The 86,392-nt window shown below is 60.6% G+C and carries 75 protein-coding genes, 1 tRNA gene and 1 pseudogene (1 of these 77 cut by a window edge); 31 read left to right on the top strand and 46 right to left on the bottom strand.

Annotated features, from left to right (window positions below):
- Nucleotides 1-262 precede the first annotated feature (262 nt).
- Entirely contained in the window at nt 263-760 is a 498-nt protein-coding gene (locus tag AC1DK3_RS08490; RefSeq protein ID WP_477191799.1) for a pyridoxamine 5'-phosphate oxidase family protein, read from the bottom strand.
- A 246-nt stretch (nt 761-1,006) separates the two neighbouring features.
- Here AC1DK3_RS08490 and AC1DK3_RS08485 point away from each other — a divergent pair, with 246 nt between their 5' ends.
- From AC1DK3_RS08485 to AC1DK3_RS08475, 3 genes are all read left to right on the top strand, one after another.
- A complete protein-coding gene (locus tag AC1DK3_RS08485; RefSeq protein ID WP_477191798.1) occupies nt 1,007-1,159 on the top strand; it encodes a hypothetical protein in 153 nt (50 codons plus the stop codon).
- 241 nt (nt 1,160-1,400) lie between these two features.
- Complete coding sequence (locus AC1DK3_RS08480) at nt 1,401-1,796, top strand: (R)-mandelonitrile lyase (protein WP_477191797.1); 396 nt, start codon at nt 1,401-1,403, stop codon at nt 1,794-1,796.
- Nucleotides 1,797-2,068: 272 nt separating this feature from the next.
- A complete protein-coding gene (locus tag AC1DK3_RS08475) occupies nt 2,069-2,380 on the top strand; it encodes a hypothetical protein (protein WP_477191796.1) in 312 nt (103 codons plus the stop codon).
- A gap of 18 nt (nt 2,381-2,398) precedes the next feature.
- Here AC1DK3_RS08475 and AC1DK3_RS08470 read toward each other — a convergent pair whose 3' ends face one another.
- The 4 genes from AC1DK3_RS08470 to AC1DK3_RS08455 all read right to left on the bottom strand — a co-directional run bounded on the left by AC1DK3_RS08470 (nt 2,399) and on the right by AC1DK3_RS08455 (nt 7,860).
- Nucleotides 2,399-3,853 carry a pyridoxal phosphate-dependent decarboxylase family protein gene (locus AC1DK3_RS08470; RefSeq protein ID WP_477191795.1) on the bottom strand — a complete coding sequence of 485 codons (1,455 nt, stop codon included), beginning with the start codon at nt 3,851-3,853 and terminating at the stop codon, nt 2,399-2,401.
- Nucleotides 3,850-5,388: a hypothetical protein gene (locus tag AC1DK3_RS08465; protein ID WP_477191794.1), complete on the bottom strand. Its 1,539-nt coding sequence runs from the start codon at nt 5,386-5,388 to the stop codon at nt 3,850-3,852. Before AC1DK3_RS08465 ends, AC1DK3_RS08470 begins: the two co-directional genes overlap by 4 nt.
- Before the next feature lie 25 nt (nt 5,389-5,413).
- Entirely contained in the window at nt 5,414-6,652 is a 1,239-nt protein-coding gene (locus AC1DK3_RS08460) for an ATP-grasp domain-containing protein (protein ID WP_477191793.1), read from the bottom strand.
- Nucleotides 6,653-6,867: 215 nt separating this feature from the next.
- Entirely contained in the window at nt 6,868-7,860 is a 993-nt protein-coding gene (locus tag AC1DK3_RS08455; protein WP_477191792.1) for an MlaA family lipoprotein, read from the bottom strand.
- Between the two features lie 476 nt (nt 7,861-8,336).
- On the opposite strand from AC1DK3_RS08455, the gene AC1DK3_RS08450 reads away from it, so the two are divergent.
- Both AC1DK3_RS08450 and AC1DK3_RS08445 read left to right on the top strand, forming a co-directional pair.
- The gene (locus tag AC1DK3_RS08450) at nt 8,337-8,750 is read left to right on the top strand and encodes a hypothetical protein (protein WP_477191791.1); all 414 of its coding nucleotides are present in this window, start codon (nt 8,337-8,339) and stop codon (nt 8,748-8,750) included.
- Nucleotides 8,751-8,922: 172 nt separating this feature from the next.
- Nucleotides 8,923-10,062 carry a GNAT family N-acetyltransferase gene (locus tag AC1DK3_RS08445; protein WP_477191790.1) on the top strand — a complete coding sequence of 380 codons (1,140 nt, stop codon included), beginning with the start codon at nt 8,923-8,925 and terminating at the stop codon, nt 10,060-10,062.
- A 38-nt stretch (nt 10,063-10,100) separates the two neighbouring features.
- Here AC1DK3_RS08445 and AC1DK3_RS08440 read toward each other — a convergent pair whose 3' ends face one another.
- Nucleotides 10,101-11,303: an NAD(P)/FAD-dependent oxidoreductase gene (locus tag AC1DK3_RS08440; RefSeq protein ID WP_477191789.1), complete on the bottom strand. Its 1,203-nt coding sequence runs from the start codon at nt 11,301-11,303 to the stop codon at nt 10,101-10,103.
- 362 nt (nt 11,304-11,665) lie between these two features.
- Here AC1DK3_RS08440 and AC1DK3_RS08435 point away from each other — a divergent pair, with 362 nt between their 5' ends.
- The gene (locus tag AC1DK3_RS08435) at nt 11,666-12,862 is read left to right on the top strand and encodes a glycosyltransferase (protein WP_477191788.1); all 1,197 of its coding nucleotides are present in this window, start codon (nt 11,666-11,668) and stop codon (nt 12,860-12,862) included.
- A gap of 13 nt (nt 12,863-12,875) precedes the next feature.
- On the opposite strand, the gene AC1DK3_RS08430 is transcribed toward AC1DK3_RS08435, so the two are convergent.
- The gene (locus tag AC1DK3_RS08430; RefSeq protein ID WP_477191787.1) at nt 12,876-14,309 is read right to left on the bottom strand and encodes a lipopolysaccharide biosynthesis protein; all 1,434 of its coding nucleotides are present in this window, start codon (nt 14,307-14,309) and stop codon (nt 12,876-12,878) included.
- A 123-nt stretch (nt 14,310-14,432) separates the two neighbouring features.
- Here AC1DK3_RS08430 and AC1DK3_RS08425 point away from each other — a divergent pair, with 123 nt between their 5' ends.
- Both AC1DK3_RS08425 and AC1DK3_RS08420 read left to right on the top strand, forming a co-directional pair.
- Nucleotides 14,433-15,641, top strand: coding sequence for a glycosyltransferase (locus AC1DK3_RS08425; protein ID WP_477191786.1), 1,209 nt, complete (start codon nt 14,433-14,435; stop codon nt 15,639-15,641).
- A 4-nt stretch (nt 15,642-15,645) separates the two neighbouring features.
- The gene (locus tag AC1DK3_RS08420) at nt 15,646-16,458 is read left to right on the top strand and encodes a polysaccharide deacetylase family protein (RefSeq protein WP_477191785.1); all 813 of its coding nucleotides are present in this window, start codon (nt 15,646-15,648) and stop codon (nt 16,456-16,458) included.
- 9 nt (nt 16,459-16,467) lie between these two features.
- Here the strand turns inward: AC1DK3_RS08420 and AC1DK3_RS08415 are convergent, their stop codons facing one another.
- The 6 genes from AC1DK3_RS08415 to eno form a co-directional block, all read right to left on the bottom strand.
- Nucleotides 16,468-17,805: an O-antigen ligase family protein gene (locus AC1DK3_RS08415; RefSeq protein ID WP_477191784.1), complete on the bottom strand. Its 1,338-nt coding sequence runs from the start codon at nt 17,803-17,805 to the stop codon at nt 16,468-16,470.
- Between the two features lie 17 nt (nt 17,806-17,822).
- The gene (locus tag AC1DK3_RS08410; protein WP_477191783.1) at nt 17,823-18,860 is read right to left on the bottom strand and encodes a glycoside hydrolase family 5 protein; all 1,038 of its coding nucleotides are present in this window, start codon (nt 18,858-18,860) and stop codon (nt 17,823-17,825) included.
- A complete protein-coding gene (locus tag AC1DK3_RS08405) occupies nt 18,850-21,189 on the bottom strand; it encodes an exopolysaccharide transport family protein (protein WP_477191782.1) in 2,340 nt (779 codons plus the stop codon). The genes AC1DK3_RS08410 and AC1DK3_RS08405 overlap by 11 nt, the downstream gene beginning before the upstream one ends.
- A 162-nt stretch (nt 21,190-21,351) precedes the next feature.
- The gene (locus tag AC1DK3_RS08400; protein ID WP_477191781.1) at nt 21,352-21,852 is read right to left on the bottom strand and encodes a hypothetical protein; all 501 of its coding nucleotides are present in this window, start codon (nt 21,850-21,852) and stop codon (nt 21,352-21,354) included.
- A 93-nt stretch (nt 21,853-21,945) separates the two neighbouring features.
- A complete protein-coding gene (locus tag AC1DK3_RS08395; protein WP_477191780.1) occupies nt 21,946-22,245 on the bottom strand; it encodes a hypothetical protein in 300 nt (99 codons plus the stop codon).
- A gap of 557 nt (nt 22,246-22,802) precedes the next feature.
- Nucleotides 22,803-24,089 carry a phosphopyruvate hydratase gene (gene eno / locus AC1DK3_RS08390; RefSeq protein ID WP_477191779.1) on the bottom strand — a complete coding sequence of 429 codons (1,287 nt, stop codon included), beginning with the start codon at nt 24,087-24,089 and terminating at the stop codon, nt 22,803-22,805.
- A 290-nt stretch (nt 24,090-24,379) separates the two neighbouring features.
- Here eno and queC point away from each other — a divergent pair, with 290 nt between their 5' ends.
- Entirely contained in the window at nt 24,380-25,093 is a 714-nt protein-coding gene (queC, locus tag AC1DK3_RS08385) for a 7-cyano-7-deazaguanine synthase QueC (RefSeq protein WP_477191778.1), read from the top strand.
- Between the two features lie 12 nt (nt 25,094-25,105).
- Here queC and AC1DK3_RS08380 read toward each other — a convergent pair whose 3' ends face one another.
- The gene (locus AC1DK3_RS08380; protein WP_477192888.1) at nt 25,106-25,528 is read right to left on the bottom strand and encodes a PaaI family thioesterase; all 423 of its coding nucleotides are present in this window, start codon (nt 25,526-25,528) and stop codon (nt 25,106-25,108) included.
- A 76-nt stretch (nt 25,529-25,604) separates the two neighbouring features.
- A complete protein-coding gene (locus tag AC1DK3_RS08375) occupies nt 25,605-25,856 on the bottom strand; it encodes a hypothetical protein (protein ID WP_477191777.1) in 252 nt (83 codons plus the stop codon).
- A gap of 350 nt (nt 25,857-26,206) precedes the next feature.
- On the opposite strand from AC1DK3_RS08375, the gene AC1DK3_RS08370 reads away from it, so the two are divergent.
- Both AC1DK3_RS08370 and AC1DK3_RS08365 read left to right on the top strand, forming a co-directional pair.
- Nucleotides 26,207-27,016, top strand: a complete 810-nt coding sequence (locus AC1DK3_RS08370) for a glycosyltransferase family 2 protein (protein WP_477191776.1) — start codon at nt 26,207-26,209, stop codon at nt 27,014-27,016.
- A gap of 14 nt (nt 27,017-27,030) precedes the next feature.
- Nucleotides 27,031-28,065: a glycosyltransferase gene (locus tag AC1DK3_RS08365; protein WP_477191775.1), complete on the top strand. Its 1,035-nt coding sequence runs from the start codon at nt 27,031-27,033 to the stop codon at nt 28,063-28,065.
- 26 nt (nt 28,066-28,091) lie between these two features.
- Here the strand turns inward: AC1DK3_RS08365 and AC1DK3_RS08360 are convergent, their stop codons facing one another.
- Nucleotides 28,092-29,438, bottom strand: coding sequence for a glycosyltransferase family 4 protein (locus AC1DK3_RS08360; protein WP_477191774.1), 1,347 nt, complete (start codon nt 29,436-29,438; stop codon nt 28,092-28,094).
- Between the two features lie 164 nt (nt 29,439-29,602).
- On the opposite strand from AC1DK3_RS08360, the gene AC1DK3_RS08355 reads away from it, so the two are divergent.
- A complete protein-coding gene (locus tag AC1DK3_RS08355) occupies nt 29,603-29,836 on the top strand; it encodes a hypothetical protein (protein ID WP_477191773.1) in 234 nt (77 codons plus the stop codon).
- Between the two features lie 20 nt (nt 29,837-29,856).
- On the opposite strand, the gene AC1DK3_RS08350 is transcribed toward AC1DK3_RS08355, so the two are convergent.
- The 6 genes from AC1DK3_RS08350 to AC1DK3_RS08325 form a co-directional block, all read right to left on the bottom strand.
- Nucleotides 29,857-30,588 carry a hypothetical protein gene (locus AC1DK3_RS08350; protein ID WP_477191772.1) on the bottom strand — a complete coding sequence of 244 codons (732 nt, stop codon included), beginning with the start codon at nt 30,586-30,588 and terminating at the stop codon, nt 29,857-29,859.
- Nucleotides 30,589-30,730: 142 nt separating this feature from the next.
- Entirely contained in the window at nt 30,731-31,921 is a 1,191-nt protein-coding gene (locus AC1DK3_RS08345) for a hypothetical protein (RefSeq protein WP_477191771.1), read from the bottom strand.
- A 1,022-nt stretch (nt 31,922-32,943) separates the two neighbouring features.
- Nucleotides 32,944-34,086 (bottom strand): alpha-hydroxy acid oxidase, encoded by a 1,143-nt coding sequence (locus AC1DK3_RS08340; RefSeq protein ID WP_477191770.1) that lies wholly within the window; start codon nt 34,084-34,086, stop codon nt 32,944-32,946.
- Between the two features lie 46 nt (nt 34,087-34,132).
- Nucleotides 34,133-34,513 (bottom strand): cyclophilin-like fold protein, encoded by a 381-nt coding sequence (locus AC1DK3_RS08335; protein ID WP_339084157.1) that lies wholly within the window; start codon nt 34,511-34,513, stop codon nt 34,133-34,135.
- 245 nt (nt 34,514-34,758) lie between these two features.
- On the bottom strand, nt 34,759-36,000 hold the full coding sequence (locus AC1DK3_RS08330) for a beta-ketoacyl-[acyl-carrier-protein] synthase family protein (protein ID WP_477191769.1): 1,242 nt from the start codon (nt 35,998-36,000) through the stop codon (nt 34,759-34,761).
- Nucleotides 36,001-36,092: 92 nt separating this feature from the next.
- Entirely contained in the window at nt 36,093-36,362 is a 270-nt protein-coding gene (locus tag AC1DK3_RS08325) for an acyl carrier protein (RefSeq protein WP_477191768.1), read from the bottom strand.
- 317 nt (nt 36,363-36,679) lie between these two features.
- On the opposite strand from AC1DK3_RS08325, the gene AC1DK3_RS08320 reads away from it, so the two are divergent.
- Together AC1DK3_RS08320 and AC1DK3_RS08315 are read left to right on the top strand one after the other, a co-directional pair.
- Complete coding sequence (locus tag AC1DK3_RS08320; RefSeq protein ID WP_477191767.1) at nt 36,680-38,398, top strand: long-chain-fatty-acid--CoA ligase; 1,719 nt, start codon at nt 36,680-36,682, stop codon at nt 38,396-38,398.
- On the top strand, nt 38,395-38,832 hold the full coding sequence (locus AC1DK3_RS08315; RefSeq protein ID WP_477191766.1) for a MerR family transcriptional regulator: 438 nt from the start codon (nt 38,395-38,397) through the stop codon (nt 38,830-38,832). The genes AC1DK3_RS08320 and AC1DK3_RS08315 overlap by 4 nt, the downstream gene beginning before the upstream one ends.
- Before the next feature lie 4 nt (nt 38,833-38,836).
- Here the strand turns inward: AC1DK3_RS08315 and AC1DK3_RS08310 are convergent, their stop codons facing one another.
- The 5 genes from AC1DK3_RS08310 to AC1DK3_RS08290 form a co-directional block, all read right to left on the bottom strand.
- Nucleotides 38,837-40,156 (bottom strand): class I SAM-dependent methyltransferase, encoded by a 1,320-nt coding sequence (locus tag AC1DK3_RS08310; protein WP_477191765.1) that lies wholly within the window; start codon nt 40,154-40,156, stop codon nt 38,837-38,839.
- A 79-nt stretch (nt 40,157-40,235) separates the two neighbouring features.
- Nucleotides 40,236-41,540: an acetyl-CoA C-acetyltransferase gene (locus tag AC1DK3_RS08305; RefSeq protein ID WP_477191764.1), complete on the bottom strand. Its 1,305-nt coding sequence runs from the start codon at nt 41,538-41,540 to the stop codon at nt 40,236-40,238.
- A gap of 14 nt (nt 41,541-41,554) precedes the next feature.
- A complete protein-coding gene (locus tag AC1DK3_RS08300; RefSeq protein WP_477191763.1) occupies nt 41,555-43,573 on the bottom strand; it encodes a 3-hydroxyacyl-CoA dehydrogenase NAD-binding domain-containing protein in 2,019 nt (672 codons plus the stop codon).
- 34 nt (nt 43,574-43,607) lie between these two features.
- Entirely contained in the window at nt 43,608-46,085 is a 2,478-nt protein-coding gene (locus tag AC1DK3_RS08295) for an acyl-CoA dehydrogenase (RefSeq protein ID WP_477192887.1), read from the bottom strand.
- A 290-nt stretch (nt 46,086-46,375) separates the two neighbouring features.
- Nucleotides 46,376-47,692 (bottom strand): FCSD flavin-binding domain-containing protein, encoded by a 1,317-nt coding sequence (locus AC1DK3_RS08290; RefSeq protein WP_477191762.1) that lies wholly within the window; start codon nt 47,690-47,692, stop codon nt 46,376-46,378.
- 188 nt (nt 47,693-47,880) lie between these two features.
- Here AC1DK3_RS08290 and soxY point away from each other — a divergent pair, with 188 nt between their 5' ends.
- The 6 genes from soxY to AC1DK3_RS08260 all read left to right on the top strand — a co-directional run bounded on the left by soxY (nt 47,881) and on the right by AC1DK3_RS08260 (nt 52,858).
- Complete coding sequence (gene soxY / locus AC1DK3_RS08285; protein ID WP_477191761.1) at nt 47,881-48,369, top strand: thiosulfate oxidation carrier protein SoxY; 489 nt, start codon at nt 47,881-47,883, stop codon at nt 48,367-48,369.
- 13 nt (nt 48,370-48,382) lie between these two features.
- On the top strand, nt 48,383-48,706 hold the full coding sequence (soxZ, locus tag AC1DK3_RS08280; RefSeq protein WP_477191760.1) for a thiosulfate oxidation carrier complex protein SoxZ: 324 nt from the start codon (nt 48,383-48,385) through the stop codon (nt 48,704-48,706).
- 294 nt (nt 48,707-49,000) lie between these two features.
- Nucleotides 49,001-50,038 carry a DUF4331 family protein gene (locus tag AC1DK3_RS08275; RefSeq protein ID WP_477191759.1) on the top strand — a complete coding sequence of 346 codons (1,038 nt, stop codon included), beginning with the start codon at nt 49,001-49,003 and terminating at the stop codon, nt 50,036-50,038.
- A gap of 312 nt (nt 50,039-50,350) precedes the next feature.
- Complete coding sequence (locus AC1DK3_RS08270; protein ID WP_477191758.1) at nt 50,351-51,127, top strand: SH3 domain-containing protein; 777 nt, start codon at nt 50,351-50,353, stop codon at nt 51,125-51,127.
- Nucleotides 51,128-51,449: 322 nt separating this feature from the next.
- The gene (locus AC1DK3_RS08265; protein WP_477191757.1) at nt 51,450-52,565 is read left to right on the top strand and encodes a WD40/YVTN/BNR-like repeat-containing protein; all 1,116 of its coding nucleotides are present in this window, start codon (nt 51,450-51,452) and stop codon (nt 52,563-52,565) included.
- Nucleotides 52,562-52,858: a MoaD/ThiS family protein gene (locus AC1DK3_RS08260; protein ID WP_477191756.1), complete on the top strand. Its 297-nt coding sequence runs from the start codon at nt 52,562-52,564 to the stop codon at nt 52,856-52,858. The genes AC1DK3_RS08265 and AC1DK3_RS08260 overlap by 4 nt, the downstream gene beginning before the upstream one ends.
- An 82-nt stretch (nt 52,859-52,940) precedes the next feature.
- Here AC1DK3_RS08260 and AC1DK3_RS08255 read toward each other — a convergent pair whose 3' ends face one another.
- The 4 genes from AC1DK3_RS08255 to cysS form a co-directional block, all read right to left on the bottom strand.
- Nucleotides 52,941-53,795, bottom strand: a complete 855-nt coding sequence (locus tag AC1DK3_RS08255) for an outer membrane protein (RefSeq protein WP_477191755.1) — start codon at nt 53,793-53,795, stop codon at nt 52,941-52,943.
- Between the two features lie 368 nt (nt 53,796-54,163).
- Nucleotides 54,164-55,795: a citramalate synthase gene (cimA, locus tag AC1DK3_RS08250; RefSeq protein ID WP_477191754.1), complete on the bottom strand. Its 1,632-nt coding sequence runs from the start codon at nt 55,793-55,795 to the stop codon at nt 54,164-54,166.
- Nucleotides 55,792-56,304, bottom strand: a complete 513-nt coding sequence (locus AC1DK3_RS08245; RefSeq protein ID WP_477191753.1) for a GNAT family N-acetyltransferase — start codon at nt 56,302-56,304, stop codon at nt 55,792-55,794. Before AC1DK3_RS08245 ends, cimA begins: the two co-directional genes overlap by 4 nt.
- Nucleotides 56,305-56,591: 287 nt before the next feature.
- Nucleotides 56,592-58,013 (bottom strand): cysteine--tRNA ligase, encoded by a 1,422-nt coding sequence (gene cysS, locus AC1DK3_RS08240; protein WP_477191752.1) that lies wholly within the window; start codon nt 58,011-58,013, stop codon nt 56,592-56,594.
- A gap of 289 nt (nt 58,014-58,302) precedes the next feature.
- Here cysS and AC1DK3_RS08235 point away from each other — a divergent pair, with 289 nt between their 5' ends.
- The gene (locus AC1DK3_RS08235) at nt 58,303-59,592 is read left to right on the top strand and encodes a DUF2865 domain-containing protein (RefSeq protein WP_477191751.1); all 1,290 of its coding nucleotides are present in this window, start codon (nt 58,303-58,305) and stop codon (nt 59,590-59,592) included.
- A gap of 302 nt (nt 59,593-59,894) precedes the next feature.
- Here the strand turns inward: AC1DK3_RS08235 and gltX are convergent, their stop codons facing one another.
- The 7 genes from gltX to rpiA form a co-directional block, all read right to left on the bottom strand.
- A complete protein-coding gene (gene gltX, locus AC1DK3_RS08230; protein ID WP_477191750.1) occupies nt 59,895-61,265 on the bottom strand; it encodes a glutamate--tRNA ligase in 1,371 nt (456 codons plus the stop codon).
- A gap of 156 nt (nt 61,266-61,421) precedes the next feature.
- On the bottom strand, nt 61,422-63,158 hold the full coding sequence (locus tag AC1DK3_RS08225) for an NAD+ synthase (protein ID WP_477191749.1): 1,737 nt from the start codon (nt 63,156-63,158) through the stop codon (nt 61,422-61,424).
- A 331-nt stretch (nt 63,159-63,489) separates the two neighbouring features.
- The gene (locus AC1DK3_RS08220; protein WP_477191748.1) at nt 63,490-64,893 is read right to left on the bottom strand and encodes a class II 3-deoxy-7-phosphoheptulonate synthase; all 1,404 of its coding nucleotides are present in this window, start codon (nt 64,891-64,893) and stop codon (nt 63,490-63,492) included.
- Between the two features lie 136 nt (nt 64,894-65,029).
- Entirely contained in the window at nt 65,030-65,785 is a 756-nt protein-coding gene (locus AC1DK3_RS08215) for an SDR family NAD(P)-dependent oxidoreductase (protein ID WP_477191747.1), read from the bottom strand.
- Nucleotides 65,786-65,873: 88 nt separating this feature from the next.
- Nucleotides 65,874-67,253: a glutathione-disulfide reductase gene (gene gor / locus AC1DK3_RS08210; RefSeq protein WP_477191746.1), complete on the bottom strand. Its 1,380-nt coding sequence runs from the start codon at nt 67,251-67,253 to the stop codon at nt 65,874-65,876.
- A gap of 56 nt (nt 67,254-67,309) precedes the next feature.
- The gene (locus AC1DK3_RS08205) at nt 67,310-67,675 is read right to left on the bottom strand and encodes a DUF2059 domain-containing protein (RefSeq protein ID WP_477191745.1); all 366 of its coding nucleotides are present in this window, start codon (nt 67,673-67,675) and stop codon (nt 67,310-67,312) included.
- A 2-nt stretch (nt 67,676-67,677) separates the two neighbouring features.
- The gene (rpiA, locus tag AC1DK3_RS08200; RefSeq protein WP_477191744.1) at nt 67,678-68,400 is read right to left on the bottom strand and encodes a ribose-5-phosphate isomerase RpiA; all 723 of its coding nucleotides are present in this window, start codon (nt 68,398-68,400) and stop codon (nt 67,678-67,680) included.
- Between the two features lie 159 nt (nt 68,401-68,559).
- Here rpiA and AC1DK3_RS08195 point away from each other — a divergent pair, with 159 nt between their 5' ends.
- On the top strand, nt 68,560-69,267 hold the full coding sequence (locus AC1DK3_RS08195; protein WP_477191743.1) for an HAD family hydrolase: 708 nt from the start codon (nt 68,560-68,562) through the stop codon (nt 69,265-69,267).
- On the opposite strand, the gene AC1DK3_RS08190 is transcribed toward AC1DK3_RS08195, so the two are convergent.
- Both AC1DK3_RS08190 and AC1DK3_RS08185 read right to left on the bottom strand, forming a co-directional pair.
- On the bottom strand, nt 69,233-69,610 hold the full coding sequence (locus tag AC1DK3_RS08190; RefSeq protein WP_477191742.1) for a DsrE family protein: 378 nt from the start codon (nt 69,608-69,610) through the stop codon (nt 69,233-69,235). The two genes, AC1DK3_RS08195 and AC1DK3_RS08190, sit on opposite strands and share 35 nt — an antisense overlap.
- 82 nt (nt 69,611-69,692) lie before the next feature.
- Nucleotides 69,693-72,089, bottom strand: a complete 2,397-nt coding sequence (locus AC1DK3_RS08185; protein WP_477191741.1) for an efflux RND transporter permease subunit — start codon at nt 72,087-72,089, stop codon at nt 69,693-69,695.
- A 217-nt stretch (nt 72,090-72,306) separates the two neighbouring features.
- On the opposite strand from AC1DK3_RS08185, the gene AC1DK3_RS08180 reads away from it, so the two are divergent.
- From AC1DK3_RS08180 to msrA, 5 genes are all read left to right on the top strand, one after another.
- The gene (locus tag AC1DK3_RS08180; RefSeq protein WP_477191740.1) at nt 72,307-72,837 is read left to right on the top strand and encodes a hypothetical protein; all 531 of its coding nucleotides are present in this window, start codon (nt 72,307-72,309) and stop codon (nt 72,835-72,837) included.
- Between the two features lie 118 nt (nt 72,838-72,955).
- A tRNA-Val gene (locus tag AC1DK3_RS08175) sits at nt 72,956-73,030 on the top strand.
- A gap of 177 nt (nt 73,031-73,207) precedes the next feature.
- Nucleotides 73,208-73,756, top strand: a complete 549-nt coding sequence (locus AC1DK3_RS08170; protein ID WP_477191739.1) for a BPSL1445 family SYLF domain-containing lipoprotein — start codon at nt 73,208-73,210, stop codon at nt 73,754-73,756.
- Nucleotides 73,757-73,851: 95 nt separating this feature from the next.
- Nucleotides 73,852-74,445, top strand: a complete 594-nt coding sequence (locus AC1DK3_RS08165; RefSeq protein WP_477191738.1) for a YceI family protein — start codon at nt 73,852-73,854, stop codon at nt 74,443-74,445.
- Nucleotides 74,446-74,567: 122 nt separating this feature from the next.
- Nucleotides 74,568-75,311 (top strand): peptide-methionine (S)-S-oxide reductase MsrA, encoded by a 744-nt coding sequence (gene msrA / locus AC1DK3_RS08160; RefSeq protein ID WP_477191737.1) that lies wholly within the window; start codon nt 74,568-74,570, stop codon nt 75,309-75,311.
- Nucleotides 75,312-75,388: 77 nt separating this feature from the next.
- On the opposite strand, the gene AC1DK3_RS08155 is transcribed toward msrA, so the two are convergent.
- The 3 genes from AC1DK3_RS08155 to AC1DK3_RS08145 all read right to left on the bottom strand — a co-directional run bounded on the left by AC1DK3_RS08155 (nt 75,389) and on the right by AC1DK3_RS08145 (nt 80,979).
- Entirely contained in the window at nt 75,389-76,567 is a 1,179-nt protein-coding gene (locus tag AC1DK3_RS08155) for a type III PLP-dependent enzyme domain-containing protein (RefSeq protein ID WP_477191736.1), read from the bottom strand.
- Nucleotides 76,568-76,835: 268 nt separating this feature from the next.
- Nucleotides 76,836-79,163 (bottom strand): DUF4384 domain-containing protein, encoded by a 2,328-nt coding sequence (locus AC1DK3_RS08150; protein WP_477191735.1) that lies wholly within the window; start codon nt 79,161-79,163, stop codon nt 76,836-76,838.
- A 559-nt stretch (nt 79,164-79,722) separates the two neighbouring features.
- On the bottom strand, nt 79,723-80,979 hold the full coding sequence (locus AC1DK3_RS08145) for a threonine ammonia-lyase (RefSeq protein ID WP_477191734.1): 1,257 nt from the start codon (nt 80,977-80,979) through the stop codon (nt 79,723-79,725).
- 225 nt (nt 80,980-81,204) lie between these two features.
- Between AC1DK3_RS08145 and AC1DK3_RS08140 the strand changes: the two genes are divergently transcribed.
- Nucleotides 81,205-81,906 (top strand): hypothetical protein, encoded by a 702-nt coding sequence (locus AC1DK3_RS08140; protein ID WP_477191733.1) that lies wholly within the window; start codon nt 81,205-81,207, stop codon nt 81,904-81,906.
- 208 nt (nt 81,907-82,114) lie between these two features.
- Nucleotides 82,115-83,011, top strand: coding sequence for an NAD(P)-dependent oxidoreductase (locus AC1DK3_RS08135; RefSeq protein WP_477191732.1), 897 nt, complete (start codon nt 82,115-82,117; stop codon nt 83,009-83,011).
- Nucleotides 83,012-83,037: 26 nt separating this feature from the next.
- On the opposite strand, the gene AC1DK3_RS08130 is transcribed toward AC1DK3_RS08135, so the two are convergent.
- Nucleotides 83,038-83,535 carry an Lrp/AsnC family transcriptional regulator gene (locus AC1DK3_RS08130; RefSeq protein ID WP_339086921.1) on the bottom strand — a complete coding sequence of 166 codons (498 nt, stop codon included), beginning with the start codon at nt 83,533-83,535 and terminating at the stop codon, nt 83,038-83,040.
- Nucleotides 83,536-83,732: 197 nt separating this feature from the next.
- On the opposite strand from AC1DK3_RS08130, the gene AC1DK3_RS08125 reads away from it, so the two are divergent.
- Nucleotides 83,733-84,164, top strand: coding sequence for a protein tyrosine phosphatase family protein (locus AC1DK3_RS08125; RefSeq protein ID WP_477191731.1), 432 nt, complete (start codon nt 83,733-83,735; stop codon nt 84,162-84,164).
- A 790-nt stretch (nt 84,165-84,954) separates the two neighbouring features.
- Here the strand turns inward: AC1DK3_RS08125 and AC1DK3_RS08120 are convergent.
- Nucleotides 84,955-85,546 (bottom strand): annotated as a pseudogene (locus AC1DK3_RS08120) (glutathione S-transferase).
- Between the two features lie 5 nt (nt 85,547-85,551).
- Nucleotides 85,552-86,049: a thermonuclease family protein gene (locus AC1DK3_RS08115; protein WP_477191730.1), complete on the bottom strand. Its 498-nt coding sequence runs from the start codon at nt 86,047-86,049 to the stop codon at nt 85,552-85,554.
- Between the two features lie 213 nt (nt 86,050-86,262).
- Between AC1DK3_RS08115 and AC1DK3_RS08110 the strand changes: the two genes are divergently transcribed.
- Nucleotides 86,263-86,392, top strand: the 5' end (the start) of a protein-coding gene (locus AC1DK3_RS08110; protein ID WP_477191729.1) for a sensor histidine kinase. The gene runs 1,505 nt beyond the window's last position; only the first 130 of its 1,635 coding nucleotides appear in the window; the start codon lies at nt 86,263-86,265; its stop codon lies off the right edge, out of view.

Here is an 86,392-nt window from a genome sequence, read left to right as displayed (position 1 = left end):
CACCCTCGGAACGCCGAGTCGAATAATCCACAAGGGCCCGCAAAGGCTCAGTTTTACTGGGCCGCAAAAAGCCGATCACCCGGGAAATCGTGGTCGAGCACGGCGACGGCGATGTCAGAAATTTGACAAGCGTCACATCTGCCGCACCCAAGCGCGGAAGCCCGCGCGAATGCCGGCAGCACTCCCGACGAGCGACGACTTTCCGGGAGCCGCCGATACACGTTGCGGACAACGCGGCGTCGAAGCGGTCGTCCCGTCCCATTCACGAGCCGAGCCTAACCTTTGCGTTTATGGTTTCGCTGGGGTTGGCACGCTCACCCTTGAAATAGGCCCTCAATCCTGCGAAAACGTACTTAATGCCTTCGGTGCCGCTGTTGTCCCAGTACTCACCCGATTTCGGCGCGACGCTGATCATCACCAGGTTCGGGTCATCCTTCCCGCCGGGGAACCAAACGCGCCAAGCTTCCGACCACAGCCGGTCGATCAGGGCGCGATCCCGAACGACAGACGCTGATCCGTAAAGCGTCGCAAATTCAGAAGAGCTCTGAAACGTCACCAACACCTCGGGGTGGGCTTCGATCTCCGATACCTTGGGTGACCGCGCATCCGTCACGAAATACGCGTGCGCGTCGGGCTTGAGTTCGGCCACCGCCATCGGCCGCGCATGTAGCCCGCCGTCGGCGGTCCGCGAAGCCAGCATGGCCGTCGAGAAATCTTTCAGCAGGTCGTAGAGATGCTTTTTCTGTTCGCTCGGGTTCATTGAGAAACGTCCTCGGTTGTTCGCTGATCGGCAAACACCCCCGAACACCCCGGCGTTCCCGCTCCGAGGCGCGCCTTGAGACCAAACCCGCGCAAGCAAGAACGGCTTCGACGTTCTCTTCAAGCCTCAAGACGCCATCGCTCAACCCGCCTAGCGAGTGACGGCACTCCGCCGCAAAAGAAATTTTAACCGGAAAGGAACATGCAGCGTTCTTCGACGTTGCTAAGCCGATCTCCGGAGTATGCCATGGGCTATTCTTTCTACGCTGTGCTGAGTTCGCTGCCGCAAATCGCTGCGGCCGCCTTTATTCCTATTGCGGCGACGATTGCAGTGAGCTTCGTCGTCAAGTCGCTGAGGCTCCGGCGCCAGTCGGGCGGCGGGCATGCCGGCATCGACTGAACGCAGCGCCGGCTGCAAATCCCCCTTCGATGAGCCTTAGGCTGTTTGCCAGCCGGGAATAATGCCTTTGCTCCCAGAGCAGGCATCGACGCCGTCACGCAGATCCCCAACAAACCCATTACCCACCTGCGCCTCGCAGTGATGTAAGCTGATGCGCACCAATGCGACAGCGGAGCGTTGCTTTAACGCCGGCGTTGGCCCCGCTCGACCAGATCGCCTCGCACATGCAAAGGAAATCCCGATGAAGATCACGCGCAGCGGCTCTCAGCCGTCGGCCAAGGGTTCAGCGGAGTACTTTACTGGCTACGTCCGGATCGATCCGCTCCTCCAAGCACCCGAACCCGCACGCGTCGCCGGCGCACTGGTGACATTCGAACCCGGCGCCCGCACCGCTTGGCATACCCATCCCCTCGGACAAACTTTGATCGTGATGACGGGCCTCGGCTGGGCTCAGCGCGACGGGGGTCCGATCGAAGAAATCCGGCCCGGAGACGTCGTGTGGTTTCCGCCGGGCGAAAAACATTGGCACGGCGCAACGCCAGCAAACGGCATGAGCCACATCGCCGTCCAGGAAGCGCTGAATGAAAAAGTCGTCGACTGGATGGAGCACGTCACCGACGATCAGTATCAGAAGTGACGGCGATACCTTGCTCAGCCACACTGGCTCTCTCAGACAATTTGGCAGCCTACCTTAACGGGATCATTACCCGCTAAGCCGACAATAGCCTCGGAACAGACCAAACCGAGTTGCGTAACCACCGATGACCACCCACCACAATTTCAGATCCTACCCGGAGCGCGAGCGGAAAAACTTTGGCCTGACCCTCGCCATCATATGCTTGATGACGCTCGCTTGGGTCGTGTTTGCGCTGTTCCATTGATCGGCTTCGCGGGGACAATTTCTCATCAATGAAAACGCTTATCGCGCTCGCTGCATTCGCGGCTGTAGGTCTCACTGCATCATCCGCATCGGCCGCGGATTTCGGTGGCAGCTACCCCCCGCCGGACGACGCCTACTTTGAGGAAGTTCTGCCGCCCCCGGTCATCATCTCGCAGCCTTACAACAATCTTTACGAGGCAAACGGCTACATCTACGCGTCGCCGTATCCGCTTCCCTACTTTGGCCTGTTTCCGAATTGGCGCCGGCCTAATGGCGCGGTCGAAGTCTATTCGCGCGCCCGCTGGGATGCTCGTAGAGGACGCCAACCCCGCCGTTGGTAGGACTTGGAGTAACTGCTCCTAAGCTTCCCTTGCCAAGCTGCTGATCGCGTCCATGAACTGATCGATATCGGCGCGCGTCGTCCGGTGATTGAATATCGCGCAACGGATCACGACCTCGCCTTCGATCGTCGTCCATGAAGGTGCAGCCGTCCCCGCTTCCTGAAGATCCATTACGAGTTGGCGGTTCGCCTCGCTGTTTCCACCTTTGAGGCCGAAGCAGACGATGTTGAGAGCGACCGGTGCCTTCAGCTCGAATATCGAACTCTGCCTCACCTGCTCCGCGAGATAGCTCGCCAGCTCGCAGGTGTGCAGGATGGCGTCGCCAATCCGCGCCGTTCCTAACGTTTCGATTGTCATCCACGTCTTGAGAGCACGGAACCCGCGCGAGAGATCCGGACCGAGGTCACACGGCCACGTCTCGCCTGCCGCAAGTCCCCTCTCCGCGCGTTGCAGGTAGGCAGCGGATTCCGTGAAAGCGCGCCTATGTGCATCCCCGTCTCTCACGAGCAGGAAACCTGCCTCGTAGGGAACGTGACCCCACTTGTGAAAATCGAGCGCGACCGAGTCCGACATCTCGATCCCTGAGCAAACATGCCGAAGCGGCGGTGAAAAAATCGACAGCGCGCCGATTGCGCCATCGACGTGAAACCATAGCTTTTCTTCCGATGCGACCCGAGCAATGTCCGCAAGCGGATCGATCGCCCCCGTGTTCACGGTTCCGGCAGTCGCAACGATAAGGAACGGAAAGAATCCCGCCGCGCGATCGGCTGTGATCGAAGCCTTCAAAGCTTTGGGCCGCAGTCTCCCCGCGGCGTCGACCTCGATCTTCCGCAAATTCGCTGATCCGATGCCCGAGAGTTGCATCGCCTGCGCTATGCAGCTGTGAGCCTCGGCCGACGTATAAGCGACGAGCTGACCGTCCGCGCTTCTGAGGCCCGTCTCTCGGCTCTTGGGTCCCATCGCGTTGACCTTGGCGATGGTGACCGCCAGAAAATTCGCCATCGATGAGCCCGTGAGCAGCAACCCGCTCGCGCCGTCCGGATACCCGAACGCCTCGGCCATCCAGCGAACGATCTGACGTTCGACTTCAATCCCGATGTGGTCGCGGCCACCGCAATTCATGTTCAAACCGGCAGCCACCATGTCCGCAACCATGCCGACGGGCGTCCCGGCGCCCTGCGCCCAACCCATGAAACGCGGATGCAAATTGCCGGACGCAAACGGCAAGACCTGCGTTCTGACGTCGGCAAGTACGTCGCTCAGATCTCGGGCCACAACTGGCAAAGGCCGAGCGAAACGATTGCGCGTTTCATCGGGAACCGGCTGCCAGACAGCTCTCTCTCTGACGGTCTGGATGTGCGTGATGATGTCGTCCAGCGCAGCGTGAGCGAGACGGCGAAATTCCGCCCAGTCGGCCGGATCGAGATCGCGCAAACGATCGGGAGGCCACGTCTCTCCGTCCCGGCCGGTCATGCGCTTCCGGGATGCCGGCGGATACCCGACCACTTCGCGAAGACCGTATCGAGATCGGCCTCGATCGGCTTGAACGCGTCCTCCAGGGTCTGGCCCAAAGCTATACGCGCGGCAATCCCGGCGACATCGGTCGCCGAAGCTCCGATGCGAAGCGCAACGCGAGGGCCGATACGCACAGCCTGGCCGATATGGCAAATCGGACCACCGGCAGCACTTCTCAGCGCCATCTGATCGGCCTGCGCTTCATCGAAGGACACAAAGCCTCCGGTGCCGCCGCGGACCGTCAACGGAACGATGCCACGCGACGCCAGATATGCGCCCTCGTCATCAGGATGGAGCGCGACGCCCTTGATGTCCGCTACACGAGCGATGACGGCATCGACGAAGTGCTGTTTGATCTGAGCTTGAAACATTTCATGGACGGCTGCGTAAGGCGCAAGGTTCGCGAGTGCCGCCACCCATCGCAAGCTCAGCCCGATATTCATTTCCGATTTGAAACCGAAATCGGTCCGTTGGCGAAGGGATGCTGGCCAGTCCTGCGCCGCTGTATATTCCGCGAGACCGGCCGGAATATTCCGGCACTGAGCCAGTTCGTCGACGGTTGCCGCCGGGATCAACAAAGCGCCCGAAAACGGCGGACCCGCCGCGAGCTTCGAACCCGTCACAGCGACGAGGAACCCGTCCTTGAGATCCTGCCGCAGCTGACTGAGCGGACAACGCAGCTGGCAAGCATCGATCAGAATGCGCACGCGGCCGGGTGCGGCGGCCGCAAGTTGGCGCGCCGCTTCCCTGGATACGCCTTCCAATCCCGTCTTCGAAGTATCGAGCACGTGCACGAGAACATCGCGCCCGCTCCTCAATTCCTGTTCGACAAGCTCCGCGACGGCGTAATCGATCGCTTCCCGCGTACGTTGCTCGCCCGTTTCATTTCGGATCGGAACCGTTCTCACCGAGATGCGGCCGGCCGAAAGCCCCTCGAGAAGCTCACCGCTATCGACTGCGCGGCCAAGCGCGGTCAGATCTGAAAAATGACGGCCCGCCGCCGCAAGCGGAATTCCGTTTCCGGTCTCGTCAGGGGCGATGAAGATGTTGGTGATTGGCCGCGCCGAAAGTCCCGCAACGAGGCAGAGCGCAAGAATTTCCGCGTCCGTTCCCGATGCCGCCAGAATGACCTCGGCGTCCGCCACGGCGAGGCTGCGGCGAACGCCGTCGCGCACGTCGTCGAACCATTCGTCGTATGGGATCGATGTAACCGCATCCGCACCGACGAGACGCTTCAACGCGCGGTCGGCAGCAGCATAGCCCTCTGCCGATACGTTGCTCGCCGTCGTCGACGAGAACGAGATTTCATCGCTCGCAGGTTTTGTCAGCGTGCCGTAGCGGTTGCGCCCGGTGACGGCATCCGACCAGATGCGTCTGTCGCCGCCGCTTCCGAGCAGGAGCGAAACAGACGAAAGCGGCTGCCCTGCGTTGGTATCGGAAACAGAGCCAGTGTTCGCAAACCCGTTGTGAATAGTGCGCAACGTCGCGACCATCAAAATCTCCGGAAGTGAATGTCGCTCATGCCGCGCTGATCATCTTGGGTTGGATGCGCCGTTGCAGCGCATTTTCGAATGCGTCGAACAGTTTGCTCATTGCCTGCTTTTTGTAGGGAAACGTAACGTCTGAATCCATCGAGTGAACGATCATGGCGACGTCGGCTTCGAACAACAGGAGGCGGCCATCGGGAAGCTCCGCGCAATCGATCGCGAAATAATCCAAGCCCAATCGTCTATGCAGCGCTTCGAACGCGACCGCATGACGAGCGGCGAAATCGCTATCGAAATCGCGCATCCACGCCGCTTCTTCTGCGCGCCGATCCGCGTATTTTGCCATGCCTGCACTGAGGTAGTGCACCATCCAATGATCGGAAACGGCGAGATGACTGGCGTATGCCTTGCCATCGATGAATGCAATTCGCTGCTTCCGGAATTTGCCGTCCGGCCCGCTGTAGTCGACGAAAGGCGCGATATAATACTCAGCCTCCGATCGGCCTTCGAGGTAGCGGCTGAGCTCTTCTACGTTCGTGATTTTTTCCATGGATTTGCCGGCGTGCGTTCCGACGGGCCGCACGATGATCGGATAATCCATACCGCCGAGCGGAAATTGACGCGCCGCTATTTGCTCGAGCGTGTTGCGCGAAACGCTGACTGTCGGAGGCGCCAAGATCGACGGCTCATCAACGAAGCTCTCCGCGACCCCATCCCGAGTGAGTGCGACGATCCGCAAAGGCGCATCGTTCATGATGGGCATCGCCCACCCAATCAGGAGCCGTTCGAGCCTCTGAAGGACAGGCCGATTGGCGGGGGACTCGCCGATAGCGACGAACGCAACATCATGATCGGGCACGCTGGAGAGATCTCTCGTGCCGGCGTCGACATAGTGCAGCAGAACGTTCGCGTCCGAGGCCTCCAGAAGAAACTCGATTGGCGTGTTGGCCATGAAGTCACCGGCCGTCACGAAAACGAGAATTCTTGGGCCCGTGCCTCGCCCATTTTGGATGTGAAAAGTCGAGCGAATGTCGAGCGCCGCTGTCTGCGCAAGCACCGCCTTATCGGGCTGGCCCAACGTGTACAAAATCGTTGAAAGATCCAGGAACGCCGCGGCGTCGTTCGGATCGGCGGTGACACGCGCCAACAGTCCGTTCCAAATCGGCGTGATGTCTCGTCCTTCATAGAGATGACGAACCAACGGCGCCTTGCCGATGATGAGCGACTGCTCATTTTCGTCGCCGACCTGAGCTGTTGCTCTTTTCAACATATCGCACCTTGCCACGGAGGCTCGCGTCGGGCCTCGCGCAGGAACGCCAAAAACGTTCGCGCAAGCAGCTCGATTCCTGGCGTCCAATCTCTGTGCGTGGCCTTGTGCCAATCTGACGGCGCAGCCCGGCGCGGCAAATAACGTCGACGGCCAAGCGCGATTCGCTATTGCCTCAACCTGAATGCATCAGCCGGAATGACGTGTTGTGATTCCGATCACCGCGCGATCGGCGCTTCCGCCGGCACCGGCGGCCCGATGATCACCATGGTGCCGGTGGCGGGACTTGCGGTCTTGGACGCATCGACGACTCGCCGCACTTCCAGCATCGTCGGCGACGAAACGATCACGGTCACGGGCTCGATCTCATTGGGATCGGGCGCGGGTGGCGTGCTCGTCAGAGCGCTCGTATCCAATGCTTCCTGCAGTTCCGCCTGACGCTTCTGATCCGTCACGCTTCTGAGCATCGTATAGAAGTCGAGCGAACTGTCCTCGAGCGTCTCCATATCCTGCGCTTTGCTGAGATTGGTGAGCGGGCTCGACACCGTTCCCGCGACGCCGACGGCATTTGTCACGGGTTGAACGTCTTCGATAAAATCCGCGACGCTCTTCATCGACAAGAGCGATGCGGGAAGAATCGCACCCGAATCCAACTGCGCAGCAAACTCGATAGTGCTACCCATCGCATCTCTGACGTTTGTCGGACCGACGATCGGCAGCACCAGGTAGCTGCTGTCACGATAGCCCCAGACATACATGGTCTGGCCGAAATCGCCTGACTGGTGATCGAGACCCTGCGTCACCGCAACGTCGAACAGGCCGCCGACGCCGAGCGTCGAATTCAAAGCGAAACGTCCGAGCGTGGTTGCCGCCGCCTGCGGACGAAGCTGCAGAATGTCGTTCGCAAACACCATCGGCTCAGAAAGGTTCGTCGAGAAGGCTTCGACCCTATCGCGCACCGCCTGCGGAACGTTCTCGTTGTAGGCTTTCGCTGCAGGATAGAGAACGGCGTGATTGAACTTCTGGTTGCTGTCGAAGACAGCGCGGTTGAACGCTTCGTTCGGATCCGAAATCGCCTTCGGCTCTTCGTCTTTTTCGGGCGAAGCGAGGTATTGGGCAGACGGCAAAGACGGCGCCGAACCGGCGCACGCGGACAATCCCGCGGCGACCAGCATGCTGCCAGTCAAATTGAAGATTGCACGAAACGTCACGTTCCGAATTCCCCCTGCCCCACGCCCCCGCTGAGCCCGGCAAAGTTATCGGAACTATTTCCGGGAAGCTAGTTGCTCGGCCCCTGGCATCGAACAGCATCCACCTTTTTCAATCCCGGGATTGCGCCATGACCACAAATGAGCCGGGTTGTCTGCGTGAGCATTTCAGAACTGTATGAATTCGCCGACCCAAGGTTGTGTCCGAGTACAACAGCGCCAGAATCACTCATGTGAATCACTGGTCTCGCCCGTCGCCCGGAAATGCCGTTGAGCACCATACGCGAATCTCACAAACCTCGTCTGCGCACATCGGCGGGTGGATTGCCACCGGCCCGTCCTATTTGCCGTATCTAATCCGCTGTGATCGATATCGGCGTTCAAACATCGCCGAACGTCGCATTCCGCAAATATTCCGTCTGCGCTACTTTTTGCGAAACGCGACTCGATCAACCACGAATGCTCAGACGCGGAATTTGATGCCGAGGCACCCTCCCACGAACCGTCTTCGCCTAGCCGCCCTCGCGGGCGCGGCGTTGATTTGCGGCCTCACCGGGTTGCCCGGAGAAGGTTCGGCGAAGCACCACAAAACTCCGGTTCAAACATCCAGCGATCCTTGCGCCGAACCGACAGCATTCGTCCAACAGCATATCGCAAAAATAAAGCAGCTGCAGGGTTCGCTCGAACTCGGCTCGGACAACCTCGTCGGCTGGATACAGCATCTGGAAGGGCAGAAAAACCTCGATCCCGATAAGGTCGCGAAATTAGCGGAACTGCGCCGCGACGCCGATCGCGTCAATGAATTGCTCCGCGCGGGTGGATGTAAATCCATCGACATCGACAACGAGTTGAGCCCGGCTCACGCAACCAGCAGCATATCGCCGTCAAAATGATGAGCCTCCGGCTCATCGAGCGCAAATTCTAACGCTCTCCAGCGGCCTGCTAGCAGAACGTTAGTTTTTGAATGACATAAATTCTTCCTGCGAGACAGCGGGCTGGCATCCATTGTGCAACCTTCGGACGGCGCGGTTCGCCGTGTCGTATCCCCATGCCCCGGATTTACTTTTGAACGCTTTCATCAATCCAAATCTCTCCGTCGAAATCGCCTCGACATGGAGTTCCGTTTCCGATCGCTGGCACGCGCTTGAGCGGCACGCATTTGCGTCGCCCTTTCAAACGGCCCATTGGATCGGAAATTGGTACGAATCCTTCACGGCCACCGGCGTCGAACCAGTCATCGTCAGTGTTGTAGAGCGAAGCTCCGGCCGTGATCTCATGATGATCCCGCTCATGCGGCACTCTCAGAGCGGGATCAGACGGATCGAATTCGCGGATCTATGGATTACGGACTACAACGCCCCCCTCGCTCGCACGGACTACGATTTTCAGGGCTTCGACCGGGAAATTTGGCCGGCCATTCTGCGAGCGCTTCCGCCGGCGGACGTCCTGACGCTGCAAAAGATGCCGTTGTCGCTCGGCTCGAACGTGAACCCCATGACGACGCTTTCCGGCATCGAAAGCAGCGATCTGAGCGGCCATATCGTATCGCTCGGCGACAATTGGGACGAATACCTGTCGACGCTCAGCAAATCTGCGCGCCGGGAACTACGCCGCCGCGCGACCAAGTTCGTGAACGAGAACGGGGGTCGGCTGCGACGCATCGCGAATAACGATGAGGCGGTCGAAGCCCTCGAAGTGCTCCAGGAACAACAAACCTCGCGCTTGGCCGCCCGCGGCGCCAAGCATGTGTTCAATGAGCCGGTCTACCAAGAGTTCTATCGCCGTCAGCTTTTGCGCGGTCTCGTGACCGGGCACGCGGTGATGTTCGTACTCGCGACCGATGCCGAAATCGTCGCGACATTCTTCGCCCTCAAGAATAACGATCACACTACGCTCATACGGATGAGCCAGTCGCAAGATCCTTCATGGCGGCCGCTCGGATTGGGCAAGATGATCATACATCAGGCCCTCGAAGAGCTTCATGCCGAAGGCTGCCGTACCTTTGATCTGTCGGTGGGCGCGCACCGGTATAAGGACGAGTTTGGCGTTTCGCCTGTGCCGATGGCGGAATTGACAACCCCGCTGAGTTTGCGCGGCACGCCCTTCATCGCTCGCAGAAAAGCCATCGCTTATATTTCGCGGAAGCCGAAACTGATGGCGCTCGCACGCTCGATTGCCGATAGGCTCCCGCGCCTGGCGTCCTAGTTCTCGGCCAGAAGCTATTCGGTCAAGACGCTATTCGATCAAGATGCCGACAGCAGGCTCAATCGTTCCGCGAGAGAAGCTTCCATGATGTTGAAGCGAGATCGCAGAACAGTCTTGATGCGCCGGAGATCCCAGCTCAGGCTCCGATCGGTCGCGAATTTGCGCGCATAATGGGCTGCATAGGTCGCCTTTTCATCGACTGACGTCTTCCGGCGATCATCGTAGAATGACGCGAGTTTGTCCCGGCTCATGCCGGGCGCAGCAAGCCAATCGTCAATGTGCTCCGACAAACGCGCGACGTCGTTCATGCACCGCGTCAATCCCGTGCCGGTCGCGGGGCATGACGTCTGAAACGCATCGCCGATCAAAACAACGCCGTGCTGACGGTGGTTCGCCACGCGATCGAGATCTATCATTCTGATCCGAACGCCATCGGTCATCTCGAACGATCCGAGAAATTTCTCGAGCCCGGGCATGGAGCCGTAAAGCGTCGAAACCGGATTGCTTCTGATCGCGGCGACAAACGGATCCTGATAGCCGTGGTAGGTGAAGAGATTGGCGCGCATCACGTCGCCCATCGGAAACAGCGTGATGTAAGCGATGCCGCTTTCAAGACGCTCGCTGTAATACGTCAGCGCCGGAAAATTGAATTTCTGACCTGCACCTGGTCGCACCGAAAAGCCGACGCAGAGCGAGTGATGATGATGCACGGTATCGAGCGTCATGCCGAGGTTTTGACGTAGCCCCTGCGCCAGCCCGGTCGCCAGCACGACGAGACGCGTCGAAAGCGTTTCGCCATTGGCGAGTTCGATGGTCTGTATCTCTTCGCTGTTACGAATCTTCGCAACCCGCTCGTTGACGAACCGCACGCGTCCGGGAACATTCGCCCGCAATGAATTGATGAGGTCCTGATAGCTGAATCCGTATTCGGTCGTTTTACGCAACTCCTGAATGTTGCCGGGCCGCACGACCAGCATCCGGTCGACGCGCGTTGCAACCGGCTTCAGGAGGTCGAGAAGTTGAAGTTGCTCGATCAGCTCGAGTTGGTCGTCGACAATTTTTTCGCAGCGAAATTCCGGAGGATGTTTGGCACGCATGTCGACAAGCGTGACGGAAATCCCCCGCCGCGCCAGAACGATCGCAGCCATCGAACCGGCGGCGCCCGCACCGATGATCGTGACGTCGGAGACGGAACAGCCGCCTTCAGTCGCTGGCTCCCGCGCAGCCGCGATGTCGGACATCGGCACTTAGCGGTCCCCCAAGACAGGAAGTGCCGTTTCAAATTGAACACCGTTCCAAATCGGAACGCGGTACGCCGAAATCCGGTCAATACGGCCGGCGCCTGGAGAGAACTGAGACGATGATTGGAGAGACACAGGGGTTACACGGAGCTCCGATGTGGTGTCGCGAAGGCACGTGACGCTAAGCAAGGACAGCGCCAACTCGCATTCACGGCGGCGCCTGTGGCGACTGCGCACCTTCCGCTCCCGAATGATCCAGAGTCCGCAGAGTTGCCGCCTCAACGCATGCCAATTGGCTGCTGGTTTGCAACGGCATGCTCCAACGAACCAAAAATCATTGCCGGCCAAGGGGAGCACTACCGTTGCAACAAACCAAGTTCCAGTTTGGGGCATCGCGAAAGACTTTGTTAACCGACGCGCGTCTCGCGACGGCAGGCGCGGCCACTCATCCGGAAGACGACATTCGATTGCTCGAGCCGCACTCGGCAAATCATGGCCGAAGCGGCAGCAGCACCTCCGTCTTGCAACTCGTTCACAGCAACGAAGGCGGCGGCGTCGAAGCGCTCGCCCAGATGATCTCTGACGGACTTCAACGCGGCGGCGCCCGCGTCGAGACACGCTTCATTTACCCCGGCATCAGCGCCACCACCGCTCAGAAGCTGCGCGGCGTTGCAGGCGCGATCATGACAATCGCGAGGACGAGGCCTGACACGCTCATCGCCTATCAATCGACGGCGTCTGTCATCGTCGGCCTCATTGGAGCTCTCATCGGCTGCAAACGGCGCATCGTGCACCAAACAGCGATGCCGGACGAAATTCACCCCGCAGTCCGCCTGCTCGATACAGTCATGGGGTCGGCGGGGCTCTACAGCGTCAACATCGCGAACTCCGCCGCGACCGAGCACGCCTTCCGTCATTATCCGCAGCGCTACCGCAGAAACCTGCGCAGGATCGATCACGGGCTTGACGCACCGAAAGCACGTCATCCGCGCGCCGAAGTCTTGCCTCGCTACGTTATTCCGGACGACGGACTGCTGCTTCTGAACGCCGGCAGACTTTGCGATCAGAAGGGCCAGCATCAGATCATACGCGCTCTGCCCCATGTGACCGGCGCCCGGCTTATCCTTGCGGGCGGCGGACCGAACGAGAACGACCTACGCGAACAAGCACGCGCGCTTGGAGTTGCAGATCGAATCCACTTCTTGGGAATTGTTTCTCGGGAGGCGGTCGGCGATCTTCTCGGCGCAGTCGACGTGTTCGTGTTTCCGTCCAAATGGGAAACGTTCGGGCTAGCGGCGGTTGAAGCAGCGATGGCCGGCGTTGCGATCGTTGCAGCAGACCTTCCCGTCTTGCGCGAAGTTCTCTCCGTCGGCGGCAGCGAACCTGTAAGCTTCATCGACCCCGATGACACGCTGGCATTCGCAGCAGCGATCAGAGCCCAACGCCGGCGAACGCAAACAAACGTCGATGTCGATACGTTCGCTCAGGCAATCCGCGCCAAATATTCGCGCAGCCGAATGCTCGCGGCCTATAACGAACTGGTCGTCGCAGCCGAATAGCGCCGCGCGGTTCTTAGACCAATCTCACAGCAGCCAGCTTGCGGAGCGTGAGTTGCCGCGTCCAGACGCCGATACCGAAGATATCGTACACCTTGATCACGAGGCACGCCCCGAGGCCGAGCGCAGCAAGTTTAAGCGCCGATATCACTACATCGCCCAATGGCAGCAGATCAGCGGCATCGGCCAGAAAGGCCGCGGCTGCTGCAATACCGGCTATTCCAAAAAGATCGAGGATGGGAAGCGGCATGGCTTGCCACCGTCGCGCCGCGAGCGCCGCAACGAGACAACCCGCGCCCTGCGCCGCCAGCATGGCCAAAGCCGCACCGGCCGCACCATAAGATGGAATGAGCAGAAGCGCCGTTGCAGCTCCCGCAACCACGGTCGCGGTCGAAGCATAGAGTTCGGCCGACGAACTCTCCAGGAAATAGATCGCCTGACCGAAGTAGAACGCCCGAAATACGTAAAGGGCCGTCGCCAACGTAAAGATTGGGACCAGCGACCCGGCGGCCTTCGCGTAAGCCTCGCCGAAAAGCACGTGGACCAAGTCGGGCGCAAAGCACAAAATAAACGCCGATCCAAAGGCCGTTATGAACGAATACGCGCGGAACGCTTCGGTTAGAATGAGCGTCGTTCCAGCGCTGTCGCCATCACTTGCGGCGCGTTTTGCGTGCGGCATGTAAGATCCCGCGACCGCCTCGGATACCACGACGAGACTTTGCTTAATGAGATCGCTGACGGCGCCATACGGACCGACCGCCCCGACGCTGTCGAACTTTGCGAGAAGCAATCGATCGCCGCTTTGTCCGGCGGCATTGATGCCGAAAGCCAAGATCAGCGGCGAGCCGTACTTCAAATATTGACGCGCAATACCGGCGGAGAACTTCTCTCTGACCGCCTGCCAACCCTCCCGGATCAATGGCGCCGCCGCCAAAACGTTAGCGAGCGCAACGCCCGCGGCAAGGCCAGTCGCGGTTCCCGTTAATTCGAAGGCCAGAGCCCCGCCGACCGGAACGAAAAGCGCTCGAAGAAGCACGGCGACCCCAACCAGCTCTACCTTCAGTCGCGCACGCGCGATCTCATAAAACGTCTCGAATACCGCGAGGCCGATCGTCGGCAAGACGGTGCCCGCCACCGCATCGCGGCTGAAGATACCCGCCCAAACAGTTAACCCACCTATGACGGCGACCAGACCGACCAAGACAGACATCGCGCGAATGAACGTGCCGACGATCGAAAGCGAATGGTCAGCCGTATAGACGGCAAAAAACGACATCCTCAGCCATTGAATGGCGAAGCCGTAAATGATGTACGCCGAAGCAAGATAGAGAAGGTAAGCGCCGAACGTCTCGGGCCCCGCAAGACGCGCGAAGAGGGCGACCGAAAGCAAGTTGAGCGCCGCGGCGAACACTCGCGAGCCGATATAGATCACAGCGTGGCGCAAAATCATTACGGGAAAGCCTTACTGCACCACTGAACAACTGCCCAATTTTGGGACACGTCTCGTTTTCATTTTCGACGACCGCGCCTGATCGTTGTCGATTCAGGCACGCTTTTGGCATGGACCGTCCCCATGATGCTTCATGGGACAAATCGGAAGTCCACTTTCCATGCCAACCTCGAAGGCGATGTTGGYCGAGCGCCCACCGCGGGCGCCGATGCGGTCGAGGCCGTGACCTCTCGACCGCACGTCGCATTCTTCATCCGCGCCCTCCACGGCGGAGGCGCTCAGCGCGACGCCATCCTGCTGGCGAACAGCCTGTTCGAAACCGGCATCGAGGTCAGCATTCTCACGCTCGTTCCCGAAGGCCGGCTGAGACAGTTCGTGGCGGACGGCGTCCGCATCATTCACGTGTCCGCGAAGCGCCTCGCAACGGCAGTCATCCCTCTCAGGAACGCGATCCGGAAATTGCAGCCGACGGTGCTCTTCAGTTCTGAAGCCGCCCCCAACGTCGCGGCGTTCGCCGCCACGCGATTGCTCTCGCCGAAAACACGCCCGCGCCTCGTGCTGCGCGAAGTGACAGCGCCCTCGATTGCGAAAGGCCTCGACCCGTATCTTCAGAATCGCCTCGCCTTCCGCGCCGCCGGATATGTCTACAGTCGCGCCGAGCGCGTCCTCACCTTGACGGAAGGCGCTCGCCGCGACCTCATGTTGAATTTCGGTGTCCCGGCTGAGCGGATCAACGTGATGACATCGAACGCTGTCATCGATCCATCGATGGCTGCGCGGTTAGCGCTCGGAAAGGGAACCGCCGAAACACGCGAGAAAGGTTTGCTCGTCGCTATTGGCCGCCTGTCACCCGAAAAAGACCATCTGACATTGATCGAAGCATTCGCCGATCTCGTGAAGCGCGTGCCCGCGCGTCTCGTCATTGTTGGCGAAGGTCCGATGCGGAAGGCCCTCGAAGACAGCATCGCGCGCCTTGATCTTCAAGAACGCGTAACGCTCGTGGGCGCAACGAACGATCCGTTCGAATGGCTTCTGAAAGCCGACGTGCTCGTCAGCTCGTCGAAGTTCGAAGGGCTCGGCAACGTGCTGATCGAAGCTCTCGCCTGCGGCACCGCCGTCGTTTCAACCGATTGCCCTTATGGACCTCGAGAAGTTCTCGAAGGCGGTCGCCTCGGCGGCCTCGTGCCGGTCGGCGATACGAAAGCGCTCTCGAACGCGATCGAGCTTGCGCTCGATACGCCGACTGACAGGGCTTCGCTGAGACGCGCCGCCGAACGGCATACCACGCGACGAGCCGCGGCATTCCTCATCTCCAATCTGGAACTCGGGTGACACCATGGACGGCATCAACGCGATCAGCGGAATGGACCAAGGAAGTCGCGCCGAAGTAACGCCGAAGCGCGTTGCGGGGCTTTGTGCAAGCGCCTCGCGCTATCTGGCGCGCATCGTGCCGACGAAGCCGATCTTCGCGAAAAACAGCCATCCGATCGTGAGCTTCACCTTCGACGATGTGCCCGATTCCGCTCGGACGAATGGCGCTCGCATCCTTGATCGATATGGCGTACGCGGCACCTTCTACGTCGCGCCCGGCATCTGCGGAACCGAGGACGAGCATTGGACCGTCATCGATAAGCGCGACGTAGGAGCGCTCGCTCGAGCCGGCCACGAAATCGGTTGTCACACATATAGCCACGTCAAAGTGCAGAGCTTGACCCGATCCGGCCTCGCGCGCGAAACGCAACAGTGCTTCAATGCCCTTCGCGACATTTGTGGCAACGCTGTGAGCAAAAATTTCGCCTATCCATTCGGGAATGTTTCGTTCCCGCGGAAGTTCGACCTCGACAAAACGTTCAGCAGCTGCCGCAGCATCTACGGTGGTTTGAACTCGGGCTTGATCGATCTGGCGATGCTTCGATCGGTCGAGCTGTATGATCGAACGAGCACCGAGCAATCGATCAACGCAATTCTCGACCAGGCGATCGCGACGAACGCATGGGTCATTTTCTATACCCACGACGTGACGCCCAGCCCGAGCTGGATCGGCTGCTCCCCCGCTCATCTCGAAATGGCTGTGACCGCCGCAATGGCGCGCGGAATTCCATGCCTGTCGGTCGACGAAGCCTTGCGCGGCATCGGCGTTCGCGCCTGACCGGAAGACTCAGCGTCGATCCTCTTCGGCGACGGGGAAACGCGCGAGCAAATGCATCCCGACAATCGCCATCAGAGCCATGAACCAGACCGGATTGTTCCGCGAGACGAGCACGGTCTCCAGCGACGCCGTGAAGAGGACGTAGATCCACAGCCTGAGGAAATAGCGAACGAGCGCCGGGTTGTTCGACAATCGTGATGCAACCCCAAAGTCCCGCAGCGGAACATAGATCACGGCAATCAGCAGCAATACCAAACCGGGAATGCCGAATTGAAGCGCCGCTTCGAGATAGCTGTTATGAGAATCCGTTCCGAGTTCTTCCACCCAACCCGAAATATCCTCCGGCTCCGCGGGAAGCTTGTCGCGGTACATGAGCTCATTCGTCCGCCATGGACCCGTAAGCCCGTAGCCGAAAATCGGATGCGCCGCTGTTTGCTCTAGAGAGAAGCGCCAAAGATCCGTTCGACCCGTGAAGGTGGCATCGGGAAGCACAAGGGCGACGAGTGATCTGATTGGACCTGACCAGCTCGATCCGACCGTTGCAACGTTCAGAAAAACAAGCGGCAGCAGGACGAGGACGGCGCGAAACCAACCGCTCCGCGCCCGGTAGACCAGCGCCGCTAAGATCAGCGTAAACGGCACCAGCGCAATCGACGTCTTCGACACCGAGAACAGCAGGAACACGGACGCCGCGCCGACGATCAGCCAGCCGGCCCACCTCTTGCCTATTTCAGCGATGAATAGCCCCGAGAAGATGAGGACGACCATCATCGCCCCAGCTTCATTCTTGTGACTGAAGAACCCGCGCCAGTTGCCCGCGAGTTCCCTCTCCAAGGTGTCGCCGGCCGAGTGGATAGAAAGCGACGGGAGGAACGCAACGCCCACGTAGCAAAGAACGAGCACGGCGAAAGCAGCGATCGCGAGTTGATTGGCGAACTGACGCGGGCTCTGTGGCAGCCCCACGGCCATCGCCGCAATCGTCATCGAGATGACCTCGAATAGGCCGCGCTTTAAACCCGTCGCCGGATCGCCGGAGACGATATTCGTGATCAGCAGCCAAACCATGAACGCAACAAACGGAAACGCGGCGACGCTGCGAAAGTGGTTCGGCTTCGTCGCGAGCGTAAAGCCGGCCAACACGATAAATAGCAGCGGGAAGGCAATCTGATTGGCAATATTGCCGCCCTCGAGAGGCCCGGCGAGATCGGCGCCCGAGCGGTCGTGAAACGGCTCGAACGAAATCCAATAGACAAGCAGCACGACAAGCAAAAGGAATGGACCAACGACGCGCACAAGATCGCTTGCATCCGGTGCAGCGGCGCCAACTTCACCTTTCATCGTTGCCATCTTTGTTCGCTCTCGGATCAAGTCTCAGGACGCCACGAACGTGCCAGATAGTCTTTGACGAACGCGCCGTACTCGGTCGTTGAGACACCATCCGGCGCGAGCATCCTCGGCGTCGCCCCGGAACTGAAGCACCACGCCATTGAATGAAGCTTGAGCGGTTCTAGAACATCGCGGGTGAATGGAATGCCGAAGTCTTCCGGCGTGCCTCTGATGGCACCATCCCCGTCCCTGCTGAAGCCCCATTCGGTCACGACGACAGGTTTGACGGCCGGAAGCCCGTCGAGGCAGTCCGGCCAGCGTGAAGCGACGCCGCGGTCCTCGTTGGGATAGCAATGCCACGAATAGATGACCCGCTCGTCATCGATCAGGTTCTTCGCGACGCCCTTGAGATCATGTGCCCACCGCCCGCCCGCTGCGATGATGATCGCATCGGATCGCGATCTGATTTCATTGATCAGCTGCAGCCAGAGCGCTTTGAGAACCGGCCAATGTTCGCCAGTGCTTCGCCACAACTTGCCGTCGTAAACCGGCTCATTCCAAAGTTCGAAAAGAACACCGGGATCTTTGCCGAAACGCGCAGACACCCGCCGCCAAAAATCCAGAGCCAGCACATCATCGGAAGCGAATGCGTCGAGTGGCAGACCCCAACTGGGATCGACAGGCTCGGCGTAACGCCCGGGAAAGCCGATCGCATGCCAATCGATGATCACGAAAAGTCCCGCGGCTCGTGCAGCGGTCACATCGCGCTCTAGCGCCGCGAGTGTATGCTCCCGATCGTGACGCCAATGTCCGGGATGAACACTGATCCGCACGGCCGTCGAGCGCCAATCGCGTGCAAGAACCTCATAATCGCTGAGGGGCCGTTCGCCACGCACGTACACCGGATCGCCGACACCGACACCCAGCAAACGAATGGGACGCCCGCCGAAACGGAGCTGATTGCCCGCGACGTCGAACCTCGATTGACCTCCCGCCTGCGCCAACTTCGATGCCGGAAAAGCGCTCGCAGCGGTCGCCCCGGCAATGAAGTTGCGGCGGCTAAGCTTAGATGGCATGCACAGCGACTGCCGCAGTGGGGCTTGCAAGACCCTTCGCCGTGAGGATCGTTCCGCAAAGACGCGGCATATCCTTCGTCAGGGCATCAACGTCCGTGTCGAACGCAACAGTGTCGTTGGGCCGATTGGATGAAACGAAGAGCACCTGGTTCGCGGCATCGAGATCGCGCGACAGGGCATCGGCCCGCGCATCGACGATGACGACATCGTAGGATCGCTTAGCTTCATCCAGCGACGCGAGGATCGAAGAAGCGTCTGGCTTGTTGACGATGAGGAGATCGAGGTTCGGATCTCGTGTCTTGCTGATCTTTCCCCTCGCCGCCTGAGCTGTGCTCGCGCTCAACGCGCCATCGGCCACCAGCAAGCGTGTAAGTCCGGGTGTGCGCACGTCGCCGTCAACGATCAAAACCTTTTTGCCTTCCGCGACACACGCGTACGCGAAAGCGAGTGCGATGACAGGCTTTATCGGCACGCCATGATTGGAGACGAACCAAACTGTCCGCAGCACATCGGAACTCGCTCGGCCCCCGAGGTAAGCGTGGAGTGTCCGAATGTGATCGGCGAACGCCGTATCCGGCGAGATCGCAGCGATGCGCGCGAGCGATGCCATTGCCGAAGTGCCGTCGCGTAGCCACACCGTCTGCGCCGCACGCGAAGCGGCGCGCATGTCGCTGACCAACCGGCGAGGCGACAGCGGAACCACGTCATTCTCTCTGGAAACGCCGTGGCTCGCTTTGACGAGCGTAGGCGCCCTCACGGCACCTCTGGAGACTTCGTCGGCACTGGCGTCAACGGCGGCCTCGACCTTGCTCACGGTTGCAGCGTTTTGCGTTGTATTTAGCGGAGCTTCCTTATCCCACTCGCGTGCGGACCGCATCGTGCTGTCGCTGCTGGCTCCCGTCGCACTTACGGAGTTGGGCGCCTCGAAAAGGCCCCGCACGAGAGGAAGCAGGATGGCCGCGGCAGCCAATGCCTGCCCGATCAGGAAGCCGAGGATCGCCAGGATAACACCGCGAGGCGGAAACACGCGTGCCGGAAGCGGCATCGCTGACGAAATGATGCGCACGTTCGTCGTGTTGAGCCGCGACTGCTCGCGCGTCTCGCGCGATCGCGCCACCGACTGCTGATAAAGGCTCTGTGTAACCTCGAAATTGCGCTCCAATTCGCGCAACTCGATTTGTGCCTTCGCCGCCTCGTTCATTTCGCCTTTGAGACGTTGAACGGCATCTGCCAACGATTGCTCATTGGCCTTGGCTCGTTCGTAGTCATGGCGGATGCTTCCAAGGACGCGAAGAATCTCGCGGTCCATTTCCGACCTGACGGCGCGCTCCTGTTGGGCCATCGTCACCATCACGGGATGCTTCGGCATCAATTGAGCGGCAAACCGGGCGCGCTCCGCCGAAACCGTGGCGAGCTGCTTTTTCAAATTGATCAACGTCTGCGAAGCCATGATCTCCGGGATCGACTCGGGCGTCGCGCGCGATGTTTGAATATCGTCCATCTGCGCTTTGATGCGGTCTGTCGCGGCCCGCGCCAGAGCCAACTGATTGTTCGCATCGGTAAGCTGCTGCTCGACGACGAGCTTGCCGCTCGCGAGGCCGAGGTCGTTCGCCGCCTTGTAGGCAGCAATTTTTTCTTCTGCTGCGTTGACCTGGTCCTTCATGGCCTTGAGACCTGAATCCAGAGCCTCTGCTGCGCCCTCATTGCTCGACGAACGATATTGCGCCTGATCCTCGAGATATGCGGCGATGATGGCGTCGGCGATCCGCGCCGACTTGTTCGGATCGTTTGAGCTGACGGACATCTCGATGACGAACGTCCGCTCAGGTCTTTTGACGCCGATCCGCTGCTGCAACGTCTGCAGCGCCGCCGTTTCCCAATCGCCTTTCGGCTCGGAACCCAAATACCCGGCGAGCCCGGGCAATGCGGTCGTCAAAGCATTGCCTTGAGTGCCATTGAACTCCGGGTCATTTTGAAGACCCAATGCCTTGATGGCTCGTTTTAGAACACTGTTCGACGACAGAACCTGAACCTGGCTTTCGACGACCGTGATGCCGGAATCGGATTCGCCGGCCCGTGGCATGACCTCTTTGTCGAGGAGGCGAAGGTCCCGCGGATCAACGAGAAGCTCGGCCGTGGCGACGTACCGGTGCGGAACGAACTTCGACAGCGTCACGGCGAAGCCCGCGCCTAAAAGCCCGCAAATCAGCAGAAAAAGCTTACGGCGCCAAAGTGCCGCGAGAATGTCGGCGGCATCGATCCCGCGCTTCGTGGACGGCGCGGCGAGCCGATCCGTGACGGCCTCGGCATGAGGTTTATCCAAAAACACGTCTATCTCCGCCCGCATCTCGTCATGAAAAAACGACCCACCCCGGCCCTATCGAGCCAGGGGGGATCGCCGATAACGAGCAAACGACATGCCAGCGGCTGACATGATTAATATCGATTAACGACTGGACGCCGGGACCTACGATCCCAGCATGAACGCCAGCTAGCGGCTGCCGCCGGACGAACTACCGCCGGAGCCCGCTGCGGCCCCAGCGCGCGCAGACCCGGTAGCCGATGATCCCGGTGCCGGAAGCCCGGCACCGGATGTCCCCGTGCTCAAACCGTTATTCGATGGAGCACCACGTAGGATCGTGTTGTAGGAACTTCCGGACGAACCTGGGTGCAGCCCGCTCGCGTCCGGATTCTTCCGGACTGCTGCGCTCACGCCATCATCGATCTGAAGACGTTGCGAATTCGGAGCAGCCGGATCGATACGCTTTGTTTCCACCGGTGCGCCGAGACTTCCCGGAGCCTCAGTCGACGTGCGGGGATTTTGTTGAAGCGCGCGCGCCGCGTCGCGGGCATTCTGTTGCGTCACGCTTTGCTGAATTCGCATGCTCTCGGGGAGCGATTGATCCGCTGACTGCGCTGTTGCGGCCTGAGTCCATGAAACCGTCACGCTCGCGATGAGCAGCGTCACGGCCGATGCCATATCAACGCGCATTACAGGAAATCCTTTCTCCAAAAGAGAACGGGCCCCCGCCTGCCGTTTCCACCTATGAAAAGAAGACCCCGGAGGCCGGGGCCTTCAAGTCGATTACTTCGACGAATCGCCAGGCTTCTTATTGGACGGACCGTTGGTGCTGTCTTCCGCACCCTTCACACCGGTCGCATCCTGGGAAGGTGACATACCCTGCTCCCCTGTGCCTGCGCCGCTGTTTGATGTGTTGCCGTTCGCGTCCATCGCGGGACCATTTTTCCCGCCGGGATCACCCTTGACGCCCGGCCCCGAACTCGACGGCGAACTCGGCTGGTTATCCGTGGACGTATCAGCTGCGATTGCCGGCGCAACACCGAACAGGGCTGCGAACGCGCATGCCGCAATGAGTTTCTTCATGGCGTATCCATCCTTTGGTTTCTTTCCTTGCGAGGAGGAAACGCACCGGCCGGCGGCAGCGTTCCGCTGCTAAGACACGAACCCGATCACATTCCGAAAATCAGTCTTTGCCGCGTATCCCACGCATGACGAGCCGATAGAGGAACCAGACGGCAAAAAACGGCGCGGCAAGAATGAGTATTACCAAATCCGACGCCAGGCCAATGCCGCGGCGTAGCAAGGCCCACGCTTTGGATTTCGGCGGCTCAGGAAATTCGCCGGGAATATGCTCGCGCGTTGGCTGCAGTGGCTCGATGTTTTGCCGGGACGCCCGGCGCTGAACCCAGGCACGGCGGCGAAAATGATCGATCCTCCGCGCGTGGTTCGCGCCTCGGAAAGTGACTGATCTCGTTTGACGCATTACGCTTACACTCATGGGAACGAAACGCGCGGAACGTAGTAGCGTTCCGGCGTCACATTACCGCGAGAAAGAGCAATAAAAGCTCAATAAAAAGCCACATTAACGGGCCTAAGACGACAGCTCGCATTGGCTGGCCGAGAGCCGTCTTCAGGCTCCGCTATCGCGACGTGCGCTTCAGGATCGACCGGCCCGCGTAAACCGCGACTGCGCCGAGTTCTTCTTCGATCCGGATGAGCTGGTTGTATTTTGCCAAACGGTCCGAGCGCGACAGCGATCCCGTTTTGATCTGACCACAATTCGTCGCAACGGCGAGATCGGCAATCGTCGAGTCTTCCGTTTCACCCGAACGATGCGACATGACTGCCGAATACCCAGCGCGCTGCGCCATGCTCACAGCGTCCAGCGTCTCCGACAATGAGCCGATCTGGTTGACCTTCACGAGGATAGAGTTCGCGATGCCTTTGTCGATACCTTCGGCAAGACGTTCCGTATTCGTCACGAAGAGATCGTCGCCGACCAGCTGAACGCGCTTGCCGATCAAATCGGTCAAGATCTTCCATCCGGCCCAGTCGTCCTCGGCCATTCCGTCTTCGATCGAGATGATCGGAAAACGGTTCACGAGATCCTCAAGATATTTGGCGTTGCTGGCGCTGTCGAGCGACTTGCCTTCGCCTGTGAGCTGATACTTCCCGTTCTTGTAGTATTCGGTCGAGGCGCAATCGAGCGCCAGCATCACGTCGTCGCCCGGCTTGTAACCGGCCTTCTCGATCGATTTCATGATGAAGGTCAGAGCTTCGTCGGCGCTCTTCAGGTTCGGTGCGAAGCCGCCCTCGTCTCCGACTGAAGTATTATGGCCAGCGTCCTTGAGGTTCTTCTTCAAGGTGTGGAAGATTTCAGCGCCGATGCGGATGGCGTCCGCGCATGACTCGGCCGCAACCGGCATGATCATGAATTCTTGGATGTCGATCGGATTGTCGGCGTGAGCCCCGCCGTTGATGATGTTCATCATCGGCACGGGAAGAATGTGCGCGTTGACGCCGCCGATATAGCGATAGAGCGGAAGATCGTTCGAACGCGCGGCTGCCTTCGCGACGGCAAGCGAGACGCCGAGAATGGCGTTGGCGCCAAGGCGGCTCTTGTTGTCCGTTCCATCGAGCTGAAGCAACGCCGCGTCGATCCCGCGCTGCTCTTCGGCATCCATGCCTGAAAGCGCATCGAAGATCTCGCCATTGACGGCATCGACCGCTTTCCAGACGCCCTTGCCCTGGTAGCGCTCATTGTCCCCGTCCCTGAGCTCGATCGCTTCATGCGCCCCGGTCGAAGCACCCGACGGTACGGCCGCGCGTCCCTCTGATCCGTCTTCGAGAAGCACATCCACTTCGACCGTCGGATTGCCTCTGCTGTCGAGGATTTCGCGGCCGATGATGTCGACGATAGCGGTCATGTGCGTTCCTGGTGTTGGATCTTGTGTCGGGAAGGGGCGTTTTCGGGAGTTTCGCGCCCGGTTATTAAACCCTAATGTCGGTGCAGCAAAGACCCGCCGGGCGGTCTGCGACTACCCTATGGGCCAGGTGACTGTAGAGAAGTGCCAGTGAGATCGAGTGAGATAACGTGTTCGACGATAAAAGAGAAACACACCCGAGATGCCGGGGTTGCGCTAAATAAGCGGTCCCGGAGGGTTTTCATCCCAAAACGGAGCCATCCACAGCCCTTCTGAGAAAGAATCGTCACCCCGTGCCGGAATCTTCTGCTCTTGTTCTTTTTTCGGGTGGCCAGGACTCGACCGTATGCCTGGCCTGGGCGCTTGATCGGTATGACCGCGTCGAAACGGTCGGATTCAGGTACGGACAGCGCCACAGCGTCGAACTCGAGCAGCGCGCCGTCATACGCTCGAAGCTCGCGCGCCTCGGTCCTGCGGGACGGCGACTCGGTGGCGATACGGTCCTCGACTTGCCCGCCCTCCAAAGCATCAGCGATACCGCGCTCACCCGCGAGACGGAAATTACGTTTGCGGCCACCGGATTGCCGACGACGTTCGTGCCGGGGCGCAATCTACTATTCCTCACCTATGCCGCAGCGCTCGGATACCGGCGCGGTATCGCCACACTCGTCGGCGGCATGTGCGAAACGGACTTCTCCGGTTACCCGGATTGCCGCAACGATACGATACAGGCGATGGCGCAGTCCCTGTCGTTGGGACTGGCGACACCCGTCGCCATCGAAACCCCGCTGATGTTCATCGACAAGGCCGCAACTTGGGAAATGGCGTCGAAACTCGGTGGCGACGACCTGATCCAGATCATCCTCGAAGACACCCACACCTGCTACTTGGGCGACCGCACGAACCGTCACGAGTGGGGCTATGGCTGCGGCGCGTGCCCGGCTTGCGATCTTCGCGCCAAAGGCTGGGCGGAATGGCAAGCGCGCACAAATCGCGAGTTGCCTTAGAAAGGGTAGATCTCAGAAAGGGTAGATCAGGCACGTCGTCGTCGCGTGCGCGATGAGCTTGCCTCTGGTGTCCGTCAATCGCCCTTCGGCCGCCGCGCCCCGTCGCCCGCGCGACAGCAGTGTTCCTTCGGCACGAACGGTGCCGGTATCTTTCGTCATCGGACGGAGCAACGAAACCTTGAATTCCATCGTCGTGAAACCGGTGCCCTTTGGAAGCGTCGAAAGCACCGCGCACGCCATGCAGGAGTCGAGCAGCGTCGCTGTATACCCTGCGTGTACGGTTCGAATGGGGTTGTAGTGCTCTTCGCGAGGTTCAGAAACGAACACCGTCCGCCCCTCCTCCGCTTCGACCAGACGGAAGCCGAGCGTCTTCGAAATTGGCGGTCCCGGCAGATCGCCGCGCATCATGGCGGTGAGAAACTCCAGCCCGATCATTGAAGTCAGCGTCGCAAGATCGACGATGCCGACATTGTCCGGCCCGGGAGTTGGCTGCAAGGGTTGGTCCCTTCGGTCAGGCTTCTAACGCAAACGGATGGGAACCCGTCGCGCGATCGACGTTCAGTGTGACGCCGCCGAAAGTGATTGGCGTATTGATCTTGGCTTCGTAGTAGCCGCTCACGAAAGACACGTAAGTGCCCGGCGGGGGTGTAATGCCCGCGCTGAAAGCCTGGGCGCCGAGCCCGTATGAAGAAAAGCCCATTTCGGCGGCGTTGGCGCTTGAAACGAGGCCCATGGAGAGCGCGCCGCCGATAACGATTGCCATGCTCGTTCGCATTCCAGGAACCCTTTCCAAGAACGCAACAGCAATCGAAAAAGGGTACTTGACTCATATCCTGCCCGCTGTAGCGGGAGCGCCACGGTGCGTCGTTATTCATTGAACTGAGAAAAAGTACTCACGCCGCGGCTTTCGGGGTGCGACCCAAACTTGCCCTTTGGACAATGCGAGCGGCCTCGCCGTTGGCGGCATGGATACTCGTTGTCGGCGGTCTGTCGCGCAATAATCGAACTCGAAATCATACAAGTCTGTAACTATCCGAACGCATTGGAAATGCAGACGCACATTGCGCTCGCACACGCGGCGTTTATATCTTCCGGGCTTTGCGGAGACCGCCTATGGACGATGCCGTGCCTCGTCTTCCCATTTCTGCGTTTATCATTTGCCTCAACGAAGAGCGCTATCTCGGCAATTGCATAGAGAGCCTCGCCAAGTGTGCGGAGATCGTCATCGTCGATTCCGGATCGACGGATGGCACGCTCGCGTTGATCCGCACTTACATCGACAAGGGATGGCCGATCCGCTTGTTCCAGGAAGCCTGGCGCGGTTACGCGGCACAGAAGCAGTTCGCGCTCGACCAATGCAACCAGTCTTGGGCTCTCAACATCGATGCCGACGAACGTTTGGATTCGACGCTCGTCAAGGCGTTACCGGAGCTGATCGGAGCGGACGTCGTCGGCTGGCGTGTGGCGCGCCGGCCCTATTTGATTGGCCTCGGCTACACGCCGGAGCACGTTCGCGAGCGCAAAAACCTTCGTCTTATCCGGAAAGGCAAAGGCGCCTACGATCTATCGCAAACGGTTCACGAAGGCATTATCCCCTCAGGGCAGGTCAACGACGCCGAGGCCGGCAGCATCCTGCATTTTCGTCCGCTCATAATGGATGAGCAAATTCTGAAGGAAAATCGCTACTCCACCCTCAAAGCGGATCAGCAGGTGGCGCAAGGAAAGCCCGCGAGCGTGTTGAAGCTTATCTTCAGCCCGCCGATGTATTTCCTCCGGCTTTATTTTCGCCACGGTCTATGGCGTTGTGGCGCTCCGGGCTTCATCCAATCTGCAACCGGCGCGGTGTATGCGTTTTTGACCCAAGCTAAAATCTATCAACGTCACGCGATGAAGCGCCATCCCACTGTCGACTCAGCCGGCTAACTACGGGCACGCGAATGCACGTGATGCACTATCACTTCGGCAAGGACGGCGGTGCGGAGCGCTTTTTCGTTCACCTTGTCCGTGCGCTCGCCCGACGCGGCGTCGAGCAAACCGTCGTCATTCGCAAAGATAGAAGTTGGCGCGGCGAGATCGAAGGCTTGGCGAACATCATCGAAAGCAACTTCCGCAATCTTTCGCCCGAACGGATTTTATTGCCGCTCAAGGTAAAGCGCATCGCTCGAGCGACGAAGCCCGATGCGCTCTTCGCATGGGCTACGAGGGCGAGCCGCCTCATGCCGAATTACAACGACTGCATCCGGATCTCGCGGCTCGGCGACTTCCCGACAAATCTCAGCTATTTCAAGAATTGCGATGTTCTCGTCTGCAATACGCCGGCCATCGGCGAGCATGTCCGAAAGATCGGATGGAAGCGCGGCGTCGAGGTCATCTCCAACTTCACAAACACCGATCGTGCCGTTCCAGCCAATCGCGCGGAACTCGGCACGCCGCCTTCCGCGCCTGTGGTCATGTCGATGGGCCGCTTCGTCGAGCGTAAGGGCTTTGCACAACTCATCGCGGCTGTGTCGACGCTGCCGGGAGTTCATCTCTGGCTCGCAGGCGACGGCGAAGAGCGCGCCAATCTTGAAAAGCTCGCGATGCATCTTCGGATGTTCGATCGGATACGATTTCTCGGCTGGCAATCCGATCCGCGTCCGTATCTCGCGGCAGCCGACATTTTCGTTATGCCGTCAAGTCACGAGCCGCTCGGAAACGTCATCCTCGAAGCTTGGGCGCAACAAAAGCCTGTTGTATCAAGCCGCGCCGAAGGACCGTCCTGGTTCATGCGGGACGGCGAGAACGGATTGCTCGTCGACATCGGCGATGTGAAAGGTCTTTCGGACGCAATTGCGCGATTGATCGCCACCCCGGATCTCGCGGCGCGAATTGCCGAAAACGGCAATAGGACACTTTCAGACTGGTTTTCCGAAGAAGCGGTCGCCAACGCGTATATCGACCTCTTCAAGCAGAAGCCCTCGAAACCAGCGTAGACTTGCCTCGCCTGACGGTCGCTTGCTCAATGCGTGTGGTTGCGGTGCGAGTATTCCACGTCGCCGAGCGGCAGACCGTCGAGACCACTTGCGTTCGCTTCCGAGGCCGGCGCCGGGCATCGCAATAAGGCTCGATAGACTTCGAGGATCTTTCCTGCTTCGGTTTCAATCGAGAACTCTGCCGCGACGCGGGCGCGACCTGCTACTCCCATTTCCTCAGCACGTTCCGGATCGTCCAGCAAGCGGGCCGTGGCTGCCGCGAGTGCCTCAACATCCGAGGGCGCGACCAGAATACCGGTATCATCGGCCACGATCTCCGGAAAAGCTCCGACCGTCGTTGCGACGACCGGCAAGCCACTTGCCATAGCTTCGAGCGGCGTGACGCCAAATCCTTCCCATCGTTGCGGAGCGACAAAGACATCGAGCGCGCGATACCACCGCGGCATTTCCGACGTTCCGACTTCCGGCAAAATCAGAAGCCGGTCAGCGAGCCCAGCAGCGACGATCTTATCCCGAAGCGCCGCCAGAAAGTCCGTATGCGTGAAGGTTGCACGCCCTACCAATACTGCGCCGACGCCGGGGCGCGCCGCGAGTACGCGCAGCATGGCGTCCACGAAAACATCGCTGCCTTTTCCGGGGCGAATGCGGCCAAAGCAGCCAACCAGTTTCAGGCCGGGAAGACCAAGCTCGTCGCGCGCGGCAGCCCGGTTTTGAGCCGGATGAAAGGCGTCGGTGTTGATGCCATGGCCAATCACTGTCGCCGGATACTGGAGATACGTTGCTGTTTTGGCGGACGTCGCGATCAACCCGTCCATGCGGGCGATCAACGAGCGGGTCCAGCGGGTATGATGGCGTTGCGAAGCCGATGTGAACACGAGCCGTAAAGGGAAGCCAAGCACGTCCCGCAACACGACTCCGGCCAGCATCTCGATATTCCGGCGCGCGTGCCAAATCCGACATTCTCCGTCAGCTGGCTTTCGCCAAAGCATCGGCAGATCGAGAACGCTCATTTTCGGCGTTGATGGCGCCAACCCGGGACCCAAGGCAGCAATTCTCGCGCTGCGCGCCAAAACAGGCAAAATCCGTTCGAGCGTGGACGTGACGCCCGAAAGACGCCGGGTGAAATTCGGCGCGACGATCTCGAGGTCAGGTATGGATACCGGCGTCGAGGGTCCGGCCGCGTTAGCGCCTGGCGCATTACCGCTGCCCGGCCGACTGCTCTCTGTACGTCCGTTTTCCGTCAGAGTGTTGAGAAGGCGGCCCCGCCGCGGTGGTCGATCCTTGTGGAAGCCACTCCCGCTTCCAGCTTGATAACGCTGATAAAGCGACCCGATGGACCCGGGGGAAAACGCCCGCCTTTGACCAATCGCCATTGTGCCTCCCGGCAAGCCGCTAAAATGGGCTCGTCAGGAGTTCTTGGTGGTCAGCAAAGGCTGAATAGCGTTCGTTTTGTTACTGTTTTGTATGCGTTGCGTTGCTGGCTATTCCGTGATGGCATCTGCGCAACAATAACAGCATGCATTGACGGGATCAGACGGTGCCCCAAGACGAACAACCCGATTTTGCGCCGATCGCGCTGATCTTCCTGGTCGTGCTGGGCATTTTCGGAATCGTTCATGCCGTCATGGGGAATGGCCGCAATCTCGTCGACTACGCGATAGCGGTCATGCTTTGGCTCGGCGCGTGCTTGCTCGTCGTTGCTGCAGTCAATCAGGCTTTCCGCGCGACACGGGCCATTGCCGAGTTCATCAGGGCACGAAAGGCGAAGTGAACCGTCGTCAGCATGATCTTTCAATAATGCGGCGGAACGCTGAATTCAGCGCGAATTTCGTCATTGATGTGAATGCGGTTTACGAGACGGCGAAGGAAATTTCTTGTCTTTCGAAACCGCAGAATTGATTTCCTCGCCAGACTGACGTTGCCCCCGTGATGTCTTAGATAGATCGCTGCGGGAAACGGAACTCTCTCGAGCCTTCGCCCCAATGCTGCGCTGTGTTTTGCGTACTCTGTGTGTTTTCCGTGTTCTATGATCGCGCAGACGCCGACGCCCGGCGTCAGATCATTTTCCCCGAGATAGAAGACGCCGCACGTGCCGCAATGGCTTGGAAAATCATTCGTCAGGCGGAAATTCTGTCCGGCGACATTGAACAAATATCCGGCCTGAAATAGGTAGCCGATCTTATTGTCCGTGCTCGCTATGTGCCTCGTCAGGCGATTACTGACGAGATCGTCCGCGTCCATCATCACGACATACCCGCCACCGCGACGACAAACTTCTTCGGCAAGCCTGCGAAGTTTGATCGTCTTGTCGTGTACCTTTTCCCCCCATGTCTGAGGGACTTCTCCTTGTACGTAAAGAAATTCCAATCGGGGATCATCAATGAACCGAGAAGCTGGAACGTCGTTGCATGCCACCAGCACACGAAGGTTTCCTTCCTGCGTAAGCACGGACTGCAGGGTCTGGTCCAACAACTCGACAACATGATCCCAATTGTTTGCCGCGAGCCGGGCAATCAGGGGCATGCAAAAATATATCGTATCTTCGGTCATTCACACCCGTTTTTGCTCACCGCAGGGAGGAGTCGTGAGTCGCGTCCAATGCGTACACCTATCCCGGTTTGAATAGTCGATCACATGGCCGGCGACCAGGGGCGCATGTGTCTATCTAACCTCCCACGGCGCTGCGAACGCGTGCGTGAAGCGGACGGATGTATTGCTTTTCGAAGGGCTGAAAGAGAGCATTGAACCCAAGTCCCAAACGCGAACGCCATAAAAGTATTTTGATTGCCCATCGGGCTACGCGATCCCGGCGTGGCATGCGTCGAAGAATATCGTACCAAAACGTCAGCTCGACCTGTGACAGGCCTTGGATTGAGAGGATTCGAGATGGGCTCGGTACCCGCGTAAAGGTCGGCTCGACGCCACCGGTCGCCACGTAGAGACCCATCGCGGTGCGAATACACTTTTCACATTCCTCGCAATTGAGGCGGTTGCCCACGTCACTCGGCTCCCTACAGACACCGAGCCTTGATAGGGCATCTGGGAATTTGGCAAGATAAGCCATCTTATCGACCCTCAGAGTATCCGCACCTCCGCCGACGACTGGAAATCGCGATGAGCCGAGGAGGTGCGTCATGTACTGGTTGTTCCCCCACGGCATGATCTCGAGGTCTTCGCCGAAGGTAAAGTCCGCGGCGATGCTGGCACCCGCGTGGGTCGCGCTCAACGTGTGTGCGATGGCGGAAAGACCAAGCTGCGTGTCGAGTTCATACTGGATGCAGAACTGCTTCCAATTCGTCGAACAGACGAGCGCCGGCAGACCTAGAGATTGAGCGATCGCCGATACTCGCTGTTCGATGAGTGGAAAAACCTTCGTATCCGACAACGGATAGTCGAAGCCGTGAACAAGAAAGACGCTGCCCGGCATGCGGTTGTCGCGTCCTGCGTCGCCCGCGCGATTTGTAAAGATGGAGAACATGCTGTCGACGCCGCCCGAGAAAGGATACGTCCATGGCAGCGAGCCCGGACGGGGCGCCTCTTCAATTTCACTTTCAGCGAAAAGCTTGGCTTGCTTGTATTTATCCGGACGCCATTGCGACCAGATTTTCGTGTAGCGTTCGGCATTCTCGAGAAGCTTGGCGTCGACCGCTCCGCGAACGTATAAATTGCTGCCAGTTTTCATTGCGATCGGCAACGCCGCCAGCAGTGCGAAATTGGCGTTTGGAGGCTCGACGCCGACGATACTCGCCGGACCCCGCCAATCGAACCAAATTGTGCGCGCGATTTCCGGGATATCAACTTCGATACGTGATCCCGAAATACGCGGCACTGCTGTAATTGCGGCGATCGAATTCATCTCGAGACGTCCATCGCTTGGATTGATAAAAAATCGTGTTCGTGGCCGGCGCGATATCTCAAGAGCCATTAGTGGCTAACGATGTCATGCATCCGCCGTTCGACGACAGCTTCACGCCAAGCATTTCGTGGCGCTCGACATGGTTCATTGCTATCGAGTATTTCACAGAGAGCTTTGGTGATATTCGAGCAGGACAGTTCAGAAGATCAATGCGGAAAGTAGGGATCGTATGCGCGTTCAACCCAGGCAACACAGGCATGTTCTCGGTTGATCTCGCGGCCAGCCGAGTGTTCGACGCATGGAATATCGAACACACTCTCATCAATTTTCAGAAGCGACGCTGGCGATTGCCCTTCAAGTATCGGGTCTGCAGGAGCCCGAACAAGCTTGCACAGTACTCACACCTGCTCTTCTGGGGTGATTTCCAGAACAATCCCGTATACGGCACACGGGATTTTGCAAACCGGGAAGTCAAGTTCGGCTACGCGCGCACGGCCGCTGACGGCGTTGCCAACTGGACGGGCCTGCATCTCGAACTTTCCAGTATTCTGCCGAAGACCACTGTCGTCGCCTCAATCGGCAACTGCTTTCTTGGGTCGCGGGAGGCGGCGACACGGCACAACCTCTCCGCATCGCTAAAGGCTTTTGCCGACAGCGCAATACGGATCTTGCCACGAGAATCCCAGTCCGGGGCGGAACTTGTGGAAGCCGCGGGGGGCTCACCACGCAGCAACATCTTGACCGGACTTGACCCGGCGTTTTTGCTGGATCCCGAGAAAAGAGAGGATTTTCGGGAGCGCAAATATTTCGGATACTGCTTTGCAAGATCCAAGGTCCAAGATGTCACCGAAGGGCTCGGCGCAATCAGCAAGGCGACGGGATTGACGCCTATTGAAGTTCCGTGGCGCGTCGGCAAGCGAAGAGTATCGCAGAGGCAGATTTTTTCCGGCGCGTTGGAGGCGTTCGCAAAATGCCGGTTCATCGTGAGCGACGTCTACCACCTCACAGTGAATGCGACTCGTTCAGGTCTCAAGGGTGCTTGGCGTTATCCCGTCGATGGTGCGCACGCCTGCGAGCGCCATCGTGACGTCGAGCTCCTTGGCGATGATGTCTATGGCTTTGCTGACGCCCGCCTCGCCCGCGGCGCACAAGCCGTAGAGATAGGCGCGTGCAATCAGGCACGACTTCGCTCCGAGTGCCAACGCGCGGAATACGTCCTGGCCGGATCGGATTCCACCGTCGAACATGATCTCGATGTCCGATCCGACTGCGTCGACAATGCGCGGCAGCATGGAGATCGACGATACGGCGCCGTCGAGCTGGCGGCCGCCGTGGTTCGAAACAACGATTGCGCTCGCTCCTGATTGGGCCGCGAGGCGTGCATCTTCGACGTCGAGGATGCCCTTGATAATGAGCTTGCCGGGCCATTGCTCGCGAACCCAGGCGACGTCGTCCCACGACAGCGCCTGGTCGAACTGACTGCCGATCCAATCCCTGTAGGAGGCGAGGCCCTCGGTCCCCGCGATGCGCCCCTGGACGTTTCCGAAGGACTTCCGTTTGCCCATGAGGACATTGGCGATCCAGGCAGGTTTCGACAGCGTGTTGGCGATCGTGCGCAGGCGGAGGCGCGGCGGCACGGTGAGGCCGCTGTGAATATCGCGGTGGCGTTGGCCTAGAACCTGAAGGTCGACCGTCAGCACGAGCGCAGAACACTTGACAGCTCGCGCGCGGGCAATGAGATCGGCGACGAAGCCGCGATCCTTCATAAAGTAGAGCTGGAACCAGAACGGCTGCGTGACAGCGGCGGCTACGTCCTCGATCGAGCAGATCGAGAGCGTGCTGAGCGTATATGGGACGCCGGCTTTTTCGGCGGCACGGGCGGCTGCTATCTCACCATCGCGGTATGCCAATCCGCTCATGCCGACCGGCGCGAGCGCGAACGGCAGACGAGCTTTCTGCCCTAGAATGGATTGCGTTAGATTTCGATTGGCGGCGCCTGCAAGAACGCGTTGGCGGATGTTTATATTCGCGAGGTCGCGGAGATTGGCGCGGAGCGTCTCTTCGGAATACGAGCCAGATTCGTAATAGCCCATGACGTCGGCCGGTACCCGACGGTGCGCTAAACGCCGAAGATCATCGATGCAAGCAACAGAGTCGAGTGTCACGCGGTCCGTCCGAAGAGCTCACCCGCCGATTTTCAGTGAAGCGAAATCAAGCCTCTGCTTCGCTGACAGAAATGGCTACGCCCGGGTGGACGGATTTGAGCTGGCGGACGTCATCCAGAGCCTGTGCCCAGACATTGCAAGGTCCGGCGAGGCGAATTTCCCCGCGCGTTTTCGATAGCGGCGTCGGCCCGAAGCCGATTGAGATCGCATCGCCGTCGGGCCAAAAGACGATGTCGCCTGCCTTGACGAGGACGCGCGCGTCTGGCTCAGCCGCGGAGCTAACCGGCGCGTCGAAATAAATTTCTTCGCCCCACGTGCGCGCCGCCGACTCGATGGGGAGCGCAGCCCAAATGCGCTCGGCGGTCGGCGTGTCGAGCAGCCTTGCTCGAATAGCAACACCCCCGGCCCGGATGACGATTTTTCGCATACCGCACACAATCCCGACCAACTGCGCGACCGGGAGCGTCTGCGGTCGCAAAGGCGAAGTCTCTCATCGAGGCTCTCCGCCCACAAGGGGCTTGACGCCTTCGAACTCGAACAAAATGCCCCTCGCCGACCGAAAGTTGCCTAGAATCGATCGACGAGCAACGCATTGCCAATGCTGCAGATGCGAAAAGCACCTGCGCGGCTCTTTCAGAGCGACACTTTCAGACAAGCACCAAGGATCTGCGCTCAGGGAGCGGGGCCGAAGACCAGCGATGTGTTCAGACCGCCGAACGCAAGCGAGTTCGACATTGCGTACCGGAGCTTCATCTCGCGACCGACATTGGGGATGTAGTCGAGATCGCATCCCTCACCCGGCTCATCGAGCCCGATGGTCGGCGGTGCCCAGCTCTCGCGCATCGCCATGATGGTCGCGACGGCTTCGATGCCACCGCCCGCTCCCAATGGATGGCCGTGCATCGACTTCGTCGAGGAGATCGCGAGCTTGTAGGCGTGATCCTTGAAGACGTTCTTGATCGCCTTCGTCTCGTTGATGTCGTTATCCGTCGTCGCCGTACCGTGGGCGTTGAGATAGTCGATCTGGTCCGGCGTAATTCCGGCTTCCGCGATCGCCTGTAGCATGGCGACGCTCGGGCCTTCGACGGTCGGCTTGACCATGTCCTGGCTGTCGGAAGCCATGCCGTAGCCGCGAAGCTCGGCGAGGATGTTGGCGCCGCGCGCTTCTGCGTGTTCCAGGCTCTCGAGAACGAGGATGCCGGCGCCATCGGCCAGGACCGTGCCGTTACGCTTCTTGGCGAACGGGAAGCAACCCTCGGGCGACAGGACGTGGAGCGCCTGCCAGGCCTTCATGGTTCCGTAGTTGATGACGGATTCGGACGCGCCGGCGATGGCGACGTCGGCGACGCCGTCACGGATGTAGTCGCGCGCGATGCCGATGGCGTGCGTTGCGGTCGAACATGCCGAGCATGTTGCGAACGTCGGTCCCTTGACGCCGAATTCGATGCCGACGTGAGCGGCGGCCGACGAACCGATGATGCGCAGAAGCGTCAGCGGATGGGTCGCGCGCTTGTTATGAATAAAAAGGTCGCGATACGCGGTCTCGAACGTAGTGAGGCCGCCGGCGCCTGAGCCGATGATGCAGGCCGAGCGATATGGATCGGTCAGCGGCATCTCGAGGCCGGACATCTTGATCGCTTCATCCGCGGCTGCGGCGGCAAACCACGAATAGCGGTCGGCGAGCGTGATGATGCGGTCGCGCTTGAAATGCTTCAATCGCTGCTTGGGATCGAAATCCTTGATCTGCGCTGCGATCAGAATCTTGAGATCGTCCAACGGAAATCCGCCGAGTGGGCTGACGCCGGATTTCCCGGCCTTCAAACTGGCCCAGAACTCAGGCACAGTCGACCCAATCGGAGTTACTACTCCGAGGCCCGTGACGACGACACGGCGCCCCGGTTTACCATTCGACATCAATCAATCTTTCTTGTCTGACGAACGCACAGAAGCCCCATGAGGGGCCTCCGGCATTCATTCCCGTTACGCCCGAAGACGCCGCGAGGCCGTTAAGCTTTGGCTGCGGAAGCCTGCTTGGCGGCCATCAACGACTTCACCCGATCTACGACCGAGCCAACAGTCTTGAAGGCTTCGACTTCCTCGTTGGCGTTGTATGGGATCTCGATCCCAAAGCCATCTTCGATGTCGAACACGATCATCGCAAGATCAAGGGACTCGATCTTGAGATCTGTTAGCTGGGTGTCGAGCGAGATGTCGTCGCGCGGCTCCTTCATATGCTTCTTGAGGATTTCGATAACCTTAGTCGCGACTTCGTCCATCGGCCTCTCCCACCCTCGCAATGTCTGCGATGGGCCAGTTTTGCTTGGCATCTACCTAAGCCAAGACCATTTCTTCAGCAAGCGGGGGGGTCACTTATCCTTAAACAACCGGCAAGTCTAGACGCCGACCGTCGCGCACCGTCTGAGACCCCGCGAGAGGTGCCAAAGTTGTACTATCCTAGACGGGATAGGTTTGATCGAACGCTAGCTTTCGGAAACCGAATTTGACTAATATTGAGCGAGCGCTGCAAGCGTTCGAAAGTTCAGCGAAGTAAACGGGATCCGGATAACATAAAATCCAAACATACCGGACGGATATGAAACTCGAAGCAACTCAGGCGACGACGATATCTCCCCTGTGGGTCGATCATTACCCGCGTGGCGTCGATTGGCACATGCCGATACCGAAACGAACGGTGCCGGAGCTTCTCGAACGTGCGGCGAACCAGTTTCCCGGTAATCCCGCCATCAGCTTTCTCGGGCGGACAACGAGCTATTCGGCGTTGGCGGCGGAGGTCGATCGGGTCGCGGCCGGCCTGCAGTCAATCGGAGTAAAGCGGGGCAGCAAGGTTGGCCTTCTACTTCCAAACACTCCAACGTTCATTGTCTATTATTTTGCAATACTGAAAGCTGGCGGCACAGTCGTCAATTTCAATCCGCTTTATACTCTCGAAGAGCTGACGTTCCAAGTCCAGGATAGCGAGACTGAAATCATGGTAACGCATGATCTAAGCCTGCTTTTTTCCAAGGCTGAGGCACTGATGCTCAGCGGCGTTATCGCGCGATCGGTGGTCATTCCGTTCGCCAGCGTCCTGCTGCCGCTAAAATCTGTGCTCTTTCGCCTGGTAAAAAGGAAAGATGTCGCGGACTTTAGAGCGTCGCGCGCGGCCGATCGCGTCATCAATGGCATGACACTGGCCGCGACATCCGCGCCGATGACGCCCGTCACCATCGATCCGGACGAAGATGTCGCGGTGCTGCAGTACACCGGCGGCACCACGGGCACGCCCAAGGGCGCGATGCTGACGCATGCAAACCTGACTGCCAACACCGCCCAGATCGCGGCGTGGGCCGTCGATCTCGAGCCCGGAAACGAAAGCATTCTCGGGGCGCTGCCGCTGTTCCACGTCTTTGCGATGACCGTCGTGATGAACATGGGCGTCGAACTCGCGGCCAAGATCATATTGATTCCGCGGTTTCAGCTCCTCGAAGTTCTCAAGCTCCTCAATCGCGAACGGCCGACTGTTTTGCCTGCGGTCCCGACGATTTTCACCGCGATGCTCAACTATCCCGAATTCAAATCCTACGACGTCTCATCGCTGCGCTTTTGTATTTCGGGCGGGGCGCCGCTGCCGATGGAGGTCAAGCTCAGGTTCGAGGCGGTGTCGGGGGCAAAGGTCGTCGAAGGCTACGGACTTTCCGAGGCCTCTCCCGTGCTCACCTGCAATCCCGTTCAGGAGGAGCCGGTTCTGGGGTCCATCGGGCCGCCCATGCCCGGCACGACCATTTCGCTTCGCGATATCGAAGACCCGACCAAGGAAGTCGCGCAGGGCGAGCGCGGGGAACTTTGCGCCAAGGGCCCGCAGATCATGAAGGGCTATTGGAAAAAGCCTACCGAGACCGAAACGCAGTTCGTCGGAGAATTCCTCCGCACGGGCGATGTCGCGATCATGGACGAGCATGGGTATTTCTCGATCGTCGACCGGATCAAGGATCTCATCATTTGCTCCGGTTACAACGTCTATCCGCGGCGCATCGAGGAGGCGATCTACACGCATCCGGCAGTCGAAGAGGTGACCGTCATCGGCATTCCGGACGCCTATCGTGGCGAAGCGCCCAAAGCTTTCATCAAGTTGAAAAGCGGGATGTCGGCAACAGCGGCAGACATTCTCAAGCATCTGGAGCCGAAGATCTCCAAGATCGAGATGCCGGCCGAGATCGAGTTCCGCGATAGCTTGCCGAAGACGATGATCGGGAAGCTTTCCAAAAAGGAATTGGCCGCCGAGGAAGCCAAGCGCGGCCGCCCGGCGTCATGACCGGCAAAACCGCGAACGCGCTTCCGCCGGCGCTCAACGCCCTTCAGGACGCGCATCAAGAGTCCTCCTACACCATTTCGGCGCTCGCCAAGGAATTCGGAATTACAACGCGGGCCATCCGCTTTTACGAAAGCCGCGGGCTGATATCGCCGGAGCGCATCGGGACGGCGCGGCGGTATTCGAAGCGCGACAGGGCGCGGCTCATCCTGATTTTGCGTGGACGGAACCTCGGCTTCACGGTCGAAGACGTGAGCAACTATCTTTCGCTCTACGATTCAGATCCCGGCCAGCTCGCCCAGACGCGGCATCTGTTCGACAAGGTGACGGCCGCCGTCGCCGATCTCGAGACGAAGCGGCACGACATCGAGCGCTCGCTCGCGGACCTCACAGAGATCCGCGCACGCTGCGAAGCGCATCTCAAAAAGAACGCTTGAGCCTTCAGCGATAAAGATCGGCGCGCGTCGGCGGCAGAACGGGGTTCGGCTTTGCTGACTTCGATGCGAGCGTCTGGAAGAGACGCAGCGTACCGCGCGAAAACGCCAAACTTACGCCAGCCAGATACGCAACCCAGATCCGGTACTTCTCTTCGCCGACGTAGCTGATGGCCTGCTCGCGGTTGGCGGTCAGGCGCTCGCACCAGAGCTGACAGGTCCGCGCGTAGTGGAGCCGCCAACCTTCGACGTCGTGGACTTCGAACCCGGCCTGCTCCATCGCCGAAATCGAATGGCCGATATCGTCCAATTCGCCGCCCGGGAAAATGTATTTGGCAATCGCCTTCTTTTCGGGGCGCATGCGGGATTTCATCCAGCCTGTCTTTGGCTTGTGCGCGCGGCGTGAGATGGCGTGATTGAGGAACAGGCCGTCGTCGGCGAGCAGCGATCGAACCTTCCGCATATATTCCGGGATGTTCTTCAGGCCGATATGTTCGTACATGCCGATCGAGGCGATCTTGTCGTAGGTGCCCGTCAGCTTCGAATAGTCGGACAGCTCGAACGTCACCCGGTCGTCGATGCCGAGGCTTTTCGCTTTGGCGCGCGCGAACGCGAGCTGTTCTTCCGACAGCGTAACGCCGTGCGCGACGACGCCGTAGTTCTTCGCCGCGTGGCACAGGAGGCCGCCCCATCCGGCGCCGATGTCGAGCATCCGGTCGCCGGGCTTCAGACGAAGCTTCCGGCAGATCATCTCGAGCTTGTCGTGCTGCGCCTGCTCGACGCCGTTCGACCAATCCGTGTAGTACGCGCACGAGTAGACCATCTCCGGGTCGAGGAAGAGTGCGTAAAAGTCGTTCGACAGGTCGTAGTGGAACTGGACGTAGGCCTTGTTGTCCTCGGTCTTGCGGTTCTTGCCGGTGATCTCGCCCCCGAATCCATGAGCGTCGCGGGCGTCCGCAGTTTTGGCGAAGAGGAACGGCGACAGCTTCAGAGCGAGGCTCGCGAACTCGCCGGGCTTCATCTTGATGGACTTGGACTTGCGGCCATCCTGCAGGCCCAAGCCGAAATCGACGAGGGTACCGCCCGAAAAGTCGATGCCCTTCTCGACGTATTGGCGGATGATCGAATCGAGCGACGGACGGCGGAGGATTGAGCCGATGACGCCCGGATCGCGGATGGAAATCTCGAAGTCCGATTTCGGCGCGCTGCCGAGCGGCAGCCGTGTGCCGTCCCACAATCGCACCCAACCGTCGGCATTGAGGCGGCCAGCGAGACCGCGGACAAGCGAACGTGCCGCCTCGAGTTGCTTGTCGTCCTTCGCACCCATGCGCGTCCCTCGCTTGCCTTCGGCCGCAAGCTCAATAGCGCATCGAAACGGCCAAGTCTTCTCTTCCAGATCCGGCGCATTACGCCGCGGCGCGGGCCTCGATCGTCTGCGGGGCTTCCATGATCGCCGTTACGCCCATGCCGCCCGCGGTGCAGACCGAGATGAGGCCGCGGCCGCCCTTCGTCGACAAGAGCTTGGCGAGATTGGAAACGATACGGGCCCCAGTTGCAGCAAAGGGATGTCCGAAGGCGAGCGATGAGCCTTTGACGTTGAGCTTGGCGCGATCGATCGACCCGAGCGGCGCATCCTTCCCCATGTGCGTCTTGCAGTACGCCGGGTCTTCCCAGGCTTTGAGCGTGCACAGGACCTGCGCGGCGAAGGCCTCGTGGAGTTCGTAGAAGTCGAAGTCCTGCAGCGTGAGGCCGGCGCGGTCGAGCATCTTCGAGACGGCGATCGTCGGCGCCATCAGCAATCCATCGCCGCCGACGAAATTGTTGGCGATGTGCTGGCCGAACGTCAGATACGCGAGCACCGGTAGGTTCCGCGCTTTGGCCCACTCTTCGGACGCGAGCAGAACGGTTGCGGCGCCGTCGGTGAGTGGCGTTGAGTTGCCGGCTGTCAGCGTGCCCCGCTCGGATTTTTCAAAGGCGGGCTTGAGGCTCGCCAGCTTCTCGAGCGTGATGTCGGGGCGCAAATTATTGTCGCGGTAGACGCCGGCGCACGGAACGATCAGATCGTCCATGTAGCCTTCGTCGTAGGCTGCGGCGCCCTTCTTGTGGCTCTCGTAGGAGAGTTCGTCCTGATCGGCACGCGGAATGTGCCATTCCTGCGCCATCAGCTCGCAGTGTTGGCCCATCGTCAAACCCGTGCGCGGCTCGGCGACACTCGGCGGCTGCGGCGCAAGCTCGGTGGGCGAAAGTCCCTTGAAGACCTTGATCTTGTCGAGCGCCGTCTTGCCTTGCTGCGCGCCGACGAGGCGCTTGGAAAATTTCTTCGAGAACACGATCGGCGCGTCCGACGTCGTGTCGGAGCCAACGGAGATCGCGCTTTCGATTTCGCCCGTTGCAATCTTGGCGGCCGACATGAGCGCCGATTGCAGCGACGTGCCGCACGCCTGGATCAGCGTGACGCCGGGTGTCGACGGCGCGAGCTTCGTCGACAGCACCGCTTCGCGCGCCAGGTTGAAATCCTTGGAATGCGTGACGACTGCGCCGCCGACAACCTCGTCGATGTGCTGGCCCTTAAGCCCGAACCGGTCGACCAGACCGTTCAGCGCGGCCGCCATCATGTCGAGGTTCGAGAGGTCGGCATAAAACGTATTCGATCGGCAGAACGGGATGCGGACACCGCCAATCACTGCAACGCGCCGGAGTTCTCGTGCCATTTTAATCTCCCAAACTATTCGGCTGCTGCAGCGTGCGGAGCGGACGCAGGACCGGCCGCGCTCAAGCTCTTTTTGTAATGCAGCGGGCCGCCGCGGAATGGCGCGAAGCCCGTGCCGAAAATCATGCCCGCATCGACGAGGTCGGCGGTTTCGACGACGCCGTCGTCGAGCGATTTCTGCGCTTCCGCGATCATCGGATCGACAAGCTCGCGTCCAAGGCGGTCGAGATCCGCCTTCTCGAATTTTTTGTCCGACTTGACGGGCTTGCCGTCCTTCCAGACGTAGAAGCCTTCGCCGGTTTTCTTACCGAGACGACCGGAGGCAACGAGCCGGTCAAGCCTCGAGCCTTCGCTTGTCTGGCCCAGAATTTTCGCGACGTGGGCGCAGATGTCGAGGCCGACGTTGTCAGCGAGTTCGATCGGGCCCATCGGCATGCCGAACGTGCGCGCGGCTTCGTCGATCTTTTCCTTGTCCTCACCCTCTTCGAGACGCTTCATCGCGGCGAACATGTAGGGCGTCAGCACCTTGTTGACGAGGAAGCCCGGGACGTCCTTGGTGATCAGCGGGAACTTGTCGATCGCGGTGACGAAAGCCGCGCCTTTTTTCACTTCTTCGTCGCGCGTATTGGCTCCGCGCACCACTTCGACGAGCGGCATCTGCGCGACAGGCGAGAAGAAGTGCAGGCCGATCAAACGGCCGGGGTCCTTTAGCGGGGCGGCGATGTCCTCGAGCTTCAGCGAGGACGTGTTCGTCGCGAGAACCGCGCCCGGCTTGATCCTCGTTTCGAGGTCGGTGAAGAGCTTCTGCTTCACATCGAGACGTTCGACGATCGCCTCGATGATGACGTCGGCGCGAGAGATGCCTTTGCCTTCCGGGTCCGCAATCAAACGCGCCTTTGCAGCGTCGCGCGCCGGCTTCGTCTTGAATTTCCGCGCGAAGAGCTTGCCTTGCGCCTTGATGCCCTTCTCGAGCTGTTCGGCGGAGATATCCTGCAGCGTCACTTCCATGCCAGACGCGACGCAGACGCCCGCGATGTCGGCGCCCATGGTGCCCGCGCCAATGACGTGGACGCGGCTCGGCCGCCATTTGAAGCCCTTCGGCGCTTGGCCTTTCAGAAGCTCCGTCAGGCGGAAGACGCGGCGCAGATTGCGTGAGGTATCCGAAACCATCAGCGGCGCGAAAGCTTTCGTCTCCTCGCGCTTCATCGTGTCGAGATCGCCGCCGAATTTCTCGAACAGGTCGATCAGGCGGAACGGTGCGGGATAGTGATCTTCGCGAACCTTCTTCGCCGTCTCCTGACGCATTTTCTTTGCGAGCAGGCCGCGCACGGGCCACTTGGTCAGCAGCATCTTGGCAAGACCGGCCGACTTCGAACGGCGGTTCTGCAGCACGGCCTTGCGGGCTGCCCAATGCAGCTCTCCAGGGCTGCCAACGAGCTGATCGATGAGACCCTGAGCCTTCGCGACGGTCGCCCGGATCATGCCGCCCGTCAGCATCAGTTGCATCGCCGCCATCGGGCCGGCCTGCTTGATCGAACGCGCTGTGCCGTTGAAGCCGGGGAAGATGCCAAGCTTCACTTCCGGGAAGCCGATACGCGTCGAGTCATCGCGCGTCGCGATGCGGTAATGGCAGGCGAGGATCAGCTCCAGGCCGCCGCCGACGCACACGCCATGAATGGCTGCGACGACCGGCACGGGAAGTTTCTCGATGCGGTCGAGCAGTTCGTTGACCGGCTTCAGGGCGGCGATGACATCCTGCTCGCTTTGGAACGTCTCGAATTCGCGGATGTCCGCGCCGACGATGTAGCCGCGCTCTTTCCCCGACATGATGACGAGGCCCCGAACATTCTTCGCGCGGACTTCCGCCTCGACGCGCTCGATGATCGCGTTCAGCTCTTCGATGGGGCGCCGCCCGAGTGAGTTTGCGCTTTCGCCTTCGCGATCGAAGGTCGCCCAGGCGATATTTTCGCCGTCGATCTTGAAGCGCCAGTCTTTCAACTGCGATTCATTCGCTTCAGCCGCTGCGTCCATCATCACTCACCTCAATCGTTCGAGACTTCAACCCGGCTCATTCCGCGGCCAGGCTCTCGGCTCCGCGCGCGTTATGACCGAGCGTCACATAGTGTGGTTTCAATTCTTCCGGATCGAAATGATCGACCGCGATCACGCGCGCGACAAGCTGTTCGACCTCGCGGAGCTGATCGGCCTCGGCCGCGGTGATGACGCCCTTCGCTTCCGCCTCGGCGAACCAGTCAATGCCATGATACCGCCGTACGACGCCGTCGCGGATGGCTTTCTCAAGCCGCTTTTCGATGGGTTCGGCGGCGATCACCTTTTCCAGCGTCACTTCGAGGATGCCGGTCGGATCGTTGACGTCCTTCGATACGAAAATGTGCCGTGTCAGGCGGTCGCGAACATCTCCGGGCTGCAACGCGTGGCGCGCCACGAGGTGGCCCTGCACATCGGACGCGGGTTTGAAGCGGCGTCCGAGCGGGAAGACAACGACGCGCATCAGCGGCCGCGCCCAACGGACAGGGAAGTTGTCGACCGTGCCTCCGATGGCTTCCTGGAAGCGATAGAGCGCATTCTGTGCGGCGAGATCGACGATGTACTCGTCGCCTGCCGGGCGGCCGTCATCGTCATAACGCTTCAATGTCGCCGCGAGCATGTAAAGCTCGGAGAGGGCATCCGCCATCCGGCCGGTGATCTTCTGCTTCGTCTTCAGGCCGCCGCCGAGCAGCGCAACCGTGAGATCGGCAACGAACGCGAAGGAGCGGCTGGCGCGCCCAAGCTGGCGATACCAATGGGACATACGCAGCGCGCCGTCGGGTGCCGCAACGAAGGCTCCGCCGGTCAGGTTGTGGACGAAGCCGCCCGTCGCGTTCGAGAGCGAAAAGGCGATGTGGCCATTGAAGGCATCTTCGAAGGCATCGAGGCCGCGCTTCTTGTCGGTGTCCTGCGCCGCTTGCACTTCCCTGTAGAGGTAGGGATGCGAGCGCAGCGCGCCTTGTGCGAACGTGATCAGCGTGCGCGTCAGGATGTTGGCGCCCTCGACCGTGATGCCGACAGGGACCATCTGATAGGCCGACTGCAGATAGTTCGCCGGACCGTCGCAGATGCCGCGACCGCCGTGGATGTCCATCGCGTCGTTGACGGCGCTGCGCATCTTCTCGGTTGTCTGGTATTTCATCAGCGCGGAGATGACCGACGGCCTTTCGCCTCGTGACACCATCGCGGCCGTCATGGCGCGGGCCGCCTCGTTGACGTAAGCAGTCTCGACGATGCGGACGAGCGGTTCCTCGACGCCTTCCATGCGCGAAACGGGAAGCCCGAACTGCTTTCTGATGCGGCCATAGGCGGACGTTACGCGCAGCATCATCTTGGCGCCCGCCGTCGCCGACGACGGGAGCGAGATCGCGCGTCCGGCCGAGAGGCATTCCATCAGCATGCGCCAGCCGTGGCCGGCCATCGTCTCGCCGCCGATGACCCAATCCATCGGGATGAAGACGTCGTTTCCCCAGTTGGGGCCGTTCGGAAACGCGGCGCCCGAGGGCAGATGTCTGCGGCCGATATTGACGCCGGGATGGTTGGCCGGGATGAGCGCGAGCGTGATGCCGACGTCCTCGCCTTTGCCGAGCAGATTATCTTGATCGAAAAGCCGGAAGGCCAAGCCGACGAGCGTCGCGTTCGGTCCGAGGGTGATGTAGCGCTTGTCCCACGACAGGCTGATGCCGAGGGTGTCCTTCCCCTGGTAGGTGCCGCGCGTCACGTGGCCGATGTCGCGCATGGTGGCGGCGTCCGAGCCGGAGGTCGGGCCGGTCAGCGAGAAGCAGGGAACTTCCTCGCCCTTCGCAAGACGCGGCAAGTAATAGTGCTTCTGCTCGTCGGTACCGTACTTCTCGATCAGCTCGCCCGGTCCGAGCGAATTCGGCACCATGACGATTGTCACGACGTCGGGAGAGCGCGAGGCGATCTTGCCGAGAATGAGCGATTGAGCCTGAGGCGAAAATCCGAGACCGCCGTGCTCCTTCGAGATGAGCATGCCGAGGAAGCCGTGCGCCTTGACGAAGTCCCAGATGTTTTCCGGGATCTCGTGCAGGTTATGGCGGATCTGCCAATCGCTGATAAGGCGGCAGAGCTCGTCCGTCGGGCCGTCGAGAAACGCCTGTTCCTCCGGCGTCAGTTCAATCGGCGGAATGGATTGGAGTTTGTCCCAGTCGGGCGTGCCGGAAAAAAGCTCGGCGTCGAAGCCGACGGTCCCGGCTTCGAGCGCCTGGGACTCGGTGTCGGAGACTTTGGGGAGAATTTTGCGGATGCGGGCGAAGACGGGCGCGACGACGAGGTTCCGGCGGATGGACGGAATGGCGAGCGCTGCGAGCGCCAAGAACGGGATCCATGCGATCCACGCCAGGAGACCGGAGCAGCCGCTGGTCGCGAGCCACGTGAAGACGCCGACCGCCGCGGCCCAGCCCCAAAGCGGCGCTCGGATCATTCCCAGCGCCAGGAAGCCGATCAAAGCCACCAGTAAAAGTACGACGGGCGCCATTTCCGTGCCTCCCATACGGGCTGCCGCCGCAATCGCGGCGAGCCCAGTCATCAGCGTTAACGTATACGTCAATCTAGGGATTTCTCGCGTGCAGTCCAGACGGGGCGCCATAAAGAGGCGCCACGACGTGTTCCTGGCCTCAGGTATCCTGCAGTCGTTCAGCCATGTCTCGCGCCCAGTTAATCACGTTTCTGCAACCGAGCCTAACTTGCAGGTACATTGCCCTCACCCATCCCGTTCCCAATCCGCCGGAGCAGATGCTGCGCGCTAATCCTTAAGGATTGCAGAAATCAGCGGACGGGCTTCTCGGGGGACTCGCCGAAAAGATCGGCGACGAGGGTCTGATACCACTCGGCGCTCTCCTGATAGGTCTCGCGGCGAAGCTCGGCGCTATCGTCGGGTTTGGAAATGAACGGCTCTTTGACTTCGAGATAGGGTTTTCCATCCTTTGTTCCCGGCACGTAATCGCCACCGATTTTAGCACTGTTGTCGGGCGCGAGCATTGACCAGCAGGTATTTCTGTATTTGCCGGGGGCGCGCGGCTTCCCCTCGAGGCTCGCAAGGATGTCGGCTGCGACGACGGCCGCCTGGCTGACGGCGGAGTACGCGGATTTCGGCATGTCGTTTGCAATCGCTGCATCACCGAGGACGTAGACGTCCCTCGCCTTTGTCGAAGCAAAGTTGTCGGGGTGGACCGGACACCAGTCGTTCTCGGTGAGACCCGCGTGGGCCGCGATCGATCCTGCCTTCTGCGCCGGGATGATGTTTGCAAGAGCGGCCCGCTCCGTGCGACCGGCCTTCGTCGTCACGACCCCGGTCGCGGCATCGACTTTGACGACCGCGAAATCGTCGATCTCGTTCGTCAGGTTGATCTCGATAATACCCTTGTAATACTCCTCGAACGCCTCCTCGAAGACGGCCTGCTTCGAATATGTTTTCTTCGCATCGAAAAGGATGAGCTTGGCTTTCGGCTTCTTCGTTTTCAAGAAGTGGGCGATCATGCAGGCGCGTTCATACGGGCCTGGCGGGCACCGGTACGGATTGGGCGGGGCGGACATCACGACGAGGCCGCCGTCAGGCAGCGCCAGCAGCTTTTCCTTCAGCAGCCACGTCTGCTCGCCCCCTTGCCACGCGTGCGGCATGATCTTGGCAGCTTCCGGCGAGTAGCCTTCGATCGTCTCGTATTTGAAATCGATGCCTGGAGCGACGACAAGCCGGTCGTACTTGATGGGTGAGCCGCCGCGCGCCAGCGTCACGGTCTTTGCCTTCGTGTCGATCGCCGTCGCGGCATCGGTGACGACGTCGATGCCGCGTTTCTTCACGCCCGTATAATCGTGCGTGATCGATTTGAAGGAGCGGAACCCGCCGAGATAAAGGTTCGAATAAAAGCAGGTCGTATATTTTTCCTTCGGCTCGATCAGCGTTATGTCGAGGCGCGGGTCGGAAGACTTGAGGCGATTTGCGACGGTCACGCCACCCGGGCCGCCGCCGATGACGATGATCCTCGCCGGGCCTGAGCCAAGAGCCGGTCCCGGCAGCGCGGACGCCGCAACGAGACTTGCGCCTGCGGTCAGCAGAGAAAATTCGCGGCGCGTGATCTCGGTCATTCCCCCGCCTCACATTTCGACGCCAGCTAGAGCTTGGCCGTGCCTTTTGACCGTTAGCTTAGGCGTTTCAAAGGCTCATTTGCCACGGGCAGTCAGCCGGTGTCAGGAAAATAAATCGTAAGGAAGCTGGAGGTCGATCGAGCGGGTATCCTATATTACACGCAACCTTCAGCTTCGAGGCCCGGCGCGTGCCAGATCCCATCGATATTTCAATTCTGAGCCGTCGTGAATTCGTTGCCGCGGGCGTCGCAGCGGCGGCCTTTGCTCCGTTCGTTGCCCGTGCCGAGGCCCCGGCGCCGGGCGCGCCGGCCCCCAGCCAAAAATTCAAGGATGATTTCGCCCGGATCGCCGGTTCCGCCACACCGGTCGAGGGCAAGATCACGGTTGATTTGCCCGAGACGGCAGAGAACGGCAATTTCGTGCCGATCACCATCGCCGTCGACAGCCCCATGACGGACGCGGATTACATCAAGGCGATCCATCTTCTCTCGACGGAAAATCCCGCCGCGCATGTCGCCACATTCAATCTGTCGCCGGTCAACGCCGTCGCGCGCGTGCAGTCGCGGATGCGATTGGCGAAGACTCAGGACGTCGTGGTCCTGGCGGAGCAATCGAACGGCGAGATGCTGATTTCGACGACGCTCGTCAAGGTCGTCATCGGCGGCTGCGGGATTTGAGGGGGCAAAGACGATGACAGCCAATCCGCGCATCAAGCTTCCCGAGACTGCCAAGGCCGGCGACGTCATCGAGGTCAAGACGCTCATCACCCACGTGATGGAGACCGGCAATCGTCACGACAAGACCGGCAAGCCGATACCGCGCGACATCATCCATGCTTTCGTTGCGAAGTTCGACGGCAAGGAAATATTTCGCGCCGGGTTCGGGCCGGGCATTTCCGCGAACCCGTATCTGGCATTTTACATGCGCGTTCCGGGTCCCGGCATTTTCGAAATCGCGTGGACGGACGATCACGGCGTTACGACGGTTGCGACGGCTCCGCTGAAGCTTGTTTGATTGTGCGCTTCTTTGATTGTGTGCCCGGCGACTCGCGTTCCTGCCAAGCCGGCCGCGGGCACGGCGGATAAGATGCATTCGGCTCAAAGTCGACGAATTGAGCACAGCCTGCAGCAGTCAACATCAAGGGTTTCGGTTTTCCCGGCTCCAAAAGCGGCGATAACAATGCAGCGCGCCTCAACTATTCGAGGCGAGAAGCCAAGGGCGGATTAGCCGCTAAAACTATCGCATCGCCAATGCGCCCAAAATCCGAAGATTGAACCAACTCTCTGCGAACGCGAAAGGGAGAACATCGTGTCTCATCATCTCGATTGCCCGTTGGCTCGTCAGGACATCCGCCTCGATATTACGGATCTCTATGTTTTCAAAGGTGAAGTCGGGACTGTCTTCGCCATCAATGTCTGTCATTCGATCTTTGGACCAATTCCGTCGCCCGGCTATCATCCAGAGGGCATGTACGAATTCAAGATCGATCTCGACGGCGACGCGGTAGAGGACATCACCTATCGCATCACCTTCGACGAACGCGACACCGAGGGTAAACAGCGCTTCGTGCTGCGCCGTATTTCCGGCGCAGAGGCCACAGACCCTCATGCTTCCGGCGTGGTGGTTGCCGAGGGTGTCACGGGCAATGAGGTGAAGACCAAAACAGGTCTACGCATCTGGACCGGAAAGGCAGGAGATCCATTCTGGATCGAGCCTGATGTTCTGCACGCTGTAGGTCACGCTTTTCAGGACGGCACGACCGTCGACTTATCGAAGTGGGATGCGAGCCGAGCGAAGAATTTGTTCGCAGGCCAAACCGTCTATTCGATCGTGCTCGAGGTGCCAGACGAAGATATTCTGAACGGTACAGCAGGCGACGACCGCCTCATTGGGGTGTTTGCCGTTGCGTCGCTCGCCACTGATGCGGGCGGATGGCGTCGGATCAATCGTGTCGGTCTACCAATGATCCACCCGCTATTTACTCAATATAACGAGGACTTGGGAAACGGTCTGAATGGTGGTCGGCCCGCGGATGACTTCGAGACACACGGCGAACTCATTATCGAGACGATCGCAAACACCGTCGGCGCGTATGGAACCGCGGATGACCCGAGGGCCTATGGGAAGACGGTCGCGCATAGGTTCTGTCCGAATATTCTTCCCTATAAGGTCGGCACGCCGGCGGTGTTTGGCTTTGCGGAATGGAATGGCCGATCACTGACCGATAACGCGCCGGACGTGATGTTCACGATTGCCGCAAATACGCCGATCCGTCTTGGGATCGGCAGGGAATCGGTCGTGTCGAAGCCATCGAAAAAATTCCCCTACGTTCCGGCCGCTACTTGAGATCGTGAGCGGAGTATGGGGCGGGCTGGACAAGCGTGAATAAGTTTTTTTATTCGGGAGCGAGTGTCACTCCTCCACATGATCCGTAGGGGGCACGACCGGCGGATATGCTCTTTTCTTCATCACCGGATTGCGCTGCTTTCGTCTGCCAGCTGACCTTACCGCCAATTGCTTCTGCGAATACGCTCCAAACGAGCAATTCTCCTTGCTCGCGGCAGGACATTCGCGCGACTGTTATGCGTAGTGAAACGGGAATGTAGCGGGGATTTTTCTATGCATCGGTGTTCGAACAGGCTCGTCTTTGGGATCGGCATGGCAGCTGTTGGCCTGCTGTCTCCGGCGTTTGGCGTTTGTCAGCTCGTTGGTATCAACGAGGGGCGCGCCATCGCCGAGCCCTCGGATAGCGCTGAGAAAGATGCTTTCAATGCTGCCAAGGAACTTGGCACTGTCGATGCGTGGAACGCCTTCCTGGGAAACTATGCGACGGGTTTTCACGCCGATCTGGCCCGTGCCTATCTGAAAAAACTTGGTGATCAGCCGGCGGCCGCTGCTCCGCCTGCCGACGATTTTCCGGCGGTCGCGGGGTCATGGGGCGGAATCGTCCGGGACGGGCCTGGGCAGAACTACCGTAAGGTTGACAGCTTGGATGAGGGTCAGCCAGTGACGCTCATGGGGCGAACCGATGTCGTAGAGAACGGTTTTCCGTGGTTCAAGATTGCCTACGAAGAAGAAGGCAATGGCTATCAATGGGGCGGCATCCTCTGTTCGACGGGCGCCGAGCGGCCGGACCTCTACAAGATCTGCCCGCCTGCACCTTCAAAAAGGCAAGGCAGCACCGCGGCGAAGCCAGTCACGCAGAAAGCCTGCGCTGCCGGGCGCGTGTTGATCGACGGCAAGTGCATCGAACGCGGCGCAGCAGCCGGATATTGCGGCCCGGGCTATCGACCGCAAGGCGGCAAGTGCGTTCAGGGCTATCAGGCTCCGAAACGCAAAACACCGCTTTCCTCCGAGCAGACGAATGCCGTGAAGAAGGGTTGCCCCAAAGGACAAGTGTGGAACGCCGCCGAGGGCTGCCACGAGGATGATTGACGAGTGTCGTTGCCGTATCCGTGCAGCGACACGCGACCAACGTAGGTGAGAAGCCCGATTGAAAAGGCGTGGCAAACGCCGCGCCTTTTTCCTTGGCTTTGAGTCACTGGAAACGATGGCCCGATAAGGCTCGCCATCGCCTTCAACCCGCCCTATCGGCGGGTTTCTTATTGGAGCTTACGATCTCTCTCTCTTCTATTTTTTTCCGGTGCCTATGTCGGAATAGCTCCTCGCCGTTCGTCCTCGTGCGGTGATGGACTTCAAAATGATCTCGGGCGAGGCAATAATCGGGCTTCGCCGGGCAGAATGACAGGGAGGCGACATGACAGGCGTACGGGTCTTGGTTGGAACGCGGAAGGGCGCATTCGTCTTGACGTCGGATGGCGCGCGCAAATCGTGGGACGTCAACGGCCCGCATTTTCCCGGTTGGGAAATCTACCATCTGAAGGGCTCGCCGGCCGATCCCAACCGTATCTACGCTTCGCAATCGAGCGGTTGGTTCGGTCAGCAGATCCAGCGATCAGACGACGGTGGTAAGAGCTGGAACCCGGTCGACAACAAGTTCGCCTATGACGGCGTTCCCGGCACGCACCAATGGTACGACGGCACCCCTCACCCGTGGGAATTCAAGCGGGTTTGGCACATAGAGCCATCGCTCACCGATCCCGATACGGTGTTTGCGGGTGTCGAGGACGCGGCGTTGTTTCGCTCGAGCGACGGCGGAAAATCCTGGACCGAACTTTCCGGCCTGCGCGGCCACGGATCGGGAGCACATTGGATGCCCGGCGCGGGCGGCATGTGTTTGCATACCATTCTGCTCGACCCCGTCGAGCCCAAGCGGATGTTCATCGCGATTTCGGCCGCGGGCGCATTCAGAACGGATGACGGCGGCGAAACGTGGCAGCCGATCAACAAGGGGCTGAAGTCGGAGTACATACCGGACCCCGACGCCGAAGTGGGGCACTGCGTTCACCGGCTCGCGATGCACCCGTCGCGGCCGAACGTGCTGTTTATGCAGAAGCACTGGGACGTGATGCGGAGCGACGATGCCGGCAACTCGTGGCGCGAGGTGAGCGGCAATCTGCCGACGGATTTCGGGTTTGTCATCGACGTGCACGCGCATGAACCCGAGACGATCTATGTCGTGCCCATCAAGAGCGACGCCGAGCACTTTCCGATGGACGGCAAGCTGCAAGTCTGGCGCAGCCGCTCGGGCGGAAACGAATGGGAGGCTCTGACCAAGGGTCTGCCGCAATCGAATTGTTACGTGAACGTCCTCAGGGACGCGATGGCCGTCGATACGCTCGACACATGCGGCGTCTACTTCGGGACGACGGGCGGTCAAGTCTATGCCTCGGCCGACGCGGGCGATACGTGGGACGCCATCGTTCGCGATTTGCCGGCGGTGCTTTCGGTCGAAGTTCAGGCTTTCACATGATCCGCGTCGTGCTGCCGTCGCATCTCAGAATGCACGCGAACGTCAACGGCGAGATCCTGCTCGACGTGGACGGGGAGGCGACGCAGCGGTCGCTGCTCGACGCGCTCGAGACGCGCTACCCCGTGCTCAGAGGAACGATCCGGGATCACGACACGCAAAAGCGGCGGCCGTTCCTGAGATTTTTCGCGTGTCAGCGCGATCTTTCGCACGAGGCTGCGGACGCGCCGCTGCCCGATGAGGTCAGGAGCGGATCGAAGCCGTTCCTGATCGTCGGCGCCATTGCGGGTGGTTGATTGCCGAGACACGAATAAAGAAGGGCACCTCCGACGCGATACTTCGGACGAGGTGCCCCGAGTGAATGTTATCCGAGAGCTGCTATTTCAGTGGTTCGATCGGCGTCGCATCGGCCTGTAACTTCCAAACCAGCACGGCGCGGACCGACTGGACGGTTGCGTCGTCGATATCGAAGCGGGCTTTTTCGCTGGCGCAGTGCAGCACCCACCATTTGTATGCTTCGTTCTTGTCCGAGCCGCTGCCACTTTCACCGTCGAACTGCGAGTACCGGTATTCGACCTTGAGAGACAGTCTCTTGTCGATCCTGTCGAGCTTGGTCTCGATACCGCCGCCGACCGTCCAGCCATCGAGATCGCCGGCTTTCAAGGTGACGCTCGTCGGTAATTTAAAGTTGTCGAACTCGGCCGTTACTTCGCCGTTCTGGTTCATGCGCGAGAAGCCGCCCAACCCGTAGACAAGAAGCCGAGGCGTCACCAGATAGCCGAGCCTGCCGCCGACGGTCCAAGCTCCCGCGCGTTGGATCTCGCCCGAGAGCGATCCGTGTTTCGTACTTCCGGAAGAGCTTTCGTCGCCGTTAGGGTAGAAGTCGTAATCGGCAAAGGCGCCGATCAAGAAGCGGTCGCCAATGAGGCGGTCGTAGCCCACCTGCAACGTACCGAAGACCTTCCAAGCGTCATCGTTCATGCCACCCGAAAGGTAGTCGTGCTTGGGATAGGAGCAACCCCACCAATACAAGCAGAAGACGTCCGTTCGCTTTGCGGCTGCAGAGGCATTCTGATCGATGCTCGTGGCGCCTATGCCGACGCCGACGGAGAAACCTGACCACCCGTCGTATGCGGGGGCAATTGGAGCGGGCGAATCCTTCAGACTGCCGCCAGCAAATGCTCCGTTTGACTGCAATAAAACAAACGCGACAAACGCAATACTCTTACGCATCACAATACTCGCTCCCCGTTTCGTCTCCCCGTTTATTTTCCTGATGCGGATATCAACAAGTTATCCACATTTTCGGTGCTAATTGGGGACGGCTCGGACAGCAAGTTGTTCGTACACTGAACATAGCGATTTTAAGTTGCCGCTGCTTTTTGATCACTATACGGACGGCTGGTGTAGCGCAGCATTCTGGCCATCATCTCAGCGGAAAAAACAGCGGCGAGAATTACTTAGATGCTGGCTCTAGCTTTCGAGCCAAACCGCTGCGAGGACAAGCGTGCAGAGTGTGAGGGTTGGCCGTCCTCCCGCCCTCATCCATTGCGGTGGCCGAGGTTGTCCACAGACGCTCAAAATGCGCCGCGCCAATTTCGTTACCCGACCTGCGCTTCGTCCTTCAGGAGCTTGTAATTGATGCTGTCGAGAAGGGCCTCAAAGCTCGCGTCGATGATGTTCGGAGAGACGCCGACGGTCGTCCAGCGTTCGCCGGTGGTTGCATCGTGGCTCTCGACGAGGACGCGCGTCACGGCGTCCGTGCCGCCTTCGTGCGTCTGCGTCAGGATGCGGACCTTATAGTCGACGAGCTCGACGTTCTCGATGTGCTTCTGGTAACGGCCGAGATCGCTGCGCAATGCCTTGTCGAGGGCGTTGACGGGGCCGTTGCCTTCACCGACCGAAACCAGCGGAGCGTCGTCGCCCGCAATCGATACGGTGACGACCGCGTGCGAGACGGTTCCATTGCCGTTCATCGCTCTCGATCGCTCTTCGCGTCGTTCGACGGTCACGCGAAAATTGTCGACCGAGAAATAGCGCGGCACGGTCGCGAGCGTGCGGCGCGCCAGAAGCTCGAACGACGCCTCGGCCGCCTCGTAGGAATATCCCTGGTCCTCGCGCGCCTTCACCTCGTCGAGGAGCGCTTGCACGCGCGTATCGTCCTTGTCAGCCGGAAGGCCCAGCCGCTCCAGCGCCGACGTCAGCGAGGAACGTCCCCCCTGCTTGGAGACGAGAATGCGCCGCTCGTTGCCGACGCTTTCCGGCGAAACGTGCTCGTAGGTTTCGGGGTCCTTCATCAGCGCGGAGGCGTGAATGCCTGCCTTCGTCGCGAAGGCGCTTTCGCCGACGTAGGGCGCGTGGCGGTTCGGCGCCTCGTTCAGAACTTCATCGAGAACGCGGCTCGCGTGCGTGAGGGAGCGCAGCTTGTCGGGCGTGACGCCTGTCGTGAAGGCATCGGCGAATTCGCTTTTCAGGAGCAGCGTCGGAATGATCGATGTCAGGTTGGCGTTGCCGCAGCGCTCGCCGAGGCCGTTGAGTGCGCCCTGGATCTGGCGGCACCCGGCGCGGATGGCCATCAACGTGTTGGCGACGGCGTTGTCGGTATCGTTGTGCGTATGGATGCCGAGGTTGGCGCCGGGAACATGCTTCGCGACATCGGCAACGATACGTTCGATTTCATGCGGCAGCGTTCCGCCGTTGGTATCGCACAGCACGACCCAGCGCGCGCCTGCATCATAGGCCGTCTTGGCGACGGCGAGCGCGTAGTCGCGGTTCGACTTGTAGCCGTCGAAAAAATGTTCGCAGTCGATCATCGCCTCGCGCTGCGTTTCGACGACGGCGCTGACCGATTGCCGGATCGTTTCGAGGTTTTCTTCGTTCGTGATGCCGAGTGCCACGCGCACCTGATAGTCGGACGATTTCGCGACCAGACAGATGCTGTCGGCTGAGGACTGGAGAACGGCTTGCAGACCGGGATCGTTGGATACGGAACGGCCCGAGCGCTTCGTCATGCCGAACGCCGTGAAGCGAGCAGACTTCAAGTTAGGACGCGAGGAGAAGAGTTCCGTGTCGGTGGCGTTGGCGCCCGGAAAGCCGCCCTCGATATAGTCAATCCCGAGGTCGTCCAGCACGCGCATGAGGCGGCGCTTGTCCTCAATCGAAAAGTCGACGCCCGTCGTCTGCGCACCGTCGCGCAACGTCGTATCGAAGAGGTAGAGGCGCTCTTTGCTCATGACGCTTCTTGAGGCTCAGCTTTTGCCGGACTTCCGGCGAGACGCTTTACCATGGTCGTGTTGGAAAGCCATTGATCATCGAGGGGAATGGAGTTGCGTTGTGCCGCGACGTAGCCGCGACGCTCAAAAAACGGCACGGCCGTATCGCTCGCATCGACAGTGACCCCCTCGGCTCCACGTGCGCCTGCGATCTTCTCGAGCGCGTCTGCAAGCGCGGTTCCGACCCCCTCGCCCGCGAACTCCGGATGCACATAAAGCATATCAATGGTTTTATTGTCCTTAAGGGACCCGAAACCGAGGTATTCGCCGTCAAGCTGAACAACGAGCGTCAGCGCTGCCGCCAGCCTGTCGCGGAAGGCAGCCGCATCCTCGGCTGTTGCGACCCATGCGAGCCGCTGATCGTCGTCGTAGTCATCGGCCGTCAGCTCGTCGATGCTTTGCGCGAAGAGATCGCGCAGCACCATAGCGTCGGCGGGAAGAAACGGACGGAGCGGATAGTCGTCGGTCATGGTTTACCAAAGCGGTTTTGGCAGCCGGTTTTGCCGGCTTGATTAATGTTCGGGTGTTCTGCGGATGCTGCGCCTTCCGCCTATCCCCATGTCGCCATCGGCGCAAGCCCTTGCGAGGTCGCTAGGGCTCAAAACGCCTGCGTCGTCATCCTCGATGCGGCGAGCGTCGCGAGGCGCATTGGGGATCCAGCGTAAAGAGCGCCGAAGGTGTCTGCGACGAGTCGTGCGCTGGATCCCCGGCCCACGACGGGCCTTTTGGCGCGCTCGGCCGAGGATGACTGTGGTTGCTAGCGGGCGATTTCCCAGGTGGTTTCGATCTCGCCGGTTTCCTTGTTCTTCGTGTCTTTGAGCGCGATGCCCATCTGGGCGAGCTCGTCGCGGATGCGGTCGGACTCCTTGAAGTCTTTGGCTCTGCGTGCTGCCAGCCGAGCATCGATAAGACGAGCGACGCGAGCCTCGTCGAGATTCATCTCGGATGGTCGCCAAGACAACCACTCCGCACGTTCCAGCTGAAGCAGACCCAAGTGTTGGGCCGATGCTTTGAGGCAGTGTGCGGCGCCTCTCGATCCCTTCGCGGCCTCCGAGCGCAGCTCGTGGAGTGAGGCAAAGGCTTGGGGTGTATTGAGGTCGTCCTCGAGCGCTTGCAGAACGTCTGCGCACATCGGACCATCGCCTGGCAAACCCTCGGTCAATTCGTACCAATGATCGAGCGTGCGGCGCGCCTCACCGAGCGCCTTCTCTGTCCAGTTGATCGGTTGGCGATAGTGCGTTGATAGCATCGCAAAACGAATGCATTCCCCCGGCCACTCTTTCAGCAGCTCGTTGATCGTCACGAAGTTGCCGAGGCTCTTCGACATCTTCTCGCCTTCGACCTGCAGGAAGCCGTTGTGCATCCAGACGTTGGCCATCATCGACGTGCCGTGGGCGCAGCGTGATTGCGCGATCTCGTTCTCGTGGTGCGGAAACGTCAGGTCGATGCCACCGCCATGAATGTCGAATACGGGGCCGAGCAACGCCCCCGCCATCGCCGAGCATTCGATGTGCCAGCCGGGGCGGCCTGGAGTCTTGATGCCGCTCGGTGAAGGCCACGCGGGCTCGCCGGGTTTCGACGGCTTCCAGAGGACGAAATCCATCGGGCCCTTCTTATAGGGCGCAACCTCGACGCGGGCTCCGGCCTCCAATTCGTCGAGCGTGCGATTGGAGAGGCGTCCGTAATCGGGCATCGAGCCGACGTCGAAGAGCACGTGATCTTCCGCGATGTAGGCATGGCGGCGCTTCACCAGCGCTTCGATCAGCGAGACCATGTCCTCGCGGCCGTCCTTGCGGCGGATGTACTCCGTCGCGCGCGGCTCGTAGGTCGGCGGCAGAACGCCCAAAGCGGCGATGTCGGCGTGGAACTGGTTCTCGGTCGCTTCCGTGACTTTGCGGATCGCCTCGTTCAGCGGCAGGCCGGGGTAATCGCGCGCCGCGCGGGCGTTGATCTTGTCGTCGACGTCCGTGATGTTGCGGACGTACGTGACGTGATTGGGCCCGTAGATGTGGCGGAGCAGCCGGAACAGCACGTCAAATACGATGACCGGGCGCGCATTGCCGATGTGGGCGTAGTCGTAGACAGTCGGGCCGCAGACGTACATGCGGACATTCGACGGGTCGATCGGCACGAACTCGGCCTTTTGCCGGGTCAGGGTATTGTAAAGTTTGAGCGCCAAACTGGACCTCTTGCGTCGCGTGTCTCTGCGGTTCGGCCGGAAGATATTCCGGAAACGTGAGTATGCCATAGGCAGCCCTGGGCGGCACAAGGGCGCCGTCGCGCCTTAGGCGGTTGTCCCCTGCCCCGTCAAGCGGGCTCAAGTTTCTGAAACCCCACGTAAAATGGTTCACGTCGCAATTGCTCCGCATTGACCCGCTAGCAAATCGCTGCTTAGGGTCCGGAAAGTGCCGCTTCGGATGCCTTCATCCGGAGCGCGAAAGCCGTCAAAGGGGCGTCGGGGAACAGGCGTGAGCCAAGGGAATTCGATAAATATTGCCGCTCGCCGGTTGCTGCTCCTGGCGACGGCAGCGCTGCTCGCCCTGCTTTTGGTGTCGGAAGTGGTCTCGGCGCAAAGCTGGTGGCCCTTTGGTGGTGGAGGCGGCGACCGCGAGGACAGCGAACGGGGGCCCGTTCCGCAGGAGCCCGTTTACCGGCAGCCGCCACCGGCGCAGGCCCCGCCGCCGTATCCCGGTCAGCAGCAGTACCCACCGCAGTCCCAGTATCCGCCGCCTCAGCCGCAGTATCAGGGCTCTCCCGGTGCGCCTAGCGCGCCAGCCGCTCCGGGCGCCCCTGGAGCTCCCGCACAGCCGGCGACGAACTGGTCCGCCAAGAACCCGATTTGCTACCAGCTCGAGCAGCGGCTCGTGCAGGAAGGGCAAAAGAGCGGTCAATCGCAGAACGATTTGCCGCGACTCGAAAACGAGATCAGGCAGCTCGAACGCGTCGCCGACCAGACCGGCTCGCAGCTCGATCGCGGGTGCTACGAATATTTCCTGTTCACCAAGTCGCTGAAGAACACTCCGCAGTGCAAAGACCTGGCGCGGCAGTCGGACGCGACGAAGCGGCGGCTCGCCGATCTCGATGCACGGCGGCGGGATATTCTTGGTTCCGCCGGACGTTCCTATCAGGACGACATCGTCCGCGAACTTGCGCGCAACAACTGCGGCGCCAACTACGTCGACATGGCGCGCCGCAACCGCGGCGATAGCGGCATGTGGGAAGACGAGGAATCGAGCGGCGGCAACGTCTGGAACCCCAACGCTGCAAACGGGGCGCAGACGTACCGGACGCTCTGCGTTCGCCTTTGCGACGGCTTCTATTTCCCGGTGAGCTTCTCGACGCTGCCGAGCCATTTCGCCCAGGACGCGGATGCGTGCACCTCGAAATGCGCGGCGCCGACCGAGTTGTATTACTATCCAAACCCTGGCGGCACGGTCGACCAATCCGTGGCGCTCAGATCGCAAGAGCCCTACACGCGGCTCAAGTTCGCCTTCCGCTACCGCAAGGAATACGTGAACGGCTGCTCCTGCAAGGTCGCCGAATACGTGCCGCCGCCGGAGGGTGCGCCGGACAAGAAGGCCGATGCGACGACGCCCGGCTCGAAATTGCCTGGGCGCCGTGCCGATGGCGCGGGGACGACCGCTATCACTACTGGTTCGACGGCTGCACGCTCGCGAGCCCCCTCGCCTGCGGCTCAGGCACCTGTTGCTCAGCCCGGCGATGCCGGCGGATGGGAGACCGAGGCCCAGCCTCAGTAGCGCCGCGCGAGCCAGATTCGGAATAGCCCGAGATATTCCTACTACCGTCATGCCGGCGGAGGCCGGCACCCAGACAAGCTTCAACATAACGGCAGACGCCGCTCGCTTCGCGCGGGCAGCAAGCGCGAATGCGCTGCACTTTGCCTGGATCCCGGCCTTCGCCGGGATGACGGTCAGGGCCTGGATCCCGGCCTGTGCCGGGATGACGAAAAGTGGGCGGGGCCACGGGATAGCGGCTGGATGACGGTCGTTGGGTGTGACTGACGTCGTGGGATGACGGTGCGTCGGGGCGGATACCGAGCCTAAGCGCGTTTGCCTTCGAGGCGCGCGAGGACGCGGTTGCGGCCCATCAACGGCAATAGCGTCTTCAGTTCCGGCCCGGCTTCGCGGCCGGTCAAAGCCAATCTCAGCGGATGGAACAGGGCCCGGCCTTTGGCGCCCGTCTTCGCTTTGACGGCAGCCGTCCACTCCGACCAGGTGTTCTCGCTCCACGGCGCGTCCGGCAAGACGCTCGCCGCGGCGACGGTCAACTTCGAATCTTCGATCACCGGCTCGATATCTCCAGCGACCACGTTCCACCAGATGCCGGCGTCGGCGAAAGTTTCGAGGTTGCCGCGGACGGCGTTCCAAAAGTCTTCGCGGCCTTCGATGCCAGCGGCTCGCAGACGCTCCGCGACGGCTGCGTATTCGAGCGTATGCAACAGCTTGCTGTTCAGCACCTTCAGCTCGGCGACGTCGAAGCGTCCGGGGGCCGTCGAGATTTTCGAGAAATCGAGCTTGGCTGCGAGTTCGTCGCGCGACTGCAAGGGCTCGATCGCGTCCGACGTGCCGACGAGCGCGGCATGGCAGAGGACCGCCATCGGCTCGAGGCCTTCGTCGCGGAAGCTCTGTATGGAAAGCGCGCCGAGGCGTTTCGAGAGCGCCTGTCCATCGGCGCCGACGAGCAGCGAGTGGTGACCGAATGCGGGAGGCGTTGCGCCCGCCGCTTCGAAGATCGCCATCTGCACGCCCGTGTTCGTCACGTGATCTTCGCCCCGGACGATGTGCGTGATGGCGAAGTCGATGTCGTCGATGACGCTTGTGAACGTGTAGAGATACGTTCCGTCGCCGCGGATCAGCACCGGGTCCGACAGCGAGCCGAGATCAACCGACTGATCACCGCGGATCAGGTCGTTCCACGAAATGAGCGTCGGCTGCGGTGTGAGCCCGCGTTCCTCCGACGTGTTCGGCAGACGAAAGCGCCAGTGTGGCTTCTCACCGGCTGCGATTTTGGCGGCGATCTCTTCGGGCGTCAGCTTCAGCGCGGCGCGGTCGTAGATGGGCGGCCGGTGCATCGCGAGCTGGCGCTTGCGGCGGCGGTCGAGTTCCTCTTCCGTCTCGAAGCACGGATAGAGCGCGCCCGAGGCTTTGAGCGCTACCGCGGCTTCGTCGTAGCGGGCCGTCCGGTCCTGCTGGCGCGCGAAATCGTTCCAGGTTAGGCCGAGCCACGTCAGGTCATCGCGGATTGCGGCGGCGAATTCCTCCGTCGAGCGCACCGTGTCGGTATCATCGAGGCGCAGCAGGAAGCTGCCGCCGTGCTTCCTGGCGAAGAGCCAGTTGAGCGTTGCCGTCCGGATGTTGCCTATATGGAGCCGCCCTGTGGGGCTCGGTGCGAAGCGGACGCGGGGTGTCATTGCAAGCTCGGTTGATGATCTGATTTGCGCGCAACCTACCCTGCGCGCCGTCGAACGCAAGTTTTAGTGGTATTCGTCATGCCGACGTAGGTCGGCAAGCATTCTGATGCTTGACTGGATCCCGGTCTGCGCCGGGATGACGGGTTAGTGGATCTGTCAGGCGCCCTTGGCCGCTATTGGCGCTTTGGGGGCTGGGTCTTGCTTCCCTGTCGAGGGCCCGACGTCCTCGCGGAATTTGTTGGTGATCGGATAGCGGCGATCGCGGCCGAAGTTCCGGGCCGAAATCTTGACGCCGGGTGCCGCCTGGCGGCGTTTGTATTCGGCGAGATAGAGTAGCCGTTCGACCTTCTTCACCGTTTCGACGGCGTGGCCGCGCGCGATCACTTCGGCGACCGGCATCTCCTTCTCGACGAGGCATCTGAGGATGTCGTCGAGCGCTTCGTAGGGCGGAAGCGAATCCTGATCGGTCTGGTTCGCGCGGAGTTCGGCGGTCGGCGCTTTCGTCAGGATGCGTTCGGGAACGACGACGCCCGAGGGACCGAGTGCTGCTTCTGGACCATGGGCCGGCACATTGGCGTTACGCCAGCGCGTCAGGTCGTAGACCTCGGTCTTGTAGAGATCCTTGATTGGATTGTAGCCGCCGTTCATGTCGCCGTAGAGGGTCGCATAACCGACGGACATTTCGCTCTTGTTGCCGGTGGTGACGACCATGCCGCCGTACTTGTTCGACACGGCCATCAGGATCGTGCCTCGCACGCGGCTCTGCATGTTCTCTTCGGTGATGTCGGCGTTGCTGCCGGCGAAAAGATCCTTGAGGCTCCAGGTGAGGCCAGCGACAGTCGGTTCGATCGAAATCTTATCGTAGCGAATGCCGAGGGCCTTCGCGCAATCGGCGGCATCCTGCAAGCTATCGTCGGACGTATATTTCGAAGGCAGCATGATCGCGTGAACGCGTGCGGGACCGAGCGCATCGACGGCAATGGCTGCGACAAGCGCTGAATCGATGCCGCCGGAAAGTCCGAGGACGACGCCCGGAAAACCGTTCTTGTCGACGTAATCCCTGAGGCCCAGAACGCAGGCCTGATAGGCGGACGCCGGGCCTTCTGGAAGCTTCGCGACTTCGCCGCGCTCGCACCGCCAGCCGTCGGCGGACTTCTTCCACTCCGTCAGAACGATCGCTTCGCGCCACGCGGGAAGCTGGACGGCCAAACTGCGGTCGGCGTTCAGCACGAACGACGCGCCGTCGAATACCAATTCATCCTGGCCGCCGACCTGGTTGAGATAGGCGAGAGGCAAACCGCTTTCCGTCACGCGTGCGACGGCGACGTTCATCCGGTTATCGGGCTTCGGCCAATCGAACGGCGAGCCGTTGGGCGATACGAGGATTTCAGCGCCGGTCTCGGCCAGCGTCTCGACGACCTCTGAACCCCAGATGTCTTCGCAGATCGGCACACCGATGCGGACACCGCGCACATTCAGCGGGCCCGGCATCGGCCCCGCCGCGAAAACGCGCTTCTCGTCGAAGACGCCGTAGTTCGGCAGATCGACTTTCAGCGTCRTCGCCTGGATGCGGCCGCCGTCGAGCAGCGCAACGGCGTTATAGACCTTCCCCTCGTGGTTCCAGATCGCGCCAATCAGAATCGCTGGGCCTTCGGCGCAGGCGGCGGCCAGCCATTCGAGCCGTTCGCGCGTCGCCTGCTGGAAGGCGGGTTTCAGCACGAGGTCTTCGGGCGGATAGCCGTTGAGGAAAAGCTCAGAGAACACGACGACGTCGGCGCCGAGTTCCTTGGCCCGGGCATGGGCGGCGGCTGCACGTTCGGCATTGCCGTTCAAATCCCCGACGACGGGATTGAGCTGTGCGAGGGCGATTTTGAGTGAGAGCGGTGCGATCATTCCCGCTATTTAGAGTGCGCCGTAATCCAGGTCCAGGACCACGGCGTCCAGGCGGGGGCTCGGCCGTTCTCAACCGTCATCGTCGTCACATGGAACCGGGAATTCAACGTCGGGGTCCCAGCAGATTTCGGCTGCGTGGATGCGGGAATCGACGGGTATTGTCAATGTGTGTGCGGACGCCACGGAAATTCCCGCGAAGCCCGCCAGGATCAGCAAGAGGCGTAATCGCATAACGGTGGCCATCCGGTAAAACCGAATTGGCGGCTCGCATTCGCAAGCCGCCAATTCAGTATACAGCATTCGGTGACTGGCGGGAAATCCGTCAGCCTAACTATGCGATCAGCGTTTTCGGCTCCGGCCGCCCCTCAGCATCTCGCTCTTTCTTCAATTGCTCAGCAACGAGGAAGGCAAGCTCCAGCGCCTGGTCGGCGTTGAGGCGCGGATCGCAGTGGGTGTGGTAGCGGTCGGAGAGATCCTGCTCGGAAATCGCCGTCGCGCCGCCGGTGCATTCGGTGACGTTCTGGCCGGTCATCTCGACGTGGATGCCACCCGCATGCGTTCCCTCGGCCCGGTGGACTTCGAAGAACGAAAGGCTTTCCTTCAGGATGCGATCGAAGGGGCGCGTCTTGTAGCCATTGACGGCGGAGATCGTGTTGCCGTGCATCGGGTCGCAAGACCAGACGACGGAACGGCCGGCCTTCTTCACCGCGCGAATGAGCTTCGGGAGATGCGCCTCGACCTTGTCATAGCCGAACCGGCAGATGAGCGTCAGGCGGCCGGGTTCGTCCTTCGGGTTCAGAAGGTCGATCAGGCGCAGCAGGCCGTCGGCGTCGAGCGATGGACCGCACTTCAGGCCGATCGGATTCTTGATGCCCCGGCAGTACTCGATGTGGGCGTGATCGGGCTGGCGCGTTCTGTCGCCGATCCAGATCATGTGCCCGCTCGTCGCGTACCAGTCGCCGCTCGTCGAATCCTTCCGCGTCAACGCTTCTTCGTAGCCGAGAAGCAGCGCTTCGTGGCTCGTGTAGAAACTCGTCGTGCGAAGTTGCGGCGTGTTATCGGACGTGATCCCGCAAGCGCGCATGAACTGCAGCGTCTCGGAGATGCGGTCGGCGATCTCCTGATAATGATGGCCCTGCGGGCTATCCTTTACGAAGCCCATGTTCCACTGGTGCACGCGCTCGAGGTCGGCATAGCCGCCCGTCGCGAACGCGCGGATCAGGTTCAGCGTCGCCGCCGACTGGCGATAAGCTTCGAGCTGGCGGACGGGATCGGGGATGCGGGCTTCCGCCGTGAACTCCGGACCGTTGACGATGTCGCCGCGATAGCTCGGCAGCTCCAGACCGTTTTTCTTTTCGGTCGGCGCGGAACGCGGCTTCGCGAACTGCCCGGCGATGCGCCCCAGTTTCGTAACGGGCTCGCCGCCGGCATACGTCAGCACAACCGCCATCTGTAGAAAGACGCGGAAGAAATCGCGGATATTATCGGCGCGGTGCTCGGCGAAGCTCTCGGCGCAATCGCCGCCTTGAAGCAGAAAACCGGTGCCCGACGCGATCATCGCGAGCTGCTTTTTCAGCTCCCGCGCTTCACCTGCAAAAACCAGCGGCGGGAACGTCGCGAGCTTGGCTTCGGCATCGGCCAAAGCCTTCGCGTCCGGATAATCCGGCACCTGCATGATGGGCTTGTTGCGCCAGCTGTCCGGCGACCATTTTTCAGTTTGGGCGTTCGACGCCATAGTTAACTCCTGAAGAGCACATATCGGGCGCGGACCCAGGGGCGGCGCCTTCAAATGCTCTGTGGCATATTATCCCGGGGCTTATAGGAGATATCCGCGGCCCGCGCTAGCGCCAGAGTGACCTGCCTTTATGCACTCAAAGTCCGGCAGACATGCCGCCATCGACGGCCAGTTCCGAGCCAGTGCAATATAGGCTGTCGTCGGAGGCAAAAAAGACCACGGCTCCCGTCATGTCTTCGGGGCGTCCGAGGCGTCCCATCGGCGTCTTGTCGATCAGAGCCTTCTTGACCGGCGGCAGCTTCAAGAGGCGGTCGGTAATGCCGGTTTCGACATAACCCGGCGCGACGGAATTCACACGAACGTTGAAGGGGGCGTATTCGACGGCGAGGCCCTTGGTCAACGCGGTGATCGCGCCTTTGGTCGCCGTGTAGGCCGCGAGCGGACGCAGGCCCCGGTTCGCCATGATGGACGAGATATTGATGATCGACGGCGCCTTCGACTTCCGCAGCAACGGCAGCCCGTCGCGCGAAAGCCTCAGAATGGCGTCGAGGTTGACCTCGCGCAGCTTCGCCCAATCGGAATCCGACAACTGACGAATTTCGCCGCGAACGAGAATGCCCGCGTTATTTACGAGGACGTCTGCGTATCCATGCGCCTTCTCGACATTCCGGAGGAGCGCCGTGGTGTCCTGCCCCTTGGAGACGTCGACTATCATCGCGGTCGCGGCGCCGCCCTTCGACTTGATGTATTGAACCGTCTCTTCCGCGGTTTCGCCGTTGATGTCGGTGACCCAGACATGCGCGCCTTCGACGGCAAAGCGCTCGGCGATGGCTCGCCCGATGCCGCCGCCCGAGCCCGTTACGATGGCGATCTTTCCGCTGAGCCGCGTCATGTGTTCCCTCTGGTCGTGGCGCCCGGCTCGTCATGAAGCCGTCTTGTCGTGAAGTGGGGCGAAGCCATACGGCGGGGCTATCCCGCGATCAACCGGCAGCTTCGCCAGGTGCGATCCATTTCTCGCGTAGTGTGACCAGTTCCTCTGCGGCGGATGGATGCAAGGCCATCGTCTGGTCGAAATCGGCCTTGCAGGCGCGCATGCGGACGGCAACTGCCGCCATCTGCACGATTTCGGCCGCATCCGGCCCGAAGACGTGGACGCCGACGACGCGGTCCGTTGCGCCCTCGACAACAATCTTCATGAGCATTTTCTCATCGCGGCCGGCCATGATGGCCTTCATCGGCCGGAAGCTCCCTTTGTAGATATGGACATCGCTGTATTGGGCGCGGGCTTCCTGCTCGGTGAAGCCGACGGTGCCGATCTCGGGCGTCGAGAAGACGGCGGTCGGGATCGTCGTGTAGTCGACCATCCACGGCTTCTTGCCGAATAGCGTGTCGGCGAACGCGTGGCCTTCGCGGATCGCAACCGGCGTCAGGTTCACCCGATTGGTGACGTCGCCAACGGCGTAGATCGAGGGCACAGACGTTTGCGAGGCGTTGTCGACGACGACGGCGCCTGCGGGATCGAGATGGACGCCGAGGGCTTCGAGGCCAAGATTTTTCGTATTGGGAGAGCGGCCGATTGCGAACATGATTTGATCGGCTTCGAGCGTCTCGCCTCCGGTGATCGTGCCGGCGAGGCCGGATGCCGTTTTCGCGATCTTCGTGAACACCTGCCCGTTGATGATGCGGATGCCGCGCGCCGTCATCGCGGCTGCGAGCGCGTCGCGCAAATCCTCGTCGAAGCCGCGAAGGAATTTATTGCCGCGATAGATCAGCGTCACCTCGGAGCCCAGGCCATTGAAGATCGAGGCGAACTCGACGGCGATGTAGCCGCCACCTGCGATGACAATGCGGCGCGGCAGTTCTTTCAGATTGAACGCTTCATTGGACGTGATGACGTGCTCGACGCCCGGCAGCTCGGTATCGATGTTGGGATGTCCGCCGGTCGCAACTAGAATTGTCTTCGCAGTGACGATCCGCCCCGACGTCGCGAGGCGAACTTCGTTGGCCGAGACGAGCGTTGCTCTCTCGGCAAAGACCTCCACTTTGAATTTTTGGAGAGTGGCGCGATAGGCAGCTTCGAGACGCGATATTTCCTTGTCTTTCGCGCGTATCAGGGACGCCCAATCGAACGTCTCGCTGACGGTCCAGCCGAAGCCCGCGGCATCTTCGAATTCATCGGCAAAGCGGCTGGCGTAAACGAGAAGCTTTTTGGGAACGCAACCGCGGATGACGCAGGTGCCGCCGACCCGATACTCCTCGGCGACGGCGACCTTTGCGCCGTAGCTTGCCGCAATGCGGGCAGCCCTGACGCCACCGGAGCCAGCGCCGATGACGAAGAGATCAAAATCAAAGTTTGTCATGGTGCGTTCTGATGTGAACTATTTCTGATCGGCGGGCGTCGGTGTTGCGCCTGCCCTCATCTCTTCGGCGATCTTGCCTGAGCGACAGCTTTCATTTCTTCGGCCGTGAACGTCTCGGCGTAGAGGTTGGCGAAATCGGTGATCAACTGCTCCTGATAATCGAGGAGCTTCTTCATGCCCTCATCGAACTGCTCGGAACGTTTCTTGCCGGCTTCGGATTTGTCGTCGCCGGCGCCTTTGGCGAAGCCACTCGTCATGGCGTTGATCATGCCGTCCATCTGCTTCTTCACACCCGTGACTTCGAGGAGGTCGCGCGCTGCGGCGACACGCGCGGGATCAGGAGGCGGCGGGGCATCATCCGCGAGCGCTGCGCTTGTGAAACAGATAAGGCACAAAGCAGCTATTCGCAGGGTTTGCCCCATGATCAGACGTCCTCTTCAAAATCGGTTTCAATGCTGGAGATCACTTCAACGCCTTTTGGCCCCGCAATGATCCCGACGTCCGCAATTCCCAAGAACATGCCGGATTCGACGACGCCCGGCACCAGCTTCAGAGCGTCGTCCAGGGCTTCCGGATCGTCAATCAAGCCAAAGGCGCAATCGAGGATATGATTGCCATTGTCGGTTACGAATGGCTTGCCGTTCGTGCCAACGCGCAGCTTCACCTCGCCTTCGCATCCACAATCGGCTGCAAGCTTGACGACCAAGTTCTGTGTCGCCGCCAGTCCGAACGGTACGACTTCGAGCGGTAGCGGGAAGAGGCCGAGATTTTCGACGCGCTTGGAGTTGTCGGCAATGATGACGACGCGATCGGAGGCGACCGCCACGATTTTTTCCCGGAGGAGTGCACCGCCGCCGCCCTTGATGAGCCGGAGGTCCGAATCAATTTCGTCGGCACCGTCGATCGTCAAATCGAGTTCCGGCGTCTCGTCGAGCGTCGTCAGCGGGATGCCCAGCGCCGCCGCCTGAGCGCGAGTCGCTTCCGAGGTCGGCACGCAAACGACCTTGAGGCCGCTTTTCACTTTGGCGCCGAGAAGATCTACGAATTTTGCTGCTGTCGAGCCCGTGCCGAGGCCAAGCTTCATACCGTCTTCAACGTACGTCAGCGCCTGTTCGGCGGCTTGTCGCTTCCAATCGTCATTGCTCATTACGGCCTCAAGCTTTTGCAAAAATCGCGCCCTCCGCGCGGGACCTCTCTAGGCTTCGGTTGCGGCTCTTTCAAGCCAGCCATCCGGGCGGTGCCCTCGTGACGCCGTGACAGGGGCGCCTGAGATGAATACGCTACTTTGAAAACGCGAGGAGAATTCATGCAGGGCTGGACCATCGTCTTCGACCTTGACGGCACGCTCATCGATACCGCACCCGACCTCGCCGAAGCGACGAATCACGTGCTCGCGACGCTCGGTCTCGACCGTATCAACGAACTCGAAATTCGCCCGTTCGTCGGGCACGGGGCGCTGGCGATGATCGAGGGGGCGGTGAAGGCCCATGGCCGGAAGCTATCGGAGCGGGAACTGCACGACCTCTTCGAGGTCTTCATCGTCTATTATTCCGCACACATCGCAGACTATAGCGTCCCTTATCCGCACGTCATCGCGACGCTCGAGGGGCTCAAGGCCCGGGGGGCCACGCTCGCGGTCTGTACAAACAAGATGGAAGCGCAAGCGCGCGCCGTTCTGGAAACGATGAAGCTCGACCACTATTTTTCGGCTTTGACCGGCCGCGATAGCCTCGGCGCCTATAAGCCCGATCCGCGACACCTGACGGGCACCATCGCGCTGGCGGGCGGGCGGCCAGAGACCAGCATCATGATCGGCGACAGCGAGACGGACATCAAGACGGCGAAAGCCGCTTCGATCCCGGTCGTCGCGGTCAGCTTCGGCTACAGCGTCGACCCCGTCGCGTCGTTCGGGCCTGACGCCATCATCGACGACTACCGCCACCTGCCGCGCGCGATCGAGACGTTTCTCGGCACTGCGGTCAATATGTCAGAACCCGGCAGTCGCTCGACATGATTTCCTCGATGAAATGCGCGGCGCCGATGACGCCGCTGCATTCGGGGATCACGTCTTCCTGGCGCATGGCGCAGACATCCAGCCCCGGCGAGAAGCAGAAGAACCTGACGCCTGCCGCGTGCGCTTCCTTGATGAAATCATAGATGGAGCGCGTTTCGTCGGGTTTCAGCCGGATGCCGGCCGCGACCCCGGTCTTCAGCAGCGTGGCCGCGGTACCCGTGCAGATGACCTCGACGTGATAGTCCATTCCGGCGGCGACGGACGCCTGGAAGAGCGGTGCGCTCAAGCTCTCGCCGCTTCGCAGATCGGCGTTCGCCAGGACGATGATGAGCTTCTGCGGCATCGTTGCCCCTCGCTCCGCTGAGGATGAGGGACACACTACGCCCGCGATGACGCCTGCTGCAACCTTGCGACAACCCGCTTCGTCAAACGTCGTGACCGCTGATATAGCGGCGATAGACGAGAATCGTTGCCGGCAGGAACACGAGATCGGCGACGAGTGACGCGAGAAGCGTCACGCCGCAGACGAGGCCGAAGAGCCGAAGCGACGGCAGCTCAGAGAAAATCGTCACGCCGAGGCCGAAGGCGAGCACGATCGTCGTCAGGATGATCGCGGGTCCGACCAAAACGCGAGCGCGCCGGATCGCAAGCTCGGGAGGCACCCCGGGCTTCTCCTCCAATCGCAGGCGATTGAGGAAGTGGATGAGCGCGTCGACGCCGAGGCCAAACACGACGATCAGCGCCACGACGGACGAGAACTCGAGGCCTCCTCCGAGAAAATACAGCATCGCTCCCGTCGTGACGACCGGGAAAAGGCCGGGCATCAGGCTGATGAAGCCGACAAAGAAGGAGCGGAACGCGACGGCGAGCAGCACTGCGGCGATAAGAACGCAAATCGGAATGCTTTCATCAAGCTGCGTGATCATGCGGTGGCTGTTGCGGGCGGCGATCGCCGGCAGTCCCGTCACCGATATTTCATAGGCCGGATAGGCTTTGCGGACCGGATCGAGCGCCTCGTCGACCTTATGGACGAGCGGCAGAATCTGGCTGGCGTCAACGTCCGGCAAGCGGCCCGTGACGAGCACCGCGTCCTGCTCCTTGGCGATGAAGCGGCGGACCAGATGGTCGGGAAGCAGATTGACGTACTTCTTCACCGTTTCGACGTTGTCGTCGCCGTTTTCGCGCAGCCAGCGCCTGAGGCTTTCGAGCGACCAGACGTTGCCGAGACCGGCCGCCTTCTCCAGCGCGAGGTGCGTCTCCTCGATGACTTTGAGCGTGGCGGGATCGTAGAGGCTGGCGCCATTCTTCCAGCGAATCATGACGTGGAAGGGATTGGCGCCGGTCAGCTTGCTATCGATGCGGCCCGTCGCGGCGAGCGCCTGCTCGCGGTCCGGCACCTGATCGGCGAGCCGGTAGCGCGGCTCAAGTTGCAGATGGAGCGAGGCGAAATAGCCGAAGAGCGCAAATGCAATGATCGTGTAAATGACCGAATGCTTGACGACACGGTCGACGATGGCGCCGACGAACGTGCCGAGCGCGTCCATCATACCGTCGGCAGGCGCATGATCGCGCGCCAAAGTCTTTTCATTGCTGATCAGCAGCAGTGCCAGGATCGGCAGCACGACAATGACGGCAACGAAGGAGATGCAGACGGCCATCGCGCCGGCTTCTCCGAACGTGCGGATGAGGCCCGATTCGGACAATAGAAGAGCCAGGAACGCCAGAAGCGTCGCGCCATGCGCCAGTACACATGCGGGACCGACGACGTTTACTGCGAACGTCACGGCCTGAAGCTTGGTATCGCCCTCGCGCAGACGAATGCGAATGGCGGACACCATCTGCATGCTGTCGGCGAAGCCCATCACCAAGATGAGCGGCGTCATCACGTTCAGGAAGAGATTGAGCTTGAAGTTGAGCCAGCCGAGCAGACCCAGCGCCCAGCAGACCGCGATGACGGGTGGCAATGCGGCCACCAGCATCAGCGAGACACGCCGGAAGAACAGGGCGGCGATCCCCGCGCCGAACAGCAGTCCGAGACCGTTGTAGACGATTTGATCGCGCTCGACCGCGTTGCGGATTTCGAGCTGCATCACCGGCGCGCCGGCGAGCTTCACCGAAAGACCGGCAGGCTCGAGATCCTGCTTCGCGGTTTCCTCGATGTCGCCGATGACGGCCTTCGCCGATTTTTCAGCGACGACATCACGGTTGAGCGAGAGAACGATCAGCGCGAGCTGGCCGTCCTCCGACAGGAACTTGCCCTTGACGATGTCGTTGCTCTTCAGAGCGTCGAGGATCTGGTCGAATGCCGGGCCTTCGGGCAGTTCATCCGGGACGATCGGCGGCGCATAGCCGGTGGGATCGGGTTTTCCTCGCGCGGAAAGCATCGAAACGATACCGTTGACCCCGTCGGCGAGTTGCAGGTCAGCGGCGGCCGTGGCGAACGCTGTCAAGCCTTCGCGCGTCAAGAGCTTCTTGCCCTCGACGACCACCAGCACATCGTATTCGCTCGACGGAAAGCGGCGGTCGATTTCTTCGTAGGTCTTGAACTCGGGGGTATTCGTGCGGAAGAGTTCGGAGAGACTGTCGTCGACCTTCAGGCGCAAAAGGCCCATAACCGCAACGACGGTGATGAGCGCCACGAGGATCGTCGAAAGGATCGGTGCCTTGATCCCGACGAGGCCGAGCTTGTTCAAGCCCAACGAGATTAGGTGCGGCCGTTGCGGCTCCGTTGGTTCCAAACCTTCCTCCCCAACGACTTCGATTTGAGAAGCCGCCCCTGCGTCCCCTGCAATCGTGCGTGTGTTTGGCGGGAGACATCGCATTTTGCTGGGGTTGGGTGCAAGGACTACATCGCATGGAACGCAGCGGTAAATGAGCAGTCATCAAGCGTGCGCCGGCATTGCCGACAACTTTGGCTAGAGACGCGCGTTAGAGGGGACGCGAATCACGCCGGATACGCAAACTCTCCTTGCTTCAAGTCCGCGGCCTGTGGAACAGCCTCATTCTCATCCCCCCATCGCCTTGGATCTAGGATCTTCGATGCTCAGAACCTCGCCGCTTCCGATTATCGCCACCGTATTCTTTGCCGCAATCGCCTTGGCCTTCGCGGGAGTGCCGAGCGCCTTCGCGTTGAAAAAGGCGGTCGTCGGGCCCGTCACACTCGAGGTGGCGGACGATTTCAAAGAGGTCGCGGGCGCTGAAACGCCGACCATCCGCCAGGATGCTTCGGGCATCACAGTCGAAGTCTCTGAGCTTCCGCCGGAAGCGCTGGAGGAATTCAGGGGACAGCCGTTTCTCGATTTTCTCGCGAGCCTCAAATATACGAACGCCGCGTACGCCCCCGGTGCGCTGGACCGGAGGGACACCTACAGCTACGTCCTGGCTGATGCTGTTGGGGCCAAGGGATCCGAGTCGCGGTTCCTGCTGATTCTCGGCGATGCCAAACGGGCCGCCATCATCACCGCTTACGCGCCGAAGAGCGAGATCGACAATGGCCACGCGAGCCGCGCCGCGATAGAGGCGATATTGTCGAGTGCTGCCGTCCTACCTGCCGGTGCGGCGAAGCGCTGAGGGCGAAGGCTTTTGATGGCGCTGGCGACACCGCTTCGCGTCGCCGGCCGCGTGACGCGGCGATCCTGGCCGCTTGACAGCGCGAGGCGACGCCTCGCATAAGGGCGCATCCCAAAACGGGCGGTTAGCTCAGCGGTAGAGCACACGCTTCACACGCGTGGGGTCATAGGTTCAATCCCTATACCGCCCACCATCCTTAATGCTTCGCGCATTCGACCACGTGGCTGCCCTTTCGCGCACGCGAACGGCGACGCGAGTGGTTTAATTGTACCATCGAGAGCCATTTATCCCGCTTTTGCCACATTCAGCGCAAATTCGGCCATCAAACGCCGTCACTAAGGTCAACTGGGGGAGCCCGAGGGAGAATACTATGTCTATCAGGGGAATGAGCGTCGCGTTGCTGGCGCTGTGTGCAATCGTCATGGCTACGCCCGAGAGCCGTGCGGCGTCCGCGCACGAGATCGACGCCAGCGTGCACGAAACGATGGAGAGATTTTTCTACAAGGTCGGCGGCGCGCGCGATCTCGCGAACAAGGCCGTCGGCATTCTCGTTTTTCCGTCCGTCGTGAAAGCCGGGTTTGGCGTCGGCGGCGAATACGGCGAAGGCGCGCTTCTCGTACATGGACGCAACGCCGGTTATTACAATACCCTGTCTGCCTCGTTCGGCTTTCAGCTTGGTGTGCAGGAGCGGTCCGTCATCATTGCGTTCATGACGCCCGAAGCACTCGATCAGTTTCGGCGCACGTCAGGGTGGAAGGTCGGGGTCGACGGCTCCGTCGCCATCATCACCGTCGGCATCGGCGGCTCGATCGATACCAACAAGATCACGAGCCCCGTCGTCGGCTTCATCCTCGATCCGAAGGGCTTGATGTACAATCTCACGCTCGAGGGATCGAAGATCTCACGCATTTCAAAGTAAGTCCGGTTCTCGCGGATTTGACTGGGCTGTTCCCTACGGAACAGCCCAGTCAGCCAGAAAAATGCTGTCCTGCCCCGGTTCACGAAGGGGTACGCATGCAAAAATCATTTTTGAAGGGTGGCGCGTTTGGCGCCGCCGTTATCGTATTCGCCGGCCTTGCAAGCGGCGTTGCACACGCAGAAACCTATGTCTTCGACAGCCGGCGAACGGAAGTCCGCTTCGTCTACATGATGGGAATTTCGAAGCAGCAGGGCCGCTTCAGCAAAGTCGACGGCACCGTACAATTCGACGAGCACGCTCCGGAGCGGAGCCAAGTCGTTGCGACCGTCGCGACGGCGAGCCTCGGGACCGGCGAGCCGATCGTAGACGACGAACTGAAGGGCCGGGATTTCTTCAACGTCATTGCCGATCCCGTCATGGCTTTCAAAAGCCGGGCCGTCCGCTCGACCGGGCACGATACGGCCGAGATGACCGGCGACATGACGGTGAATGGCATCACGAAGCCTGTCACTTTCGAAGTGTCGCTTCATCCGCATGACGACCCGGCGCTCAAGTACACGATCGGCGCCCGCGAGTTCGTCGCGAAAGGTCACTTTCAGCGCAGCGCGTTCAACATGACGGCGTATCAATCGATGGTCGGCGACGACATCGAAATCGAGATCGACGCCGTCGTCCGGAAGAAGCTTTAGCTCGGATCGATCATTTGCAATTCCGGGCAGTAACGAAGCACGTAGATCCAGCGTACACCCCGTAACGTAGTCATTATGCAGCGAGCCCGCATCAGCGCAGCCCTACTGCCGGAGCGACCCCTATGGTACCGAACCGCACATCGTTCTCGAAGCCAGACCGCTGGTTTTTTTGGCTCACACTCGCCGCCGCGATCATCGGTGTCTTGTCGTTTTTGAGCGGATCGCGGCTCGTCGCTGAGGAAGGCGTGCCTATCCCAGCGCCGGTCGTCGATGAGCGTCCGGCGGCGGATGCCGGTTTGGAGACTACGGTGCTGGCCGGCGGCTGCTTCTGGGGCGTCCAAGGCGTGTTCCAGCACGTTGCAGGCGTGGCTGGCGCAACGTCCGGCTACACGGGCGGTAAGCGGGAAGATGCGCACTACAATGTCGTCGGCACGGGCGATACGGGCCATGCCGAGTCCGTCCAAATCAAATTCGATCCCAAAACGATCAGCTACGGGAAGCTCTTGCAGATCTACTTCTCGGTCGCGCACGATCCGACGTTGCTCAATCGCCAGGGACCCGACTCAGGAACGCAATACCGCTCGACGATTTTCCCGCAGAACCCCGAGCAGGGCAAAATCGCGGAGGCGTATATCGCTCAGCTCGGCAACGCTCACGTCTTCCCAGGGAAGATCGCGACGACGGTGGAGCCTGGCCGCACGTTCTATGCAGCCGAGGACTATCACCAGAATTTTCTGACGCTCAATCCGACCTATCCGTACATCGCAATCAACGACATGCCGAAGGTCGAGAACCTGAGGAAGCTTTTCCCGCAAAACTATCGGGCCGCGCCGGTGTTGGTCGCGACCTCAAAGCCGACGAACTGACAGTCCCAATTTGATCGTTGTCTGGATCCCGGCCGTCGCCGGGATGACGTTGCCGAAGATGCTTCGGCGTCGAGTGCTTACGCGTTGCGGACCATTGGCTCGAGGTCTTCGGTATAGATTGAATACATCGGTTCATCCTGCAGGATAACGTCGGTGTATTCGCCGTAACCGTTGAAGCGTGTCGCCATGGCGCGCGCATAGGCACCGAGATTGCCGATCTCGATGTAGTCGCCTTCGCGGACAGACGCGGGCAGCATGAACGGCCCTTTCATGCGATCGATCGAATCGCACGTCGGGCCCCAGAACTCGAACGGCTCGAGCGGCTCGTTCGGATCGAGCCCCGGGCGGATCAGCCGAACCGGGAAGATGAAGCCCAGATGCGCGCTGTCGAAGAGCGCGCCGTAAGAGCCGTCGTTGATGAACAGCTGGTTGCCGGGCTTCCTGAGATCGACCTTTACGATCAAGCTCTCGGCTTCGGCCACGAGCGCCCTGCCCGGCTCGCAGATCAGGCGGCAATGCTCGGTCACCGGCATCTTCGCCATCGACGATTTGATCACCTCGATGAAGTCGGAAAGCCGGGCCGGCACACTGTCGGTGTAACGAGAGGGGAAGCCGCCGCCGATATCGATCGCGTCAACGACCACACCCGCTTTCACGATGTGTTTCTTCACTTCCTCGAAGGCCATTGCATAGGCGTCCGGCGTCGTCGTCTGCGAGCCGACGTGGAACGTGATGCCAAGCTCGTCGGCGACTTGGCGCGCCTTGACGAGCAGACGCTGAGCGCGCTGCCCCGAAATGCCGAATTTATGCTCGAGAGGAACGCGGCTGTTTTTCGCCGGCACGGAGATGCGGACGAACAGCTCGAGGTCTTTCGCGCCGTCGGTCTCCTCGACGATCTTCTGCAGCTCGTCCTCGCTGTCGAGGGCAAAGCACTTGATATCGTAGTCGAAATACGCGCGCCGGATGGCAAAGCGGGATTTGACCGGATGCATGAAGTGGAGACGGACGCCCGGAATGGTCGCGGCGTCTTCGAGTTCCGCCACGGAGGCGACGTCGAATTGCTTGATCCCCGCGCCGAAGAGCGCGCCGATCAGAAAGACGGAGCTGTTCGCCTTGTAGGCGTAGGCCACCTCGCCCGGAAAATTTTTGATGAACCAGCGCGCGGCGCGACCGGCCGCATGTGGACGAGCAGCGAAGACCGGAAGATCCGGCTTCATCTCGGTCACCATTTCTAGGGCGGTGGCAAACTTCTCCATCGCGAAAGAACCTCCTGCGGAAGACCTATCCGGTTTCGCTCGCGGCAGCCGAGCAATGTCGGCTCTGGATGATATATTGAAGGGGTGCATTTAGGTATCTCGGCCCCCGCTGTAAAGCCTTTCGGAACCCAAACGCTTCCCAGGGTCGCTGGATTCTCGCTCCGTGGCGAGGGACTGCCACGAATGACGCACCTTGCGATGCCTTTTGGCATCTCTCACGCGCGACACATGTCAGTTTGATGAAGGTCGGGCGAACGCGAATCGCCGGCTAGCTGCGTCCGAGGACGAGAATCGCGCGCCCGTCACGCAGAGACTTCTCGCTCGCCACGTCCGGCCGCGGCGCCGGGATGCGTTCGCCGCGATCCTGCTGGCGGCGAAGGGCGCCTGATCGCGCGATACGGGCACGCTCGGCCTTTTCCGGACTCGTTCGCATCTCCCAATCGGTGACGAGTGTGTCTTGGAGGAAATTCTCCCAATTGCCGAGAACCGTGAAACGCTGCCGTTCGAAATCATGCTCGATACCGACAGGCGGCGTCGCGCTGGTCGAACAACGTCCGAGGATCGTTTCGCTGCCTTCGGCCTTGTAGCGCAACTGAAACGGGGCGTCGGAGGGTGGGATGCTGACGGCTTCACCGGCGGCGATGAGGTTGTCGCTTTGAAAGTCGCTCGGGAAAAGCACCGTCGCGACGCCCGCTCCATCGACGCTGATAACGGTCAGGTAGCATTCGTTGTCGGCCTCGGCCTTGATGGTCACGAGGTCGCCTGGCAGGGGCCGCGGCTTGTCGAACCACATCGTCAGCCCGATCTCCGACTTGACGTCGCGCAGGAAGCCCGCCGACGCCGTGGTTTGGACCGGCGCATCCGTACCTTTCAGAAGCGAAAAGAGGTGCTCGAGCTCATTGCGGGAGAGCACGCCATGCAAGAGGCGGCGTGCGAGCGGCGCGGCCGCGCCCTTCGCATCGGCCAGCTCTTTCAGAAATTCCGGACGCTCAAGACCTGTTTCGCCCAGCGCCACCTCGAAGTCGGCGCCCTCGCGATAGCGGCGCGCCAAGCCCGTGACCAGCTCGTCGCCGTGCACTCTCATGTCGAGATCGACGCCAGCAACCTTGGCGGCTGCGCGATAGCGATCCCATCCGCCGAGCATCAACAACGCATTTTCGCTATCGGTACCAAAGAGCGGCAGGGCGGCACGACGGTCGGGCGCCATCGGTCCCGCGGCGATATCGACTGGGCCAGCGGCGCGGAAATCATCCTTGGCTTGCACCAATCCGTCCGTGTGGCACGCAAAGCAATTGGCGCCGGCTTTCGTCACCGGTTCGACGGCATCGGCCTCGACGCCTGCGTAGGGCTTTTCGATTCCCGGCAACGCACGGTCGACGCGATTGCCTGCGGCATCGAAAAGCGCGAACGCGTAAAACCCGTTCGGAAGCGCGAACAGCGCGCGTATCTGGTCGGGCTTGAACGGCTGCTTTGCCGTCGTTGCCGATTTCGGACCTTGCGGGCGCTCGAAGACATCCTGCTCGCCAGTGCTTGTCGCGAAGTCGTAGGCGAGCCAAAGACCGGCCGGCTTTCCGGGGTGCCTTTCGATCAGACGGTTGCCGCGCGTCACGGCGCTTTCGCGGATTGCGATGCGACGCACCGAGCCCGCTCGAATGTTCGCATCCAGGTCAGTCCCGTTCATTGTCGCGAGGCCGGCGAGCTTTGTGGGAAGCCCGAGCAGTGCGTAATAGAGCGGCGTTTCTCCGGCCGCGGCTGCGAGCCAATCGCCGTTGACGATGACCGCAGGGCTGTCGGCGGTTTTCACGACATCCGGCGCGACGACGTGCAGGAGAGCCGGAGGATATGCCTTTTCGATCAGCTTCCAGCGCGTGTCGTCCCAGCCGTAATCGGCGAGGCGGAAGGAGAGCACCGTGCCTGCGTCGTCGAGCGGCGTCAGCTTTAGCGGTTCAGGCGCCCACGACAGACTGTTCATGAGCTTGTTGAGCGCCTTGCCGTAAGCCGTCATTTCGGCGGCGGTGGCGCATGAGTTGTAGAGATGGACGAGTGAGACGAACCGCACGTCCTTGCCTTGATCGCGTTCGAGGTGCTGCGCCTCTCGCATCATCTTATCGATCGCAGCGGGGCGCACGGGCTGGCGCGACGGGCAACTCTGTACGGTGGGAGCAAGATCCTTGATCCACCGGCGAACGGCCAGAATGTCATCCGGTGTCGGCTCAGGCTTGGCGTCCGGACCGGTGAAAACATCGAGCGGCGCATGCCGCGTTTCGAACACGTCGTAGAGACGCGACGCGTCAGGGAGGCCGGCCTTCACCAGAACGGGATCGCGCGCCTGATCTTCGATCGCCAGAATGTTCGCGAGGCCGCCGGATGGGAGCGGCCGCTCCAGCCGCCCGGCCTGGTGACAGCGGGCGCAGTGGGTCTCCAGCACGCTATAGGCCTTCGCGGCGCGCGGCTCGTCGGGACGGGCCGGTACCGATACGGCAGCGTTCTTCGTGGCGTTGGGACTGACCTCAGCGATGGCAAGATTGCTTGCGAGCGCCAAGCCGACGAGGCTCGCGAGCAGGCATGCCGAATTTATCAGGTGTCTCAACCGCACGTCCTTGGGGCCCCCGCCCGGTCTTTTTTCTTGTCCGCCGCTCCCTAGCGGCCGGGCGCGGCACCATCGTGGCGCGGCCCGTCGAGTCGCCGCGGCGTGCCGTCGTTAACAGAGATGAAGAATTCGTTAAATCGCTGAAGTGCGAGTTAGGCATTCCGAGACTTCAAAATCGACCGGAAAGCAAAGATCGGTTACAAAGATCTTACTTCAATCGATCAAACAGGCGCAGGCAGCTAACGATGGACCTCAAGGCAGCAAGGGATCGGAACTCGCCAGCCGACCGTATGGCTTTAGCGACCATGATGATCTGCTTCCTCGCGACTGGAGGACTCTTGATCACGACGCTTGCCCGTATGCCACACGCTCAAGTTCACGACGCACAGATATCAAGCACTGCCACTGCGAAGTAGTTCACTTGTCTATCTGACTTTTCCCTCGATCCTGACTTTCTAGATCCATACCGATCCGATTGGGCCCCTCGCCATCAAGCGCGGGGCCCTTTTTCTTTCCTGCTCGACCGGCTTGCCCGACTGGCTTGCAGGACTGGCGGCCTCGTCCATCAAGGCGTGCCGGCGCCTGAGCTTTTCACAATCACCACGTAGCCGCCGGCCTTGAGCTCAGCGACGACCTGCTCGAGATGTCTTCTATCGCGCGTCTCGATGACGAGATTGAGCTCGGTGCCTTTCGCCGGCACGTCAGTGAAAACGCGCTGGTGGTAAACTTCGACGACGTTCGCACCGGCTTTGCCGATAATGCCGGAGACCCTGGCGAGCTGGCCGGGACGATCGGGAATATCGATGGCGAGGCGTGAGAGGCGGCCATCGCGCGCGAGTTCGCGTGTCAGCACGCTCGCGAGCAGCCGCGTATCGATGTTGCCGCCGCAGAGCACTAAACCGATTTTTTTGCCTTTATAAAGCCTGTTGGCTCCGATGAGTGCTGCCAATCCCGCGGCGCCAGCGCCTTCGACGACGGTCTTCTCGATCGTTATCAGCAGTGAGACGGCGCGCTCGAGATCGGCTTCCGAAACCAGCAAGATATCGTCGACGAGGGTTTCGATGATCTGCTGCGTGAGGCTTCCCGGTGCCGTGACCGCGATGCCTTCCGCAAGCGTATCGCCACCGACGGGCAGTGACGACTTTTTCACCGCGTTGAGCATCGAAGGATAGAGTTGGGCCTCGACACCGACGACCTTGATATTCGGGTTGATCGCTTTCGCCGCGATCGCCATGCCCGAGATCAAGCCGCCACCGCCGATCGGCACAATCAGCACGTCGAGATCGGGGGCGGATGCGAGCATTTCGAGTGCCACCGTCCCCTGCCCCGCAATGATCGCGGGGTCGTTATACGGGTGGACGAAGGTCATTCCGCGATCGGCGCCGTAACCGACGGCAAAGCCATAGGCTTCCTCGAGGCTCTGGCCTTCGAGAATGACGTTGGCGCCGTGGCCGCGGGTATTCTCGACTTTGATCGTCGGCGTCCAGGCCGGCATGATAATCGTCGCGGGGATGCCGAGGCGATGGGCATGGTAGGCGACGCCTTGCGCGTGATTGCCGGCCGACATCGCGATCACACCGTTCTGGCGCTCTGCCGGGGACAGCGAGAGCAGCTTATTCAGCGCGCCGCGCTCCTTATAGGACGCCGTGAATTGTAGATTCTCGAATTTCAGCCAGATCTCGGCGTTGAGCAGCGTGCTCAGTGTCCGGCTCTGCTCGAAGCGGGTCGGGATCACTGCGCCCCGAATGGCGTCGGCGGCGCGGACAATGTCGTCATAGCCGACGGCAAGCTCAGGCGGATGAAACGTCGCTAATTTGGTCATTATCTTCCGGCAGGTTTGATCAGTTTTGCAGGTCTTATCACACTCGGTATCACACTCGGTATCACACTGGCACGCGGTTGGCCCTCAGCGCTTTTTGCGAAGTTCTTTAGCGCAGGGGAGCCGAGGCCGAGGCGTTATACCGTTCAGCGTCCGCTCAGGTAGGGTCCGTTTCAATTGCGGGCGCGGAATTCAATATGTCTGTGACTTCTGCTGCGGAGATATTGCATGGCTGCCCTGCCCGCGAAGACGGTTTTTGCCGTAGCCGTCACTCTTGCCGCCGTTCTTCCCTTGAGGCCGTTACTAGCCGATCCCTCCAGCTCGAGCGCGGCCTCGACCGGCCAGAGATTCGAGTATGGCCCCTACGGGTCGCCGAACAACGCCGGGGGCGGCGGCCAGGCGATCCCACCAAACAATGCCATGGATCCCCCCGGCGACGACGACGGGGGCGCTGCTGAACGACCGCCTACTGACGATAGGAGCGCGGCGCCCGCTTATCGGGACGACTATCGGGGCGACAACCGGGACGAGCGTGGGAATGCTCAATCCGGCGCTGACGACAACGACGATGATGCGGACGCGCCGCCATCTGTGGATGGACAAGCGCCGCCACCACACGACGCCGCCGGGGCTCCTCCGCCCGGCGATTACGATCGGGAATTGCCTCGCGTCGAAGTTCGCGCCAGTGCGCCCGACAGCAACGTTCCCTACGAAATCCGCGAGCACGATGCGCGGAGCGCCGCTATCGCAGCGTGGCGCAGCAAGGTCGCGGATCGCTTCGGCCCCGAGTTCGCCCACTGGCGCACCGCCGCCAACAAGCACGTCGACTGCAGGCCCGATGCCCGCGAAGGTCTCGTGTGTATTGCGAGTGGGCTGCCTGTGCGCGGATTTGACCGGTACGGACGATGGCGTCGCGAAGGCCACTATTGAGAACGCTCTCGCAATCACTTCACTCACTTTTGAGAGCGCTCTCCCGATCGCTTCTCTGGGGCCGCCATCCCTGTTGATCATCTCCGTCGATCATCTCAGTTGTTCCATCTGTTGATTCATCTGTTGATTCCGGGGCTTCTTTTTGCCATCAGCCGCAGAGGTCGAGCCGCGCTCCCCGTGGGCCGCTCTCCCCGGTCGATTGGCGCAGATGGGAAATCACAACATGGCGAAAGTTGCGTGGCTGGGGCTCGGTGTCATGGGCTATCCCATGGCGGGTTATCTCAAAACGCGCGGCGGCCACGACGTCGTCGTCTACAATCGGACGACCGCCAAGGCCGAGAAGTGGAAAGAGCAGTTCGGCGGAACCATTGCCGCAACGCCGGCGGAAGCGGCGCGCGACTGTGATGCCGTATTTGCCTGCGTCGGCAACGACGACGACGTGCGGAGCGTCACGATTGGGCCGGACGGCGCCTTCTCGACGCTCAGACCCGGCGCGATTTACATCGATCACACGACGGCTTCGGCGAAGGTCGCGCGCGAATTGTCGAAGATCGCGGACGCCCAAGGATTCAAATTTCTCGATTGTCCAGTATCGGGTGGACAGTCGGGCGCCGAGAACGGGACGCTGACGGTGATGGCCGGCGGCGACGAAGCTGCCTTCGCAGCCGCTGAGCCTTTCATCAAGAGCTACGCACGCAGCGTTCGGCTTCTCGGCCCGTCGGGATCGGGACAACTTGCGAAGATGGCGAACCAGATCGCGATCGCGGGCCTCGTGCAGGGGTTGGCCGAATCCATTCATTTCGCGGAGTGTGCCGGGCTCGACATCCAAGCGTTGATCGAAACGATCTCGAAAGGCGCGGCGCAGTCCTGGCAGATGGAGAACCGCTGGCAGACGATGCATGGGCGTAAGTTCGACTTCGGCTTTGCCGTCGACTGGATGCGCAAGGATCTCGCGATCTGCTTCGATGAGGCTCAGTCGAACGGCGCCGATCTGACGGTGACCAAACTCGTCGATCGATTTTACGCCGAGGTCCAGGAACTCGGCGGACGACGCTGGGATACATCGAGCCTCATCGCCCGGCTCGACGCGAAGAAAGAAACTTGAGAAAGGTTTTGTTTCTCGCGTGCGAATTATACCTCCGCCCGCTCGCTCTTCGACGAGCGCTCGGTGATCGCGAACTGCAGCGGCAATGCGGTGGTGTATTTGATCTGCTCCATCGCAAAAGCCGATGAGACCTTGGCGATGTCGACGCGGGAAATGAGCTTCTTGTAGAAAGCGTCGTAGGCAGCGATGTCGGGGACCGCGACGCGGAGCAGATAATCGATGTCTCCCGACATGCGATAGAATTCAACGACCTCGGGAAATTCGGCGACGGCTTCGTGGAACTTCTCGAGCCACGTCAGCGAGTGCTTGTCCGTCTTGATGGACACGAACACCATCACTCCCGCGTTCACCTGCTGCGCGTCCAGAATCGCGACGCGGCGCTGGATGACTCCCGATTCCTCGAGTTTCTGAACACGGCGCCAGCATGGTGTGGTCGATAATCCGACCTCCTTGCCGATGTCGGCTACCGGGCGAGTGCAGTCCTGCTGGAGAAGGCGCAGGATCTTAACGTCCATTTCATCCAACATTCGGCCGCCCTTCGATCAAGAAACATGATTTTGCGTAATCTGTGATTTTGAAATTAATATTTTCTAATTTGCCGGTGTCAATGAGGGAATTAGCATTTTTTTTCGCTTGGGCGACATTGCACCTTGATCGGGCAAGGTGTCTCCCACATGTATGGTGCTTCCCCCTCGGCAATAACGGTTCTTGGATTTTCTCGATGCACCCCATCAGGCCCATCTCTGACAGCGTCGCCATAAGCGGTTGGCTGGACGAAGAGGACTTCGCGGAGGTCAAGTCGCTTGGCTTCGACAAAGTGATCAACTTCCGCCCGGACAACGAGGCTCGCGACCAGATTTCGAGCACCGAAGCCGAAGCCGCCGCCCGCCGCTCGGGCCTCGACTACGTGCAGATCCCGGTGACGCGGCAGGACCTCTTCAAGGATGACGTCGTCGACCTCGCGGCGAAGGAATTCGCATCGGGGGGGCGCACGCTCGCCTATTGTGCGTCCGGCCAACGGGCCGCCATTGTCTGGGCTGCTGCGACGGCGCGATCCCATCCCGTCGACGAGGTGCTTTCCACGGTTGGGGCCGGCGGCTTCGACCTCCGGCTCATTCGCGACGATCTCGAGGCGCAGGCTCATCGCGGGTAATTTTCTCGATATTCACTGCGCCGTTAAAGAAAGAGGTCGAGAAGCGTTACGAGGATTTCGTTCTCAGCCGGTGAGCCACCGAGGTCAATCGATAATCAAACCTGCGACCCAAACGAGCCCTGCCAGAACAAACCCAAGCAACAGCGGAGCGATGGCGACATTGAAAAGGAAACGCCCGGCTAGCGCAAACCGGCCGGGCTCAGCCCGGTTTGAAATAGATCGCGCGCGAGGGCGACTGGCTCGCGCTGCCGCGTCCGTCCTTACTTGCCGACCTATGTCGCCCCAGAATTGCGAGACGGCGTTCCAACCGATCACCCCTTGAACAAGAGCGTAAACGATGGCTGGCTTGGCATTTCTTAGTGCCCATCGGCAAAGAAAATAGACGGCGATCGCTGCGAGCAGAAAAGGGAGTCCGTGGCTAGCACGCTCAGCGAGACTTACCGGCTGAACGCGCGGAGCCGGATCATTGCGCAGCCATTCCGTGAGGCGCGATGAGTTGCTGTCTTTGTGTTGCTTGGCCGCCCAAGCTTCATAGTCGGCAACTGTGCCCGGCAATGTCGATCTCCTCTTAAGCCAAAATCTATTTCACAACCATCGCCGCCTGATAAGGAGCTTTGGCGGGGGATGAGCCATGGACACTCTTTGCGGACTACGAAACCTGGAAGGCGAAGCAACAGCAAGCCAATTGGCGCTGCAAATATCGTACTTTCCGCAACAGCCGGACGAACTTGCAAGCAATTTAAAACACCGCCCATATGTTTGACAAACTCACGCCGGCCCCGTCCCCGCCTCAGGCCTGAGCGCTCGGTCTTGCCGAGACCTCGCGATGCCAGCGCATCACATTGCTGAAACCGTCCGGCGGACCGAGGCGCGCCGGTTTCATGAAGTCGATCGCGACGAGAGCCGTTATGTCGGCTATCGAATACGTGTCTCGGCCAAGCGCGCGTCGATACGGGTCAGTTCGTGCGCGACCTTGTCCTTGTTGGCTTCGCCCCACTCCGCGACTTGCGGCACCTCGAGATGCGCCATCCTGGGGTGCAAATGCCTGAAGACCGCAAAGACCGCGTTGAATAATCCGATCTCGATGCGCCGGTTCCACATTCGACTTCGGCCTTGCCGACCGGCCCGATGCCGAACAGCGGCGGTTCCGGCGAGATCTCTTCGAAATAGCGACAAATGGCGACTGTCTCGGAGATCGCGCGGCCATCATCGAGAATGAGGACCGGCACGCGGGCCCAGGGATTGAGCTTCGCGAAGTCGCCCGTCTTCAAATCGTCCGTCATCATGTTCAGCTCTTCCCGCGGGACCACGATGCCCTTCTCGGCGAGGAAGATGTTCACGCGCCTCGGACTTGGCGCTGCATGTGTCTCGATGATCCGCAACTTCATTACCTCGCGTCTTGGGAATTATGCTGCGCACGCCATCGTTGTGGCGCTTCGAATTCGCCGGACCAGACGCCGCGTCGCGACGACCGGGCTTCGGCTTCTTCGTCGTTATAGCCGCCAAAGGCGACCGCCATGCCTGCCCGCACCATACTGGAATTGATATCGCGGCCGCCGGCCATGCAGCGAGCGAGAAGCCGACCATAACGATCTCGTTCGCTGACGTTGCATGTGACGATCTCGCCGCCGATGGTGCGGACGAGTTCGCTCTTGGCCTCCTCGCCGCAGTTCCATGTCAGGTCGCCCCGCGAACATGTCTGGCGACCCTCGGGCGCATCTATTCCCTGAAGCCGCACCTCGTTTCCACCCACGAACAGGCTGTCGCCATCGATTGGCCGGGCGCCGCCGCTGACGCTCGCCGGGATCGGTTCGTACTGGGCTCGGCGGAAGCGCCAATGGTCGCGGCCAATAAAAATGGCCGCCGCCGCGAGCGTTAACGTCAATCCGAGCCTTACATAAGTCCGCCAAGGCCTTACAGAGGCGTATGTTGGGCGCCTCGAGGACGCCCGCCGCCGCTTCGGCGGGATAGGTTGCATAACGAACCCCTCAACCAATTCCGCGAGACTTAAGTCTTGCTTTAACAAATTGACGCCAATTTACAGGCGGTGCGCGGCACAACCCCCGTGCGACCTCATCTAAAGGACGCAGCTCGCGGTATGGACGATAACGCCGATAGCGTCGAACCGGCAGCTGAAATGCCAGCTCGCCCGGCGCGACGAGGCCGTTCACGGGATGACCTCAAATCATTCCGGGATAAGCTCACGCACGGCACCGTCCATAAGCCGG

The organism is Hyphomicrobium sp. 01T421, from assembly GCF_056398805.1.
This window is presented reverse-complemented; position numbering and strand designations above follow the sequence as displayed.

What these genes read in the sequence shown, in the direction of transcription:
- AC1DK3_RS08465 (WP_477191794.1), bottom strand. Translation starts at nt 5,388, where the DNA reads ATGGTCGCGACGTTGCGCACTATTCACAACGGGTTTGCGAACACTGGC.
- AC1DK3_RS08325 (WP_477191768.1), bottom strand. Translation starts at nt 36,362, where the DNA reads ATGGACGAAGTCGCGACTAAGGTTATCGAAATCCTCAAGAAGCATATG.
- AC1DK3_RS08440 (WP_477191789.1), bottom strand. Translation starts at nt 11,303, where the DNA reads ATGTCCGACATCGCGGCTGCGCGGGAGCCAGCGACTGAAGGCGGCTGT.
- AC1DK3_RS08270 (WP_477191758.1), top strand. Translation starts at nt 50,351, where the DNA reads ATGGCAGCTGTTGGCCTGCTGTCTCCGGCGTTTGGCGTTTGTCAGCTC.
- AC1DK3_RS08375 (WP_477191777.1), bottom strand. Translation starts at nt 25,856, where the DNA reads ATGGCAATCGTTATCGGCGGCGCGCTCTCCATGGGCCTCGTTTCAAGC.
- AC1DK3_RS08140 (WP_477191733.1), top strand. Translation starts at nt 81,205, where the DNA reads ATGGCTGCCCTGCCCGCGAAGACGGTTTTTGCCGTAGCCGTCACTCTT.
- AC1DK3_RS08360 (WP_477191774.1), bottom strand. Translation starts at nt 29,438, where the DNA reads ATGGCGATTGGTCAAAGGCGGGCGTTTTCCCCCGGGTCCATCGGGTCG.
- AC1DK3_RS08155 (WP_477191736.1), bottom strand. Translation starts at nt 76,567, where the DNA reads ATGGAGAAGTTTGCCACCGCCCTAGAAATGGTGACCGAGATGAAGCCG.
- AC1DK3_RS08315 (WP_477191766.1), top strand. Translation starts at nt 38,395, where the DNA reads ATGACCGGCAAAACCGCGAACGCGCTTCCGCCGGCGCTCAACGCCCTT.
- AC1DK3_RS08290 (WP_477191762.1), bottom strand. Translation starts at nt 47,692, where the DNA reads ATGACCGAGATCACGCGCCGCGAATTTTCTCTGCTGACCGCAGGCGCA.
- AC1DK3_RS08415 (WP_477191784.1), bottom strand. Translation starts at nt 17,805, where the DNA reads ATGGCAACGATGAAAGGTGAAGTTGGCGCCGCTGCACCGGATGCAAGC.
- AC1DK3_RS08410 (WP_477191783.1), bottom strand. Translation starts at nt 18,860, where the DNA reads ATGCCATCTAAGCTTAGCCGCCGCAACTTCATTGCCGGGGCGACCGCT.
- AC1DK3_RS08305 (WP_477191764.1), bottom strand. Translation starts at nt 41,540, where the DNA reads ATGGCACGAGAACTCCGGCGCGTTGCAGTGATTGGCGGTGTCCGCATC.
- AC1DK3_RS08350 (WP_477191772.1), bottom strand. Translation starts at nt 30,588, where the DNA reads ATGCCCCTGATTGCCCGGCTCGCGGCAAACAATTGGGATCATGTTGTC.
- AC1DK3_RS08255 (WP_477191755.1), bottom strand. Translation starts at nt 53,795, where the DNA reads ATGCGTAAGAGTATTGCGTTTGTCGCGTTTGTTTTATTGCAGTCAAAC.
- AC1DK3_RS08380 (WP_477192888.1), bottom strand. Translation starts at nt 25,528, where the DNA reads ATGATCGGGCTGGAGTTTCTCACCGCCATGATGCGCGGCGATCTGCCG.
- AC1DK3_RS08430 (WP_477191787.1), bottom strand. Translation starts at nt 14,309, where the DNA reads ATGATTTTGCGCCACGCTGTGATCTATATCGGCTCGCGAGTGTTCGCC.
- AC1DK3_RS08475 (WP_477191796.1), top strand. Translation starts at nt 2,069, where the DNA reads ATGAAAACGCTTATCGCGCTCGCTGCATTCGCGGCTGTAGGTCTCACT.
- AC1DK3_RS08300 (WP_477191763.1), bottom strand. Translation starts at nt 43,573, where the DNA reads ATGATGGACGCAGCGGCTGAAGCGAATGAATCGCAGTTGAAAGACTGG.
- AC1DK3_RS08265 (WP_477191757.1), top strand. Translation starts at nt 51,450, where the DNA reads ATGACAGGCGTACGGGTCTTGGTTGGAACGCGGAAGGGCGCATTCGTC.
- gltX (WP_477191750.1), bottom strand. Translation starts at nt 61,265, where the DNA reads ATGACACCCCGCGTCCGCTTCGCACCGAGCCCCACAGGGCGGCTCCAT.
- AC1DK3_RS08370 (WP_477191776.1), top strand. Translation starts at nt 26,207, where the DNA reads ATGGACGATGCCGTGCCTCGTCTTCCCATTTCTGCGTTTATCATTTGC.
- rpiA (WP_477191744.1), bottom strand. Translation starts at nt 68,400, where the DNA reads ATGAGCAATGACGATTGGAAGCGACAAGCCGCCGAACAGGCGCTGACG.
- AC1DK3_RS08170 (WP_477191739.1), top strand. Translation starts at nt 73,208, where the DNA reads ATGTCTATCAGGGGAATGAGCGTCGCGTTGCTGGCGCTGTGTGCAATC.
- AC1DK3_RS08135 (WP_477191732.1), top strand. Translation starts at nt 82,115, where the DNA reads ATGGGAAATCACAACATGGCGAAAGTTGCGTGGCTGGGGCTCGGTGTC.
- AC1DK3_RS08195 (WP_477191743.1), top strand. Translation starts at nt 68,560, where the DNA reads ATGCAGGGCTGGACCATCGTCTTCGACCTTGACGGCACGCTCATCGAT.
- AC1DK3_RS08245 (WP_477191753.1), bottom strand. Translation starts at nt 56,304, where the DNA reads ATGACCGACGACTATCCGCTCCGTCCGTTTCTTCCCGCCGACGCTATG.
- cimA (WP_477191754.1), bottom strand. Translation starts at nt 55,795, where the DNA reads ATGAGCAAAGAGCGCCTCTACCTCTTCGATACGACGTTGCGCGACGGT.
- AC1DK3_RS08485 (WP_477191798.1), top strand. Translation starts at nt 1,007, where the DNA reads ATGGGCTATTCTTTCTACGCTGTGCTGAGTTCGCTGCCGCAAATCGCT.
- AC1DK3_RS08180 (WP_477191740.1), top strand. Translation starts at nt 72,307, where the DNA reads ATGCTCAGAACCTCGCCGCTTCCGATTATCGCCACCGTATTCTTTGCC.
- AC1DK3_RS08295 (WP_477192887.1), bottom strand. Translation starts at nt 46,085, where the DNA reads ATGGCGCCCGTCGTACTTTTACTGGTGGCTTTGATCGGCTTCCTGGCG.
- AC1DK3_RS08205 (WP_477191745.1), bottom strand. Translation starts at nt 67,675, where the DNA reads ATGGGGCAAACCCTGCGAATAGCTGCTTTGTGCCTTATCTGTTTCACA.
- AC1DK3_RS08420 (WP_477191785.1), top strand. Translation starts at nt 15,646, where the DNA reads ATGGACGGCATCAACGCGATCAGCGGAATGGACCAAGGAAGTCGCGCC.
- AC1DK3_RS08490 (WP_477191799.1), bottom strand. Translation starts at nt 760, where the DNA reads ATGAACCCGAGCGAACAGAAAAAGCATCTCTACGACCTGCTGAAAGAT.
- AC1DK3_RS08450 (WP_477191791.1), top strand. Translation starts at nt 8,337, where the DNA reads ATGCCGAGGCACCCTCCCACGAACCGTCTTCGCCTAGCCGCCCTCGCG.
- msrA (WP_477191737.1), top strand. Translation starts at nt 74,568, where the DNA reads ATGGTACCGAACCGCACATCGTTCTCGAAGCCAGACCGCTGGTTTTTT.
- AC1DK3_RS08335 (WP_339084157.1), bottom strand. Translation starts at nt 34,513, where the DNA reads ATGCGAAAAATCGTCATCCGGGCCGGGGGTGTTGCTATTCGAGCAAGG.
- AC1DK3_RS08310 (WP_477191765.1), bottom strand. Translation starts at nt 40,156, where the DNA reads ATGGGTGCGAAGGACGACAAGCAACTCGAGGCGGCACGTTCGCTTGTC.
- AC1DK3_RS08145 (WP_477191734.1), bottom strand. Translation starts at nt 80,979, where the DNA reads ATGACCAAATTAGCGACGTTTCATCCGCCTGAGCTTGCCGTCGGCTAT.
- AC1DK3_RS08470 (WP_477191795.1), bottom strand. Translation starts at nt 3,853, where the DNA reads ATGACCGGCCGGGACGGAGAGACGTGGCCTCCCGATCGTTTGCGCGAT.
- AC1DK3_RS08185 (WP_477191741.1), bottom strand. Translation starts at nt 72,089, where the DNA reads ATGCGATGTCTCCCGCCAAACACACGCACGATTGCAGGGGACGCAGGG.
- soxZ (WP_477191760.1), top strand. Translation starts at nt 48,383, where the DNA reads ATGACAGCCAATCCGCGCATCAAGCTTCCCGAGACTGCCAAGGCCGGC.
- AC1DK3_RS08395 (WP_477191780.1), bottom strand. Translation starts at nt 22,245, where the DNA reads ATGAAGAAACTCATTGCGGCATGCGCGTTCGCAGCCCTGTTCGGTGTT.
- eno (WP_477191779.1), bottom strand. Translation starts at nt 24,089, where the DNA reads ATGACCGCTATCGTCGACATCATCGGCCGCGAAATCCTCGACAGCAGA.
- AC1DK3_RS08320 (WP_477191767.1), top strand. Translation starts at nt 36,680, where the DNA reads ATGAAACTCGAAGCAACTCAGGCGACGACGATATCTCCCCTGTGGGTC.
- AC1DK3_RS08125 (WP_477191731.1), top strand. Translation starts at nt 83,733, where the DNA reads ATGCACCCCATCAGGCCCATCTCTGACAGCGTCGCCATAAGCGGTTGG.
- AC1DK3_RS08215 (WP_477191747.1), bottom strand. Translation starts at nt 65,785, where the DNA reads ATGACGCGGCTCAGCGGAAAGATCGCCATCGTAACGGGCTCGGGCGGC.
- AC1DK3_RS08330 (WP_477191769.1), bottom strand. Translation starts at nt 36,000, where the DNA reads ATGTCGAATGGTAAACCGGGGCGCCGTGTCGTCGTCACGGGCCTCGGA.
- gor (WP_477191746.1), bottom strand. Translation starts at nt 67,253, where the DNA reads ATGACAAACTTTGATTTTGATCTCTTCGTCATCGGCGCTGGCTCCGGT.
- AC1DK3_RS08220 (WP_477191748.1), bottom strand. Translation starts at nt 64,893, where the DNA reads ATGGCGTCGAACGCCCAAACTGAAAAATGGTCGCCGGACAGCTGGCGC.
- AC1DK3_RS08480 (WP_477191797.1), top strand. Translation starts at nt 1,401, where the DNA reads ATGAAGATCACGCGCAGCGGCTCTCAGCCGTCGGCCAAGGGTTCAGCG.
- AC1DK3_RS08260 (WP_477191756.1), top strand. Translation starts at nt 52,562, where the DNA reads ATGATCCGCGTCGTGCTGCCGTCGCATCTCAGAATGCACGCGAACGTC.
- AC1DK3_RS08365 (WP_477191775.1), top strand. Translation starts at nt 27,031, where the DNA reads ATGCACGTGATGCACTATCACTTCGGCAAGGACGGCGGTGCGGAGCGC.
- AC1DK3_RS08460 (WP_477191793.1), bottom strand. Translation starts at nt 6,652, where the DNA reads ATGTTGAAAAGAGCAACAGCTCAGGTCGGCGACGAAAATGAGCAGTCG.
- AC1DK3_RS08165 (WP_477191738.1), top strand. Translation starts at nt 73,852, where the DNA reads ATGCAAAAATCATTTTTGAAGGGTGGCGCGTTTGGCGCCGCCGTTATC.
- AC1DK3_RS08190 (WP_477191742.1), bottom strand. Translation starts at nt 69,610, where the DNA reads ATGCCGCAGAAGCTCATCATCGTCCTGGCGAACGCCGATCTGCGAAGC.
- AC1DK3_RS08345 (WP_477191771.1), bottom strand. Translation starts at nt 31,921, where the DNA reads ATGAATTCGATCGCCGCAATTACAGCAGTGCCGCGTATTTCGGGATCA.
- AC1DK3_RS08400 (WP_477191781.1), bottom strand. Translation starts at nt 21,852, where the DNA reads ATGCGCGTTGATATGGCATCGGCCGTGACGCTGCTCATCGCGAGCGTG.